The organism is Streptomyces viridiviolaceus (assembly GCF_014650995.1).
Classification (GTDB): Bacteria; Actinomycetota; Actinomycetes; order Streptomycetales; family Streptomycetaceae; genus Streptomyces; species Streptomyces viridiviolaceus.
On sequence record NZ_BMWA01000010.1, the window covers coordinates 42241 to 156182 of the forward strand.

Consider the following 113942-nt stretch of genomic DNA (forward strand, 5'->3'; position numbering starts at 1 on the left):
GCACTGCGGTCGGCCGGGAGGTGGTCGGTGGTCGGGGTCCGCGCTGTGGTGCGTGTCCGGTTGTCGGGGCCGGGCTGTGTGACCGGCACTGCGGTCGGCCGGGAGGTGGTCGGTGGTCGGGGTCCGCGCTGTGGTGCGTGTCCGGTTGTCGGGGCCGGGCTGTGCGACCCGCCTCGCCGCCGGCCGCGAGACCGTCGGTGGCCGGAATTGCCACTGTGCCACCTGCCCTGTCCTGCGGCGCGAACAGTCCCCGGGCGGGCGTCCCTAGCCTCCTCGCAACCGCTCCCTTCCCCGAGCCGCCCCGCCCCTCCACCCACCTGGAGTCCGCATGGCGTCCTCCGCAGGCCACGACGACCACGCTCTCGCCCGCGTCCCCGAGGCGGCCCGCTTCCACTGGTTCTCGGTCGTCACGGGCCGGGCCACCGTCAGCCGCGAGGCCGTGGAACGTGCCGTCGCGCTCGGCTGGCGGCTGGAGGACTGGCACGTCGGCCTGCACGTCCGCTGCGACACCCCGGCCGCCGCCGACCAGCCGGACACCGTCGGCACCCAGGCGGGCGCCGCCCTCGCCCGCCACGGTGTCGCCGTCCAGGTCGTCGCCGAGCGCGACGGCGGCTGGGCCCTGTGGACCAGCAGCGTCCGCCAGCCCGCCCCCGAGGAGGCCCGGCTGCTGCTGCGCGAGGTCCGCAGGGCGCTCGCCGGAACTGCCCGGCCGATGGCGGCCGGTGGCCGGCATCGGCCGGCCGCACCAGGGCCCGGGCGGGCTCGCGGACACCCTCACCGAGGCCCGCAACGCCGCGCGGGTCGCGGCAGCCCGCGAGTTCCGGCCGGCCGTGGAACACACCGACGAACTCGGCGTCAGCCGGCTGCTGGCAACCTGGCAGCAGTCCGACATCACCCGCGCCTTCGCGGAGACGGCGCTCGCCCCGCTGCGCGACGCCGACCACGCCCACCTCCTGACCGCCCTCCGGGCCTTCCTGGAGAACGGCGGGTCGTCCGCGGCCACGGCACGCGCCCTGGGCCTGCACCGCAACACCGTCGCCGCCCGGCTCCGGCAGGTGCGGGACCGGCCCGGCGTGGACCTGGACGACCCGGGCCACCGGCTCGCCCTGCAGATGGCCTGCCGCGCGGTGCAGCCGCCGGGCCGTTAGGACTCGGCGTGCGCCGGACGGCGCTCACGCCCCCCGGGATGCCGGTGCCGCCAGATCCAGAACACCGCGCACGACAGCAGGGCCCACCCGCCCAGCACCAGGAACGGGAACGCGTGCTGGTGCCCCTGGAAGTACACCGCCGTGTGCTGCGCGTTGACCGAGGCGCCGGGCGGCAGCCACTTCCCGATCTCGCCCAACGGGGACGGCAGCAGCGGCCAGGACACCGCGCCGCCGGACGAGGGGTTGCCCAGCAGGACCATCAGCCCCCACGTCGGCAGCATCGCCCAGCGCCCGAACAGGGTGTTGAACATGGTGAACACCATGCCGCTGGTGAACAGGGTGAGCGCCAGGATCATCCACGACTCCACGAACGGCAGGTCGACCGCGCCCAGCAGCCAGTCCACGGTCGCGGCGATGGCGAACCCGCCGAGCAACGCGTAGGCGAGGGTGAAGAGGATGCGCTCGAAGGGCGTCAGGGACCGTGCGTGCACGCTGAGCTGGATCGCCCCGACGAAGCCGATGATGACGGCGGCCAGCGAGATGTAGAAGATCGCCAGTCCGCGCGGGTCGCCCTCCTGCAGCGGATTGATGTCCCGGACGGTGACCTCGACGCCTGTCTTCCTCCCCACGGCCGGCGCCGTGTCGGCCAGCACCTCCGCGACCGAGGCCCCCGAGGCGCCCGACACGTCGAGGACCGCGGTCCGCCCGTTGTCGCGGATCTCGAAGATCGCGAAGACCTCCTGGTCCTCCACCGCCTGACGGGCCTCGGCGGTGCTGTCGTACGCGTGCACCTTCACGGACGCGTTCAGCGCCTCCTCCAGACCGTCCAGGAAGGCCCGCCCGCGGGTCTGCTCGTACGAGCCGACCACGGCCGTGGGGATCGAGTGCGGCGTCGGGTTGGCCATGGAGTAGGTGTACGAGCCGGCGAAGAGACCGGCCGCGGCCGCCAGGATGAGCACCAGCACGACGGCCGGCCAGAACGGTGACTGGCGGAACTCGGACCACCGCTGTCCGGGTGTCGGCGGCTGGGCGTGTGCACCATGGGACGTGTCGGCCATGGTCAGGACGTTTCCACAAACGGGGTGAAAGGGCATCAAGAGCGCCGTCACCCGTGGGAGCGACGAGGGCGACGGCCACCGGGCCCGGACGGAGGGGTTCCCGTCCGGGCCCGGAGCGCCGCCGTCGGCCGCACGACGCGTTCAGACGCGCACCAGCGGCGTGTCCACGAGGTGCTCCGCCAGGAACCAGGCCTGCAGTTCATTGGTGCGTACGACCTCGGACACCAGGAGGTCGTTGGTCCCGTCGTCCCCCATCTCCTGGGTGCGGGCCGCGGCGTCGTGGCACTCGGTCAGGATCAGCTCGTGCGCCTCCAGCAGCCGCGAGAGCATCGCCGGCACCTCCTCCACGCCGTCCGGAGGGCGCGGCACGGAGGTGATCTCCGCGACGTGCCGGGGGTCGCCGACCGCGACGCCGCCGAGCGTCTGCACGCGCTCGGCGATGGTGTCGACGAGTTCGAGCTGCTCTCCCGCGTGCTTGTCGAGCAGCAGGTGCAGTTGGTAGAACGTCGCCCCGCGCATGAGCCAGTGGTACTTCTTGTACAGGTCGTGCAGGATGCGGGTGTCCGCCAGGACCTTGTTCAGTCGCTGGCTGGAGTAGAGGCGGGTCTCCATGGTCAGCGCCACGGGGAACTGCTTGACCGTGCCGAACTCCTGGATGACCCGGCCTCGCTGATGCAGCCAGGGCTGGCTGCCGTCAGAGCTGTGGTCCGCGGCCGACGGCTTCGGGGTGTTCACGCCTGAACTCCTTCCGGAGGGAGCTGAAGGGTGTGCGCCGGCGCGGTGCGACCGGCTCCGGTCCCCCTGCGACAGTCGACCAGCCGGGTGCCCGCCCCGCAAACGCTGGGACCCGTGCCGGGTCCCCTCCCCGGGCCCGTGCGGGGGGTTGTCCGGATCGCCGCTCCCCACCTAGGCTCTCCCGGAGAGCAAGCGCTTTCTACGGCTGTGTCCGAGGAGAACCGCATGTCCCCACGTACCGCCCGCCGCCGCGTCGCCGTGGTCGGCACCGGAGCCGTGGTCACCGGCAGCCACCTGCCCGCCCTCGGCGCCCACGCCGACCGGGTCGAGCTGGTCGCCGCCGTGGACGTGGACCGGACCCGGCTCGACGCCTTCCGGGAGAGCGCGGGCGGCCGGGTCGCCGGATACCCGTCGCTCGGCGCGATGCTGGACGCCGAACGCCCCGACCTGGTCCTCATCGGCACGCCGCCGTCCCTGCACCGGGAGCAGGTGGTGGCCGCGCTCAAGGCGGGCGCCTGGGTGCTGTGCGAGAAGCCGCTGTGTCTCTCCCTCGCCGAGTACGACGACATCGCGGCGGCCGAGGAGGCCTCGGGGGCGTACGCCTCCGTGGTCCTCCAGCACCGGTACGGCTCCGGCGCGGCGCACGCCCGTGAGCTGATCGCGAGCGGTGAGCTGGGCGCCCCGCTCGTCGCCCACTGCCAGACCACCTGGCACCGCGACGCCGCCTACTACGCCGTCCCGTGGCGCGGACGCTGGGCCTCCGAGGGCGGCGGGCCGACCATGGGCCACGGCATCCACCAGTACGACCTGCTGCTGCACCTGCTCGGCCCCTGGGCGGAGATCCGGGCCATGGCGTCGCGCCTGGTCCGCGACACCGAGAGCGAGGACGTCTCCACGGCTCTGGTGCGGTTCGCGAACGGCGCCCTGGCCACCGTCGTCAACAGCGTCCTCTCCCCGGACGAGGTGAGCCGCGTCCGCGTCGACTGCGCCGACGCCACGGTCGAACTCACCCACCTGTACGGGCACCGCAACGACGACTGGACCTACACCCCTGCCCCGCACGTAGCCCCCGGGCGTGCGGCCGCCTGGCGCAACCCGGCGGCGGACGTGCCCAGCTCACACGAGGCGCAGCTCGGCGCCCTCCTCGACGCCTGGGACGCCGGCGTCGGGCCGCCCGGCAGCGGCGGCCAGGCCCGCGCCACCCTGGAGTTCGCCGCCGCCCTCTACAAGGCGGCGTTCACCGGGCGGCCGGTGCTCGCCGGCGAGATCGGCCCCGGCGACCCCTTCTACCGGGCCATGCACGGAGACCACCCCGGCTGGGCACCCGGGGAGCGCGCATGAGCACCCTCGGCGTCAGCCACGCCCACGGCGACCACATCGCCGTCACCGCCGCGAACGGCGTCGAGATCCTCCGCTACGTCTACCGTCCCGACCCCGTGGCGTTCGAGTCCCGCAAGCCGTACGCCCATCCCGTGCGCACGCTCGCCGGGAACGCTGTGACCGGCTACCGCCCGAACGACCACCGCTGGCACAAGGGCCTGCAGATGACGGCGAGTCATCTGTCCGGCCAGAACTTCTGGGGCGGCAACAGCTACGTCCACGGCGAGGGCTACCTGCCCCTGCCCGAGCGGATCGGCTCGATGCGGCACGACGGTTTTGCCGGGTTCGCGGTCGAGGACGACCGGCTCGCCGTCACCGAACGCCTCACCTGGGTCGAGAACGGCGGTGCCGAGTGGGCCCGCGAGGAGCGCGGGCTGACCGTCCACTCGGTCGACGAAAGCGCCGGCGCCTGGTCCCTGGACTGGTCGATCCGCCTCACCAACACCCGTGCCGAGCCACTGGTGTTCGGCTCGCCGACCGCCGCCGGCCGCGAGCTGGCCGGTTACACCGGCCTGCAGTGGCGCGGCGCCCGGGACTTCACCGGCGGTACCGTCTTCGCCCCGGGCACCGACGCCGAAGCCGCGGAACTGATGGGCACCCGGAGCCCGTGGCTCGCCTTCACCACCGAGCACGACGAGACCGACGACCACTCCACGCTCGTCTTCGCGCACGCGCCCGAGAACCTGGACGAGAAGACCGCGATCCACCCCTCGCACTGGTTCGTGCGATCCGAACCCATCCCGTCGTTGGCGTTCTCCTGGGCGTTCTTCGAGGAGTTCGAGCTGCCGCCCGGGGAATCCTTCGCGTACCGCTACCGGATGGTGGTCGCCGACGGCGCCTGGGACCGCGACCGGGTCGGCGCGTACCTGGAGGGGCTGCCGTGCTGAACGACCCCCTGCCCGGCGCCGTCGGCCTGTCCCGTGTCGGTGCCTACGACTGGGAGGCCGCCGACGGCGTGCGCGGTGGCAGCCCGCACCTGCACCTGGTGTGCACCGAGGCTTACGTCGTCACCGGCGGACGCGGCGCGGTGCAGACGCCGAGCCCGGACGGCTACCGGGACATCCCTCTGGAACCCGGCTCCGTGGCGTGGTTCACGCCCGGCACCGTGCACCGCATGGTGCAGGGCGGCGACCTGCGCGTCACGTGCTGATGCAGAACGGCGGACCGCCCGAGGCCGGGGACTCCGTCTTCACCTTCCCGCCCGAGGTGCTCGCCGGCCCCGAGGCGTACGCCGCCGCGGCGACGCTGCCACCGGGCACCGGCCCGGAGACGGGGACGGCGGCCCGGCGCCGCAGGGATCTCGCCGTCGAGGGCTACCTGACGCTGCGCGATGCCCTGGTCGCCGGCGACGGCGGCCCGTACCGGCGGTTCCAGCGGGCCGCCGCCCGCCTGGTGCGCGACCGGGTGCCCGACTGGCGTGCGCTGTGGCGGGCGGGTGCGACCGCCGCGGCCGAGCGCACCGGCGCCCAGCTCGACGCGCCGGCGGACGGCGACCCGGCCCACCTCGGCGAGGCGACCGCCCATCGGGCGGCGCCCGTGCGGCTCGGCGGCTACGGCATGTGCGGGCGTCGCGACGAGTACGCGTTGCCGGGAACGGCGCTGCCGGATAACGGGGATTGACGTACGTTCACGTCGCGGCTCTGTTCAAATCCGGGGATTTCACGGGGCGTTGGGGTGACAGAGGTGTGAAGGACCTGTCGAGGTGCGCATCATCTTGACATGAACCTGCGGCCCGAGGGGCGGGTCGCAGCCTCATGGAGGTGTGGGATGCACCGAAGACTCGCCACAGGTCTTGCCGCCTCGGCGCTCGCCGTGACCACCGTCGTCGCCACCGCGGCGACGGCCGACGCCGCTCCTGCCGACAAGCCGCAGGTGCTCGCGAGCTGGACCCAGACCAGCGTCTCCAGCTACAACGCCTGGGCTGCCGCCCGGGCGAACCAGTCCGCCTGGTCGGCCTACGGTTTCGACTGGTCCACCGACTACTGCTCCACGTCGCCGGACAACCCCTTCGGTTTCCCCTTCAGCACCTCCTGTGCGCGGCACGACTTCGGCTACCGCAACTACAAGGCCGCGGGCACCTTCAGCGCCAACAAGTCCCGCCTCGACAGCGCCTTCTACGAGGACCTCAAGCGCGTCTGCGCCGGCTACAGCGGCGGCACGAAGACCGCGTGCAACAGCACGGCGTGGACGTACTACCAGGCCGTCAGGGCCTTCGGCTGACCTGCCCGCTCCCGGAGTACGGGTGTCGGCTGTTGCTCGCGCGAGCGGCAGCCGATACGGCAGCCGGCGTTCCGGCGCCCTGGAGCTGCTGCCCGGGAGGCCGTGGCCCGGTCGGGCTCCGAGGAGGGCCGGCCGTGCGTCACGACGGCAGCGAGGGCGCCGCCGAGTACGCCGTCCGGAAATCCGGCGAGGAGGCGGCCGCAGCCGCCGTCAGCGCCACGGCGGCGCCGGCGATGCCGACGACGGCGCCCGCGGCCACGTCGCCGGGGTAGTGCACGCCGGTGTGGACACGGGAGTAGCCGACGGCGCCCGCCAGCACGCCGAGCGGTACGGCCGCCGCCGGCAGGACGACACCGACGGCGGTGGCGAAGGCGACCGCCGAGGCCGTGTGGCCGGAGGGGAACGACGCCGACGTGGGCATGGGCACATGCCGGTCCACGGTCACGCGGGCCGCCTCCCGGTCGGGCCGGGACCTGCGCACCAGCCGTTTGCCGAGCAGGTTCGCGCAGGCCGACGCCACGGCCACCGCACCGACCCCGACGACTGCGGCCCTGCGCGGTCGCGCCCCGCCCAGGGCGAGGGCGGTGGCGATCCCGAGCCAGATCTTCGAGTGGTCGGCCGCGTGGGACAGCCGGCGCAGGGCCCGGTCCAGCGTGGGCGTGGGCGTGGCGGCCACCGCCGCGTACAGGGCGCCGTCCACCGCACGCAGATCACCGAGCACGGCCGCGGGCGCCCGCCGACGGGGGCGTACGGGCCCGGCGGCCGGGGTGAGCGGGCCGGTGGTGTCCCCGTCGGCGTTGGTCGGTTCGGTCATGGGCTCCCTCTCCGCGGGCGGTGCCGGCCGGGCGAGGCCGACGTGCGTGGGCGACGCGGCGTCGCTCCCGTCGCCCGGCCGGTCCGTGCGGTCCCGTGCCGGGCCGCTCCCGTCCGTCTTGTGTCCCGTCGCCGAACCAGCGTCGTCCGTGTCGGGCCGTGCGGCGCCCTGGCAGGGCCCGTCCGGGGGACCGCGCGAATCCCGTGCGGGGCGCCACCGAGCGCCTCCCGCGTGCGTTGCTCGGCTCGGCACGCCGAGCGCGGATGCTCGCACGGGCCGCCGGGGACGGCACCTGGCCGCCGGGCTCGCGGGTGCACGCGTGTCGCCGGGTCGGCCGCCGCGTGCTGGGGTCGGTGTGCCGGTGGTTCGGCCGGTCGTGCGTCGGTGAACCGCGCGGGTCTGCGGGGCGGGTCGGCCGTGCGCCGGTCTGCCTGGGCCGGACGGATCGGTCGGCCGTGTGCCGGGGTCTGCGCGGGCCCGGTCGGACGGCGTGATTCACCGCTCGATGCCGGTGCGCCGCACGGCGTCCGTCCGAGACGGACGCCGTGCGGCGGTGACGGGGACGCCGGAGGCGTCAGGCGGCGGCCTTGAAGCCCCGCAGGCGCAGGGAGTTGCCGACGACGAAGACCGAGGAGAAGGCCATGGCCGCTCCGGCGATCATCGGGTTGAGCAGTCCGGCCGCGGCGAGCGGGAGTGCGGCGACGTTGTAGGCGAAGGCCCAGAACAGGTTGGACTTGATGGTGCCCAGTGTCTTGCGGGCCAGCCGGATGGCGTCGGCGGCGGCGCGCAGGTCGCCGCGGACGAGGGTGAGGTCGCCGGCCTCGATGGCGGCGTCGGTGCCGGTGCCCATGGCCAGTCCCAGGTCGGCCTGGGCGAGCGCCGCGGCGTCGTTGACGCCGTCGCCGACCATGGCCACCGAGCGGCCCTCGCCCTGCAGCCGCTTGACGACGTCGACCTTGTCCTGCGGCAGCACCTCGGCGATGACGTGCTCGGGGTCGATGCCGACCTCACGGGCGACGGACTCGGCCACGGCCCGGTTGTCCCCGGTGAGCAGGACCGGCGTCAGGCCGAGGGCGCGCAGTCGGGCGATCGCCTCCGGGCTGGTGTCCTTCACCGCGTCGGCCACCTCCAGCACCGCCCGCGCCGCACCGTCCCAGGCGACCGCGATCGCGGTGCGGCCCGCCGTCTCCGCCTCGGACTTGGCCCGGGCCAGGTCCGCCGGAAGCGCCATGGCCCACTCGGCGAGCAGCTGCTCCCGGCCGACGAGGACGGCGTGTCCGTCGACGACGCCCTGTACGCCGAGCCCGGGGACGTTCGCGAAGTCCTCGGGGGCGGGCAGCGAACCCAGCTTCGCCGTCGCTCCGTCGGCGACGGCGCGTGCGATCGGGTGCTCGGAGGAGTGCTCCAGCGCGCCCGCGAGGCGCAGCACCTCGGACTCGTCGACCCCGTCGGCGGTGTGCACGGCGAGCAGGGTCATGCGTCCGGTGGTGACCGTGCCGGTCTTGTCGAGGACGACGGTGTCGGCCTTGCGGGTGGACTCCAGGACCTCGGGTCCCTTGATGAGGATGCCGATCTGGGCGCCGCGCCCGGTGCCGACCATCAGCGCGGTCGGCGTGGCCAGGCCCAGGGCGCAGGGGCAGGCGATGATCAGGACCGCGACGGCGGCGGTGAACGCGGCGGTCGGTCCGGCTCCGTTGCCGATCCAGAAGCCGAGGGTGGCCAGGGCCAGGGCGATGACGACGGGGACGAAGACGCCGGAGATGCGGTCGGCGAGCCGCTGGGCGGCGGCCTTGCCGTTCTGCGCGTCCTCGACCAGCTTCGCCATCCGCGCGAGCTGGGTGTCGGCGCCGACCCGGGTGGCCTCGACCACCAGCCGGCCGCCCGCGTTCAGGGTCGCCCCGGTGACGCCGTCGCCCACGCCGACCTCGACGGGCACGGACTCGCCGGTGAGCATGGAGGCGTCCACCGCGGAGGAGCCCTCCACGATCGTGCCGTCCGTGGCGATCTTCTCGCCGGGCCGCACGAGGAAGCGGTCTCCGACGGCCAGGTCGGCGACGGGTACGGTCTGTTCGCTCCCGTCGGGGCGCAGCACGGTGACGTCCTTGGCGCCCAGTTCGAGCAGGGCCTTCAGCGCGGCGCCGGCCTTGCGCTTGGAGCGCGCCTCGAAGTAGCGGCCGGCCAGGATGAAGGCGGTCACGCCGGCGGCGGCCTCCAGGTAGATGTTCCCGGCACCGTCACTGCGGGCGATGGTCAGCTCGAAGGGGTGCGTCATGCCCGGCGTGCCCGCGGTGCCGAGGAACAGCGCCCACAGCGACCACAGGAACGCCGCCGAGGTACCGACCGAGATCAGCGTGTCCATGGTGGCCGCGCCGTGCCGGGCGTTGGTGAAGGCGGCCCTGTGGAAGGGCCACGCGGCGTAGGTGACGACGGGCGCGGCCAGGGTCAGCGACAGCCACTGCCAGTACTCGAACTGCAGCGCCGGCACCATCGCCATCGCGATGACGGGGACGGCCAGCGCGACGGCGGTGACCAGCCGCTGTCTGAGCGGCCGCAGTTCGTCGGCCTCTTCGGCGGCTTCCGTGCCGGCGGCGGGCTCGGACCGTACCGGCTCGGGCTCGCGCGCCGTGTATCCGGTCGCCTCGACCGTGGCGATCAGCTCCGGTACGGACACGTCACCGCTGTAGTGGACCTTGGCCTTCTCCGTCGCGTAGTTGACGGTGGCGGTGACCCCGTCCATCCGGTTGAGCTTCTTCTCGATGCGGGCGGCGCACGAGGCGCAGGTCATTCCGCCGATGGCGAGCTCTATCTCGGCCGGGGCACCGGTCGTACTGGTGGTCATGGCTGCTCCTGATACGGGGTCGTCGGCCGGGGCCCGGCGGGCGGGCCCCGGCGTGTGCGGGGGAGAGCGGGGGGTCAGACGCGGCCGGTCAGCTCGTAGCCGGCCTCGTCGACGACCTCGGCGATCGCCGCGTCGTCCGGTTCGCCGGTGCCGGTGACGGTGACCCGTCCGGTTTCGAGCTCGACGTCCACACCGGTGACCCCGTCCAGCTCGCCGATGACCCGGGTGAGCGTCGCCCTGCAGTGACCGCAGCTCATCCCGGCGACGGCGTAGGTCGTGCTGACGGCGTTGGCGGTCGAAGCCATGAGTTCCTCCAGAGGACTGCGTCACTGATACGGGGCGGGGGTATGCTTGCCGAGTCATGTATACCCCCATGGGGTACCGAACGCAAGCCTCTCCCGCCCTTGACTGGGTACCCCCCAGGGGTATTGTGAAGTGCGTGAAGAGTCCTCGCTCGAGCCTGCGAGGCCCAGAAGTGCACCAACCGAGGAGACGACCGCCATGAACACCGGACTGAGGATCACCGCGTTCGCCGTCGCGCTGGCCGCGACCTTCGGCACGGCCTACGGCGTGGGCAAGGGCGTCGACCCGGTCGTCGCGGACCGCGCTCCCGCGCCCCACGACACGCACGGCGCCGGAACGTCACCCGCCCCCGGGAAGGAGGACGGCCACGAAAGCCCCGAGAGCGCTCCGGCCGGCGGACTGCAGATCTCCCAGAACGGCTACACGCTGGACCTCGCCACCCCGCGCGTCACCGCCGGGCAGCGCACGGAACTGCGCTTCACGGTCCGGGACGCCGGGGGCAAGGCGGTCACCGCCTACCAGCGGGAGCACGGCAAGGAACTGCACCTCATCCTGGCCTCACGCGACCTGGCCACCTACCGCCACCTGCACCCCGTCCGCGCCGCCGACGGCACCTGGAGCACCCACGTCGACCTGCCCCGCGCGGGCGGCTACCGCGTCTTCGCCGACTTCACCCCGGCCGAGCGGGCCGCCGGGAACCTCACCCTCGGCGCGGACCTCGCGGCCTCCGGCCCCTACGAGCCCGCGGACCTGCCGGCACCCGACAGCACCGCCCGTACCGACGGCTACCAGGTCGAACTCGCCGGTTCCCTGCGCCCCGGCAGGGCGAGCGAGCTGAAGCTGAAGGTCTCCCGCGACGGCGAGCCCGTCACCGACCTCCAGCCCTACCTGGGCGCCTACGGACACCTCGTCGCCCTGCGCTCCGGCGACCTCGCCTACCTGCACGTCCACCCGAACGGCGAACCCGGCGACGGCACCACGAAGCCCGGCCCCGAGATCTCCTTCACGACGACGGCTCCCAGCGCCGGCACCTACCGCCTCTTCCTGGACTTCCAGCACGAGGGCGAGGTGCGCACCGCCGCGTTCACGGTCCGCGCCGGAACGGCACCCACCGCACAGGACCCCGCCCCGGCCGACACCGAGGAGCACGGTGACGGTCACGGGCACTGACCGGCCGCAGGGCTAGACCGTCACGACCCGGACCCCCGCGTCCTCGAACCGGCGCACGGTGTCCGGGTCGGCCGCCTCGTCCGTGACCAGCGTGTCCACCGCATCGGCCGCGCAGATCCGGGCGAAGGCCCGCCGGCCCAGCTTGCTGGAGTCCGCCGCCACGACCACCCGCCCGGCGCGCTCGCACAGCAGCCGGTTGATCGCGGCCTCCGCCTCGTCGTGGGCCGCCGCCCCGTGCGCGACGTCGAAGGCGACGACGCCCAGCACCGCCATGTCCACCGTGATCTGGCCCAGCACCCCGTCCGCGAGCGGGCCGATCAGCTCGTACGACTGCGCCCGCGCCACCCCGCCGGTCACCACGATCTTGAACTGCGGCCGGACCGCCAGCTCGTTCGCGATGTTGAGGGCATTGGTCACGACGGTCAGCGCGGGCGTACCGGAGGCCAGGTCGGCGCGCACGGCCAGGGCGCGCGCCACCTCGGTGGTGGTCGTGCCGCCGGTCAGGCCCACCGCCTCGCCGGGTGCCACGAGTGAGGCGACGGCGGTCGCGATGCGCTGCTTCTCGGAGGCGCGCCGGGCCGTCTTGTAGCGCAGCGGCAACTCGTAGGAGACGCCGTGCACGACCGCGCCGCCGCGCGTGCGCACGAGCATCTGCTGTTCCGCGAGCCGGTCGAAGTCGCGGCGGATCGTCGCGGCCGACACCGCCAGCTCGGCGGCGGCCTCCTCGACGTCCAGCCGGCCGCGCTCGACGAGCAGCTCCAGCAGCGCCTTCCAGCGGGCGTCGCGCGACATCCGCACCTCCGTTCCTCGATCCCCCGGCGACCCTAGCGCACCCCGACCTTCCGCTAATTGCTTGATTGTGCTCGAAAGCTCGCTATATCTTGCAGGAACAATCACGCCAGGGAGGGTGCGGCATGACGCATGTCGAGGACGAACTCACCAGCCAGCCCGAGTGCTGGACGCGCGCCGCGGCGGAGGCGGGCCGGCACGGCGGGGCGCTGCCGGCGTCCGGGGAGCGGGTGGCGATCGTCGGCTGCGGCACCTCGTACTTCATGGCCCAGGCGGTGGCCGCCCTGCGCGAGGGCGCGGGCCAGGGCGAGACGGACGCCTTCGCCGCGTCGGAGTTCCCGTACGGCCGCGCGTACGACCGGGTGGTCGCGCTCACCCGCTCCGGCACCACCACCGAAGTGCTGGAACTGCTCGGCAGGGTGAAGGGCCGCGCGCGCACCGTCGCGATCACCGCCGACCCGGACACCCCCGTCATGGCAGCCGCCGACGACGTGGTCGTGCTCGACTTCGCGGACGAGCGGTCCGTCGTGCAGACCCGGTTCGCGACCACCGCGCTGACCCTGCTCCGCGCCCACCTCGGCCTGCACACCGAGGCGGTCGTCGCCGACGCGCGCACCGCACTTGCGGCCGAGCTGCCCGCCGGGCTCGTCGAGTGCACTCAGTTCACCTTCCTCGGCCGGGGCTGGACCGTGGGACTGGCCAACGAGGCCGGGCTGAAGATGCGCGAGGCGTCCCTGTCCTGGACCGAGGCATACCCGGCGATGGAGTACCGACACGGCCCGATCAGCATCACCACCGCCGGCACGGCGACCTGGATGTTCGGCGAGGCGCCCGAGGGGCTGGCCGAACAGGTCCGCCGGACCGGCGGACTGTGGGTGCCCGGGGAACTCGACCCGCTCGCCGAACTGGTCCGCGCCCAGCGGCTCGCCGTCGCCGTCGCGGCCGCCCGGGGCCTCGACGCGGACCGGCCCCGCCACCTCACCCGCTCGGTGATCCTCGCCCCCTGACACCCGGGAAGGGAAGACCGTGCCCCTCGTCACCACCGGCGAACTCGCCACCCGCGCCGCAGCCGGGCGCGCGGCCGTCGCCGCCTTCAACGTCATCACGCTCGAACACATCGAGGCCGTCGTGGCCGGAGCCGAGTCGGTGCGCTCGCCCGTCGTCCTCCAGGTCAGCGAGAACGCGGTGAAGTTCCGCTACGGCCGGCTGCTGCCGCTCGCCCGCGCCGCGGTCGCCGCCGCCGAACGCTCCACCGTGCCCGTCGCCCTGCACCTCGACCATGTCCAGAGCGACAGCCTGCTGCGCCAGGCCCCGGACGCCGGGTTCAGCTCGGTGATGTACGACGCGTCCCGGCTGCCGTACGCGGAGAACCTGGCCGCGACCCGGGCCGCCGCCGACTGGGCGCACGCCCAGGGGCTGTGGATCGAGGCCGAGTTGGGAGAGGTGGGCGGCAAGAACGGTGAGCCGCCGCTCGACGCCCACGCCCCCGGCGCCCGCACCGACCCCGCCGAGGCCCGCGCCTTCGTCGCCGACTCCGGCGTCGACGCCCTGGCCGTCGCCGTCGGCAGCAGCCACGCCATGACCACCCGGACCGCCGCCCTCGACCACGACCTCCTGAAGGAACTGTCCGGCGCCCTGAACGTGCCGCTCGTCCTGCACGGCTCCTCCGGGGTCCCCGACGACGAACTCGCCGCGGCGGTCGCGGGCGGCATCGCCAAGGTCAACGTCGGCACCGCGCTCAACATCGCCATGACCGGCGCGATCAGGGAGTACCTCGCGCTCCACCCGGAGGCGGTCGACTCGCGCGGCTACCTCACCGTCGGCAGGGAGGCCATGGTGCGGGCGGTGGCGGGCATCATCGGGGTGGTCGGCCAGACTACTTCCTGACGGCCCTCAGCACCACGAACTTCCGGTCGCCGGCGACCAGATGGCTGTTGCCGAAAACCCGGCGCAGCTTCACGTGGTAGCCGAGGTGCCGGTTGCCGACCACCCACAGCTCACCGCCCGGCCGCAGCACGCGCCGGGCACCGGTGAACATCCGCCACGCCGTGGCGTCGGTGGTCGCCTGGTGGGAGTGGAAGGGCGGGTTGTTGAGGACCAGCTCGACGCTGCCGTCCGGCACCCCGGACAGCCCGTCGCCGACCCGGAACTCCGCGTGCCCCGGCACCCCGTTCGCCTTGTACGTCGCCTCCGCCGAGGCCACGGCCTGGAACGACTCGTCGGTGAACAGCACCTCGGCCCCGGGGTCGGCCAGCGCCACCGCCGTACCGACGATGCCGTTGCCGCAGCCCAGGTCCACCACCCGCCGGGCGCCGGCGGCCGGCAGGTGCCCGAGGAAGAACCGGGTGCCGATGTCGAGCCGGTCGGCGCAGAAGACACCGGCGTGGTTGACGACGGTGCGGCCCGAGACGGGACCGATGTCGTCGGGCAGCCGGTAGCTGAGCGGCCAGGGGTTGGCGGGCCGCTCCAGCGCGGGGTCCGGCGTGCAGAGGATGAGCCGGGCCTTCTTCTCGGCGAGCGAGGTGCGCGTCGGGCCCAGGATCCGCTCGAACAGGGCCAGCGTCGAGGTGTGGATCTCCTTGACCATGCCGGTACCGACGACGACCGTGCCCTCGTGCACCGACGGCGCCAGCCGCAGGAGCTGGTCCTCCAGCAGGGCCAGGCTCTTCGGCACCCGCACCAGCAGCACGTCGATCCGGTCCGGGGGCGTGTCCTGGGTGGTGAGCAGCCGGACCGTCCCGGACTCCACACCGTGGCGCCGCAGATTGGCGCGTGTCGCCTCCTGCGCGAGGTGGGAGTCGGTGATCTGCACCGGCCGGTGCGCCGCCAGCGCCGTGACCAGCGCTCCCCAGCGGTCCCCGACGACCACGACCGTGCCGGACAGGGACACGTCCTGGTCCGCGAGGTGCCGGAGCAGGTACTCGTCGGAGGCGTCCCAGGCACGCAGCCTCTCGCGCGGATCCTCGGGGAAGCGGGCCGGCGCGAGCTCGCCCCACGGAGTCGTCATACGGTCGTTCATCGTGCGTCCAGGCTAGCCGAGCCCCAGCTCAGGCCGTGTCGTGCAGGATGGAGGCATGGACGCCGAGCTGTTCCCCAGGGCCCGCAGCGAGGTCGCGCCCGGCGCGGTGCACGTACCGGACTGGCTGGACGCCGGGCACCAGCGCGAGCTGCTCGACGCCTGCCGGGACTGGGCCCGCCCCCCGGCCGGCCTGCGCACGGTCCGCACCCCCGGCGGCGGCACGATGACCGCCCGCCAGGTCTGCCTCGGCCGGCACTGGTACCCGTACGGCTACGCCCGCACGGTCGTCGACGGCGACGGCGCCCCGGTGAAGCCCTTCCCGGACTGGCTCGGCGAACTGGGCCGCCGCGCGGTGACCGACGCGCTGGGCGCAGAGGCGGCGGCGGAGGCGGCGTACGACATCGCACTGATCAACTTCTACGACGCCGACGCACGCATGGGCATGCACCGCGACGCCGACGAGAAGGCGGACGCGCCGGTGGTGTCCCTGAGCCTCGGCGACACCTGCGTCTTCCGCTTCGGCAACACCGAGACCCGGGCCCGCCCCTACACCGACGTCGAGCTGCGCAGCGGCGACCTGTTCGTCTTCGGCGGCCCGTCCCGGCTCGCCCACCACGGGGTGCCCCGCGTGCACGCGGGCACGGCACCGCCCGAGTTGGGGATGACCGGCAGGCTGAACATCACGCTCCGGGTCAGCGGACTCTAGGCTCCCGCCGGATCGGGATCATGGGAGACTCGCCCTCATGAGCGGCAAGGCGGACCCCCGGACGGCGGGGGATGGGACCACCTCGAGGACGCGGCTGGACCGGGGGCGCGGCGCGCTCGGGCCCGCGTTGGAGCTCGTGCACACCGGACGCGCGCCCACCCGGGCCGTCCTCACCGCCGAGCTGGGCGTGACCCGGGCCACGGCGGGCGCCGTCGCCGCCGAACTGGAGGCGCTCGGTCTGATCCGGGTGGACGCCCGGCCCGGTGCGGCCGCCGGTTCGCAGGGCCGGCCCTCGCACCGCCTGGCGGTCGCCGAGAACGGTCCCGTCGCCCTCGCCGCCCAGGTCCACGCCGACGGGTTCCGGGCCGCACTGGTCGGCCTCGGCGGCCGGATCGTCGCCACCGCGCCCGGCTGCGAGGTCGTCGACGCCGATCCGGCGAAGGTGCTCGGCTCCGTCGTCGAGGCCGGCGCCGAGCTGCTGAGGCAGACCGGACGGCGCTGCGTCGGCGCGGGCCTCGCCGTGCCGTCCGCAGTCGCCGAGCCGGACGGCCTGGCCCTGAACCCCCTGCACCTGGCCTGGCCCGCGGGCGCGCCCGTGCGGCGGATCTTCGCCGAGCAGGTGCGCGCCGCCGGACTCGACGGACCCGCGTTCGCGGCGAACGACGTGAACCTCGCCGCCCTCGCCGAGCACCGGCACGGAGCCGGACGCGGCGCCCGCGACCTCCTCTGCGTCGCCACCGGCCACCGGGGCGTCGGCGGCGCGCTCGTGCTGGACGGCCGCCTGCACACGGGCAGTTCCGGTCTCGCCCTGGAGGTCGGCCACCTCACCGTCAACCCCGAGGGGCGCCCCTGCCACTGCGGCAGCCGCGGCTGCCTGGACGTGGAGGCCGACCCGCTGGCCTTCCTCACGGCGGCCGGACGGGAGCCCGGCCCCGAGGTGTCCCTGCTCCAGCAGTCCATCGACCTGATCCGCGGCCACTACGACGATCCCGCCGTGCGCACCGCGACCGAGGCCCTCATCGACCGCCTCGGCCTCGGTCTCGCCGGCCTGGTGAACATCCTCAACCCCGACCGCATCATCCTCGGCGGACTGCACCGCGCCCTCCTCGACGCCGACCCCGGGCGCCTGCGCGCGGTCGTCGCCGACCGCAGTCTGTGGGGCCAGAGCGGCGGCGTCCCCATCCTCCCGTGCACCCTGGACCACAACAGTCTGGTCGGCGCGGCCGAACTGGCCTGGCAGCCGGTCCTGGACGACCCGCTGGGGGCGCTCGTCTAGGACACGTACTGGGCGAGGCCGTGGCCGAGCGACCAGTCGGCGTCGGTGTTCTCCGTCAGGGTGACGAAGACGTTCCGCGGCTCCGTGCCGGCGTACGCCTGGGCGAGTTCGGCGATGCGCCGGTACAGCGCCCGCTTCCGCGAAGACGCCCGTCCCGACCGCAGCGTGATCGCCACGAACACGATGCCCTCGTCCCGGTGCACGCCGAGATGGTCGTCGTAGCGCAACGCGCTGCCGTCGCCGTCGTGACCGGTCAGGACCTGGAACCGGTCGTCGGGCGGGATGCCGAGCGTTTCCACCAGGGCCTCGTGGACGGCACGGCCGAGCGCGTCGAGGCGTGCGGCGTCGGTTCCCTGTACGTCGATGCGGACGAACGGCATGGTGGGAGTCTCCCGTCTGGCAGGGGGTTCGGGGCGGCGGTGCTCAGCGCCAGTCGACGGCGAACGCCCGGGCCGGGTTCACCGTGAGGATGCGCCGTACCAGGTCGTCGCCGACGGCGAGCGCGAGCCGCGGGCCCACCCGGCGCAGCAGGTACGGCATTCCGGGCCCCGAGTCCACGGAGCGCGCGGCGGCCGTCGTGGTGTCGCCGCCCAGCAGTATCCGGTCGCCGTGACCGGCCTCGGCCAGGGCCCGCACGGCGTCGGGCATCCGCCAGTCGGTGGCGTGGTTCGCCCGGGACGGCCCGTCGAAGGCCAGGTAGCAGCCCGACGCGGCGGCCTGCCGGTGCACCACGAGGTCGGGGGAGCGGTTGAGGTGGCCGAGGATCACCCGGTGCGGCGGCACGCCCGACTCGCCGCACAGCACATCCAGTACGTCCAGGGCGCCGGTCCCCAGCTCCAGATGGACGGCGACGGGCGCCCCGGTCGCGTGGTGGGCCTCGGCCGCGGCCGCCATGGTCCAGCGGGCGTGCGCGTCCAGCGCGTGGAAGCCTCCCGCCACCTTGACGAGTCCGGCGCGGACGCCCGAGGCGCCGATGCCGTCGGTCAGTTCCGCGACGAAGACGTCGGCGAGCCTGCCCCGCAGGGCCGCGAGGGCGCCTTCCGCGTAGTGGACGTCCTGGTGCAGTCCCGTCGCGGCCACCACGTGCACCCCGGTCTCCCGCGACAACGGCGGCAGGTCGGCGGCGCGCCGGCCCAGTCCGTACGGCGTCCACTGCACCACCGCCCCGCCGCCCTGTTCCCGGAACGCGGTCAGTTCGGCCCGTGCCGCCGGCACGCTCACCAGTTCCTGCCCGGGCAGCCGGGGACTGCCGAAGAACAGGTGGTCGTGCGCGTCGCACATGCCCAACCGCCCGGGCGGCACGTCCCCGAGCACCGTGCGGACCGCGCTCACCACTGGCGCCCCCGGGGCAGACGTGCGCGGCCGGGCGCGGACAGGTGCAGCACCTGGAAGACCTCGCCCCCGGCCTTCGGCGCGTCGTGCGCGTGGAGCGAGAAGTGGACCAGCTCCCAGCGGCTCGTGTCCACGGCCGCCGCCGCCAGCACCGCACCGTCCTCGGCCGCCAGCCGCTCGGTCTCCCGCACCGCCTCCGCCGCCGCCTCGGCGGGCGGCACCCCGTCCGGCACCGTCCGGCGCCGCCGCACCGCCACCCGCGCGCGGGAACCGGCGGCGCCGCCCTCCTCGTACGCCAGACCCGTCCACTGCCGGACCGGCGGGCGGCCGAAGTCGTCGGTGGGCCGCTGGAAGGCGCCCGCGAAGAGGAAGGAGTTCATGCCCTCCACGGTGTTCCAGAGATAGAACGGCGCGTACTGGCTGACCGGCGAGCCGTGCACGCCGCGCTCGCGCATCAGGTACGCCTTGAGGCCGAGTCCCGCCCAGTCGTCCAGCAGATGCCCGGTCCGTGCCACCCGGTCGCGGATGACGTCCATCCGGTAGTCGGCGGGCAGGGTGAACTCGTACTGCATCGCATGCATCCGATACCTCCTCAGGCGGCATGGTCCAGGGGACCGGCATGCGTTCCCCCGTCGGTGGTCGTGCCGTCCGCGGCGGCCCCGACGACCGCCGGACGGCTCATGAAGGTGCGTGACCCGGCGCCGTGCCGGTGCCCTGCCCTTGAGCGGTACGGATGTTCCGCGGGGCGAGCAGGGAGAGCAGTCCCCGCACACCCGCGTCGAAGGCGGCGGGCGAGCCGGACGCCCGGGCCAGGACGTAGCCGCCCTGGACGGTCGCGACGACGGCCGCGGCGATCTCCTCGCCGTCCAGTGACGCCGCGAAGGCGCCCTGTTCCTTGCCCTCCTCGACGATTCCGGCGATCCGCTCCCGGAGCCAGTCCAGCGTCTCGTCGACGGGGGCGCGCAGCGCGGCGTCGGCCATGACGTCCGGATCCATCGTCAGCCGTCCGACCGGACAGCCGCGCAGCACGTCGCGCTCGCGCCGCAGATACGCCTCGATGCGCTCGTACGGCGTGCCCGGCCCGCCGAGCACCCCCTCGGCGGTGGCCCGCAGCTCCTCGGCGGTGCGTCGGATCGCGGTCAGCGCGAGGTCGGGCTTGCCCCTGAAGTGGTGGTACATGCTGCCCTGCCCGGCGCCCGCGCGCTCCAGGATCGCCTTCGGGCTGGTGCCGACGTAGCCGCGTTCCCACAACAGCTCGCGGGTGGACTCGATCAGGCGCTCCGAGGTGCTCATGCACGCACTGTACATACTAGTAGTTACAGAAATCCAGGGTGCGAGGAGCAGGGGCAGGCGGCCCTCGTACTCCCCGCGGGGTAGGCACACTGCCGCTGGCCGTACGACGACCCGGACCCCCCTCCGGGGCGACTCTCGGAAGCGGCAGACGGACATCGCGACCGAGGAGTGGAACGACATGCAGACCCTGGCACAGTTCGGCGACGGCGGGCCCGGCCCCTGGATCCTGCTCTTCCCGGTGATCTGGGCGCTGGTGATCGGCGGCGGCGTCACGCTGCTGCGCCGCACTGTGTGGCGCGGGCGTCACGACGCCCGGCGGCCCGTGGTCGAAAACGGCTCACCCATCGCCGTACTCGGCCACCGCTTCGCCTCCGGCGAGATCGACGAGGACGAGTACTGGCGCCGGCTGTCCGTCCTGGACGAGCAGTTCGGCCGCACCGGCAAGGGGGGCGCGGCCTGACCACGACGACCGCCCCCGGGCCGTCGACGCCGTGAAGCGACGGAGGGGCACGCCCCGGACGGGGTGGGCGCGGACCTCCCGGCCGGACGCTGCACCGCCACACGCGTCACGCGAGGCTGCGGGCTGCCCGTCCGGACGGGCTGCGGGCCCTCGCCACCGCGTGACCGGCGTGCCCCCCGGGCGCACGCCCGGCCCGCGCTCTCCCACGGTCCGGCGGCCGTTGCCCCGCTCGCCGCCGGGACCCGGCGGCCCCCGGCCGTGGCTCAGTGGCCGTGGGCCCCGGACGCGGCACGAAAGCGGGACCCACGGCGGAGGAGGGTCACCGCCCGGTCAGCCGGCAACGGCCGACCGGGCGGGAGCGGGTTGTGGCGCCGCGAGGCCGACGGTGTGGTCGACCTCGGCGAACGCCGCGGCGGGCACCTCCTCGACCAGGCGCCGCGGCGGGCGAGCGGAGACGGGCGCGGGCGGGGCGGTCGTCGGCAGCGTGAACCAGACGACCTTCCCGGACTCGCCGTCCGGCCGGGCGCCCCAGCTCTCGCTCATGGCGGCCACCATGGCCAGGCCGCGCCCGCAGGTGGCCAGCGGCTCGGCATCGTCCACCACGGGCAGCCGGGGATCGCGGTCGCGCACCGAGACGGTGAGCCGGTCGAGCGTCAGCTCTATCTCCACGGTGCATGTCTTGTCGGGACGGGCATGCAGGTGGACGTTGGTCAACAGCTCCGTCACACCGAGCGCCGCCCGGTCGATCAGGGAATCCAAATGCCAGTAGCGCAACTGCGCAGATACGATTCTGCGGACCTGGCCGATCCGCGACGGCAGGGCTTGGAGCTCCACCGTGCAGTGCCTGCTTGGGTGACTGATCACGGCTGCGACTCCCCGACGTAAGAGGTCCGGAAGAACACGGAGTAGGGATCCAGCGGGCCGGCGCGTCAAGCCGCCGCCTGCTGTCGTGGCCGGCGGGCTGGTTCGCAGCGTTATCGCCGGTAAACCCAGAGTGACGTGAGACCAGAGTGACGCAAGGGGTAGGGCACCGCAAGTCACGGACATCTCAGTGACTGCGCCCCGCCGCCCTGCGCACCGCCTCGATGAAGCGGCGTGCCGCGGGCGGTCCGGACTCGCCCGGCGCGGGGTCCCGCTCGCCGAGCGTCAGCAGGTACCGCTTGCCGTTCAGGTCGGCCAGCGCCCGGTCCCCGGCCGCGAACCAGGGCCGGGAGGCGCGCACCGCCTGCACCGGTGCGCTGTCGATCTCACTGCCGTAACTGGTGAGCAACTCCAGCCTGCCGCCGCTGATCCGGACCTGCCCGGCCCGGGTGAGCGAGCGCAGGCGCTTGCCGATCCGCACCCCCGTGGCCGTGAACTCCGGCTCCGCCATGCCTGCGCCCCCTCGTGCGCGTCGGTGTGCCGAACCGTGCACCGGGCTGGGCCGGTACGGGCTCGACTCGTCCTCCAGCGTGCGCCCGTGGCGGGACCTCGTCCCGCCCGGTGAAGTCTGCCCGCACCCGCCGCGGAGCACCAGTGCGCGGGCCGGTCTTCCCGGCCTGCCCGGAGCACTCGCACCAATGCGCCCCCCACTGCGCCGCGCACGCCGCCCCAGGGCCGCCTTTGAGGCCCTCAAAGGTGTGTTTATGCAGGTGAGAAGCGTGTCGAAGGTGCTTATGATCGGGGTGTCGGCCGCGTGACGCGCCGTCGGCGCGCAGCGTAAGGAGCCCCGTCGTGAGCACCCCCCAGCAGACCCGGACCGGCGCGACCCTCGATGTCGACCACAGCGACGCCGCCTACCGTGCGTGGCTGAAAGAGGCCGTGCGCAAGGTCCAGGCCGACGCCAACCGCTCGGCCGACACCCATCTGCTCCGCTTCCCGCTGCCGGAGAAGTGGGGCATCGACCTGTACCTCAAGGACGAGTCCACCCACCCGACCGGCAGCCTCAAGCACCGCCTCGCCCGCTCGCTCTTCCTCTACGGCCTGTGCAACGGCTGGATCCGGCCGGACCGCCCGGTGATCGAGGCGTCCAGCGGCTCGACGGCGGTCTCCGAGGCGTACTTCGCCAAGCTGATCGGCGTGCCCTTCATCGCCGTGATGCCGCGCACGACGAGCGCCGAGAAGATCCGCCTGATCGAATTCCACGGCGGCCGGTGCCACTTCGTGGACGACTCCCGCCGGATGTACGAGGAGTCCGCCCGCCTCGCGGCCGAGACCGGCGGCCATTACATGGACCAGTTCACCTACGCCGAGCGGGCCACGGACTGGCGCGGCAACAACAACATCGCCGAATCGATCTTCCGTCAGCTGCGGTTGGAACGGTTCCCGGAGCCCGCGTGGATCGTCGCCACGGCCGGCACCGGCGGCACCTCGGCGACCCTCGCGCGCTACGTGCACTACATGCAGTACGACACCCGCGTCTGCGTCGCCGACCCGGAGAACTCCTGTTTCTTCGAGGGCTGGACCACCGGCGATCCGGACGTCACCTGCGACTGCGGCTCCCGGATCGAGGGCATCGGCCGGCCGCGGATGGAACCGAGCTTCCTGCCCGGCGCGATCGACCGCATGATGAAGGTGCCCGACGCGGCCAGCGTCGCCGCCGTACGGGCCCTGGAACGGGTCATCGGCCGCAAGGCGGGCGGCTCGACGGGCACCGGCCTGTGGAGCGCACTGAAGATCGTCGCCGAGATGGTGGCCGAGGGCCGCGAGGGCAGCGTGGTGACCCTGCTGTGCGACCCGGGGGACCGCTACCTCGACAAGTACTACTCGGACGCGTGGCTCGCCGGACAGGGCATGGACATCGAGCCGTACACGGCGGCGATCGAGTCCTTGCTGCACACGGGCGTCTGGCCCGACTGAAACCGGCGCGCGGGGCCTACGGGCGGGTCAGGCGCCGGTCCAGCGAGGTGACCGCGGCCCGGAAGGCCCGCCCCAGGCCCGGACGGGCCCGGTTCAGCACGAAACGGAACGGCGCCGTGCCGTCGGCCGCCCACGTCCACTGCACGCGCGTGCCGGCCCCGGCCGGCGTCAGCCGCCACTCCTCGACCAGCGCCCGCGCGCCCGGCACGTTGGTGACGTCCACGCGATAGGCGTACACCTCGGGCCGACGCGCCGTCAGGATCGTCTCCACGAAGCGCGTGCCGCCCCGCAGCCGGACCTCGCGTCCCGCCCCCTCGCCGATGGGCCGGGCGGACGTCACCGCCGAGAACCACGCGGTCCAGCCCGGCACGTCCTCGGCGAGTGCCCGGAAGACCGGATCCGGGGCCGCGGAGATCTCCCGCGCGAAGACCAGGCGTACGGGCGCGGTCCCGACGAAGCCGAGCCCCACCGGGCGCAGACGGCGAACCATCGGACTCCCCCTTGTGCTGCGGCGGACGCGATCGGCCGACGACCGGCGGCCGGGTGACGCCACCATAGCGGGGGCCGCGTCAGGTGTCAGCGGGGCCCGGTCCGCCACCGTGGTCCGGGCCGGTCACTCGTCGTCGGGCTCGCCCGCCACGACCACCCGCAGATGCTCCGCGATCTCCGCGCGCGCCTCGGCCGGCAGACCGGCGTCCGTCACCAGCGTGTCGACCTGGTCCAGCGCGGCGAACGAACTCAGGCCCACCACCCCCCACTTGGTGTGGTCGGCGACCACCACCACCCGCCGCGCCGAATGCACCAGGCGCCGGTTGGTCTCGGCCTCCGCGAGGTTCGGCGTGGACAGCCCGGCCTCGGTCGATATCCCGTGCACGCCGAGGAAGAGCACGTCGAAGTGGAGCGCCGCGATCGCCTGGTCGGCGACCGGACCCACCAGCGAGTCGGAAGGAGTGCGCACCCCGCCGGTCAGCACCACCGTGGCCGCGCCCTGCCGCACACCCGAGGTGCGCTGCGCCGCGTGGAAGACATCGGCGACCCGCACCGAGTTGGTCACCACCGTCAGGTCCGGCACGTCCACCAGCCGGTGCGCCAGTGCGTACGTCGTCGTACCGCCCGACAGCGCGATCGCGGCACCCGGCGCGACCAGTTCCGCGGCGGCCCGCGCGATCTCCTCCTTCGCGGTGGGCTCCAGGCCCGACTTGGCCTCGAACCCCGGCTCGTGCGTGCTCGCCTCGGCCACCGGAACCGCGCCGCCGTGCACCTTCTCCAGCACACCCTGCCGGGCGAGGGCATCGAGATCGCGGCGGACCGTCATGTCCGACACGCCGAGCTTGCGGGTCAGCTCGTTGACCCGGACACCGCCCCGGCGGCGGACCTCGTCGAGGATCAGGGCCCGCCGCTGCTCCGCGAGGAGGTTCTGATTCTCGCTCACGTACGCTCCGGTCCTTTCGCCGCAAAACCGTCCGACACGCCCGGCGCACCCTCCCCGAGCTCTCGACCCGCTCGACCAGGGGACCCCGCCGACGAGGAGTTCTCCCCGCTCCGGTGCGCGGACGTCCCATCCTCGCACGCCCCACCACGGGCCGCGCCACCGGCTGCCCGACGCGCGCAGGCCACCCGGACCTCACTCGCGCGCCACTCCTCACACGGTTCGGGGAGATTCCGTGCCGTCGGGTGTGCGCGGCCCCGCTCACAGGAGATCCTTGTGCCCGCACGGACACAGCCGACGGCACGTCACGGGGGAGCGCGGACAGTGGAAGAGGCGCAGCGACCGGCAGGGACGCACGGAACCGGCAGCCCCGGGCAGCGGCCCGGCGGCACCGGGACCGCCCTGGAACTCCTGGTCCACGGCGTGGGCGGTACGACTCCCCAGGAGATGCTGGAGGACCCCCGCACGGTACGGGTCACCGGCGACGACGTCGCGGCCGTGTTCCGGCGCACCGAGGACGCCGACGCCGAGTCCCGGCCCGAGGACTACCGCGGCCGGCCCGTGCCCGAGGCGTACGTGTGGTGCAACCTCACCTCCGGCAACGGCACCCGCGCCCTGTGGCTGCTGCTCCTGCCGTTCATGGTGGTCAACCTGGCCCACTGGATGCGGCCCACCGCGCACGGCCGGGCCCGCACGGTCCGCCTCTACGGGCTGCTGGTGCGGCTCGCGGGACTGACCCTGACGGTGCTGCTGGTCGCCGCGGCCTGCGAGGTCGCGATCGACCTCGCGGCCTGGCAGTGCGCGGGCACGCGCGCGTGCGCGGAGCGGCACTCCTGGCTCGGCTTCCTGTCGCCGGAGGTGTCGGACGGCGGCTGGTGGAGCCTGCCCGGCCGCAGGCTCGCCCTCGCCGCCGCGGTGCCCGCCGCGCTCACCGGCCTGCTGTGGTACCTGTCCCTGCGCACCTGGCGGGCGTACGAGTCCCAGCAGCCGATGGACCGCGACCCCGAGGAGGACGCCGGCCGCACCGGGCTCGGCCGCCCGGGCTTCTGGTACGGCCGTCGCCTGGTGGCCCGGCTGCGTGCCGCCCACACCGCGGCGGGCCTGCTGACGGTCGCCGCCGCGGTCGGCGCACCGGCGGCCCGCTTCGACCGCCGGCCCGGCGGGCCGGCGCTGCTCGACACGCTCGGCTGGCTCCTGGAGGCGGCGCTGGTCGTCGGCGCGGTCGCCGTGGTGGGCGTGGTCTGCCGGAGGGGCCGCAGCGAGAGGCGTCTCGACCGCGAACTCGACGAGCACCTCGTACGCCGCCTGCCGCTCGCCGCCCTGGCCCTGCTCGCCCTCGCCCTGCTCTACGGCGGCTGGGAGCGGCCCGGGTGGACGTCGGCCGGCCGGCTGCCGGGGGACATGACCTTCGGCGGCATCCCCCTGGTGCAGGGGCTGCTGGTGATCGCCCTGGCAGTCGTCGCCCACCTGCTGCACCGCACCCGCCCCGCCGCCCGCACCGCCATGCGCGGCCTCGGCGGACCCGCCGTCGCCATGCTGGCCTGCGCCCTGGGCGGCGTGATGTCCGGCGGCATCGCCCAGCGCGTGTCGGACTGGCTGGACGGCACCGGAACGTCCATCGACGGCCCGCCCGTCCTGCTGACCTGGCAGGCGTCCGTGATCCCGCCGCTCCTCGTCGTCGTGCTGCTGCTCTGCGGTGCCCTCGCCCGAAGCACCTGGCGCATCGCCCGTGACGAACGCGCAGCCGTGGAGGGCGACCACCCGGGGGAGGCCGGCGACACCGCACGCACCCGCCGCATCGCGACCACCCGCGCGCTGGCCGGTCTCACCGACCGAGGGCCCCTCGTCGTCGCCGTCACCTCCGCCGTGACCCTGCTGCTGGGCGCCGGAGCCCTGGTCGGCGCCCTGGTCACCGACCAGGCGCCGGCCGACGCCACCCGCGGGACGCACCCCTTCCTCCACGGCGCCGCCCAGACCGCACAAGCCCTGGGCTCCTGGCTCATCGGCCTCGGTTTCATACTGTTCGTCACCTGGGGCCGGCGCGCCTACAAGGACGCCTCCGCCCGGCGCACCATCGGCATCCTGTGGGACGTCGGCACCTTCTGGCCGCGCGCCGCCCACCCCTTCGCACCGCCCTGCTACGCCGAGCGCGCGGTGCCCGACCTGACCTGGCGCATGGCCACGTGGACCCGGGCCACCGGCGGGCGGCTGGTCATCTCCGGCCACTCGCAGGGCAGCGTGCTCGCCGCCGCGGCGGCCTGGCAGCTCGCGCCGTCCGCCCGCAGACGGGTCGCCCTGCTGACGTACGGCTCCCCGCTGGAGCGGCTCTACGGCCGCTGGTTCCCGGCCCACTTCGGTCCGGCCGCGCTCGGATCCCTGCACGAGGAGGTCGACTGCTGGCGCAACCTGTACCGGAGCACCGACCCCATCGGCGGCCCGATGCGGCTGCCGGGGGACTCGGGGCCGGCGGTGGACCGCGAACCCCTCAAGGACCCGCTGAACTACGGCCGCACCGAACTCCACCCGCTGCCCGCGCCCATCCTGGGCCACTCCGACTACCAGGCCGACCCGGCCTTCGCCGAGGAACGGCAGCGGCTGCTGGCCAGGCTCCGCACCGACGTCCCGGCACCGCGCCGGACCGGACCGTCCGGCGGGGAGCCCGCAGACCCCCAGGTCCCCTCGGACACCCCCTAGGGCTGCTCCGGCAGGTCCTCGGCGTAGAGCAGGGTCAGGTCGTCCGTGCTGGGGTCCGGCAGCTGGGCGACCCGGCTCGCGTGCCGCTCCACCATGGCCTCGAAGGTCTGGCGCGCGGTGCGGCCGTTGCCGAAGGCGGGGCCCTTGGGGATCGCCGTGAAGTACTTCAGCAGCGCCTGAGCCGCCCCCGGCGCGAGCCGGTACTCGTGCTCGTCGGCCTGCTGCTCCACGATCCGCAGCAGCTCCTCGGGCCCGTAGTCGCCGAAGGTGATCGTCCGTGAGAACCGGGACGCCACACCCGGGTTGACGGACAGGAACCGCTCCATCTCCGCCGTGTAGCCGGCGACGATCACCACGACCGCGTCCCGGTGGTCCTCCATCAGCTTCACCAGCGTGTCGATGGCCTCCTTGCCGAAGTCCCGGCCGGCGTCCTCGGGCGACAGCGCGTACGCCTCGTCGATGAACAGCACGCCGCCGTGCGCACGCTGGAACGCCTCCTGGGTGCGGATCGCCGTGGAGCCGATGTGCTCGCCGACCAGGTCGACCCGGGACACCTCGACGAGGTGGCCCTTCTCCAGCACGCCGAGGGAGGCGAGTATCTCGCCGTAGAGGCGGGCGACCGTCGTCTTGCCCGTGCCGGGGGAGCCGGTGAAGACCAGGTGCCGCTTGACCGACGCGGCCTTCAGGCCCGCCTGCCGGCGGCGCCGGCCCACCTCGATCATGTCGGTCAGGGCCCGCACCTCGCGCTTGACGCTGTCCAGGCCGACCAGCGCGTCCAGTTCGCCGAGCACCGCCTTCGAGGTCCGGGCCGGCACCTCGGGCCCGGCCGCCGCGATCAGCGGCTCCTGCTCGGTGCTGCGCTGGCCGGGGATCGAGCCCAGCAGACCGGGGGAGTTGCCCACGGTCTGCACCGCCGTCTCCCGCGCGGCAGGCGGCCTCGGACCGCCGCTCTCGTCGCTGGTGCAGTCCTCGACGAGCGGGCCGGAGTCCGAGGACGCGTCCGGGCCGCCGTCCGCGAACTCGTACCCGCCGCGCGCGCACCGCTCCGTACGGCACCTGCGCAGCGTCGTGCGGCAGCCGTCGATCACGTGGAAGCCGTAGCCGGCGCTGCCCGTCACCCGGCAGTTGAGGAAGCTGCCGCGGCCCCCCGCCGACACGTAGACGCCGGCCTCCGAGGGGGAGTCGACCGTGCAGCGCTCGATGGTGGGGTCGGCGCCCTTCGTGACGATCACCCCGGTGCGGGTGCCGTCCACGGAGCAGTTGTTCAGGGTGCCGCCGCTGCCGTGGTCGCGGAACCACGCTCCCGTCGCCGCGTCCCGGATCCGGCAGTCGTCGAGCTGGGCCGTGGCGCCGTCGCTCACCGACACCGCCGTGTTGCGCACCTGCGACAGGTCGCTGTCGACGACGTCCGCACGCGAACCACGGTCCAGGACGAACAGCGCATCCGGCACGTCGTGCACCCGGCAGGAGTCCAGCACCGCGGTGGCGCCGTCGCTGACCCAGACCGCCGGATAGTCGCCCGTGCTGTCGAAGATCTCGCACTGGTTGGCGTCCACCCGTGTGCCCGGGTCCCACACCGACAGGCCGTTGCGCCCGAACTGCCGCACGCTGGTGCGGGTCAGCGTGAGGACCGAACGGGAGCGCAGGTCGACCGCGTTCTCCGGGATGTCGTGGATGCGGCAGTCGGCGAGCGTGAGCACGGCGTCGGTGTCCAGCGTGACCCCGTCGGCGGTGGTGCGGTGCACGTCGCAGTCGGTGAGGTGCGCGGTGGCCCGGCCGGTGACGTGGACGCCGCTGCCCCGTACCTCGTAGACCTCGCACCCCACCGCCTCCAGCGCCGAGTGCTCACCCGTCGCCGTCAGCCCCGAGCCCGCGGCGTGGTGGACCCGGCAGCGCTCCAGGCGGGGATGCGCGCCGGAGCGCACCGCGACACCGGCCTGGCCGGCGGAGACCACCTCGCACTCCTCGAACACGCCGCCCGCGCCGTCGAGGACGGCGATGCCGACGCCGGCCGGATTGTCGACGGTGCACCGCCGCACGGTCGGCCGGGCGCTGCCGCGCACCTCGATGCCGGACGCGGACCGGGTGACCACCCTGACGTCGAGCAGCTCCGGTGTGCCCTCCTCGACGAGCAGGGCGGGCGCCGCCGCGTCCTGGCCCTCGACGTGCAAGTCCTGGACCACCGCCGAGGCGCGCACGGTGAGCGGCACGCCGTCGACGGGCGCGATCCGTACGGAACCCTGGGCTCCCTCCGGGCCCCGCAGGGTCACCGCCCGCTGGACGACGAGGTTCTCCCGGTAGGTGCCGGGGGCGATGGTGAGGATGTCCCCGTCGGCCGCGGCCTCCAGGGCGGCGGCGAGCGATGCGTACTCGCCCGTGCGGCGCCGCCACCGCGACGTGCCGGTGTGCGTCACCTGGACCGTGCCCTGTGCCATGGCGTTGCTGTGCCCCCACCTCGTCGTACTGATGGCTCGTTCGCCTGCGGGGCGCCAGGCCCTGTCGCCGGACTCCCGTCTGCCCCGCCACGCCGTGCGCGCACTCGGCCGCACCGGGCCCGGCCCACGTACCTCCGGTACGAGGGTCGGACCCGGCACGCCGACAGCACGCACCTGACGCCGCGAGGCCCGCCCTCGGGCGGACGACGGGAGTCCGGCGACAGGGCCCGGGGCCCCTGCGGTTCTCCCACGCGCGGGTCGATGCCGAACCGGGTTCGGCCGGTCCACCGTAGCGTGCGCGCAGGCGGTGGGTTGACCGGAGGCGGAAGCCCGTCAGCTGCCCGCGCCGGTCCTGCCCCAGTCCGGGCCCGCCCGGTTCCACTCCTGGTCCCAGCGCGCGTACCGGCGGCGGACCATGCGCCAGACGATCAGCCGCCGCCCGGTCTCGATCAGGCCGGCGGACACCAGGGCCGCGCCGAAACCGGCGATGACGGCGTGTGTCGTCGCCGTGGTCGAGTCCAGCGGGCGGGCCACCGTCCGGCCGTGCGCGTCCGTCCATATCGCGAAGCGGTCGCCCGGGCGCGGGTCGTCGAGGCTCGCCGGCACAGGACCGTGGTGGTCGGAGCCGTCCGGCGCGGTCCAGTCGGCGAGGACCCGGCTGCGCAGGTTCCCCGCGGCGGCGGTCTCCGGATCGACGTCCAGCGGGGAGCTGTTCAGCTCGCGGACCACGGTGGCCGTCACCTGGTGGCGGGACTCGTGCTGGGCGTGGACGGACCGCTGCAGGGCGTCCTGGGCGGCGCCGCCCAGGAGCGCTCCGACCAGCGGCGCGACGGACAGGATCAGAACGAGAGCGGCGAGGGCCACCCATGCCTCGGCCAGGTCGGTCGCGCGGCACAGCGGATTGTGCCGCCAGCGCCAGAGTCCTCTGATCGCGCGCACCGTCCGCACCCCCTTCCCGCTCCCGGCCGGGCCGTTCACGCGAGGGCCGCCGAGGAACGGCGTCACGGCACCTCGCAAGGCGGCTCCCGGCCGGGTCTCTCATGAACTTCTCACGAAACCCAACGCCCGGGACGCCGCCCGGGTTCCCGTCCCCAGGAGCGGACCCGGAAGACCGGCAGCCTCAGCCGAGGACCCGGACCGGGTCGCCGACCCGGACGGTGCCGGGGCCGAGGGGCACCAGGTTCTGTCCGAAGACGAGCTTGCCGCCGATGCGGCGGTGCCGTCCGAGACTGTGCAGGGGCTCCCTGCCGCGCTCCGTGGTGTCCTGGTCGGTGGTGGTCACCACGCACCGCCCGCACGGCTTGGCGACGCGGAAGGAGACCTCGCCGATCGCGATGCGCGTCCAGTCGTCCTCGGCCCACGCCTCGGTGCCGGCCACCACCACGTTGGGCCGGAAGCGGTTCATCGGCAGCGGCCCCTCGCCGGCGTGCTCGCCCTCGGCGATCAGGGAGTTGAGGGCGTCCAGGGAGGCCGTGGTCGTGAGCAGGAGCGGATAGCCGTCGGCGAAGGAGACGGTCTCGCCCGGCAGCGCGTACTCCGGGTCGACGGGCCGGCGCGTGGCGGGATCGTCCAGGTGCACCAGTCGCACCGGTGCGCCGAGGAGGGCGCTGCACCAGGCGTGCGCGGCCTCGTCCTCCGCCGGGACCGCCTCGACCTTGTCACGGAAGATCTGCACCGGGACCGTGCCCGACTGCTGCGGGACGGCTACCGACAGCGGCTGTCTGCCGGGTGCGGACAGACGGACGCCGCCGCCGGGCAGGAGCTCGGCGGCGGCCGTCGCGAGGCGCGGCTGCTGTCGTTGTGTGACGACCTTTCCCCCGTCGTCGATCAGCATCCAGCGGCGGTCTCCGGCCAGCCCCCAGGGCTCCACTTCGGCCTCCCGGGGCGCGAGGCCCCGGAACGCCTTGACCGGATGGACGTGAATCGACTGCAGCAGCGCGTTCCCCATGGGGTCATGGTGCCAGGCGGCACCGACGGCCCCGGGAAACGGCTCAGTAGCCGCGGTACTGCTGGTTGTTGTACGGGTCCTGGTACGGCGCCGGAGCGGGCCGGGGGGCCGCGGGGCGCATCGCCTCGTAGCCCGCCGGGCCGGGCGCCGCCGGCCGTTGCTGCTGCGGCTGCTGCATCGGGCCGGGGTAGCCCCGCGGCGCGGTCGCCTGCTGCGGGATGTACGGGGCGGGCGCCTGCTGCAGCGGTGCGGGCTGCGGCACCTGCTGCGGGTAGCCGTAGGAGGGCTGGGACGGGGCCGCCGGGAGGGCGGGCAGGGCCGACGGAAGCGCGGGCAGGTGGCTGCCCGGCGCGTCGTACGCGGCGGGGACCCGGATCGGGGCGATCTGCGGGGTGCCGCGCTCGGCCACGAGCGAGTCGTAGATCGGGGTGTCCGGGAAGGAGGCGGAGTAGTAGCCGCCGCCATAAGTGGAGCGGGGGGAGGTCATGGCACATAAGTTAAGCCCACGATGTGCTGGTTGGGGAGACCGATAAGAGGGTTGTTTTCCGTGTCCGGAGTGACCCGGGATCCCCAATCCGAGCGAACTTGGCAAAAAGGGGCAGCGCGCTCAGCGATTTTCCTGTAAAGGCCGAGTTCCGGGCGGGTTACCGGCGGTTGGCCGGAGGACTTCGCGCACTCCTCGTGGTGACGGGCGGCGGGGGGAATAGGTTGGGCGCGGGAAACTTGGCGGACGGCCGGGGCGCTGCCCGGCGCGGTGACACGTGATGGGGGCGGACATGTCAATGTCGAAAGGGTCGAACACCCCGGTGCCGGCGACGGCACTGCGAGTCGAACTGGGCTGGCGATCCGGCCCCGGCGTGCCCGACGCGGACGCTTCGGCACTGCTCCTGGTGAGTGGGAAGGTCCGCTCCGACGCGGACTTCGTCTTCTACAACCAGCCCGCGCACTCCTCCGGCGCGGTCCGGCACGAGGGCAAGCGGGACGCCGGCGGGCGGGTGACCGACAGCATGCTCGTCGACCTCGCGCGCGTCGAGCCCGCGATCGAGACCGTCATCGTCGCCGCCTCCGCGGACGGCGGGTCGTTCGGTCAGGTCCCGGACCTGTACATCGAGGTGCGGGACGCGGCGCAGAACACCGTGGTGGCCCGCTTCGACAACCCGGGCGCGACGGTCGAGACGGCGTTCGTGCTGGGCGAGTTCTACCGCCGGCAGGGCACCTGGAAGTTCCGGGCCGTCGGCCAGGGCTACAGCAGCGGACTCGAAGGTCTGGCCACGGACTACGGCATCACGGTCGACGAGCCGCAGCAGGCGCCCCCGGCCGCCGCCCCGGCGCCCGCGGCCACCACGCCCCCGCCGGTACCCCCCGCCACCCTGCCGCCCCCCGCCCCTGCGGCGACCCTGCCGCTCGCCCCGCCACCCCCGTCCCCGGCGCCCTCCCCCGAACCGGTCCGCCTCACCAAGGTGACGCTCACCAAGGCGGCACCGTCGGTCTCGCTGACCAAGCAGGGCGGTACCTCGGGTGCCATGCGCGTGAACCTCAACTGGCAGGTGCGCAAACAGTTCTCGGGCTGGGCCCGCAAACTGGGCCGCCCCGTCGCCATGCACGACGACCTCGACCTCGACCTGTGCTGCCTGTACGAACTCAGCGACGGCAGCAAGGGCGTCGTGCAGGCCCTCGGCAACGCCTTCGGCTCGCTGCACCAGCCGCCCTTCATCCACCTCGACGGCGACGACCGCACCGGAGCGGTGGCGACCGGCGAGAACCTCACCGTCAACCTGGACCACAAGCAGTACTTCAGGCGCATCCTCGTCTTCGTCACCATCTACGAGGGAGCGCGCTCCTTCGCCGACCTGCACGCCACGGTCACCCTCCAGCCGCAGTACGGCGCACCGATCGACTTCTCCCTCGACGAGTGCACGGTCCCCTCGACGGTGTGCGCCCTCGCTCTGATCACCAACACCGGCAGCGACCTGGTGGTCCAGCGCGAGGCCCGCTACCTGGTGCCGGAGCGCGGCGTCAGCCCCCAGCGCACGATCGACCACGCATACGGATGGGGCATGAACTGGACCCCCGGCCGGAAATGACCCTCGACCGACGGGTGTTCAGCCCTCGTCGGGCACGGTGCCCGGACGGGCGTAGGTGCGGCCCTTCCAGGCCGCGCCGCGCCCCCGGTAGTGCTGCACCGCGGAGTCGACCGTCATCAGGAGGTACAGCGACGCGGTGAACGGCAGCAGGGGAGCGAGCCACAGCGGCTGCCGGTAGTACCGCAGCATCGGCACGTACGTCCCCGCCATCACCAGCCACGCCAGGGCGCCGAGAACCGCCGCCCCCGCGCTCCCGGTGACCGCGCCGACGGCCACCGCGGCCGGCGGCACCAGGTACACCAGCGTCAGACCGGTCACCGTGCCGAACAGCACCAGTGGGTTGTGCCGCAACTGGGCGTACGCGCTGCGCGAGACCATCCGCCACAGGTCGTGCAGCCGCGGGTAGGGGCGCACGCTGTCCACCAGGTCGGCCAGCCCCAGCCAGATTCGGCCGCCGCTGTCCTTGACGGCCCGGGCGAGGGCCACGTCGTCGATCACCGCGTGCCGGATCGCGTCCGGGATCCGGGCCCGCTCGGCGGCCTCGGAGCGCAGCAGCACGCAGCCGCCCGCCGCAGCGGCCGTCCGCGTCCTCCTCTCCCCCTTCTTCCCGGCCCGCTCCTTGCCGATCCGCCGGAAGGGGTACAGCTGTGCGAAGAAGTAGACGAAGGCCGGCACCACGAGCCGCTCCCAGGGGCTCTCGACGCGCAGGCGGGCCATCTGTGAGACGACGTCGAAGCCGCCCGTGCCGGCCGCGGACACCAGTTCCCGCAGACTGTCCGGCGCGTGGGCGATGTCGGCGTCCGTCAGCAGCAGGTACTCGGGCTCACACGCGCGTGCCAGGGCGATGCCGTGCCGCACCGCCCAGAGCTTGCCCGTCCAGCCCGTGGGCGGCTCGCCGGGCGAGGCCACGGTGAGCGGCAGACCGTGCTGCCGCCCGGCCAGCTCGCGCGCCAGCTCACCGGTGCCGTCCGTGCTGCCGTCGTCGATCAGGAAGACCTCCGCCCGCCCCGGATAGTCCTGGGCCAGCAGCGACGGCAGGCTCGCGGGCAGGACCGCCGCCTCGTCCCGCGCCGGGACGACCACGCACACGGAAGGCCACACGTCGGGTTCCCGGCGGGTCGGCAGCCTGACGTCCGTACGCCAGAAGAAGCCCTGGGCGAGCAGCAGCCACAGCCACGCGGCGAGTGATACGGCGGCGGTCCACACAACGGCGCTCACGTGCGCAGTCTGCCCCACCGGACCGGCCCGCCGCGCGGCATCGATTAAGGTGGCCGGGTGAAGATCGCGCTCATGGACTCCGGAATCGGTCTGCTGGCGGCCACCGCCGCGGTACGGCGTCTGCGGCCGGACGCCGATCTCGTGCTCTCCCTCGACCCCGACGGCATGCCCTGGGGGCCGCGGACGCCCGAGGACCTGACCGAGCGTGCCCTTGCCGTCGCCGAGGCCGCCGCAGCGCACCGGCCGGACGCCCTGATCGTCGGCTGCAACACCGCGACCGTGCACGCCCTGCCGACGCTGCGTGCCCGGCTGGAACCGGCCCTGCCGGTCATCGGCACCGTCCCGGCGATCAAGCCGGCCGCGGCCGGCGGCGGCCCCCTCGCGATCTGGGCGACGCCCGCCACCACCGGCAGCCCCTACCAGCGCGGACTCATCGAGGAGTTCGCCGACGGCGCGAAGGTCACCGAGGTGCCGTGCCCCGGGCTCGCCGAGGCCGTCGAGCACGCGGACGAGGCGGCGATCGACGCCGCCGTCGCCGCCGCGGCGGCACTGACCCCCGACGACGTGACGACCGTCGTCCTGGGCTGCACCCACTACGAGCTTGTCCACGAGCGCATCCGCGAGGCCGTGCAGCGCCCCGGCTTCCCGCCCCTCGTGCTGCACGGCTCCGCCGGCGCCGTCGCCGCACAGGCACTGCGGCGGATCGGTGCCCGGCCCGACCCGGGAGCCCCGGCCGAAGGCACCCTGACCGTCCTGCTGAGCGGACGCGAGGGCCTCCTGCCCGCGCCCGCCCTCGCCTACGAGGAGGGCAGGCTCCTCGGGGCGGCCAGCCCCGCGCGCTGACCGCCGGCCCCGGCACCGGCGTCCCCTCGTCGCTCCGCGCACCCCGGTCGGCCCAGTCACCCTCCGCGACGAGGTACCCGCGCAGCGAAACATGAGTAGTCTCGTAGCCATGAGGCATCGCCACGGCGAGAACGCCCCCATCCCGGACGTCTGGACCGGACGTGCCACCAACCGGGTCCAGTGGTTGCTGGCGCTCATCGGTGCCGCCTGCATGGCACTCGGCATCACCCTGGCCGTCGACTCGGCCTGGGAATCGGGTATCGCCCCGCTCGTCATGGCGGTCGTCGGCTGCATCGCGGCCGGTCTGCTGGTCCTCTTCGGCACCCTGGCGTTCGTGCACGTGGCGCTGAGAGTCGACCAGGAGTGCCTCGAAGTGCGCTGCGGCCACATCGGCGTACCCCGCCGGCGCATCCCGCTCTCCCACGTGGCCGGAGCGGAGTTCGCCCCGCTCGTCACCCCGCGTCACTGGGGCGGCTGGGGGTACCGCTGGCGTCCCGAGAAGGGCACCGCCGTGGTCGTACGGCGCGGCGAGGGCGTGATCCTGCGGCTCTGGGACGGCCACACCTTCACGATCACCGTGGACGACGCCGAGGTGGCCGTACGGGTCATCAAGGAGCGCCTGCGCCCGAAGTCGCCGGGGCCGGCGGCGCACTGAACCACCGGGATCGGCATCGCGGACATGTCATGGGGTGAACCGGTCGCCGTGCGACCGTACTCCGGCCGCCCGCTCCGACGGTTCCTCCGCCGGCGGGCGGGCCGTGGCCAGCCCGGCGAGGAGCCCCGCCCCCACCGTCACCGCGGTGAAACTCAGCGCGTTGCCGACCGCGGCGATGGCCGCGAGACCGGTGAGAGCGACGCCCGCGGTGAGCGCGACCGGCGTGGGACGCGGTGAGCGCCACAGGGCGTACAGCACCCAGCCGAAGGCGGCACCGAGCAGGGCGAGGCCCACGATCCCCTGTTCGGCCGCCTGCTGCCACGCCGCCGAGTGTGGCCTGCCGTCGGGCGGCGACGCCTGGACCGCCGTCGCGCTCAGGTCCCCGAAACGCCCCGGTCCCACGCCGAGGAGCGCGTCCTGCCGCAGCAGCTCCAGGGCGTCGCCCCACAGCCGGACGCGATGGGAGGTGAGCCGGCCCTCCAGGGACGCCGCGAGTCCGTCCGGGACGAAGCGCTCCACGACGGCCCAGGTCAGACCGGTCACCAGCGCCGCCGCCAGACCCAGACCGGCGAGCGCCGCACCGCGGCCGCGCACCCGGCCGGCGGCGAGCGAGCACAGCAGCACCGCGGCACAGGCGACGCAGCCGGCGACCGAGCCCAGCACGGCCGCCGTCACCGCGACGCCGGCGGCGATCAGGCGCAGCGCGAGCCGCGCGGCCGGCACCCGACTGGCCCAGGCCCCGCAGCACGCGGCGCCCGCCGACAGAGCCAGCAGCGCGGCGGTGGCACCGGCGTGCCCGAGCGGCGCGGTGATGCGCGGCCCCGGGGCCAGATGCGGAACCGCCACCGTCAGGGCGGTCCCGGCCAGCGCAGCGGCGCACGGGGCGGCGACCGGCAGGAGCGCGCCGAAGATCCGCCCCACGGCATGACCGGCGGCCACGGCCAGCACCGCGAGCAGTACGCCCTCGGGGCGCCCGTCGCGGGCGGTGGCCGTGATCAGCGACCAGGCGGCGCAGGCCCCGAGGATTGCCACGCCCGCCACGTCGCGTCTGACGTCGTCCGCTTCCCGGCCGTCCGCAGACGTCGTCCCTCTGGAACCCACCGTGTCCCCCGCCCCCGTCGCCCCCGACCCTGACGGGCCCCGCCGCCCGGCCGGATCGGGCCGTGCGACCGGGGCTCCGGCACACCGTAACGGCCGGTCGGCGGATTGGGGACGCCCCGGCGCCCGGTTGTGCGGAAACGTTGCGGCACCGGTCCGCCGCGCAGGCCGCGGCCCCCGCCACCGTGCTGTCGGCGGCAAAGTCACGCGCCGTACACTCCGGGGGTGACCGTCACCGCAACCTCCGTCGGCGAGTCGGACCGGCTCGAGCCCCAAGCCGCGCCCGCGTCGCGTGCCGCCGCGCGGCTCATGCGCTTCCTCCCGGCCGTCGCGGCCGCGCTCTCCGGAGTGCTGCTCTACGTCAGCTTCCCGCCGCGCACCCTGTGGTGGCTGGCCGTGCCCGCCTTCGCCGTCTTCGGCGGGGTGCTGCGCGGACGCGGCTGGAAGGCGGCCCTCGGCCTCGGCTACCTCTTCGGCCTCGGCTTCCTGCTGCCGCTGCTGGTGTGGACCGGTGTGGAGGTGGGCCCCGGCCCCTGGCTCGCCCTCGTCGCGATCGAGGCGGTCTTCGTCGCGCTGGTCGGCGCCGGCGTCGCCGCGGTGTCCAGGCTGCCCGCCTGGCCGGTGTGGGCGGCGGCCGTGTGGATCACCGGAGAGGCCGTACGCGCGCGCGTTCCCTTCGAGGGCTTTCCCTGGGGCAAGATCGCGTTCGGTCAGGCGGACGGCGTGTTCCTCCCGCTCGCCGCCGTCGGCGGCACACCGGTGCTCGGGTTCGCGGTCGTCCTGTGCGGCTTCGGCCTGTGCGAGGCGGTGCGCCTGGCGGTCCGGGCCCGCCGCACCCGTGCCGTACAGCGGGGTGCGGCGGCAGCGGCCCTGCTCGGCGTGGCCGTACCCGTGGTGGCTGCCGTGGCCGCCCGGCCGCTGGTCAGCGACGCGGCGGAGGACGGCACCGCGACGGTCGCCGTGATCCAGGGCAACGTGCCCCGCGCGGGCCTCGACTTCAACGCCCAGCGACGGGCCGTGCTCGACTACCACGCGCGCGAGACGGAACGCCTGGCCGCCGAGGTGAAGGCCGGCAAGGCCGAGCAGCCCGACTTCGTGCTGTGGCCGGAGAACTCCTCCGACATCGACCCGTTCGCCAACGACGACGCCCGCTTCGTCATCGACCGGGCCGCCAAGGCGATCGGCGCGCCCATCTCGGTCGGCGGCGTCGTGGAGCGCGGCGGCAAGCTGTTCAACGAGCAGATCCTGTGGGACCCGGAGAAGGGGCCCGTCGACACCTATGACAAGCGCCAGATCCAGCCGTTCGGCGAGTACCTCCCGCTGCGCCCGCTCATCGGGGCGATCAACGAGAACTGGACGTCGATGGTCCGCCAGGACTTCAGCCGGGGCACCGAGCCGGGCGTGTTCGCCATGCCCGGCGCCACGGTCGGCCTGGTCACCTGTTACGAGGCCGCCTTCGACTGGGCCGTGCGCTCCGAGGTCACCGACGGCGCTCAGATGATCTCCGTACCGAGCAACAACGCGACGTTCGACCGCAGCGAGATGACCTACCAGCAGCTCGCCATGTCCCGCATCCGCGCGGTCGAGCACAGCCGGACCGTCACCGTACCGGTGACCAGCGGAGTCAGCGCGATCATCATGCCGGACGGCAGGATCACCCAGAAAACCGGCATGTACGTGGCGGACTCACTGGTCCAGGAGGTGCCGCTGCGCTCCTCCAGGACGCCCGCGACGGAGCTGGGCGTGGTGCCGGAGATCGCCCTGGTGCTGGTCGCGGCGGGCGGGCTCGGCTGGGCCGTCGGTGCGGGTGTGCGCGGGCGACGCGCCCGTGACGTGTAGCCGTACGCCCGCCGCACGCCTCTCGGCATCGCCGGGAGCGGCCCGACCGGCCCGTTAGGGTCGGACGCATGGCTACTCCCGACTTCATCACCACCCTCCGCTCCACTGCCGGAAACCAGTTGCTCTGGCTCCCCGGAGTCACTGCCGTCGTCTTCGACGACGACGGCAGAGTGCTGCTGGGCCGGCGGTCCGACACAGGGCGTTGGGCGCTGATCGGGGGCATCCCGGAACCGGGAGAGCAGCCCGCCGCCTGCGCGGTGCGCGAGGTGGAGGAGGAGACCGCCGTACGGTGTGTCGTCGAGCGGGTGGTCCTCGTCCAGGCGCTGAACCCGGTCACGTACGACAACGGCGACGTCTGCCAGTTCATGGACATCACGTTCCGCTGCCGGGCCGTCGGCGGCGAGGCCCGGGTAAACGACGACGAGTCGCTCGACGTGGGCTGGTTCGCGGTCGACGCCCTGCCGGACCTCAACGAGTTCGGGCGGTTCCGGATCAAGCAGGCGCTGGCCGACGCCCCCACATGGTTCGACCCCACCGATTCCGCCTGAACTATGGGGCGTGCCCACATGGGGTGTGGGGCGGGGGCTGCCTAGGGTCGGACCATGACCTCGCCCAGCGTCCTCCCGGCCCCTCACGCCTCCTCGCTCGACCTCGGCGGCCGCACCGCCCTTGTCACCGGCGCCGCCGGCGGCATCGGCCGTGCCTGCGCGCTGCGGCTGGCCGCCGCCGGAGCCAAGGTCAGAGCGGTGGACCGGGACGCCGCCGGCCTGGACGCGCTCGCCGAACGAGCCGGTGACCTGGCGGGCACCGTCGAACCGCACGTCCTGGACCTGACCGACCTGGACGCCGCCGAACTCGCGGCCGCCGGCACCGACGTCCTGGTCAACAACGCCGGACTGCAGCTCGTGCGGCCCCTGGAGGACTTCCCCCCGGACGTCTTCCACACCGTGCTCACCGTGATGCTGGAGGCGCCCTTCCGCCTCATCCGCGGCGCCCTGCCCCACATGTACGGGCAGGGCTGGGGCCGCATCGTCAACGTCTCCTCCGTCCACGGCCTGCGTGCCTCCGCCTACAAGGCGGCCTACGTGTCCGCCAAGCACGGACTGGAGGGACTGTCCAAGACCGCCGCCCTCGAAGGCGCCGCCCACGGCGTCACCTCCAACTGCGTGAACCCCGCCTACGTACGCACACCCCTGGTGGAGCGGCAGATCGCCGACCAGGCCCGGGCCCACGGCATTCCCGAGGAGCAGGTGCTCACGGAGGTGATGCTGCGGGACAGCGCCGTACGGCGGCTGATCGAACCGGAGGAGGTCGCCGAGGCCGTGGCGTACCTGTGCAGCCCGCAGGCGTCCTTCGTCACCGGCACCTCGCTCGTCCTGGACGGCGGCTGGACCGCGCACTGAGCGGCGGCCGGCCCCGGCCGCCCGGGTTTTCCACAGGGCTGCCGGGGCGGCCGTGCGATGAGGAATCCTGTGAGCATGTCTCGCGATCACGTGCAGTCCGCCGAGCGTTCCGCCCGCACCGCCGAAGCGGCGGCCGGCGATGCCTCCGGCCCGGCTCCCGCCGGCGCCGAGGCGCCGTTTCTGGAGCTGCTGGCCCGGGGCGCCTCGGCGGACGCCTACGAGCAGCCGGTGCTGCTCGCCCGCGCCGAGGGAGGACCGGCCGAGCGGATCGCCGCGCTGGAGCGGGCCAAGCTGCTCGCGCTGCGCGTGCGCTCGGAGCTGGAGGGCCGGCGCCGGCGCGAGGCCGAGCTGTCCGCCCTGTTCGAGACGGCCCACGACCTGGCCGGACTGCGCGACCTGGACGCCGTACTGCGGGCGATCGTGCAGCGGGCCCGCTCACTGCTCGGCACCGACGTGGCCTACCTCAGCCTCAACGACCCGGACCGGGGCGACACGTACATGCGCGTCACCGAGGGCTCGGTCGCGGCCCGTTTCCAGCAGCTGCGCCTCGGCATGGGGGAGGGCCTCGGTGGCCTGGTCGCCCAGACGGCCCGCCCCTACGTCACCGACGACTACTTCAAGGACGCCCGATTCCAGCACACCCGCACCATCGACGCGGGCGTGCGGGACGAGGGGCTCGTCGCGATCCTCGGCGTGCCTTTGATGCTCGGCCACCACGTCATCGGCGTGCTGTTCGCCGCCGACCGGCGGGCCCGCGTCTTCGAGCGGGAGCAGATCGCCCTGCTCGGATCCTTCGCAGCCCTCGCCGCGGCCGCCATCGACACCGCCAACCTGCTCGCCGAGACCCGCTCCGCCCTCGCCGGCCTGGAGCGGGCCAACGAGATCATCCGCGACCGCAGCGGTGTCATCGAGCGCGCCTCCGACGTCCACGACCGGCTCGCCGAACTCGTCCTGCGCGGCGGCGGGGTCCACGACGTGGCCGCCGCCGTCTCCCAGGTCCTCGACGGCACCGTCGAGTTCGCCGAGGCCGCCGCCGCACCGGCCGGCGCCCTGGAGGCGTCCCGCGCCGAGGGACACGCGGTGCGGCACCAGGACGACTGGATCGCCGCCGTCGCCGCCGGCGGCGAACTGCTCGGCGCGCTCGTGCTGCGCGGCCACCCCGGGCTCGACCCCGTCGACCAGCGCACCCTGGAACGCGCCGCGATGGTCACCTCCCTGCTGCTGCTCGCCCGGCGGTCCGCCGCCGAGGCCGAACAACGCGTCCGCGGTGAGCTGCTGGACGACCTCCTCGACGCCCGCGACCGCGACCCGCGCCTGCTGCGCGAGCGCGCCGCCAGGCTGCACGCCGACCTCGACGCCACCCACGTCGTCCTCGCCGCCCGCCTCGACGCCCCCGCGGCCGACGCCGACCACGAGGCGGACGCCCGCAGACGCCTGTGGGCCGCGGCCTCCCACCTCGCGGCGACCCGGCACGGCCTGGCCGCCGCCCGCGACGGCGGCACGGTGCTGCTGCTGCCGCTCGGCACCCGGGACGGTGCCGCCGACCTCGCCCGCCGCACCGCCCGGCAGCTCGGCACGGCCGTCCACGAGGCCGTCACGGTCGGTGCCTCCGCGCCCGTCGAGGAACTCGCGACCCGTCCCGACACCGTGGCCGCCGCGTACACCGAGGCCCGACGGTGTCTGGACGCGCTGCGGGTGCTGGGGCGCTCGGGAGACGGTGCCGCCGCCGAGGACTTCGGGTTCCTCGGACTGCTCCTGGCCGGGGACCGGGACATCGCGGGCTTCGTCGACCGCACCATCGGCCAGGTCGTGGCGTACGACGAGCGGCGCGGCACGGAGCTGGTGCGCACCCTCGACGCGTACTTCGCCTGCGGGATGAGCCCGGCCCGCACCAAGGAGGAGCTGCACGTCCACGTGAACACGGTCGCCCAGCGCCTGGAACGGGTCGGCCGCCTGCTCGGCGAGGACTGGCAGAGCCCCGCGCGGGTGCTGGAGATACAACTCGCCCTGCGGCTGCACCGGTTGTCGGCACCCGCACAGCACTGACCCCCGTACGCGCGGGCGTACGGGGGCCGGTGGCGGCGGACACTCAGACGGTGCGCGCGTCCGCGGCACGGTGAGCGGCCACCTCGTCGTCCTCGGGCGAGGCGACCTCGGCGAGGTCCCGGTGGCGGGTCTCCTTGGCCACGCCCACGGCGATCAGCGTCAGCACGGACGCGGCGATGACGTACAGGGAGATCGGGGTGGAGCTGTCGTAGTCGGACAACAGCGCGGTCGCGATCAGCGGCGCGGGGGCGCCGGCGGCGACCGAGGCGAACTGGGCACCGATGGAGGCACCGGAGTAGCGCATCCGGGTCGCGAACATCTCGGAGAAGAAGGCCGCCTGCGGCGCGTACATCGCGCCGTGCAGCACCAGGCCCACGGTCACCGCGACGATCAGGTTGCCGAACCCGCCGGTGTCGATCAGCTTGAAGAACGGGAACATCCACAGACCGACGCCCGCCGCGCCCAGCAGGTACACCGGCCGGCGGCCGATCCGGTCGGACAGCGCGCCCCAGGCCGGGATGACCGCGAAGTGCACGGCCGAGGCGATCAGCACGGCGTTGAGCGCGGTCTGCTTGGAGACACCGGCCGAGGTGGTGGCGTAGACGAGGATGAAGGCGGTGATGACGTAGTAGCTGATGTTCTCCGCCATACGGGCGCCCATCGCGACCAGCACGTCGCGCCAGTGGTGCCGCAGCACGGCGACCAGCGGAAGCTGCTTGGCCTCCGTCTTGCGGGACTCGGCCTGCGCCAACGCCTGCTTGAAGACAGGCGATTCATCGACAGAGAGACGAATCCACAGACCGACGATCACCAGCACTCCGGAGAGCAGGAACGGGATCCGCCAGCCCCAGCTGTTGAACGCGGACTCCGACAGCACGGCCGTCAGCAGCGACAGCACCCCGGTCGCCAGCAGCTGCCCGGCCGGCGCGCCGGTCTGCGGCCACGAGGCCCAGAACCCGCGCCGCCGCGCGTCCCCGTGCTCGGACACCAGCAGCACGGCGCCGCCCCACTCACCGCCGAGCGCGAAGCCCTGCACGAGCCGCAGCACGGTCAGCAGCACGGGAGCGGCCGTGCCGATGGTCGCGTGCGTGGGCACCAGGCCGATCGCGAACGTGGCCCCGCCCATCATCAGCAGGCTCAGCACCAGCAGCTTCTTGCGCCCGAGCCGGTCGCCGTAGTGCCCGAAGACCAGGGCGCCCAGGGGACGGGCGGCGAACCCGACGGCGTACGTCAGGAACGACAGCAGCGTGCCGACGAGCGGATCGGAGTCCGGGAAGAACAACTCGTTGAAGACAAGGGCGGCGGCGGAGCCGTAGAGGAAGAAGTCGTACCACTCGATGGTGGTGCCGATGAGGCTGGCGGCGACGATGCGCTTGAGGTTGTTCGGCGTCGGTGGAGCGGTTGCTGCGGAGGCCATGTGCGCCACTTCCTCGTGTGCGGTGGGGACGGGTACGTGTCGGGACACCGTAGGAACCCGCAGGTCAGGGGCACATGTGGCGGGGCACCATAGTTCGGGGTTCGGCTATGCGTGCCGCCACCATGCCCGCTCACCGAAGCGTGATTCGGTCGATGGAAACGGTCGAAACGACTGGCGTCCGAGAGGCGTATTTCGGGGTGATTTGACGGTGCCGTGCTGACTCCCGTGCTGGTTTGGTGCTGACCAAAACCCGTGGCGCGTCACCGCGAGCGGCTCCACGGTGAGGCCCGGCCGTCAACTGCACGGAAGACCCGCCGAACGTGACCGTCCGGGACGCCGCCATTTCACTTCCCACGGCAAACGGCGCCGCTGGCCCCACCTACCGACGACACGCCCATCCCTAGAGCGGTGGTGTCTGTCGCGCTGCTTCCAGGTAAACGTCGGGGGCTGGCTTGCCGCGCTCCACGGACTCAACGGTGACCACGACCGGCAGCCCGGCACGCGCCGTGTACCAGTCCTCTTCGGCCTTGTGCCCGTACGGAAGGAACGCCTGGCGCAGTGCGTCAAAACGCCGTCGCCCGTTGTCAACGACCGTGCCGTCCCAGTCCACGATGAGACCGGCGGCGTTGTTCGAGGAGATCAGTCATGGGGGCCTCAACGGTGGAGGACCCGGCCATTCGGATCGACGGCCACGAGGGCCTTCGGCACATCCCCGCCGTCCACTGGCCACGGCAGGCTTCCGAGGGACTGCAGACGGAACCAGCTGGAACCCCGGCAGTTCTGGGGTGGCGACACCCTCGTCCGTGCTTATAGACACATGAGCAGACGTACTCATGCGTCGGTCCGGCTTTCCGCCGGAGGCTGGGCGCATGAGACACATCTATGGCCCCGCCCGCCTGTTTATCCGGTCCGGACACGCTCTCGCAGTGGGCGCCGTCGCCTCCCTGGCCCTTGTCGGCTGTGGCACCGACCGGCCTGGTAGCGGCAGTTCACAGGACGGGCCTGGCACGAGCGCTGGCTCCAAGGTGAGTGCCACGTCGCTGTCGGCCGACCAAGCGGCGTTCGCGAAGATGCTCGAGAGGGTTGCCGCACCGTGTCCTGCCCCCGGCGGGCCTCCCATCGCTTCGCAGCTGCCCGGTTCGCAGGAGGAGCAGAGCCTCGCCCCTGGCGAGACTCCTCCCGCCGAGCCGATCGAACCAGGTGTCCTCCCAGGGCCCGAGCCGGTGTTGAACGCCCGCGACTGGTGCGCGAGCGTCCAGCACGAACAACGCATCATCGAGGCACTGCAGGCGGTTTCGAAGCCCACCCCCGCAAGCGTCCGTAAGACCCTGAACAGGCTCGGATACATCGACGAACGCATGCACGGCCTCAAGCAGGACGGCAAAGTCACGCGCTTCCACCTTGACCTGCGTGAGAACGGCGGTCGACTCTGCGAGGCGGGCACGGCGTCGGGTGAGACAACGGACATGACCCCCTGCGTCGCCCCCGCCACCGGAACAGTCATGGTTGGCAAGGTAGAACTCCAACCTTCATGACCGCATCACCGGCCTAGTCCAAGCCGTCCTCTGCCTGCATCTGGCCAGCACGATGACTCCACCAGACCCGGGGCACATCACCTCCACCGAACGCGGAGCGGTTCAGTGCGTGACGTCCCGGCATCGGTGCCCTCGGGGATGCAGTGCATCCGCTCACCGCACCGCGTGCTGTATGCGCTGGGCGCCGAGGATGTGGAGGACCTAGCCATGCCTCTCGGTAGCGCCCTCGGAAATGGGGGGCCGCACAGCCGGGGTCCGACGACCAGCGTCCGCACGTCAGCGGCGGTGACGCCAAAGAGCCCTGGTGAAGGCCTTCGACGGTGCGAAGCCACGGGCCCTCGGGAATGGATCACGACCTCCCGTGGCTTTCGGGTGTGGACCGCGTCGGGTGGCGATCGCGGCACTCGGCTTCGTTGACAACTTTCAGGGAGTGACAGCAGCATGTCCGTTACACAGCCCGCCGTCGAACGTGTGCGTGTTTCCGCGGAACCCGACTGGTACGAGTCGGCCGGCATCTCGCTTGGCGTCCGGGTCGGGAACCTGGTCTTCACATCGGGACAGGCCCCGATCGACGCCCAGGGGACCACGGTCGGCGTGGGGGACTTCGAGGCCCAGGCCCGTCAGGCGCTCGCGAATCTGTCCACGGTGCTGACGAACGCAGGCTCCAGCCTCGCCGACACGGTCAAAGCGACCGTGTTCGTCACTGACGTCACGCAACAGGACGTCTTCGCCAGACTGCGCGCGGAACACTTCCCGGACAAGCCGCACCTCGCGGAGTCGTTCGTCGAGGTCTCCTCACTCGCCGACCCCGAGTGGATGATCGAGATCGAGGCGATCGGTCTCATTCGCTGAGAAGTGGACATCCCCTAGGGCCAGAGCAAGCCCTGGAGCGCATCGACTACAGGCACAGGGCCAGGCCGACGGCACCTAGCTCTCCCGCTGCCGCAGGTGAGAGACCGGGCCCGGCTGTCAGCGGCAGTCGCCATGTGAGGTGCCCGTCGCACGGGTTGACCCGGCCGACATCGGGCCGGACCTGGTCTTCGGCGCCCGCATCGGCGCCGGGGCGCCGGCCTGCACCGGGCGGCTGCGGACGGTCAGCCGGGAGGTGGAGCTGGGGAGGCGGCGGCGGTGTACTACCGCCGCCCCACCCCCTACGCCGTCCGGTTCGAGCATCTGCCTGCCCAGCAGCGTGACTTCGCCGCCGCGGAGGCCCGGCACGGGCTCGGCGGCATCCTCAACCATCTGCACGGCGCGACGTACGTCAACCACCCGGCGCGATCACGGCTGCGGACTTCAAGCCCGGCCAGCTCCAGCCCTCCGTCCAGCTCGGCCTCACGATCCCGCCGACGCTGGTCACCAACGACGTTGGAACCGCCCGCAAGTTCGCCGCCGACCACGGCCCCGTGATCTACAAGACGTTCCGCGGCCTGCCCCGAGACGGCGGGCCCACCGGAGCGATCTGGGCCCAGCGCGTCGACCACGACACCTTCGCCGACACGCTCGCCGTGACCGCCCACCTGTTCCAGGCGGAGATCCCCAACGGCCGGGTCCAGCGCGGCCGGGTCCAGCTTGGTGGTCAGGCCGCCGCGCGACGACTCGGCGGTCGCAGGAAGGTCATCGAACGCACCATGTCCTGACTGACCGGCTACCGCCTCCTTAACACTGCGACGCCACCGCCTCCTCGTCCGCGTCCGCGTCAACTACCCAATTCGTGGCTAACGGGTCCAGCACCATCCAGGTGGTCCGCTGAGTCTGTTCGAGCACGGGAACCGCGCAGCAGTCATCACCCCGGACTGCCGCAACATCACGCCGACGAGGACGGCCATCTCGCGGACATGGGCGTCGCGTCGCGATCGGGCGGGTCGCGCAAGGGCAGGGTGAGGCGCAAGCACCTCGGCTGGGAGATGGGCGTCGAGTACTTGGTCCACGAGGGCGGGTGGCACCGGTGCGTGGACAGCGATGCAGACCTGAACTGAGACAAGGCCGGTGGGACAGGCCCCGACCGCCTGAGCCCTCCCCGGGAAGGCATGGCGGAGTACTCGACCACCCGGCACAGCAGGGCGGCGCGCCCTCAGGAGCGGCCGGTGTGCAGCACCTCGCGGTCCCACAGGTGGCGTGGCTGCGTGTGCAGCCGCCAGTAGTGCTCCGCGATGTCGTCGGGGTCGAAGTCAGTGCCGGGGGCGACCGGGCCGTCCACGGTGACGCTCGCCGCGTGCACTCCGGAGGGCCCGTACTGCTGATCGAGCAGCGCGATCAGAGTCCGCACGCCTGCCTTGCCCAGGGAGAGGCTCACGTACTGCGGCTTGGGCTCGGGCATGCCGCCCGTGACGAGGAACGTTCCGCTCCCGCGCATCGCCATGGCCGGCGCGAGGCGTGCCGCGGCGTTGAGCGCTCCGACCACGTTGACCGCCCACGCCTCCATATGGTCCCGTACCGACAACTGGCCCAACTCGTCCGCCCGGACCAACGCGGCGTTGTACACGGTGACATCGGGAACGCCGTGCTCCCCGACGGCCTGGTCCAGGGCCGCGTCCAACTCGGCCCGGTCGGTGCTGTCGGCCTGCGCCGTGAGGACCGGCACGCCTTGGGGAGCGATCGCGGCCGCGGTGGCGCGCAGTGTCTGCGCTCCCCTGGCGATCAGCGTGATCGGCAGACCCTCCTTGGCGAACCGACGGGCGACTGCCCGCCCGATCCCCGGTCCCGCACCAATGATCACCGCACCCGGCATTGTCCGGCTCCCCTCTTGACGATCAACGATACTGGGGACGGTAAGGCATCACATCCATGTGAAGGTCAAGGAGTAGGCCGTATGCGAATCGGCGACCTGGCTCACCGAACCGGCGTGAGCAGGAGGCTGTTGCGCTACTACGAGGAGCAGGGCCTGCTCCGGCCGGTCCGGTTGGACAACGGCTACCGCGATTACGCCGAGGCAGACGTCGTCACGGTGAACCACATCCGGTTGATGCTCGACGCCGGGCTCTCCACCTCGGTCATCGCCAAGGTCGTGCACTGCGTGCGCGACAAGGACGAACTGCGAGTGCCGTCCGGCTGTCCCACCTTCATCGGTGAGTTGCGGCGCGAGCGGGCCCGCATCACCGAGACGATCGCCCGACTCGAGGGTTCCCGGCGGATACTGGACCGCGTTCTCGACACCGCGCCCCGCGACGGAGCAGATCCGTCACCCGGGACCGCCTAGCCGGGCGCGCGCCACGGCTTGAGCGTGCCTCTTGAGCCCCCCGTCAGCGGATCGGCCCTTCCTTGTCGGTGCCACAGGCCTGGGGGAAGGTGGGGAAAACGAGGAAGTACGTGGCGTGCTGCTGCGCACCGGCGAGTCACTGGGCCGGACGGTCACCGCCAACCCGTACCTGGACCGCGAGGACGACCCGACCAGGCTGCACGTCACCTTCCTCGCCGAGACGCCGACCCCCGAGCAGGCGGCCGCACCGCGGACATCGGCCGGGAAGACCGCCGAGTTCGCCCTGCTCGGCGACGAGATCCACCTGCACGTGCCGGGCGGCTACGGGCGGACCAAGCTGAACAACGCGTTCATCGAGCGCCGGCTCGGCATCACCGCGACCACCCGGAACTGGAAGACCGGCAAAGCCCTCCAGGGCATGGTTCCCCGGCAGGCAGAACGTGTCGCCGGCCACGTAGGAAGGCAGCACCTGCGGCGATGGCTGGCCTTCCGCGGCATCCGGCACCGTCTCGCCCGCAAGTGCACCGAGTACTCACAACGCCTGGGCCGGCACCACTGGGTCGTAGAGCGGACCATGTCCTGGCTATCCGGCTGCCGGCGCCTCCACCGCCGCTACGAGCAAGCCGGAACGATTCCTCGTCTTCACCGCCATCGCCGCGACCCTCATATGTCACCGCCGACTGGCCAAGTGAAATGGCGTCCAATTGGCGGCTCGTCTGAGCCTGCCGTGCCCCGAGATGTCTACCGGGCGTCGGGGGAAGGGCGGATCCCACCGCACTGACGGTGAAAAGCACCGCTGCGATGCGCATGCCCCACAGCCGGTCGAGGCGGTCGGAGGCGCGGCCCGCTGTCGCCGCGCCGACGGCGCAGCCGAGCAGGGCGGCGGCGATCACATGGGCCAGGAGGCCGTTGAGTCGTCGGAACAGCGGACTCACACCGCCACGGCGTGTCACCGCTATGGCGGTGACACGCCGGCACGATGAGCGCCGCATCGGTTCCGTCGTACCAGCGGTGCCCGCGTCATGCCTGGGCGCGGCTTTCTGGACGAAGCTCTCCAGTGAGCTGGGCGTGATCTGCGGGTACTTGGCGTTGTCCAGGGTGTCGAACTTGGCTTTGCCCGTCACCATGCACCACTGGTACTGCAGACCTACGTAGTCGAAGGGGTTGTGGGTGAGGCCGGCCTGGCGGGTGATCTCCGCGCGCAGTTCGTCGGCGGTGCCGAGGTTCTTCAGGGTGAGGGTGCGGCCGGTGGCCCGCTCGAGGGTCCGGTGGAACTGGCGCATCGACACGACCTCACCGGCGAATCGCTGGGTGCCCTTGGCCTGCGGGTCGAGGGCGACCGCGGCGGTGAAGGCGGCGGTGTCGGCGATCGAGGTGATGTCCAGGGGCTGGTCGGCATCGCCCCAGTGGGAGACGGTGCCCGCCTCCCAGTCGACGATTCCCATGAAGCCGATCATGACCTCGTAGAAGGCGCCATTGAGCACGGAGACCACATCGAGGCCCGTGTCGCCGTACGCGGCCGCGGCCTGGCGACGCCAGTCGATCATGAAGTTGTCGCCGTCGTCCAGCTTGGTGATGTCGACGGCGAAGTCAGACGGGATGAAGCGGCGGGCACCGGCCTTCTCCGCGGCGCGCACCAGGTTCAGCTGCCCGTCCACGATCAGCGCCGGGCCGCCTTGCACCGCCGAGATCACGGTGGTGGCGTCGCCGATCGCGGCGGCCAGCTTCTCCACCGGGTGGGTGATGTCACCCTCGACGAGCTCCAGGCCGCGGGCTTCCAGGGCTGCGAGTGTGGCCTTCTTGTCACCCTCGTTGCCCGGCCGGACAAGAGCTCGCACAGGGGCGCCCCTGTCGAGCAGGGCGCTGACGATCTGGCTGCCCAGCAGGCCGGTGGCGCCGACCACGAAGGTCTTCGATGCGGTGGTCATGGTGTTGCTCTTCTCGGTAGCTTCCGGGCCTCGACCGGCCCGGACAGATGTGAGCCATGCGCGTCCCGTGAGAGGTGGTTCACGGGATGAGCAGGGTCTTGCCGACGGTGCTGCGCGACTCGACGGCGGCATGCGCGTCGGCCGTCCGCTCCAGCGGAAAGCTCTGGCCGACGACCGGCTTGATCTGGCCGGTGACCGCCAGGTCCAGGACGTCGGTGACCAGCTCGCGGGCGAACGCGGGCCGGTTCCAAATGAGGCTCGCGCTGAAGCCGGTCAGGGTCAGGCCGCGGCCGAACAGCTCCATGGGCTTCACGTCGAGCGGCTGCCCGCTGGAGAAGCCGAACACGATCTGGCGGCCGGAGCCCGTGGCGAGCAGCGAGAACGACTCGCGCCCGAGCTGATCGCCGACGTGGTCGTAAACGATCTCGACGGCGCCCTGAGCGGCCTCGCGCACCTGCTCGGTCCATCCGGGCAGCGAGTGGTCGACGACATGGTCGGCGCCCAGCTCCTTGACCACAGCGAGCTTGGCGGCGCCGCGAGCCGTGCCGATCACCGTCGCGCCGGCCTGCTTGAGCAGCTGCACCAGGATTGTGCCGACGGCGCCGGCGGCGGCCTGCACCAGGACCCGGTCGCCCGCGGTGACGCGCGCGGCGTCGATCAGGCCGCGGGCGGTGGCTCCGTAGCGGTAGAGCGCGACAGCGTCCCGGAAGTCCAGCTCGTCGGGCACCGGGACGAGCCCTTCGGCGGGCGCGAGGGCATGTTCGGCGTATCCGCCGGTGCCCCCGGTGGTGGCCAGCACCCGGCTGCCGAGGAGCGCCGCATCGACGCCTGCCCCGACCTCGATGACCTCGCCCGCGATCTCCTTGCCGAGGACCACGGGCAAGGGCGCGCCGCCCAGGGCTGCGCGCATCATGCCTGAGCGGACCTGGGTCTCCAGGAACTGGATGCCGACCGCGGCCACGCGGATCGCCACCTCGCCCCGGGCGGGGTGCGGGTCCGGTAGCTCGGCGACGGTCAGCTGGTCCGGGGGACCGAAATCTTTCAGCAGGACGGCACGCACCTGTCCTCACCCCTTCAATGATGATTGTGAACGGATTGCTGGTGCGCGACGACGGGCACGAGCAGATGGCTGTCGAACCGGCCGCCGGTACGGATGATGTGGTCGTCGGCATGGCGGGTGACGCGACGTGGCCGCGTCGAGGTACAGCGGCGCGTACTCGGTACGGGGATGGGCTGCTTCCGCAACGCGCTTGCGGGGCCGAGCAGGTCACCGGCCGGGCCGCCGAGCGAGGAAGCCGACTGGACATGTCGAGCAGGACCATGAACTGGCCCACGCAGACGAGGGTGGTGATCACCCAGGACGATGCGGTGCGGTCCTGGCGCCGCCGGGCGTCAGGGGGCGGTGTGGTCGTGTCGCCGCCACTCGCGGCATCTCGGGGCCCCGGAGCGGGCCACGGGTCCTACCCTTTCTTCTCGATCGCTTCGGCAAAGGCGGCCAGATTCGCGGCCAGACTCTTGATCTCGGCGGTGCTCCAGTCATCCATCAGCTCGGCCACGATGGCGGCTCGCGCCTGCCAGAGCTTGCGGATGGCGAGCTTGCCGGCCCGACTGACGCTGACCAGCTGGGCGCGGGCGTCCGCCGGATCGGGCTCGCGGACGATGAATCCGCGGGCCTCCAGACGCTTGGCGGGCGGAGTGAGCGTGGACTTGTCGACCTCCATGAGGTTAGCGAGGACCGAGAGCCGTATGGGTGCGTGCTGGGAGATCTGGGCGAGCAATGTGTAGTCGCCCAGAGACAGGTCGAGTCCCGAGGCCGACATGATGCGGCGTCGCGCTGTGGTGGAGAACATCCAGTTCCCCACCACGGCAAGGGCCGACGCCACCTCGAGGGAAGCCGTGAGCTGTTCGTCCGGTCCGCCAGGGGGGGTGGCTGATGCGCGTCCCATGTCCGACACCATCATCTCGTTAGTTGGTTGCGTTCAACCAACTATTACCCCGTGGCCCGGTCTCTGGCAAGTGGGTTCGTCGGATCACAGCCGTGGTGACGGTCCCCTGCCCCAGCGAGCAGGAGCGCCAACTCAACATCTCCAGCGCGCGGGCAGGAGCGCTTCGCCCTGCTGTTCATGGGCATCGCGGGCGGGCTGGGGACCCACACCTTCAACATCAAGGTGGTCACCGCCGCGTCCGGCTGACCCCCTCCCGGGCACCGTCCGGTTCCGCCGCCACCGCCCTCGCGAAGGCCCGTACCGTCTCCGTCTCCCGGTCCCGGTGCCACACCAGGCCGAGAGCCGACTCGGGCAGGCCGTCGACGGGGACGAAGACGACGTCCTCCCGGCGGTGGTGGTCGGCCGTGGGCCGGCACAGCAGCAGCCCGCCGCGCCCGGCCGCGACCAGGCTCAGCCCTTCCTGGAGGGTCGTCACCTCCGGTCCCGGCAGGTCGCCGGGCGCCTGCACCGCCCGCCAGTACGCGGGCGCCGGGGGAGCGGGCCGGACCAGCGGCACGGCGGCCAGCTCGGCGACGGTGAGCGCGGGACGGCCCGCGAACGGGTGGCCGGCGCGGACGGCGACCGTCTGCTGCCGCAGCGAGAAGACCGGGCCCAGCACCAGGTCCCGTTCCTCGACCGGCAGCAGTACGACGGACGCGTCCACCAACCCGTCCCGCACCGCGCCGAACGGGTCCGCGAACGGGATCTCCACCAGCTCCGTCTCACACCCCGGATGCGCGGCATGGAACGCGGTCACCGCCCGCACCAGCCGGGCGTCCGCCGTCCCCTGGAAACCGACCCGCAGCGTGCCCCCGACGCCCCGGGCCGCCGCCCGCGCGCCCTCCACCGCCGCGGCCAGCGCGTCGTAGGCCGGGCGCAGGTCGGCGAGGAACCGCTCGCCGAGCGGGGTGAGCGTCACCCGGCGGCTGGTGCGGTGCACCAGCGTCGCCCCGATCCGCCGCTCCAGGGACCGCAGCAGCTGGCTCACCCGGCTCTGCGAGACGAACAGCCGCTCGCCCGTCCGGCCGAAGTGCCGCTCCTCGGCGAGCACCAGGAAGCATTCCAGTTCACGCGTCTCCAGCCCGGCCACGGCCGACGACCTCCCGCCCGACGATCGATGAGTCCCGCTCATGCAAGGGTGAGGACTTTGCCGTTGTTCCCTGCGCCCCGCCGCCGAAGGGTGGAGGGCATGTCCTCCACGACCACCGACCCCGTCCCGCACGGCACCCCACCCGCCGGCGCACCCCGTCACCCGTGGGCCGCCGTGCTCGCCGTGGCCGCCGCCACCTTCGCGGTCGTCACCACCGAGATGCTCCCCGTCGGCCTGCTCACCTCGCTCGGCACCGGCCTCGGCGTCTCGCCCGGCACCGCGGGCCTGGCCGTCACCCTGCCCGGCCTGGTCGCCGCGGCCGGCGCGCTGCTGCTGCCGGTGGCCGTGCGCCGCGCCGGCCGGCGCACGGTGCTGTGCGCGCTGCTGCTCCTGCTCGCCGCCGCCGACCTGCTGTGCGCGCTCGCCGGCGACTTCACCGTCCTGCTCGCCGCCCGCGCCGTCGTCGGCGTGTGCATCGGCGGGGTGTGGGCGGTGGCCGCGGGGCTCGCCGTACGGCTGGTGCCCGGGGCGTCGGTCGGACGGGCCACCTCGGTGATCTTCAGCGGGATCGCGGTGGCGTCGGTGCTCGGCGTGCCCGCGGGCACCTTCCTCGGGGAACTGGCGGGCTGGCGGTGGGCGTTCGCCGCGCTGGCCGTCCTCGCGCTGGCCGTGGCGGGCGCGCTGGCGCTCGCGCTGCCGCCGCTGCCCGCGGAACGGCCGGCCGGGCCCGGCGCGTTCACGCGGCTGCTGCGCACGCCCCGCTTCTCCCGCGGGCTGCTCGCGGTGGCGCTCCTGGTCACCGGCCACTTCGCCGCGTACACCTACGTCCGGCCCGTCCTCGAACGCGTCCCCGGCACCGGCGCCGGCCAGATCAGCGCCCTGCTCCTCGGCTACGGCCTGGCGGGTGTCGCCGGCACCTTCACGCTGGGCGCGCTCGCCGCCCGCGACCCGCGTCGGGCGCTGCTCACCGTCAGCGCCGGGATCGGCACGGCCGTCGCCCTGCTGGTGCCGTCCGGCGGCTCGGCCACCGCGTCGACGGCCCTGCTCTTGGCTTGGGGCCTGCTGTACGGGGGTGTCTCGGTGTCCGCGCAGAACTGGCTGTCGGCCTCCGCGCCGGGTGCCCGGGATGCGGCGTCGGGCCTGTTCGCGTCGGTGTTCAATGCGGCGATCGCGCTCGGCGCGTTCACCGGCGGCCGGATCGCGGACGGTGCGGGCCTGCCGTACGTGCTGGGCACGGGCGCCGCGCTGGCCCTGCTCGCCCTGGCCGCCGTCGCGTCCGCCGGGGGCGCCGCGGGGGCGGCCACCGACGTCCGGTGACCGCCCCCGTGTGGCACTCCGGGTCACGAGGCGGACAGCTCCGCCGCCACCAGCTCCGCGATCTGCACCGCGTTCAGCGCCGCGCCCTTCATCGACTCCCTGCGCCGCGTGGACCGCCTGCGCCGCCTCATCGAGTACCGGCGCTCCCTGCAACGCGACCGCGCGGGCCTGCGCTGCGCCGAGCACGTGCGTCTCGCCGACCTCCTCCTGGCCGGCGAACGGGCTGGAGGGTCCGCCTTCTTGCGCCGGCACCTGTCGTCGGTGGGCCGGGAGAAGACCGGTCGTCAGGACGAGGCCGGCTGACCGTTCGGACCGGTCAGTTCTCGTCTGCCGGCAGCAGCGCGAGCACGCGGCAGGGCGAGCCGGCCATGGTCACCGCGCCCTCGGCCTCGGCGCGGGCCTCCTCCAGCCGTCCGGCTGCCGGCAGTACGCGTCCGAACCCGCGTCAGAGCCATCCCCGGCGTGCCGCCTGCCATGCGAGTTGCATACGGGTGCCCGCCCCCGCGCGCTCCATCATGCGCTGGATGTGCCGCTGCACCGTGCGTCGGCTGAGGCCGAGTTGGGAGGCGATCGCCTTGTCGGCGACCCCCGCCACCAGCAGGGACAGCAGCTTGCGGTCGATGGCCGGCAGGTCGGGTGAGTCCGTCGTGTCGTCGATGTTCAGCGGCACGGCGTCCTCCCAGTAGCGTTCGAAGAGGGCGAGCAGGGCGCCGAGCAGGTTGCTGTCGCGCACGAGGGCGGTGGTGGGTTCGTCGGGGCTGCCCTGTGGGCCACCGGGCACCAAGGGGAAGATCGCGACCGAGCGGTCCGCGATCGCCAGCCGAAGCGGCAGTTCGGGGACCGTGCGGGCGACCTCGCCCGCACGGACGCCGGCCACCACATTGTCCACGGCTCCCTCGTCGTCGAAGAACGCCTTCTCGTAGAGCACGCGGTACCGGACGCCGCGCGCCAGGGCCTCGAACTCCTCGGCGTTGCTGCCGGACGGCATGGCCACGTACTGGGCCTTGCAGAACCACAGCATCTCCTCGCGTGCCGACGTCTGTATCTGCCGCAGATGCTGGCGCAGGGCCTCGGCGCCGGTGATGACCTCCAGGAGCTGGCCGGCGTGGTGACGCCGTGCCGTGTCCTGGTAGGCCTCGATGAGTCTGGCGGCCTCGACGCGGGCCAGCTCCAATGCGTCGGCGCTGCTCTTGATACGGGGGAGCAGGGCGACGTCGGGAGGGACGGCCCGGAAGACGCGGGGTTCGCCGTCGGTGTGGCTGACCAGCCCCATCCTGGTCAATGAGTCGAGGGCGTGCCCGATGGATTCCGGGTCCATGCCGGTGCGGCGGGCGAGTTCTTCGGCGCTCGCCCGGCCGGAGGCGACGAGGAGCCGGTAGACGGATTCCGCCGGTTCCCGGACTCCCACCGCTTCCAACACTCCGGGTCCCTCCCGAACCGCAACCCACGAGACAGTTGAAAAGCGTACTACATGGCAACGGGGTGCCGGTGGGCGAGCGGCCCCACGCCCGCTCGCCCACCGGCCGTCAGGGGGCTACCTGGTCAGGAGGAAGGCCCGCGTCACCGTCTGCCGTACTGATGCGCCGGCCGCGTCCGTCGCCGTGACGCGGACGCTCACCGGGGTGCTGCCGTGGACCGCCGAAGGGCGGGGGGCCGTGGCCTGGAAGGCGTTGTGGCCGCGATCGCGGACCTGGGCGCGCTGCCAGGTCCTGCCGTCGTCGTAGGACGTCTCCACGCGTGTCCGGACACCGCGGGGAGCGGGCAGTCCCTCCTGCGCGCGGACTGTGACGAGGAAACCGTACTTCCCGCTCGCGGCCAGTGAGTTGTCCGCCGCGACCTGCACCTCGTAGTCGAGTTGGAGCAGGTTGAGAGTGACCGGGGCGTCCGTCGTACCACCGGAGCGGAAGGACCACGACGTGTCCGTCGCCGTCCCGTACCGCCAGTCGTCCGCGACGCGTCGCGTCTTCAGGTCCAGCCGGTAGTCCGCCGGTCCGGTCGGCACCTCCACGTCCTGCCAGGCATCGGCGAGTTCCGCGACCCGCGCGCCGTCACGGTAGAGCGTGGCCCCGGCCGAGTCACCGGACTCCGCGGAGGTCCCGATGCCGCCGCCGTCAGGGGGCAGCAGACGAGACCAGTGGCCTGCCTGGGAGTCGGTGAACTCGGGTACGCGCAGCCGCAGTACGTCGCCGGAACGCACGGTCGGCGTCGTGGTGCCGGCCGGGATCGACGGCCGGACCACGGCCCCCTGCCACGTCTCATCGGCGCGTGTGCCGGCCTTGTAGGAGCGGGGCGTGTCACGCATGCCGAGCGCGAGGGGCAGGTCGACGTCGTAGGTCGTCCGGTGGTGGACCAGGTGCTGCCACGTCGTGTCGCCGGCGCTGACGTACTCGGTCCGTTCGAAACCGGTCGGCACGTACCTGGTGTACTGCAGCCACGCGGAGGTCTGGAACGGCCGCCAGCCGAAGCGCTGCTCGGCGGCCCAGCCCGTACCGCCGTTGTCGGCGTACGTCGTCCGTACGACCGCGCTGTTCGAGGCGGTGACGTCATGGCGGACGTGCCGGGGGATGCGCTGCTTGGCGACCTGCATGACGTCGTAGAGGTAGGGGCTGCGTGCCGTGCCACCGAAGCGCAGCTTCGTGGTGCGGCGGGCGATGCGGTCCAGCAGGTCGTCGCCGGACCGGGCGCCGACGCGGATCGTCGGCAGCGCCATGCGCTCGCCGTCCGGCGTCCAGCGGGTCCAGGCGTTGTCCTCCCAGTGGACCAGGACGACGGCGCGGGCACCGGCCGCCGCGGCCCGCTCGATCGCCGGGCGTTCGTCGATCCCGTCGCGGTTGGTGAGGACGGCCACCTTGCCGCGGGCGTGTGCGAGCGAGGGTTCGGTGGCGTCCCCCGCGGCCATGGCGGTCAGCGTCGAGCCGCCCTCGTCCAGCAGGGGGGAGTTGGGCATGTAGTACGCGTTGAGCCGGTTGCCCGTCCCCGCCACGGTCGCTTCGAGGAGGGGAGCGACCAGTTGCCAGCGCGAGGAGAACTCGAAGGTGCCGTGCGTGACCGTCGCCGTCGGACTGACGTACAGGCGCTTGGCGTTGTCGAAGTACATCGTCCCCTGGAGCGCACTGTGGCCGTCCAGCTCACGGTACGTCTGGTAGCTGAGCGTCCCGCGCTGCTCGGCCGGCTGGGGAGTGCGGATGTCGACCGCGCGCGTCGCGCGGGCGTCCAAGGTGACGACCGTGTCCTTGGTGACGTTCACCTCGGGTTGGATCACCTCACGCAGCTCCTGACCGTCACTCGCCGTGTCGATCGAGGCGTGGGAGACCGAGTAGACACCTTCCTCCACCTCGGCGACCGCCGTGTCGGGGTCGGTGTAGTCGACGAAGCCCTCGGCCCCCCAGATCGTCGGCAGGGCCTGGACGCGGTCGCCGTCCTTGTCGAGCGTCCGGACCGTGAGCCGGTGGACGGGGCCGTGCACGACCAGGCTGAGCGTGGTGTGCACGGTGACCGCGTCGTCCGAGGCGGTGCCGCTGACGTATCCGTAGTACTTGCCCTGGGGCACATGCGCCGGGTCGAGCGTGAGCGGCACCTCGGCAGTCCCGCCCGCCGGGACGCGGACCGTGCCCGAGCCCAGCCGGAGGGCCTCGGCGGGGACGGCCCGGCCGTCCGCCTCCGACCAGCGGGGGGTGAGGGTCAGGGTGACGTCCTCGGCGGAGCTGTTGGTGTACGTGAGCGGCACCGTGCGCGGAGCGGTGGTGCCGGCCTCGAAGGAGCCGAGGGTGACGGTGCCGGTAGCGGACACCGGGCCGAGGGCGGCGGCGACATCGATGCGCCCGCCGCCCTGTTCCGTGACCTTCTGACCCGTCATCGTGTCGGCCGAGCTGATCAGGGCGTCCTTCAGCGCAGTGCCGTCCCAGTCCGGATGGCGCTGGGCGAGCAGGGCCGCGGCGCCCGCCACATGGGGCGTCGCCATGGAGGTGCCGGACGCCGCCACGTGGTGTTCGTCGACCGGGTCGCCCATCGTCGTGCCCGCCGCCCGGGCCGCGACGATGCCCACGCCGGGCGCGGTGACGTCGGGCTTGACCGAGTCGTCGCCGAGCCGGGGACCGCGGCTGGAGAACGCCGCGAGGGAGTCGTCCCGGTCGACGGCGCCGACGGTGAGCGCCGCGTCGGCCGCGCCGGGAGAGCCGACGGTGCGGGCTCCCTGCTCGCCGCTGTTGCCCGCGGCCACGACGAACAGCGTGCCCGTGCGCCGGCCCAGCTCGTTCAGCGCCAGGCTCATCGGATCCCTGCCGTCGGTGGCCTGTTCCGAACCCAGGCTCATGTTGACGACCTGGGCCCCCTCCGAGGCGGCCCACTCCATGCCGGCGATCACCTGGGACTCGGAGCCGTAGCCGTCGTCACCGAGCACCTTGCCGATGAGCAGGTCGGCGTCCGGCGCGACCCCCTTGCGGCTGCCGTCGGACGCTGCTCCGCTGCCCCCGACGATGGACGCGACGTGCGTACCGTGGCCGAAGACGTCACCCGTGCCCGAGCTTCCGGAGAAGTCCTTGGCCTCCGTGATGCGCCCGGCGAGATCGGGGTGCGAGGCGTCCGCCCCCGTGTCCAGGACCGCGACCTTGACGCCGTCACCCCGGAAACCACCGTCCCAGGCGGCCGGCGCGCCGATCTGCCGTGTGCTGCGGTCCAGTACCGGCGCCACGCGTCCGTCCAGCCAGATCCTGGGCATGGTGGAGACCCGATCGGCAGCCACCTCCGTGCCGTCCGGTACGAGGCTTTCCCAGAACCGGCCGAGCTGCTGCTGGTCGACTCGTACGGAGCGGGCCTTGATGCTCGTCAACTCGCGTACGGGGGAGCCGTCGTCGGAGAAGGCGGTCAGCTCCCGGGCCGCCGGAGCCTTCCCGGCGGGCGAGTCGCCCAGGATCAGCGGGAGCGCGTCTGTGTGGGCCTCGTCGTAGCGCTGCGCGATCAGGGCGGTCACGTCGAACAACGCGCCGTCCAGCCGGCCGGCCGACACGAGGCCGGCGGCGTCCGAGGGCAGGACGGTCAGGCGACCGTCCTCCTCCACCGTGCGGAAGACGATGCCCTGCCGTCCAGGACCCGGTTCCACGCCGGCGGTCTGCCGGCCGATACCGGGCACCTTGCGGACGGTCACCTTGTCGCCCGTGATCAGGCGCACGGTCGCCGTTTCGTCGGACGTGACCGCGGTGACGGCCCCGCCCTTCGGCTCCGTGGCGTCGGCGATCACCGGGGACACGGCACCGGCGACCAGCGCCAGGCCCACCGATGTCGCCGCCGCCAGGCGGATCCGTCTTCTCAGTCCCATGCCTTCCCTCACAAGCGATGCGATGTTCATGCGCTCGTCAGAATCCGGCGGTGATGACATCGCTGTCACCCGATTCCGCTGGCACAGGTGCGACATGTCGCAACCGCGACACGCGTCGCCCGTGGGGCACGGCACGAGGGGAACGGGCGGGCTTCCGTCATCTGCGGCTGCGGTCGGCCTCGGACAGGCCGCCCCACACGCCGTAGTGCTCCCGCGTCTCCAGCGCCATCCGTGCGCACTGCTCCCGGACCGGGCAGCCCTCGCACACACGGCGTGCACGCTCCTCGCGTTCGCGCCGGAGGCGACCGCGCTCACCCGTGGGTGAGTAGAAGACGGAGCTGTCCATGCCGCGGCAGGCGGCGAAACGCTGCCAGTCCCACAGGTCGCCCACTGGCTGGAGACGGACTGCGTAACTGGGTGGTCTGGGCATGGCTCAGCTCCCCTCCCGATAGGTTCCACGGTGCTGTCCGGTAGAGAGTGCGCCGGTCGGAGCGCGCGCACATCCGTCGCCTGACTGACCGTCGGAGCGCAGGTGTGACGTTGAGTCGAATGACAGATGTGGTGTCCCCCACTGCCCCGCGACCATCTAGCACGACAGCGTCGGCATCGATCACGGCCGGCGCGCCGACGTATCGGAAAGGGAGTCCGCTCGTGAGCCCCACGGTCAAGCTCGCCGTCATCTACTACTCGTCCACCGGCTTCAGCGCGGAGATCGCCAAGGAGATCTCCGACGCGGCGACCAAGGCGGGAGCGGAGGTACGTCTGCTGAAGGCCGCCGAGCTGGCGCCGGAAGCCGCCATCGCCTCCAACGAGGCATGGGCCGCGCACGCGGCCGCCAGCGCCGGCATCCCCGTCGCCACACCTGACGACGTGGAGTGGGCGGACGCCGTCATCTTCGGCACGCCCACGCGCTTCGGCAACGTCTCCTCCCAGCTCAAGCAGTTCCTTGACACGCTCGGCGGCCTCTGGGCGCAGGGCAAGCTGGCCAACAAGGTCTACAGCGGCTTCGTCACCACGGCGACCACCCACGGTGGCCAGGAGTCGACGCTGCTGGCGCTCTACAACTCGATCCACCACTTCGGCGGCCTGATCGTGTCGCCCGGTTACACCGACCCCGTCAAGTTCGTGGACGGCAACCCCTACGGCACGTCGCACGTGGACGGACAGGGCAACAACCCGATCGGTGACGAGACCCGCAACGCCGCGCGGCACCAGGCCGAGCGCGTGGTCCAGATCGCCGGCGCGCTGAAGGCGGGACTGGCAGCCGCCTGAGCTTCCCACAGGGAGGGACGTCGCGTGTCCGGGAGGGAGATCGATCTCCCTCCCGGACACGCGACGGCGCGTTCACGCCCGTGCGGCGGTTCCCCGCGCAGTCGTGTGACGGATGCGGCCGACGGACGGACGGCCGAGGCTGGAGAGGTACGGAATTCGTGGTGAAGGAGCGGGACATGTCCCAGGCAGACACCGGCGTGGAAGACGTCGACCTCCTCGTCGTCGGAGGCGGCAAGGGCGGCAAGACACTCGCCATGGACATCGCCCGCGGCGGTGGACGTGTGGCCATGGTGGAGCGCGGCATGATCGGCGGCACGTGCATCAACGTGGCGTGCATCCCGACCAAGACCCTGGTGACCAGCGCCAGGCTCCTCGACAGCCTGAGCCGGGCGGAGCAGGTCGGTGTCCGTGCCGAAAAGCCCGTGGCCGACCTCACTCTCCTGCGTGAGCACAAGGAGGGCGTGGTGGCCGGCATGGTCGACCTCAACCACCGTCAGTTCCTCGACAGGGGTATGGACTTCATCCTGGGGACCGCCCGCTTCACCGGTGAACGCACCGTGCGGGTCGAACTGAACGACGGCGGTACCCGAGTCCTGCGCGGCAAGGACGTGGTGATCAACACCGGCACCGTGCCCGGGATCCCCGACATCCCCGGCATCACCGAGGTCGAGCCCCTCACGAGCGAGACGCTGCTGCACCTGGACCGCATCGCCGAGCACCTGGTGGTGATCGGCGGCGGCTACGTCGGACTGGAGTTCGCCCAGATGTTCGCCACATTCGGGAGCCGGGTCACGGTGCTGCACCGCGGTGAGCGGGTGCTGCCCCGGGAGGACCCGGACGTCTCGGAGGCACTGACCGGGTTCCTCGCGGACGCCGGTGTGCGTCTCCACACGGGCGTCACCATCACCGAGGTCTCGCGCGGCCCGTCCGGAGTGACCGTGCGCCTGGGCGACGGAACGGAGGTGACCGGCACGGACGTGCTGGTGGCCGTCGGCCGGGAACCCGTCACGAAGAACCTGGACCTCGACGCGGCGGGCGTGCGGACGGACGACCGGGGCTTCGTGCGGGTCGACGACCGGCTGGCGACATCGGCCCCGCGTACCTGGGCGGTGGGCGACGTCGCAGGAAGTCCCCAGTTCACGCACGTCTCGCTCGACGACTACCGCATCGTCAAGGCGAACATCGCCGGCGGCGACCGTCGGACGACGGGACGGTTGGTGCCCTGGAACCTGTTCACCACGCCCGAGCTGGCCAGGGTCGGCATGACCGAGACCGAGGCCCGGGCCGCGGGCCACGACGTGCGGATCGCTCGCATGCCGGTCGCGGCCATTCCGCGGGCCCGCACGCTGCGGGACACCCGGGGCGTCTGGAAGGCCGTCGTCGACCGGGAAAGCGACCGGATCCTCGGCGTGGCCCTGCTCGGCCCGGACGCCTCGGAGGTGCTGACCGTCGTGCAGACCGCCATGCTGACGGGCGCCCCGTACACGCTGCTCAGGGACTCGATCATCGCCCACCCGACCATGGCGGAGGGCCTGAACATGCTCTTCAACGCCTGGACCGACTGATCCTGCGCGTGCCGGTGCCGTGAAGCAGCGGAGGGCCTGAACATGCTCTTCAACGCCTGGACCGACTGATCCTGCGCGTGCCGGTGCCGTGGAGCAGTCGTCTGACCGATGCGGTTCCGCGGGCCGGTGCGGGAGAGTTTTCGTGGCGGGGCCGGCAGGCGTGCCGGAGCCGCCGAGACATGCCACGTCGTCCAGGGAGCGAACCATGTCGGGAGCCGAAGCCGAGGCCGAGAAGCAGATACTCGGCCGCATCACCGAAATGATCAGCCAGGAGAGGGATTTGCGTGACCGCCTGGCGCAGCACGCCATCGACCGGTCGACCGAGCACGAGCGTCTGAACCGGCTGGAGACCGAACTCGACCAGTGCTGGGACCTGCTGCGGCAGCGGCGGGCCCTGATCACGGCAGGGCAGGATCCGGAAGAGGCACATGTGCGTCCGGCCTCGCAGGTGGAGCACTACCTCTCCTGAACCGACGGCCGCACTCCGGTGTCGACAGCGACCGGACGAATCGGAGAAGAGGGCGACACCCGGTGGTGGGGTGTCGCCCTCTCTCTGTGCTTCCACCGGCTGAACGATCTGGATGCCGGGAGCGGGCGAACACCCCCTGGCCCGCCCGTTCACGTCGTCTGCACCACCCGTCAGGGCAGGTCGAGCAGGGGAGCGTGATTGGCCTTGAACATGCGCTCCCCGGTCTTGCGGAGAGTGAAGTTGCGCAGCGGCGTGGGAAGATTGCGGGCCCTGTCGCGGCGGTGATTCTGGGACACGACCCAGGCGACCCGACCGGCGCGTCGAGACTGGAAGGCGGCGAGGGCGGCGGTGACGTCAGGCGCTGTTCCGAGGGCGTCGGCGAGGACCACGGCGTCCTCGAGGGCCATGGCGCCGCCCTGGGCCATGCTCGGAGAGAAGGCATGGGCGGCGTCACCGACGAGGGCCACGCCCGGGCGCGTCCATACCGTGTTCACGCTCTCGTGCAGTGCGGCGAAGTGCGCATCCGCGCCCTGTTCCAGCAGGCGCGGGACAGGGCCGCCGAAGTCCGCGAAGAGCGTGCGCCAGTCGCCGGCCGGAGCGGTGGGAACGCGGCTGTTGATGTCGGCATAGCAGTAGACGCGGCCGACGCCGAGCCGAACGGTCAGGAATGTCCGGCCCTTGGTGCCCAGGCGCGCGGTCCAGTCGGTGATGCCGGGCGCGGTGTCGTCGGCGATGAACCGCCAGCACAGCTGGCCCAGGAAGCGCGGCTCCGGGCCGCCGAACAGGCAGCGTCGCACGGCGGAGTTGATACCGTCCGCACCCACCACCAGGTCGTACGTTTCTGTGGCGCCGTCCGCGAAGGTCACGGTCGTGTCCTGGGCCACCTCGGTCACCGCGGTGTCGTAACGGACGACTGTGGCATCGACGGCTGTACGCAGCACCTCGTGCAGTTCGCCCCGGGTGATCGCCAGGCAGGGGCCGACATCACCCCAGATCCGCTCCACATCGAATTCGGCGAGCGGGCGCGCGCGGTGGTCGTGGAGCCGCTGCCGTGTCACGGGCTCCGCGAGCTTGGCCACAGCATCCCCCACACCGATGCTCCGGAGCGCGCGGACGGCATTCGCCGGAAGGTAGAGGCCGGCTCCCAGGGTGGCCTGCTCATCCTCGGCACGGCGCTCGACGACGTCCACCGGGAGCTCTCGGTCCATCAGAGCCTTGGCCAGTGCCAGACCGGATATGCCGGCTCCGACGATCAAAGTACGAGGCCTGTTCACAGCGGGATTCCTTTCCACAGGGAGGTGCAGGCGGCCGGAGCGCGTCGGCCGAGGGCCCGCCCCGTTCCGGCCGTGACAGGTGCGATGGCTCCGCGCGGTTTCACAACGTCGAAACCTGGAAGGGAAGCCGAGATGCCGATGGATTGATGAGCACACGGCCTACAAGGTGTCGACCACCCGCAGCGTCGCCATGTCACTGCCGTCGAACACCCAGTCCGGACGGCGCGGAGGCGCCTTGAGCCGTCCCATCACGTCCGCGGGGAAGCCGTCGAGAACGGACCGGGGCGGGAACACACAGCCCCACGTCACCCGGGCACCCGCACTGACGAAACTGTCGGCACCGATGCGACTGCGGGTGTCGACGAGGGCGCCCGCCTCCACCACGGTGCCGCGCTCGATGTGACAGCCGTTGAGGACCGCACCCGGTCCGATCACCACATCGTCCTCGATGACCAGTTCGCTGCCCGCCGCGGCATGCAGCACCGCGTTCACCGAGACGACGACTCCTCCACCGATGCGGACCCCGTTCTGCCGGTTTCCGACGGCCCGGGCTCCGGCACCGATGACCGTCCCCTCACCGACGACCACGTCACCGATCAGTTCCGCGCTCGGGAAGAGAAGAGCCGAGGGCGCCACCCGCGGGGAGGCGCCTCGGTGTGCGTAGAGCTGACCCATCGTGAGGTGCTCCCGGGAAGCGACGGCCGGATGCCAGGCATCGTAGGCGGTTCGTGCGTCGGACGAGCCCGACGGAGGCGAGAACCTGTGCGGACAGGCGGGATACGTGTCCTAACGGGCACTCCGGCAGGCGGTGGACGGTGCGGTGCACGACGGCGGATGCCCCGCAGCGCACGCTGCGGGGCATCCTGTGTGACACGTCCCTGCCGCTGATCTCACGGTGAGGTCAGCGGGTGGCCTTGTCGGCCTTCTCGATGAGGTTCGTCACCGCACCGGGTGCGTTCAGCATCACGTTGTGCGACCCGTCGACCTCCACGGTCTTCGCACCGGCGCGCTGGGCCATGAAGCGCTCCAGGTCGGCACCGATGGCGTGGTCCTGGCGGGCCACCAGGTACCAGGACGGCAGCTTCTTCCACGCCGGGTCCTTGGTCTCGCCGTTCAGGGCGGCGGCCGAGACCGGGCGCTGGGCCACCGCCAGCGACGCGGCGGTGGCGCGGGAGACCGTGTTGCTGAGGAAGGTGTCGCGGTACTTCGCCGGGTCGATCGTCAGCTCCACCCCGGTGGACCCGTCGGGGGCGGGGTAGGTGCTCGGCACCACGGGCAGCGGGGCGGTGGGGTGCTCCATCGGGTGCTCGGACAGCTTCGCGACGGTCTCCCCGGCGTCCGGGGCGTACGCGGCGATGTACACCAGGGCCTTGACGTCCGGGTCACTGGCCGCGGCGTTCGTGATGACGGCGCCACCGTAGGAGTGGCCGACCAGAATGATGGGCCCTTCGGTCTGGGCCAGGACGCTGGAGATGTAGGCGGCGTCACCGGGCAGGTCCCGCAGCGGGTTGGCCGGAGCCTTCACCGGGTACCCGTCGGCCTGGAGGCGCTTGACGACACCGTTCCAGCTGGAGGCGTCGGCGAAGGCGCCGTGGACCAGGACGACGGTGGGCTTCGGAGCCGACGTCCCGTGGGACTGGCTGGGCTCGGCACTCGCCAGCGGGGTGAACAGGGCGCCGCCGGCGAGACCGGCGGCCGCGAGGGTGGCCAGCGAGGCGGTGATGACTCGGCGAGAAGGCACGACAATCTCCAAGTGAGGTAAGGCGCAGGGACGGTGCCGTGGTGCGGCAGGCGTTCGTCACTGGCCGGTGATGGACCACCGCGGCCGGCTTTCGTACCGCCCGCGGCTTCCTTCTCAGAGTGCTCCGGGCGGACACCCTTCGGCTTCTGTTGTTTGACTGCTTCCACCCTCACCCGACGCTCTACGTCGTTCCCGGGCAGTGGGGCCGATGTGTCTACGGCCGCAGCACCGAGGGAAGCTGCCGGCGCGACTGCACCCCCACCTTGAGGAAGACCCGCGACAGATGACTGGCGACCGTGCGGTGCGTCAGACCGAGTTGCCAGCCGATCCGCTGGTTCGTCAGTCCTGCGGCGGCCAGCCGGGCCACCTCCGCCTCGCGAGGAGTGAGGCTGAACCGTTCCGCCCACGCCGGGTGACCGGACGCCGTGGTCTCGCCGGCGGCCAGCAGCTCCGACGCGGCACGCTGCGCCCAGGCGTCGGCTCCCAGGGCGCAGAACGAGTCGTGCGCCTGCTGGAGATGGGTACGGGCCTCCAGCACACGCCGTTGCCGGCGCAGCCACTCACCGAAGGCCAGATGAGTGCGCGCCCGCTCGTAGCGCATCGGTGCGCCGGCCGGTGCCAGCGCCGTGGTGAAGTGCCGCTCGGCCGCCTCACCGTCGCTCAGCATCGCGTACGAGCGCGCCACCAGATGCTGCAGCAGCGCCGATCCGGTGTGCCGGCCCACGCGCTCGACCCGTTCCACACCGGCCCTGACCTCGTCCCCTCGGCCGGAGGCCACGGCCGCGGCCACAAGGTCCCCCACTGCCCAGCCGGCGACGATGGGGTCCCAGGCGTCCCCGTCCGTCCTCGACAGCAGGGACAGCTCCTCGAAAGCCTCTTCCGGACGACCGTGGGTGAGGGACATGAGACCACGGGACCAGCGGGTCCGGGCCCAGGCAGCCAGGACGCCCAGCCGCTGGGTGGTCTCGCCCGCTCGCAGGGCGGCGCGGGTGTGCAGGTTGAGGCAGTAGGCGCAGGCGTTGAGCTGGGACACGCGCAGGTTGACCAGTTCCACGAGCGTCCGGTCGAGCCCGGCAGCGGCCGCCGCGTCCTTCGCGGCCTGCGCTGTCGAGGCGAGCGCGCGGTAGGCGTCGGGGTGCTGCTTGTCGATGAAGACCCGGTTGCCGGGTCTCACCGCCGCCGTCTCCGGCATGTCGTCTCCTTCATCGAGCGATCATTCGCCGCCCGCCCTATCATCGACGCATAATTGTTGAAACTCAAACATTCTTTGGTGAGAGGGCTGGAAGCGTGAGCAACACCGAAACACAGCCTGCCGAGCTGAGATGCGGCGGACCGGCCGGCGACGGGGCGTCCCCGGCCGTCGAGGTCCTCACCGCCCGGCAGGTCCCGCTCGGCGGCCCTCGGGCCATGCCGGTGCGGCGGACCCTGCCCCAGCGCGCCCGCACACTGATCGGAGCCTGGTGCTTCGCCGACCACTACGGCCCCGACGGCGTCTCCGCGACGGGCGGAATGGACGTCGCACCGCACCCGCACACAGGTCTGCAGACGGTCAGCTGGCTGTTCAGCGGGGAGATCGAACACCGCGACAGCCTCGGCAGTCACGCCTTTGTCAGGCCTGGTGAACTCAACCTCATGACGGGCGGGTTCGGGATCAGCCACACGGAGGTGTCCACCTCGCGAACGACGATTCTGCACGGCGTCCAGTTGTGGGTGGCACTGCCCGACGAACACCGCGACGCCGCCAGGGACTTCCAGCACTACGTACCCGACCCGGTGCGGCTCGATGGCGGCACCGCCCGTGTCTTCCTCGGCACGCTCGCCGGCGACACCTCCCCGGTGCACACCTTCACGCCCCTCCTCGGTGCGGAACTGTCCGTGGAGCCGGGCGCCACGGTGACGCTCGGCGTCGACCCGGAGTTCGAGCACGGCCTCCTGGTGGACGCCGGTGACGTCCTCCTGAACGGCACGGCCCTGAAGCCGGCCGAACTCGGCTACGCCGCCCCCGGATGCGCCGAGCTCACCGTCGCCAACGAGGGACCCGGCACCGCACGGCTGGTACTGCTGGGCGGGCCCCCCTTCGGCGAGGAGATCGTCATGTGGTGGAACTTCATCGGCCGCACCCACGACGACATCGTCCGGGCCCGCGAGGCCTGGGAGAACGCCTCCGACCGCTTCGGCCGGGTCCAGGGATATCCCGGAGACCGCCTTCCCGCCCCAGCACTCCCCAACGCCACCCTCACCCCGCGCAGGAACCCTGCCCCCGCCACGAAGGACGCACGATGACAGAGCAGGCACCCTCCACCGTCCCCACTGTCCGCCACGTGCCGGACCGGTTCCGCTACGAGATAGAGGTCGACGGCCGGACCGCCGGTTTCACGGCCTACCGGGACCGCGGGGAACAGCAGCGGGTCTTCTACCACACCAAGGTCTACGAGGCGTTCGCCGGCCGGGGACTGGCGTCCCGACTCGTCCGCGAGGCCCTCGGCGACGTGCGGGCGACGGGCAGGCGAGTCGTTCCCGTCTGCCCGTACGTCAAGGCGTTCCTCGAGAAGCACGAGGAGTTCGCGGACATCGCCGACCCCGTGACACCGGATGTGGTGCGGTGGATCGAGGCGGAGCTGAGGTGACGCACCGCCCGAGGAGGGTCGGGTGACCGAGCGCAGTCGCCGCTCGGCGGTGTGCCAGGAGGCGTACCGCCGGACAGCGTCGCGTCCACCGGGAGAGGAGCCGAACCGGGCCCGTCCCTGACGATCCGGATCAGCGGCCCGCGCTCTGGCCACCGTCGACGTGCAGGATCTCGCCCGTCACGAAGCCGGCCGACTCCAGGTAGAGCACGGCGTCCACGATGTCGCTCGTCTCTCCCATGCGACCGACCGGGTGCAGTCCCGCGAGCGTCTCGTGGGCCTCGGCCGGGTGCAGCGGCGTCTTGATGATGCCGGGCGACACCGCGTTCACCCGCACTCCCTTGGACGCGTACTCGATGGCGAGGGACCGGGTGGCCGCGTTGAGGCCGCCCTTGGTCAGCGACGCCAGGACGGAGGGGACCTCCGCCATGGGGTGGTCGACCAGGGTGGTGGTGATGGTGACGATGTGACCGCTGCCCTGCTTGGCCATCGCCTCGGCGGCGGCCTGGGAGACGTGGAAGAACCCGTGCAGGTTCACTCCCAGCATCGTCGCGAAGTCCTCGGCGGTGTACTCCGTGAACGGCTTGGCGATGAACACACCGGCGTTGTTGACCAGGGTGTCGACGCGGCCGAACCGCTCGAGCGCCTCGGCGACGACCCGGGCCGCGGTCGTCGGATCGGCGATGTCACCCGCCACCGTCACCAGGTCGGGGTCCTCCGACGGCTTGATCGACCGCGAGGTCCCGACCACCCGGAAGCCCTTCTCCCGGTAGCCCTTCACCAGCTCGGCGCCGATGCCCTGCGACGCACCGGTGACGATGGCGACCTTCTGATCGTTGCTCATGACTGCTCCTGTCGGTTCCTGGCGGTGCCGCCCCCGACCGGTCGTCGGGGGCGGCGTCTGCTGACACGGCAAGAGTCGTCGATCGCGGGTGCCGGGGAATCCGTCAAATGACCCACGGGGCGACTGCGGCGTTCACCGCCGCACGATGAAGCCTCCCGTCAGCGGTCCGTTCCCGACGGGGTAGGTCCCCGCCGTCTCGCGGCGGACGGTGATCCTCACCCGCGCCTCCTCGCCGGGACGGACCGCTGCTGCCCGGCCTCGCCCGCCACAAGCCGGACGGCGGAGTACGTGCCCTTCGCCTCGCCCACGTTCTTCACCCCCGTCTCCTGCGCTCACACCGATGTCCGGATGCGCGCCCTCCGCATCAGTCGGCGCGACAGTCTTCTGACTGATGCGCACGACGGGCGGGCGACCGAGGCTGAAACGGTCGGACCCATCGTGAGGGAGAGGGACATGGCACAGGCGGACACTTCTGTCGAAGAGGTGGACCTTGCGGACCGGTGCGTTGCCGGTGCCATCCTCCTGCGAGAACGCACGGAGGGCGTCGTCGCAGGAGGGGCCAAGCCCGGTACTCGGCACTTACTCGGCGATGAAAGCATCGGCACGACCGGTCACCAGCTCGTGCGCCCGCGCCTCGCCGCCGTTCCCTCGGCTCGCGAGGGTGCGGCTCAGCAGCAGCTTCCGCTCACCGTCATGGTCAAGGCGGACGACGCCATCACCGCCGAGGGGGCCGAGGCGTACCTCAGGGCGTCGGAAGCGGTGCGGGTGGCGCGCTGGGGAGATTGGCGGAGCGCCGACATGGCACTGGTGCTGGACCGGGTGGCGACGGAGCGGACCGTCGACTGGCTCGAACCACTTCACCGGGAGACCGACGGGGAAGGCCCGCCGGCCCTCCTGATCATCGACGAGATCAGCGAACGGCTGCTGCTGAAGGCCGTGCGTTTCGGGGTGGTCGGCGTGCTCCCGCGTGCCGAGGTCCGGTACGAGACCGTACTGCGGGCGGCCCGGGAGGGCCTGTCGGGGGAGTCGCCCATGCCTCCTCGCCTGGTCCGCTCCCTCGTCCGGGAGCTGCGTGCCCGGGGGACCTCAGGACAGAGGCGGGACGGCGACCTGTCACCGAGGGAGGTGGATGTTCTCCGTCTCCTGGCCGAAGGGCTGAGCACACTGGAGGTCGCGGATCGCCTCAGCTATTCCGAGCGCACCATCAAGAGCGTCCTCCACGAGGTCGTCACGCGGCTGAAGCTGCGCAACCGCACCCACGCAGTGGCATACGCAATCCGCAAGGGGCTCCTCTGACAGCCTCACCCGGCAGCGACCTGTCCATTTCCGGGCGGGGTGACGGCCTGCCCCGATCTCCGGGTCGCCGGAGCGGAAGCTGCGCCTCAGACCGCGGCGAGTTCCGCCCAGCGGGTGACCCCGCCGGAATGGACCCGGATGCCGTGACGCGTGGCCAGGGCGTGGACGATCGCCTCGCCCCTGCCGTGCTCGTCCGGGTCGATCCCGTCGAGCGGCTGGCCCGCCGGACGTGCGGGTCCCGCGTCGGTGACCTCGACCCTCAGGACCCCGTCGCCGTCGTCGGGCACCCACGACAGCCGCAGCTCGGCCGGGGGCAGACCGTGAATGATCGCGTTGGTGACCAGCTCCGACACCATGAGCATCGCATCCTCGACGATTCCCGGACACACCCTCCAGTCCGCGAGGACCTCTGCCGCGCATCGGCGTACGGCCGAAACCGCGCCGGCGACGGGCGGCACCGGACACACGTATTCGCATGCCGCCCGTATCAGCGTGTTGAGCTGTGCCGCCATGTTCTCTCCCGATGGTCCGTGCTGCCGGCCGGGCGCTCTCGGCGCCTGCCGGACTCCAAAGCAAGCTATGGAGACAAATCGGGCGGGTCAATGAACCGCGGTCGGCATTACCGAACGACCCCGTCCGCGAAGGTCATCCGCCCGCGGGGCGAAGCGTCCGCGGCGGTAATAGGCTCGCCTCATGGCCGGCCCAGTCCAGTCGATCGAACGGGCGGCGGCGATTCTGCGCCTGCTGGCCGGTGGGCCACGCCGACTCGGGCTCGGCGAGGTGGCGGCGTCGCTCGGCCTGGCCAAGGGCACCGCCCACGGCATCCTGCGCACGCTGCAGCACGTGGACTTCGTGGAACAGGACGCGGAGACCGGAAAGTACCAGCTCGGAGCCGCCCTGTTGCACCTGGGCACCAGCTATCTGGACGTCAACGAGCTGCGCTCGCGCTCCCTGAACTGGGCCGACGCGCTGGCCGCGCGCAGCGGTGAGGCGGTGCGCCTGGGGACTCCGCTGGAGGGCCAGGTACTCATCGTCCACCACGTGTTCCGACCGGACGACACCTTCCAGACGCTGGACGTGGGATCGCTGCTGCCGCTGCACGCCTCCTCGCTCGGCAAGGTGCTGCTGGCCTTCGGGACCGCGGACCCTGACCCGGAGCCGGGACTGGCGGCGTACACCCGGCACACCCTGATCGATCCCGAGCGGCTCGCCCGGGCGCTCACCGAGGTCAGGGAAGTCGGCTGGGCCGCCGAGATCCAGGAGATGAGCATGGGTGAGGCCGGGCTCGCCGCGCCGATCCGGGGGCACGGCGGCCTCGTCGTCGGCGCCATCGGGCTCTCCGGACCGGTCGAGCGGATCTGCGACAGCCAGGGCCGGCCCCGCCCGCAGCTGATCAGCCTGATCCGGGAGGCCGCCCGGGCGATCTCCAGAGACCTGGGAGCCGCCCGCTGGTAGGCCAGGACAGCCGCCCCTCGACCCGTCGGAAGGCAGAGCCGATCATGGCTGAACGGTACGTAATGTCCATCGATCAGGGCACCAACTCGACCCGCTGCATCCTGTTCGACCTCCGTGGGCGGCTGGTCTCGGTCGCGCAGAAGGAGCACAAGCAGCACTTCCCCCGGCCGGGGTGGGTCGAACACGACGCCGTCGAGATCTGGCAGAACCTGCGGCGCGTCGTGCCCGAGGCCCTGTCCGACGCCGGTGTGGACCACGGGCAGGTGGCCGCCGTCGGCCTCGCCAACCAGCGCGAGACGACGGTGCTGTGGGACCGGCGGACCGGCGCCCCGCTGGGCCGGGCGATCGTCTGGCAGGACACCCGCACGGCACCGCTCGTGGAGGAGCTGCGAGAGCGCCCCGGAGAGGAGTTCTTCCTGGAGCGGTGCGCCCTGCCGCCGTCGACCTACTTCTCGGCGCTGCGCATCCGGTGGCTGTTCGACCACGTCAAGGGCATCGAGCAGCGCGCCAAGGACGGCGAGGTGTTGTTCGGGACGATGGAGAGCTGGCTGATCTGGAACCTCACCGGGGGCGCCGACGGCGGCCTGCACATCACCGACGCCACCAACGCCAGCCGCACGATGCTGATGAACATCCGCACCCTCACCTGGGACGAAGAGCTGCTGGCCTTCTTCGGGGTGCCCCGCTCGATGCTGCCCGAGATCAGATCGTCCGCGGAGACGTACGGCGACGCCCGCGCGCTGCTGCCGGGCGTCTCCATCACGGCCGCGCTCGGCGACCAGCAGGCCGCCCTCTTCGGTCAGACCTGTTTCTCCCCGGGCGAGGCCAAGTGCACCTACGGAACGGGCAGCTTCCTGCTGCTCAACACCGGTCTCGACCTCGTACGGTCCCGGCACGGACTCCTGACGACGGTCGCGTACCAGATCGGGGACCAGGCGCCGGTGTACGCGCTGGAGGGGTCGATCGCCGTCACCGGCGCCCTCGTCCAGTGGTTCCGGGACCGCCTGGGCCTGATCAGCAGCGCCCCGGAGATCGAGACCCTCGCGCGGACGGTCGAGGACAACGGCGGCTGCTACATCGTGCCCGCCTTCTCGGGCCTGTTCGCGCCCCGCTGGCGCAGCGACGCGCGCGGGGTCATCGTCGGCCTCACCTCCTACATCACCAAGGGCCACCTGGCGCGTGCCGTCCTGGAGGCCACCGGCTGGCAGACCCGGGAGGTGGTCGACGCCATGAACGCCGACTCCTCCGTCCCCCTCCAGCAGCTCAAGGTGGACGGGGGCATGACCGCGGACAACCTGCTCATGCAGTTCGTGGCCGACGTGCTCGACGTGCCCGTGGTGCGGCCCATGGTCGCCGAGACGGTCTCCCTCGGGGCCGCCTACGCCGCGGGGCTGGCCGCCGGCTACTGGCCCGGCCTGGAGGTGCTGCGCCGCAACTGGCACCGGGCCGCCCAGTGGATGCCCGCGATGGATCCCGCACGGCGCGAGGCGGAGTACGAGAACTGGCAGCGGGCCGTCGAACGGTCCCTGGGCTGGGTCGGACCACCACGAGCCCCCTGACACGGCCCCGCCGTACCGTCTCCCCGCGGAGCGCTACCTCCGATCCATGACTCGGCCTTCAGCCGCACCGCGGCCCGGCGGGCTCGTGGCCATCTCGTCCCAGGTGGCGCGCGGGGCGTGGTGCCCTCGGCCCGGCCCGCTCCCGCTCGGCGCAGGTGTGCAGGACCAGCATCCGGACCGTCCGACCGCGGTCAATCGGGTCACCGCGACCGCTTGACCGGCTCAGGGCGTGAGGCCCTCGCCGTCGAGCGGTGCCGCCGTCGCCCGGAGCGCGGCCGGGTGCCCGAACAGGCCGGGCAGCCCGCCCGTGTGCAGGAACACCGTTCGCCGCCCGGGCACGACGTCTCCGTCCCGTACGGCGGCGATCAGGCCGGCCATGGCCCGACCGGTGTACACGGGGTCCAGCACAATGCCCTCCGTACGGGCCGCGCGCGCCAGGGCGTCCATGACCGGGGCGGTCAGGGCGCCGTAGCCGGGACCGACCTGGTCGGTGCGTACCCGCAGCGAGCCGGACGGCACGGGGCCGCCTCCCATCCCGGTGAACAGCGCGGAGACCACCGCGACGGGGTCGTCCACGGCGCCGCAGTGCACGCCGAGGACCCGCTCGGGACCGAGTGCGTGGACGAGCCCGGCCATGGTGCCGCCGGAACCCAGGGCCACCACGACCGTGTCGAGATCAGGTGCCTGGGTGAGCAGTTCGCGTCCGCACGCGTCATAGCCGAGCGCCCCCACCGCACTGGAACCGCCGAACGGGAGCAGCGCCGGCCGCGCGCCCCGGTCGCGCAAGGCCGCGGCCACATCCTCGGCCGCCGCTGCGAGCGCGGGCCCGTCCACGTCGCCGGCCCAGACGACCGTCGCGCCGAACAGCGCGTCCAGGACGAGATTGCCCCGAGCCTCGGACCCGGCGGTGCCCGCGAGCACCAGGACCGTCTCCAGGCCGAGGCGGGCACCCGCGGCGGCGGTCAGCCGGGCGTGGTTGCTCTGCGGCGCGCCGGTCGTCACCAGGTGGGTCGCGCCGTCCGCGAGGGCCGCCCCGCACAGCCACTCGAGTTTCCTGGTCTTGTTGCCGCCGCCGCCCATTCCGGTGAGGTCGTCGCGTTTGATCCACAGGTCCTCGGCATCGAGACCGAGCGCGCGGGCCAGCCGGGGGAGCGGCTCCAGCGGGGTGGGCCAGGTGCTGAGCGAGATGGGCTGGGGGACTTCTCTTCCTGAGGACATGAGTTCATGATCTCTCGGCTGGACCACCCGGGTCACCGGCCGTGCCGTCCGGGCGCCCGGTGGGGACCCCGCACTCAGGTTCACGCCCCCGCCCACGGACCCCCGGCCACAGCCGGTCACCCCTCGAACGGCTCACTGGGTCGCGCCGGAGCGGGCGAGAGTGTGTGAGCGGTGTGACCGTGGTGGAAGGGATGGGCGCACACGGACGCAAGGAGGCGCGATGTCGCAGGGACTGGTCGAGGGCGACGCGGCGTGCGCTGCCCCGGGCGTGGGCACGGACCCGTCCCGGTGCGTCTTCGGGCAGCTCAGCGCCGTCGCCGACGCCGTCCTCTACGAGGGCTACCTCCTGTACCCCTACCGGCGGTCCTCGGCCAAGAACCGCGTCCGGTGGCAGTTCGGGGTGCTGTTCCCCCGGGAGTGGGTGGAGTCGGACGGCCCGGTCGTCCCCGGTGTGTCCGGCTCCGCCGACTCCTGGTACCAGCAGACCGAGTGCCTGCTGCGGATCCGGCGGCCCGGCGCCTCCGTCCGGCTGAGGCTGCGCTATCTGCAGATGCAGCGCAAGCAGGTGGAGGAAACCGGCCGAGACGGTGGCCACCGCGCCGTCGAATCGCTGCGGACCGACGGCGGCACGGACCACCTGACCTTCGACGAGGCAGTACCGCGCGAAGCCGATGCCGTGGTCCCGCTGGACGACCTGCTGCACGGTGAGCGCACCGTCACGGTGGAAGCGGCCGCCGATGAGGACATCGACGTACTGCCGGCACACGCCGGGCGGGTGGTGCGGCGCCGCGAGGAGGTACGGGCGAGCGTCACGCTGACGGCCGAGCGGCTCTCGGACGACGTCCGCCGGCTCCGGGTGCGCACCGTGAACACCGGACGTGCCCCGAGGACCCGGGCCGCTCGCGACGAGGCGCTGCGGCGGGCGCTCATCGCCGCCCACACCCTCATCGCCGGCGACGGCGTGGAGTTCGTCTCGCTGATCGACCCACCGGCGGACCTGCGCGACCACGCACGTGCGTGCCGGAACGAGTTCACCTTCCCCGTCCTCGGCGGCGAGCCCCCCACCGGACACGTCCTGCTCTCCTCACCGATCATCCTGCCCGACCACCCCCAGGTGGCCCCGGAGAGCCCGGGCGACCTGCACGACGCGGCGGAGATCGACGAGATCCTCACGCTGCGCACGATGCTGCTGACCGACGAGGAGAAGCGCGAGGCGCGCGCCACCGACCCGCGGGCCGCCGCGATCCTCGACCGGGTCGACACCATGCCCCCGGAGGTCTTCGCACGGCTGCACGGCGCCGTCCGCTCCCTGGCACCGGTCACCGCCCCGGCTGACCCGGTCACCCCCTCGGCAACCCCGTTCACCGAACGCCCCGCCTGGTGGCAGGAGGGCGCCGACGACGGACTGTCCCCGTCCACCGACACGGTGCTCGTCGACGGCGTCCACGTCGGCGGCGGCAGCCGCGTACGGCTCCGCCCGCGGGGACGGGGCGCCGACGCCCAGGACATGTTCCTGGCCGGACGCACCGCCGAGGTGGCCGCCGTCTTCCACGACGTGGACGGCAGCGTGCACCTCGCCGTCACCCTCGACGACGATCCCGCCTCCGAACTGCACACCTGGTACGGCCGCTTCCACTACTTCCGGCCGGACGAGCTCGAACCACTGGAGCCCGCCGCGTCCTCTCACGAGCCGCGGAAACCGGCACCCGCCGCAGCAAGGGCGCGGCACACGAACAACTCCGAGACCCCCTGCAGCGGAGGCCAGTGACATGACGACCCGGAGCAGTACCACCGAAGTCAGCGAAGAACCCAGCCGAGCCGAGGACCGCGAGGGCTTCGACGAGATCCACATCCTCTGGATCTCCGAGGGCATGAGCTGCGACGGCGACACCGTCTCACTGACCGCCGCCGGCCAGCCCTCCATCGAGGACCTGGTGCTCGGGCTCATCCCCGGCCTGCCGAAGGTGAACCTCGTCAACAAGGTGCTGTCCCCGAGCCTGGGCGGCGAGGACTTCCTCGCCCCCTACCGGGCGGCGGTACGCGGCGAGCTGGCCCCGTTCATCCTCGTCATCGAGGGCTCGATCCCCAACCAGAACATCATCGAGGGCGACGGCTACTGGACGTCCTTCGGCAACGACCCGGAGACCGGTGAGCCGCAGACCCTCAACTGGTGGATCGACCAACTGGCCCCCAGGGCCTGGGCGGTGGTGGCCGCCGGTACGTGCGCCACCTTCGGCGGCATCCACGCCATGTCCGGCAACCCGACCGGCTGCATGGGCCTGGCCGACTACCTGGGCTGGGACTTCACCTCGCAGGGCGGGCTGCCCGTGGTGAACGTGCCCGGCTGCCCGATCCAGCCCGAGAACTTCATGGAGACCCTGATCTGGGTCCTCTACCATGCGGCCGGTTCCGCGCCCCCGCCCCCGCTGGACCACATGCTGCGCCCGCAGTGGCTGTTCGGCAAGACGGTGCACGAGGGCTGCGACCGCGGCGCGTACTACGAGCAGGCCGGCTTCGCCAAGGACTACAACTCGCCCAAGTGCCTGGTGAAAACGGGCTGCTGGGGTCCCGTCGTCAACTGCAACGTGCCCAAGCGCGGCTGGATGGCCGGCATTGGCGGTTGCCCGAACGTCGGCGGCATCTGCATCGGCTGCACGATGCCCGGCTTCCCCGACGCGTTCATGCCGTTCATGGACGAGCCCCCGGGCGGAACGCTGTCGTCGCTGGCCATCAAGCCGTACGGGGCCGTCATCCGCCGGCTGCGCGGCATGACGAACGAGCTGGTCAACCACGAGCCCAAGTGGCGTCACAACAAGCGGAAGCTGACCAGCGGCTACAACCCGCGCTGGCGGCCCTGACGCCGAGCGGACCGCGTCCCACCACCACCCACCCACACAGCGCCGACAGCGAGGGGCAGTACCACAGATGACCACCACCGAGGCCCGGCCCACGGAGCGCAAGCCGCCACAGCTCGTGGACATGTCCTGGGATCCGATCACGCGGATCATCGGGAACCTGGGCATCTACACGAAGATCGACTTCGCCAACCGGGAAGTCGTGGAATGCCACAGCACCTCGTCGCTGTTCCGCGGCTACTCGGTGTTCATGAAGGGCAAGGATCCCCGCGACGCGGGCTTCATCACGTCCCGGATCTGCGGCATCTGCGGCGACAACCACACCACCTGCTCCGACTACGCCCAGCAGATGGCCTACGGCGTCAAGCCGCCCCCGCTGGCCGACTACATCGTCAACCTCGGCGAAGCGGCCGAGTACATGTTCGACCACACGATCTTCCAGGACAACCTGGTCTTCGTGGACTTCTGCGAGGCGATGGTCAAGGCCACCAACCCCGGTGTACTGGCCCGCGCCGAACGCACCGAGTCCCCCCGCGGCGAGATCCACGGCTACCGGACGATCGCCGACATCATGCGGGCGTTCAACCCCTTCGAGGGCGCGGTGTACAAGGAAGCCCTCAAGATGAGCCGGGTCACCCGCGAGATGTTCTGTCTCATGGAAGGGCGGCACGTCCACCCGTCCACGCTGTACCCCGGTGGCGTCGGCACGATGCCGCAGCCGACCGCCTTCACCGACTACCTCAGCCGGCTCATGCGGGTCATCGACTTCGTCAAGAAGGCCGTCGCCATGAACGACGACGTCTTCGACTTCTTCTACGAGGCGCTGCCCGGCTACGAGGAGGTCGGCCGCCGCCGCGTCCTGCTGGGCTGCTGGGGGGCCTTCCAGGACCCCCGGACCGTCGACTACCGGTACGAGACGATGAACACCTGGGGCAAGCAGATGTACGTCACCCCGGGCGTCATCGTCGACGGCGAGCTGATCACCAACAACCTCGTCGACATCAACCTGGGCCTGCGGATCCTGCTCGGCAGCTCGTACTACGAGGACTGGACGGGCGAACAGCCCTTCGTCACCCACGACCCGCTCGGCAACCCCGTCGACATGCGCCACCCGTGGAACCAGACCACCGTCCCGGTCCCGCAGAAGCGCGACTTCGACGGCAAGTACAGCTGGGTGATGAGCCCGCGCTGGTACGACAAGGCCAGCGGCCAGCACCTCGCCCTCGACACCGGCGGCGGCCCGCTCGCCCGGCTGTGGTCGACGGCGCTGAGCGGCCTGGTCGACACCCCCTACGTGAAGGCCACGGGCACCAGTGTGCGCATCTCGCTGCCCAAGGGCGAGAAGCTGCCGGAGACGACCCTGGAATGGCGCATCCCGCAGTGGAGCAACACCATCGAACGCGACCGCGCCCGGCCGTACTTCGTCGCCTACGCGGCCGCCATGGCCCTCCAGTTCCTGGAAGAGGCCATGGGGATGGTGCGTGCGGGCGAGACCAAGGTCTTCGAGAACTACGAGGTGCCCGACGAGGCGATCGGCTGCGGCTTCCACGAGGCCGTGCGCGGTGTCCTCTCCCACCACCTGGTGATCAAGGACAAGAAGATCGCCAACTACCACCCGTACCCGCCCACCCCGTGGAACGCCAGCCCCCGCGACATCTACGGCACCCCCGGCCCGTACGAGGACGCCGTCCAGGGGCAGCCCGTCTTCGAGGAGAACGGGCCCGACGACTTCAAGGGCGTCGACATCATGCGTACCGTGCGCAGCTTCGACCCGTGCCTGCCGTGCGGCGTGCACATGTACGTCGGCAAGGGCAGGACGCTGACCACGCTGCACTCGCCGACGTACGGGGCGAACCATGGCTGAGGCCGGTGCCGCACGGCTCGCGGACCCGGACGTCGAGGCCCGGCTCGCCCGGCTCGACGACCTGCTGGAAGGACTCCAGTCGGCACCCGGCCCGGCCACGCGCTCCGCGACCGAGGCGGTACGGCTGCTGACCGAGGTCTACGGCGAGGCGCTGGCCCGCGTCCTGGACCACGCGGACGCACCTCTGGCCGAACGCCTCGCCGACGACGAGCTGCTGGGGCACCTGCTGGTGCTGCACGACATCCATCCCGAGCCCCCCGAACGCCGGGCGGCCCGCGCGGTGGAGCGGCTGCGGCCCGCCGTGCGGGAACGGGGCGGCGACGTCGAGTGGGCAGGGGTGGAGGGGGGCGTGGCCCGAGTGCGGCTCACGTCGGCCGGCGGCTGTGGATCGGGGTGCGGCGGGGGAGGCGGCGAGGTCACCACCGCCGTCCGCGAAGCGGTGCTCGCCGTGGCTCCCGAGCTGACGGCCGTGGAGCCGCTGCCGGACACGCCCGCCCCCGCGTTCGTACCGCTGACCACGCTCACGCACCGGGGCGCCCGGTGACCACGGACGGAGCGCTGGCCCGCCTCATCCGCTCCTCGGCCGACCGCACGGCGGCTGTCGATGCGGAGACGTGCGACCTGTGTGCCGCGCCGGTCGCCGACGAGCACGCCCACCTGTACGACACCGGGCCGGAGCAGGTGCGCTGCGTCTGCGGCCCCTGCTCGGTGCTGTTCGCCGAGGCCGGGGCGGGCGACGGGCACTACCGGCCGGTGCCCCGGCGCCGGGTGCGGCTGCCCCGCGTCGACACGGCGCTGCTGGGCGTGCCGGTCGGCCTGGTCTTCTTCGTGCCGCGGGCCGACGGCACGGTCACCGCGCAGGGCCCGAGCCCGGCAGGGGCCATGCGGTGGGAGGTGGCTGCGGCCGCCTGGCAGCGGCTGACCGGCGTGTGTCCGCAGCTCGCCACCGTGGAACCCGACGTGGAGGCGTTGCTGGTGAACACTGTCCACGGCCTCGACCACCACTGGATCGTGCCGATCGACGACTGCTACCGGATGGTCGCCGTCGTACGCCGGGAGTGGCGCGGTCTGTCGGGCGGAGGCCGGGTCTGGCCGTCCGTCGAGCAGTTCTTCGAGGACCTCACCGAGCGGCCATGAGCACGCACTCCGCAGGGCGGAGGCGAGGAAGGAGCACACCCCATGGGCAGCATCAGAGTGGGCCGGGCCCAGGCGAAACCCGACACGCCCCGGCACGTCGCCGGCATGCACCAGGGCAACAGGGGACGCTACGAGGACCAGACCGGGCACCACGAGGACGGCACCGCCGACGCGCGCCGCTCCACCGGGATCCACTGGAAGCGGCATGACGCCCTCGCGGAGACCATGCCGAACATCTCACCGGGATGAGACACAGCAGGGAGAAGTCGCCGCAATGAAGAAGCACATGCGAGCACGAAGGCCGGCTGCCGTCGGCAGACGGGGCGGGACGAGCGGAAGGCGGGTCCTCAAGGCCGAGGCCGCCGTGATCGGCGGTCTGGCCGTGGCGTTGCTCCTGTGGGAGCTGCCCAGCCTGAGGCGGGAGGCGCGGATCTGGCGGATGGCCGGCGGCTTCCGCGCGGGCCACCGCTATCCGTGAGCCGGCCGTGCACGAACTGTCGATCGCTGCCGCGATCATCGAGCGGGCCGACGAGCTGGCCCGGGCGGACGGGACGGACGCCGTCTCGGCGGTCACCGTCCGGGTCGGCGAGCTGGCGGGCGTCGTCCCCGACGCCCTGAGCTTCGCCTTCGAGGTGGCCCGCGACGGCACCGCCCTCGCCGGGGCCCGGCTCGTGGTCGAGCAGGTCCCCGCGCAGGCCTGGTGCGGCCCGTGTGCCGAGGGGTTCCCCGTGGGCATGCCCCCCTTCTTCTGGTGCCCGCGCTGCGACCGGCCCTCCACCGACCTGCGCAGCGGCCGGGAGCTGGAGATCGCCGGCATCGAGCCGTCACCGGCCTCCGCATAGCCCGAGGGGCCCCGGCCGGCATGCCGGCCGGGGCCCCTCACGTCCCGGTCAGCAGATACGCGGCAGCTGCTCGCCGAGCGGCAGATCCACCACCCGGGTGCCGCCGAGGCCGGTGGCGACCACGACCATGCCCGGATGCTCGGCGACGCACTCGCCGATCACCGCGGCCCCCGTGCCCTGGGGGTGGGCACGCATCGCGGCCAGCACCTCCTCCGCCGCCGCCGGGGGCACGAAGGCGACCAGCCGGCCCTCATTGGCGACGTAAAGGGGGTCGAGCCCGAGGAAACCGCAGGCGTTCGCCACCGCGTCCGGCACCGGAATGGCCCGCTCCTGAAGCCGGACCCCGGTCCCGGAGGCCCGGGCGATCTCGTGGAGGGACGCCCCGAGGCCGCCCCTGGTGGGGTCGCGCAGCACATGGATGTCGGGCGTGACGGCCAGCATCGCCGCCACCAGATCCGCGAGCGGCGCGGTGTCGCTGGCGACCTCCACCCCGAACTCCAGCCCCTCCCGGACGCTCATGATCGCCACCCCGTGCAGGCCGATCGGCCCGCTGACGACCACCACGTCCCCCGGCCGCGCACGCTGGGGCCGGATGTCCACCCCGTCCGGGACGAGCCCCACACCGGCGGTGGTGACGTACACACCGTCGCCGTGCCCGGCCTCCACCACCTTGGTGTCACCCGTGACGACGGTGACCCCGGCAGCCTCGGCCGCCGTTCCCATGGAGCGTGCGATCCGTTCGACGACCGTCAGCTCCACGCCCTCCTCCAGGATGAAGGCGGCGGAGAGATACGCGGGCCGGGCACCGCTCATCGCCAGGTCGTTGACGGTGCCGTTGACCGCGAGGTCACCCAGGCAGCCGCCGGGGAAGAACAGCGGCCTGACCACGTAGGAGTCGGTGGAGAAGGCCAGCCGCGCGCCGCCCAGTCCGAGGACGGCGGAGTCGGCGAGCGAGGCCAGGGTGGCGTTGCCGTAGGCGGGGACGAAGACCTGCTCCATCAGCTCCGCCGACAGCGCACCCCCTCCGCCGTGCCCCATCACCACGACCGGCTGGGCGCGCAGCGGGGCGGGACAGGTCCAGCCGGCCGGGTCGACCACATCGACATGTTCAGGCAACGGGGTTCATCTCCTCCCGCGCGGCCCGGGCGGCCTGCGGCGTCGGGGTGTCGTTCATCCGGCGGTACAGGTAGTAGGCCGCGCAGGCGCCCTCGCTGGAGACCATGGTGGCGCCGAGCGGGGTGCGCGGGGTGCAGGTCGTGCCGAAAGCGGCGCACTCCGTCGGCTTGATCAGCCCCTGGAGCACCTCGCCGCTGCGGCACTCGGCCGGCTCCTCGGTACGGATCCCGGTGACGTCGAAGCGGTGCTCGGCGTCGTACGCGCGGAAGGCGTCGGTCAGGCGCCAGCCACTGGACGGGATGCGCCCGATGCCACGCCAGTTCCGGTCGGTGACCTCGAACACCTCCTCGATCATGCGGACGGCGGCCGGATTGCCGTTCTCGCGCACGGCACGCGCGTAGGCGTTCTCCACCCGGTGCTCGCCGCGTTCCAGCTGGCGGACCGCGCGGCGGATGCCCTCCAGGATGTCCAGCGGTTCGAAGCCGGTCACCACGATCGGAACGCCGTGCCGCTCGGCGAGCTCCGGGTACTCGGCCGTGCCCATCACGCTGCACACGTGCCCGGCGGCCAGGAAGCCCTGCACCCGGCAGGCGGGCGCCGTCATGATGGCCTCGATGGCCGGGGGAACCCGCACGTGGGACACCAGGAGGCTGAAGTTGGTCAGGCCGAGGCGGCGCGCCTGGTGCACGGCCATCGCGTTGGCGGGGGCCGTGGTCTCGAAGCCGATGGCGAAGAAGACCACGTCCCGGTCCGGGTTGCGGCGGGCCAGCTCCAGGGCGTCGAGCGGCGAGTAGACCACCCGTACGTCGCCGCCCTCGCCCTTGACCCGGAACAGATCCCGGTCGGTGCCGGGCACACGGAGCATGTCACCGAAGGAGCAGAAGATCACCCCGGGGCGGGCGGCGATCTCCAGGGCCTTGTCGATGACGTCCAGGGGCGTGACACACACGGGGCAGCCGGGCCCGTGGATCAACTCCACCTCGTCGGGCAGCAGTTGGTCGATGCCGTGCCTGATGATCGAATGGGTCTGCCCGCCGCACACCTCCATCAGGGCCCATGGCCGGGTGGCGGTGGCGCGGATCTCGTCCAGGAGCCGCCGGGCCAGAGAGGGGTCGTTGAACTCGTCGATGTACTTCACGGGGTTCCCGCCTCCTTCGCCGCCTGCGCCCAGGCGTCGCCGAACTCCTCCTCCAGCAGGCCCAGTTCCTCGAAGAGCTTGAGGGAGGCCAGGGCCGACTCCTCGTCCAGGCGCTGGAGCGCGAACCCGACGTGGACGATGACGTACTCACCCACCCGCACGTCGGGCACGTACTCCAGACACGCCTGCTTCTGCACACCGCCGAAGTCGATCAGTCCGGTGAGCGGGTCGGTGCTGTCGTCGATGGCGACGACCTTGCCGGGCACTGCCAAACACATGGGTCACTCCTCTTGTCGTCGGTGGGCCGCGACCATCAGCTGTCCGAGGGCCAACCCACCGTCGTTCGGGGGGACTTCTCCGTGACGGAGCACCGCGAAGCCGTCCCCGGCCAGCAGCCGCGCGCACTCCTCCTCCAGCAGCGCGTTGGCGAAGACGCCGCCGCTCAGGGCGACGGTGGCCAGGCCGGTGTCCCGGCGCGCACGCCGGCAGATCTCCGCGACGGCCCGCGCGACGCCGCGGTGGAAGCGCGCGGCGAGCACGGCGGCCGGGGTTCCCCGCCGCAGGTCGGTGACCAGTGCGCGCAGCACGGGTGCGGGGTCCCACGCGTCGGCGGTGATGCCGAAGGCGTACGCCGAGGTGTCGGCGCTCCAGGCCGCAGCGGCAGCGGCCTCCAGCTCCAGGGCGGCCTGGGCCTCGTATCCCGCGCGGTGGCACACGCCCGCGAGGGACGACACGGCGTCGAAGAGCCGGCCCATGCTGGAGGTCGCCACACAGGCCAGCCCGCGCGTTAACTGACGTTCGAGCAAGGTCAGTTCTTCCGGCGAGCAGGCGGTCACGCTGGGCAGGTCCGCATCCCAGGGCAGGCCCGCGGCCCACAGCCGGGCCAGCGCCAGGCGGCACGGGTTGGCCACCCCCGAGTCCCCGCCGGGCAGTGGGGCGGGTTTCAGGTGGGCGAAGCGCCGGTGGCCCGAGTAGTCGGCGAGCAGGATCTCACCGCCCCAGACGGTGCCGTCGTCGCCGTAGCCGGTGCCGTCGAACGCGACGCCGATCACGGGTGTGGTCCCGTCGAGGCCGTGCTCGGCCATCGCCGAGGCGATGTGCGCGTGGTGATGCTGCACCAGCACCGGTTCGCCCCGCGCCAGTCGGGTGGCCCACCGTGCGGAGTGGTATCCCGGATGCCGGTCCGCGGCGACGATTCCGGGGCCGACGCCGGTCAGGCACCGCATCTGCGACTCCGCCCGCCGGGCCGCCTCCAGGGCGGTCAGGTCTCCCATGTCGCCGATGTGCGGGCCGAACCACGCCTGGTCGCCCTCAGCGACACACAGCGCGTTCTTCAGATCGCCGCCCACCGCGAGCGTGGGCCGCACCGCCACCGGCAGGCGCAGTGGGCGGGGGACATAGCCCCGGGACCGGCGCAGCACCTGCTCGGTGCCGTCGGGGCGCACCCGCAGCAGGGAGTCGTCGCATGGCGAGGCGATGGCCCGGTCGTGGGCGAGCCAGGCGTCGGCCAGTCCCGCGAGCCGGGTCAGTGCCTCGTCGTCGTCCGTGACGATCGGTTCCCCCGAGCGGTTGCCGCTCGTCATCACCAGCACCCGCGGGCCCGGCGCGTCGCCGGACAGCCCGAACAGCAGCGTGTGCAGGGGCGTGTACGGCAGCATCACGCCGAGGTGCGGGCTGCCGGGGCAGACCCCGCGCGCCAGTACGTCCTGCCGCGCGTGCCGGCGCAGCAGGACGATGGGGCGCCGGGGGCCGGTGAGCGTCGCCGCCTCGGCCTCGGACACGACGGCGATCCGCCGCACGGCGTCGAGGTCCGCGCACATCACCGCGAACGGTTTGCCACCGCGCGCCTTGCGGGTCCGCAGCGCGTCGACGGCCCGTGCGTCGGTGGCGTCGCACGCCAGGTGGTAGCCGCCCAGGCCCTTGACGGCGACGATCCGTCCGGCGGCCAGCAGCGCCCGTGCCGTCGCGAGGGCGCCGGCGTCCCGCGCGGGCCGCACACCGCTGCCGGACGCGGGCACCAGACGCAGCCGGGGACCGCAGTCCGGGCAGGCGACGGGCTGGGCGTGGAACCGCCGGTCGCCGGGGTCGCCGTACTCCCGGGCGCAGGCCGGACACATCGGGAAGTCGGTCATCGTCGTGAACGCCCGGTCGTACGGCATCCCCGTGGCGATGGTGAAGCGGGGCCCGCAGTGGGTGCAGGTGACGAACGGGTGCCGGTGGCGGCGGTCGGCCGGATCGGCGAGCTCCCGCAGGCAGTCCGCGCACGTCGCCGTGTCCGGCGGGAGCAGGGTGCGGCCCGGGGACCGGTCGGTGGAACGGATCGTGAAGGCGTCGTCGGCACCGGTGACGGTCAGGTCCTCGACCCCGACGCCGGTGACGGCGGCCAACGGCGGGGGTTCCGTGGCGAGTCGGGAGCAGAAGAGGGCGACACCGTCCGGCGGGCCCTCCACCTCGATGAGCACGCCGTTCGCCGTGTTGCTCACGAACCCGGCCAGCGCGAGGTCGGTGGCCAGGCGGTGGACGAACGGGCGGAACCCCACGCCCTGCACCGTCCCGCGCACGGTGACGCGCCGGCGCACCGCCTGCGCGGCGGGTGCTGTCACGAGACGGGGTCGGGCGCGTGGACATGGCCGTGCGGGTGCGGCGCGAGGGGAGGCCGGTGGACGGATCCCCCGTCCCGCGCGGCGAGCACCCGCTCCAGGACGGTGTCGACGCCGTCGCCGGTGCGGGCGCAGGTCCGTACGACCTCCACTCCCGGGTTGACCCGACGCAGGTTCGCGTGGAAGGCGGACTCGTCGAAACCGGCGGCCTCGGCCAGGTCGGTCTTGGTGAGCACCACCAGATGGGCGGAGCCGAAGGCCGTGGGGTACTTCAGCGGCTTGTCCTCCCCCTCCGTCACCGCCATGAGCACGATCCGCAGGCTCTCCCCGAGGTCGTAGGCCGCCGGGCAGACGAGGTTGCCCACGTTCTCCACGAACAGCAGCGAGGTGTCCTGCGGCAGCCAGCTCTCCACGTGCCCGCGCAGCTGCCGGGCCTCCAGATGGCACAGCCCGTCGGTCAGCAGCTGTTTCACGGGCGCCCCCGAACGGGCGAGCCGGCGCGCGTCGTTCTCGGTCGCCAGGTCCGCGGTGAGCGCGGCGACCGGGACGCGCCGCTCCACCGCCCGGGCCAGCACCCGCCCGAGCAGTTCGGTCTTGCCGCTGCCCGGGCTGGACAGGAGGTTGGCCACACTCACCCCGCGCCGGGCCAGTTCGTCGCGCAGGCTCGCGGCGAGACCGTCGTTCTTGGCCAGGACGGCCTGGGTGACGTCGTCCACGGACTCGCACATGGCGCTGCTCCTCGCGAGGGGATCGGGTGGGTCGGGCTGCTGTCGATCCTCGGCGCCGTCGGCGACCGGGCGGGGGAGACGGGCCGCGGACGGGTCCGGGGATTCCTCCGGGCGGCTCAACGGGGGTGACGCCCTAGGGTCGGCGAGCAGCACCTCGACCATGGCGTGCAGCGCCGTGACGGCCCGCTCGACGGCGTCGCGCACCGTCGCGCTGATGCCGGGGGCGATGTCCTCGTCGCCGCGTGGCCGCACCTCCGGCTCGCAGGCGAGGACGAGGACGCGGGGGAGGGGCTCGTCGCCCAGGTGGGTGGCCAGGGACAGGACCTTCGCCGGGTCCATGCCGTGTGCCTCGGGCGGGGCGCCCGCGGCGCCCTCGGGAAGCTCCGGTTCGATCAGCGACAGGGTGCCCGGCCGGTGACCCCGCACGGCCGCGTCGACCAGGACGGCCGTGTCGTAGCCGCCGAGCAGTTCGTACGCGAGATCCATCCCGCGGATGCCGAAGTCCCGCACCCGCACCCCGGGCGGCAGCGGGCGCCGGTCCAGGGCGCGGATCACCTCGGGGCCGAAGGCGTCGTCCGCGAGGAAGATGTTGCCGACGCCCGCCACCAGCAGGCGCGCACTCATCGCCTGCCTCCCGTGGCCAGCGGCAGGGCGGAGCCGGCCGGCAGCTTCCGGACGAAGGCCGCACGCAAGGCGTGGTACGGGGCCTGCGGATCGAAGAAGACGGCGCGCATGCGGTCGAGTTCGGCCCGGCGGTACTCGGCGAGCGGTCGGCGCTCCTCGTCCGCCTGACGTGCCGCGGCCTTCGCGGCGACCCGCCGGGCGTGGTCGGGCGCGTCGGCGCGCGCGGCCGCCATGCGTTCGACCTCGGCGGTGAACCGCTGCGGCGGTACCGGCACCACGCGGTCCACCAGTCCGATCCGGGCGGCGGCCGCGGCGCTCACCGGCAACGCCTCGCTCGTCAGCCGCCGAGCCGTCTCGGGTCCGACGCGGCGCGGCAGCGTGTACGTCCAGAACTCCGAGCCGTACAGGCCCATGCGCCGGTAGTGCGGGTTGAGGACGACGCCCGAACGGCACCACACCTCGTCGGCGGCCAGGGCGAGCATGACGCCGCCGGCCGCCGCGTTGCCGCCGAGCGCCGCCACGACCAGGCGGTCGGTGGTGCGCAGCACCGCCTCGACCAGGTCGTCCATGGCGTTGAGGTTGGCCCAGGACTCGGCCCCGGGGTCGGCCGACGCCTCGATGACGCTCAGGTGGATGCCGTTGGAGAAGAAGTCGCGGGTTCCGCCGAGCACCAGGACCGACGTCGGGCGGGCGAGCGCGTAGCGGTAGGCGTCGAGCAGCCTGCGGCAGTGGTCGGTGCTCATCGCCCCGCCCGGGAAGGAGAAGCTGAGGAACCCGGTGTCGCCGCGCTGCCGGTACCGGATGTCGGCGAAGGTGCGGCGGTCCGGGGGAAGTTCGAGCGGGACGTCGCTCACCGGCAGCCAGTGCGGGCGGTCGTCGGAGCCGGGCGTCCCTCGGCCGGCCCCGGGCGGCGCGGGGAAGGAGGCGAGTACGGAGGCCGCCGGGCGGCGGAACGGCGCCGGGTCGCCGGAGCTCTTGCGGGGGCGCAGTTCCGGAATCCAGACCGCGCCGTCCCGGGTGGCCCGGCAGACCGCCCCGGCCCGCGTCGCGAGCAGCTCCCCGGGGCGTCCGCCGAGCCGGTCCTCGGGGTGCCCGCCGTGCAGGAACACCTCCCGGCCGAGGAGTTCGTCCAGGACACCCGGCTGCGAGTCGGCACCGCGCAGCTTGCGCAGCACCGTCTCGGTGCTGTCGTTCTCCCAGTCGATCCCGCGCTGCTCCTGGTGGACGAAGTCGCGCCACACCACCCGGATCCCGGGATCGCTCTGCGGCCGCGGCTTGAAGGACCCGTCGGCGTACCGCTGCACGGCCAGCAGGACGGCGGCCGAGGCGGCGTCGGCGACCTCGCCCCGGTACAGGTCGCTCTTGCCGACCGGCGGCACCGCGAAGGACTCGGCGGCCCACACGTCGCCCGCGTCCATCGCGGCCTCGGCCCGGAGAACCGTCACGCCCCAGTGGGACGCCTCCTGGGCGATCGCCCAGTCCAGGGACGACGGGCCACGGTCGCCGGGCGGCCCCGGGTGCACGATGAGGCAGGTGTGCTCCCGCCACACGTCCTCGGGCAGCGCCGTCCTCAGCATCGGAGCGACGATCAGCTCCGGGCCCGTCTCGCGTACGGCGGCCCTGACCGCTTCGGTGCCGTGCGAGGCCAGGACGACGTCCACTCGGTGCCCCTGGTCCGACAGTTCCGCGTACACCCGCTGGGTCAGGCTGTTGAACGCGCTGGCTACGAGCAAGATGTCCATGACGAGGCATGTTCGCCGGTCTCAGGGGGGCCGAGAAGGACCACGGCGGCGTTTCGTCGGCCGTCTTCCTCCATCCGGACCGGGCAGGCCGCCGGCACGGCCTGCCCGGTCCGGTCCCAGGCACGCCAAGTTCACGTCGGGACCGCGACACGGTGCCGGACGCGAGCCGCGGCCGCCCGGGCGCTCACCGTGTGCCGTCGCGGACCACGACGACCGGACAGGCAGCGTGCTGGACGCAGTGCTGGGCCACCGATCCCAACAGCAGTCCTGCGAAGCCCCCGAGACCGCGACTGCCGACCACGAGCAGGGACGCGCCATGTGACGCGTTGAGCAGCACACTGGCGGGGGTGCCGTAGCGCGCCTCGGCACGGACCTCCACCGGCGGCTGCGATCCCACGGTCTCCGCGACGGCCGCTGCGAGCTCCTCCCGTGCCCGGCCCTCCACAGCCGCTTCGTCGCTGCTCGACGGGGGCAGCCAGCCGAGCGCGCCGTGGAACTGCGGAAAGTCCCAGGCGGTCACCGCCTCCACCGCACCGAGGGTGAGCTCCGCCTGACGCACGGCCCAGCGGAGGGCCTGCTTCGACGAGTCCGAACCGTCCACCCCGACCACGATGCGGTCCGTCTCCTCGCGCTGGTCAGCCACGGTTCCTCCTCGGCTCGACGGTGGGGAACGACCGCACGGGGGCCGCGGTCCGCCACCTGCGCTTGGTCTCCAGCATCCGCCGACCGCACCGTGTGCGCAGTCCGGCAGGCCCGGACGGGGCGGGCCCCGCCCGCCCGGACATCGGCTCGTCGTTGACCCGGAAGCACCAATGCCCGCAGTGACCGCTCGCGGGCGCGCTCGGCCTCTGGGAATCTGGGACCCGTTGTGAAGAAGCCGCGCCGCGGGTGGGACGGCGGTTGCGCGATCCGATTGACCCAGGGCTCCGTGACGTCCCCGACCGGGAGGAGCCGACAGGAGGGCGAGACGGTGAAGGCATTCGTCATGAAGGCGATCGGCCAGGTGGGTTTCATGGAGAAGCCGGTCCCCGACGTCGGCTCCCGCGACGCTTTGGTCCGGACGACGAAAGCGCTGATCTGCACCTCCGACTCGCACACCGTGCAGGGAGGCATCGGGCCGCGGGAGAACCTGACGCTGGGCCACGAGGCGGTCGGCGTCGTGGAGACCGTGGGCAGTGACGTCAAGGACTTCCGGCCGGGCGACCGTGTTCTCGTCGGAGCCATCACCCCGGACTGGGGCGACCTCGCCTCCCAGAACGGCTTCCCGTCCCAGTCGGGCGGACCGCTCGGCGGTTTCAAGTTCGCGAACTCCAAGGACGGCGTCTTCGCCGAGTTCTTCCACGTCGGTGACGCCGACGCCAATCTCGCGAGAATCCCCGACGGAATCTCCGACGAAGCGGCCGTCTACTGCGCCGACATGCTCTCGACCGGATTCATGGGCGCCGAGCACGGAAACATTCCGATGGGCGGGACCGTGGCCGTCCTCGCCCAGGGCCCCGTGGGTCTGATGGCGACGGCAGGGGCCAGGCTCAAGGGCGCGGGTCTCGTCATCGGGGTCGAGTCGGTTCCGAGCAGGCAGGAGCTCGCACGCTTCTACGGAGCGGACGAGATCGTCGACTTCACCCGCGAGGACGTGGTCGAACGCGTCATGGAGCTGACGGACGGCCAGGGCGTGGACACCGCGATCGAGGCGCTGGGCGCGGACGTCACCTTCAAGACCGCCGTCGAGATCACCAAGCCCGGCGGGACGGTCTCCAACATCGGCTACTTCGGGTCCGGCGAGTTCGTCAGCATCCCCCGCGTCGCCTGGGGGGTGGGCATGGCCGACAAGACGATCAGCTCCGGCCTCTGCCCCGGCGGGAGGCTCCGGATGGAGCGGCTGCTGCGCGTGCTCGAGAAGGGCCGCCTCGACCCCTCCCGCATGACGACCCACGAATTCTCCTTCGACGACATGGAGCGAGCCTTCGAGGTGTCGGACAAGAAGCTGGAGGACACCGTCAAGGTGCTGGTCGCCTTCTAGACGGACTCGCAGGCACGCACACCAGGCTCGGTAACAGGAGCGAGACGGTATGCAGGATCCCGACCCGCCGTTCCGGCCGGTCCGCCGGCACGACGGCTACCTTCCCCTCGAGGACCTGGGCCTGATCGGGGACGGCACGACCGCGGCACTCGTCGGCCTCGACGGCAGCATCCCCTGGATGTGTCTGCCCCGGTTCGACTCCGAACCGGTGTTCTGCGCGCTGCTGGACCACACCCGCGGCGGCCACTTCACCGTGGCCCCGGAGAACCTGCTCGAGGCACGGCAGCGGTACGAACCCGACACCGGCGTGCTGCACACGGAGCTGCGCAGTGACACGGGCCTGGTGCGCGTCACGGACGCGCTGGTCCTGCGCTCCGGAGCCGATCTCTCGGACGACGCGCCGTCCAGCCGCGGAGAACTCGTGCGCTCCGTGGTCGTCCTGGACGGAGAGGTCCGCCTCGGGGTGCGGCTGGAGCCCCGCGGCGGCGCACAGACCCACCACCTGTACAGCGGGCTGGAGGTGCGGCCCGCCCGCAGGGCCGACCTGCGCCTCCACCTGCGCTCCAGCCGTCCCCTGAGCGGCCTGCGCACCACGCACGACCTGCGCCGCGGCGACCGTCTCGATCTCGTGCTGGCCTGGGGACGCTTCCACCGCCACCACCGCTTCGACCCCGACGCCATGCTGAGCGGCACGGCAGACGCCTGGCGGCGCTGGATGCGCGCCTTCACCTACGCCGGTCCGGAAGAAGCGCTGGTCAGACGTGCCGCGATCACCTTGAAGACGTGCGACGACTGGACCAACGGGTCGCTGGCCGCCGCACCCACCTCCTCCCTGCCCGCGCCGACCGGAGGCATCCGGAACTGGGACTACCGTTACGCCTGGGTCCGGGACGCGGCCTTCGCGGTCTTCGCCCTGCGCCGCATCGGTTTCCACGGCGAGGCCGACGCCTTCCTCGGCTGGGTCCTCGACGCCTTCGAGCGCAGCCGCCGGCCGCGCATCATGTACACCCTGGACGGCGGCCTGGTGCCGGAGGAGATCGAGGACGGTGAGCTGGAGGGCTACCGCGGCTCCTCGCCCGTCCGCTGGGGCAACGGCGCGGCCGATCAGCGCCAGCACGACGTGTACGGCGAGATCCTGGACTGCGCCGACCAGTGGCTGCGCCGGGGCGGTGAGATCCAGCCCGCCATGTGGGCCAGTCTGGCCGGGCTCGCCGACACGGCCGGCAACGCCTGGCACCAGCCGGACCAGGGGATCTGGGAGGTCCGCAGCGAAGGCCGTCCGTTCACCTACTCCGCCGGGCTGTGCCACGTGGCCCTGGACCGTGCGGCGCAGATCGCGGAGCGTTGCGGGCTGCCCGGCGACATCGGCCGCTGGCGTGGCGCGGCGGACCGGCTGCGTGACCTCATCCTGGAGGAGTCCTGGGACGAGGAGGCGCAGACGCTGAGCGTGTACCTGGACGGCGGTGGTGTCGTCGACGCGAGCCTGCTGGGGCTGCCGCTGCGCCATGTCGTACCGGCCGATCATCCCCGGATGGTGGCGACCACCCGGGCCGTCGCCGAGCGTCTTTCGGCCGGGGACGGGCTGCTCCACCGCTATCTGCACGACGAGCATCCCGACGGCCTGGCGGGCGACGAGGGCGCCTTCGTCCTGTGCAGCTTCTGGATGGTGGACAACCTGATCGGCCAGGGGAAGCTCGATGAGGCCGAAGAACTCTACGCGTCGCTGTGTGCGCGAGCGAGCCCGCTGGGGCTGCTGTCCGAGCAGATCGACCCGACCACCGGAGCATTCATGGGCAACTTCCCCCAGGCCTTCAGCCACATCGGGATCATCGCCAGCGGCGTGAACCTCGCACGGGCGAAGGGAGGCTCCCGGTGACGATCCGACGACTCGCCGTGTTCGGCGCGACCGGAGACCTCACCGGCCGGTACCTCCTGCCGGCGCTGGCCGCCCTGCGCGCGGCAGGACGCATCGACGATCGGTTCACATTGACGGGCGCCAGCAGGGAGGAATGGGACGGCGCACGGTACCGGGACTGGGCCGCGGCCCAGCTCGAACGCCACGGCGCCACACTCCCGGCCGAGGCCAGACGGGCCGTCACCGCGTCGGCGGACTACCGCAGGGCCGATGTCACGGACCCCGCGGACGTCGGCGCGGTCGTCGCGGGTGACGACCCCGTCGCCGTCTACCTCGCCCTCCCCCCGGCACTGTTCCCTGCCGCGGTGACCGCGCTGCACGAGGCGGCACTGCCCCGGGGCAGCCGCATCGTCCTGGAGAAACCCTTCGGCGAGGACCTGGCCGGCGCACAGGAACTCAACCGGTTGCTCGCCGACCTCGTACCGGAGAGCGCCGTCTTCCGGGTCGACCACTTCCTGGCCATGACCACCGTCCAGAACGTGCTCGGCAGCAGACTCGCCAACCGGGTGCTCGAACCCATCTGGAACAGTACGCACATCGCCGAGGTCGAGATCGTCTGGGACGAGACTCTCGCCCTCGAGGGGCGGGCCGGCTACTACGACCACGTGGGCGCACTGAAGGACATGGTGCAGAACCACCTGCTGCAACTGCTGTGCCTGGTCGCCATGGAGCCGCCGATCAGCCTGGGCGAACGGGACCTGCGCGACCGGAAGGTCGACGTGCTGAGGTCGGTGCGGCTGCTGACCGACTACGACGTCGCCAACCGCACGCGGCGCGCCCGCTACTCGTCCGGCCGGTGCCAGGACCACGAGGTGCCCGCCTATGCCGACGAAGAAGGTGTGGACGCGCGGCGCCGGACCGAGACCTTCGCCGAGGTCGAACTGGAACTGGACAGCTGGCGCTGGGCGGGCACCAGGTTCCGCCTGCGGAGCGGGAAGGCCCTCGGCAGGGACCGCAAGGAGGTCGCGGTGCGCTTCCGCTCCGTGCCCCACCTGCCCTTCGGGCATGACCAGGACGTCCGGCCCAACGTGCTGCGCTTCGGGCTGGAACCCGAGAGCCTGAGCCTGGACGTGACCGCCACCGGCGCGCGCACCGAGACCCTCACGCAGCTCTCGCTGACCGCCGAGATGGACCCGCCCGACCTGCCCGCCTACGGCCGTTTGCTGCTGGACGTTCTCAATGGCGACCCCGCCCTGTCCATCCGCAGCGACGAGGCGGAGGAGGCCTGGCGCGTCCTCGAGCCGGTCCTGTCCGCCTGGGAGAGGGGCCTGGTGCCCCTGGAGGAGTACCCGGCCGGCTCGGACGGGCCGGAGCCACGGCACGCCACCCCGGGGCGGCGGGACGACCTGCTGCACCAGGACGCGGTCCTGCCGGCCGACTCCTGAGGCCGCACCACCCCACGACAGCCGGGCCGGGCCCGAGGTCGCTCGCCGGTCCTGGAGGAGACAGACCTGATGACCGACAGTCCTGACAGCCGTCCTCCGTGTGTCGTGGTCACCGGGGTGTCCGGCGTGGGCAAGTCCACGATCGCCCGGCGGCTGGCCGAGCGTCTGGGGGTGCCCTTCGCGGAGGCCGACGACTTCCACTCGCCCGCCGGCATCCGGAAGATGTCGTCGGGGTCTGCGCTGGACGACCAGGACCGCCGGCCGTGGCTGGAGTCCGTCGGGCGCTGGCTCGGCGATCGCGACGCGGCCGGGAGCGGGGGAGTGGTGGCCTGCTCCGCTCTGCGCCGACGCTACCGGGACAGCCTGAGGGCGGCCTGCCCGGCCGTCCTGTTCCTCCAGCTCACCGCCGATCGCGAGGTGCTCGCGGACCGGCTCGGCGCGCGTACCGGCCACTTCATGCCGGCGACGCTGCTCGACTCCCAGCTCGCGACGCTCGAACCCCTCGCCCCTGACGAGCGGGGAGCCTGCCTGGACGCCGCACCGGATCCCGAGGAGATCGTCCGGACGGCCGTGGAGCTGCTCACCCGACGATGACCGCCGGGGCCGCGACGGCCAGGTCCTCCGCCCCACCGAGCCGAGGCCACGAGGACCGGCAGCGGCGGTGCCACCGGTCGCCGAGCGGCCCGCGTCGCGACGCCTTCGAGGTACGTGTCTATGATCGCAAGCCTTGCCGGTCCGTCGGTGAGGACCGGGTCGGCGTGGACTCGCTGCGCTTCGGAGTCGTCGGGACGCCGTCCGCGCACGACGGGAGAGGTGCAGCACGATGGTGGACCGCGATGCCCTGGCACTCGACGACCCGGTGGGTGGGTCGCTCAGCGGTCACCACACACGTCTCGCCCGACGGCTCGGCCGGGCCGCCGCCTACCTGCCGGGAGTCGCGACCTTCGCCTCGGTGCCCGCCGCCCCGGATGCCGCGGACTGGGGCGACCTCGCCGGGCTGCTCGGTCCGGGCGAACTCGCCGACATGTTCAGCTGCCCTCACACTCCGCCACCGGACTGGGAGCCGGTCTTCCGCCTGGAAGGGCGCCAGATGGTCTGGCCCGGCAGCGGCCGGCCCGGTCACCCGCGCGCCGACACGGCCACGGGCGTGATCGAGCTGGGCGCCGACGACGTGCCCGAGATGCTCGACCTCGTCGCGCGGACCCAGCCGGGGCCGTTCCGGCCCCGTACCCACGAGCTCGGCACCTATCTCGGCATCCGCGACAACGGCACGTTGGTGGCGATGGCGGGTGAGCGGCTGCGCCCTCCGGGCTGGGCCGAGATCAGCGCCGTCTGCACCGCTCCCGAGGCACGCGGGCGAGGCCACGCAGCCCGTCTGGTCGGTGCGCTCGTCGCGCGGATCGTCGCCCGCGGCGAACGTCCCTTCCTGCACGTGGCCGAGACGAACACCGGCGCGATCGCACTGTACGAGCGGCTCGGTTTCAGGGCCCGCAGGCATGTGACCTTCCGGGGGTTCCGCACTCCCTGACGGCTCCGGCCGTGCACACGGCGCACTGCTCCGTCACGGCGCCCGCCGAGCCCCGCCCGACGCCCGACCGCACAGCCCGCGGCGACCTCGCCTCACGTCCGGGCCGGGCACCGGTCCCCGCCGGGACGCGAAGAGCCCGCCGATGTCACCGGGCAAGGGCGGAACGTACGTGCTCGAGGCTGGTCGTGCGTGCGGCGGTGGGTTCACGCGGACTCGCCGTGCTCGGCGTCGACGCGCGCGGTCACTGCCGGCGTCCCGGCGCCGACCCGCGGGACGGGACAGTGCTTCCCAACGCCCCGGCTGAAGTTTACTCTTCAATCACATCAGGTGCCGCGAGGAGGTCACACCATGGCGGAGCTCGGTCTGGCCGACACGGTCGGCATGCTGCGCCGGAGCGGTGTGCGGACGCGCCACAGCAGCGCCGGGCTCGGGTGGGAGCGGCTGTACCTCTCCGCACAGGAGGAACAGCCCTACCGCGCCGCGTTCGCCCCGGCCCCCACGCACCTGGTGATCCTGCACCTCAACGGCCCCGTGACCGTGCGCCGGGGACGGGGCACGGGTGCCCGGTCCCGGACGATTCCGCCGGGCGGACTGTTCGTGCAGCCGGCCGGCCGGACCCTCTCCGTCGAGCTCGGCGGCCGACTGGACACGATTCACGCCTATCTCAGCGACGACGCCCTGCGCGACGCGAACGGCGGACGGCCGGTGGAACTGTCCGAGGAACTCGGTGCCACCGACCCGCTCACCGAGCAGCTCCTGCTCGCGCTGGCGGGCACGGTCCGCTGCTGGGAGCCCTCGGCCCGTACGTACGCCGACCACCTGACAGGGATGCTCGCCGCGCAGCTCGTGCGCCGGCACCAGGCCCCCACCGCCCCGCCCCCCACCGAGTCAGGGCCGTCCGGGCTGTCCCCTCGGCAGCTCGCCGCCGTGCGCCGGCTCATGGAGGACCGGCTGGCCGACCCCTTGCCCATCGCGGACCTCGCCGCCGCGGCCTCACTGAGCCGCAGCCAGTTCACACGGCAGTTCCGGGCGAGCACGGGCCGGTCGCCGCACCAGTTCCTGCTCGGACTGCGTCTGGAGCGGGCCTGCCGACTGCTGCGGACCTCCTCCGACCCGATCGCGGACGTGGCCACGCGCTGCGGCTTCTCCCACCAGGAGCATCTCACCCGGGTGATGCGCGCCCGGCTCGACACGACCCCGGCCGCTCTTCGCCGGGACGGCTGAGCGCGCGGCGGACGCCGCTCCACTTCACGCCTGTCGCGCGAGCACCCGGCGCAGCGCGCCGAGGAGTTCGTCCCTGGCCGACTCCGCGGTCGTGGGCGAGGCGGCGCTGCGCCAGGCGACATACCCGTCCGGGCGGACCAGCAGGACCCCGTCCTCGGCGATCTCCGAAACGCGGCTCCATTCGCCGTACGCGTCGCGGCACCCCTCGTCGCCGAGGCGGACCACCCGCAGCGGCACGCCGAGGACGTCCTGGCAGGCGCTCGCGGCGCCCTCCCAGAGACCGCCCGACAGGCCGGTCAGCACGGTGAACACGCCGCCGCCCACGACGTCCAGAGTGGACAGGCGTTCCCCCTGCCGGTCGACGAGCCAGGCGTGCGGAAGTTTGGCACCGGGCCGGGTCGTCGGCCGATGGACCAGCTCCCGGTCCTGCTCCCAGGATTCGGCGGGACCTTGGTCAGGGAGCACCGCGGTGGAGACGTAGCGCTGGTTCATCTCGACGCCGTGCGCGTTGAACTCGTAGTTCTTCAGCTGGACCGCTTCTTCCAGCAGCCGTCTCTTCTTGGCGCCCTCGGGCGATCGGGCCCGCAGCGCGGCGAGCCCCTCGGCGATGGCCGCCTCGTCGCTGTCACCGCCGACGCCGAGCACCTCGAAGATCGGCCCGAACTGGTCACGGCTGAGATTGGCCCGTTCGACGATCTCCCGGCCGACGGGAGCGCGTTCGGCACCGTAGGTCTCCAGCAGCTCGGGTCCGGCCTCCCCGCGGATCACCATGGCGAGCTTCCAGGCGAGGTTGTAGGAGTCCTGCACGGAGGTGTTGGAGCCGAGCCCGTTGGACGGCGGGTGGCGGTGCACGGCGTCGCCCGCGCAGAAGACGCGCCCGGACGAGTACTGCGTGGCGTAGGCGTGGTTGACGGTCCACACCGACGTCGACGTGATCTCCACCGGCAGGCCGGGGTCGCCTATGAGGTCGCGCACGATCTGCCGCGCCGCCTCGTCGTCCAGGTCCGGAGGCGGCTGCTCGATGTCGTACCCCCACACCAGCAGCCACTCGTTCCACGGGCGGACCATGCGGACCAGGCCCATGCCGATGCCACCGGTCGCGGCCCCCGGCCGCAGCACCCAGTACAGGACGCTCGGCCGGTGCGCGCAGTACCGGGCGAGGTCGGCCTTGAAGACGATGTTCATGCTCCCGGCCTTGGCCATCCGCCCCTCGAAGGGCAGGCCGAGCTGCTGGGCGACCGTGCTGCGCCCGCCGTCCGCACCGATCAGGTAGCGGGCCCGTACGGTGAACTCGTCGCCGCGGATCCGGTCGCGGAGCAGGGCGGTGACGCCGTCCTCGTCCTGGGTGAAGCGGACGAACTCGGTGTCGAAACGGACCTTGGCGCCGCGGGCCGCCGCGTTGCTCACCAGGATCGGCTCCAGGTAGGTCTGCGGCAGGTCGATCATCTCGCAGGGGCTCTTCGAGCCGTATTCGGTGGCACTGGCGGGTCCCGTGCCCCAGCTGCGGATACGCCCGATCTCGTCCCCGGTGAGCGCCGTGCACAGCACCGTGTCCCCCATCAGCCGGGACGGGCTGCCGGAGGCCAGCGCCTCCGACTCGACACCGAGGTCGCGCAGCACCTCCATGGTGCGCTGGTTGGTGATGTGTGCCCGCGGGGTGTCGGCCAGCCAGCCGTACTTGGTCACCAGCAGGGTGCGGATGCCGTACGTGGCCAGCAGCAGTGCGGCCGAGCCGCCGGCGGGGCCGCTGCCGACGACGAGGACGTCGGTGTCGTACGTGTCGTGCGCGTCGGTGGTGGTCATGGGTGGGCGCTCCTCGGTCATCCGGCCAGGGGGGCGAGACGGAAGGTGTAGTCGAGACGGCGCCACTCGCCGTCGACCCGGCGGCCGTCGGGAGTGGGGCCCGTGTGCGGGGTGAAGTCGGCGACGAGTTCGTCCTTGACGCCGAAGACGGTGTCACTGTCCAGGCGGGCGCCGCCCGAGACGAACAGCTGCGTGACGAGCCGGGTATGGCCGGGCGCATCGCACAGGAAGTGCAGGTGGGCTGCCCGGTAGGGGTGGCGCCCGACCGCGGCGAGCATCTGTCCCACCGGTCCGTCCCCGGGGATCGGGTAGTCCGAGGGCAGGATGGACCAGAAGGTGATGCGCCCGGCGTCGTCGCTGCGCAGCCGGGCGCGCAGCACCGGCCCGTCCAGTTCGGGGAGCTGGACGTCGTAGTAGCCGTCCTCGTCGGACTGCCAGACGTCCACGACCGCGTCCGCGATCGGCTCGCCGGCGGTGTCCGTGACCCGTACGTCGACCCAGAGCGGCGTGCCGGGCAGCCCTCCGGAGATGTCGCTGCCGTGCGTGGCCTCCGGCGGGCCGTCCACGTAGAACGGGCCCAGGACCGCGGACGGAGTGGTGCCGGAGGTGCGGGAGTTGGTGAGCAGGTCAACGGCACTGGATACGCCGAGGGTGTCCGACAGCAGCACGAACTCCTGGCGTGTGGTGTCGCACATCTGCCCGGTGCGGGTGAGGAAGTCGATGGCGTACTGCCATTCCGCGTCGGTGACGTCGTTGGCGGCGACGAAGGTGTGCAGGTGCCGGACGAGGTCGCCGAGCAGGGCGCGGACGCGCGGATCGGGTGCCTGGGCGAAGCTGGCGACCACCTGGTCGGTGAGACGGGCCAGCCGGGTTCCCGTCGAGGGCGGACCCTCGGGGCGACGCCCGTGCCAGGCTCCGGCCAGCAGTTCGGCGATGCCCTCGGTGGTCAGGTCGCGCGGGTTGGGATACGGCGCCGAGGTGGCCAGTTCGGCCGCGCGGGCGAGGCCGGACTCCGGCATTCCCAGGTCGCGCAGCGAGGTGGGGCCGCCGAGGGAGACGACCAGGTCGTGCACGCCGCCGGGGGCGTCGGGCACCCCCAGGGCGTCGGCGATGCGGCGCATCACGTCGGGTACCGCCGGCGCGTTGTGGGCCATGGCATGGGGCAGGACGACGGTGTGCGTCTCGGCGTGCGGCAGGCCGAAGGTGCCGCCGAGGGTGTGACACAGCTTGTGGTGCAGGCCCATGCCGACCGTGGCGAGGCAGGTCCCGGCGAGCCAGGCGGCCTGCAGCAGGTCGGCGCGAGCCGCCGCGTCCGCCGGATCGGAGGCCAGGCGGGGCAGCGCCCGGCCGATCCGGGAGATCGCGTCGAGCGCGTGCTGATCGGTGACCGGGTCGGCGTCGGGGGAGTACAGGGCCTCGACGGCGTGCGCGAGAGCGTTGACGCCGCTCGTGACCGTCATGGACAGCGGCAGGGTGAGCGTGAAGTCGACGTCGTAGACGACGGTCTCCGGCAGGATCTCCGGGGAGGACCGCGTCACCTTGCGCCCGTCGCGGGTCTCGCCGAGCACCGGTGTCACCTCGGATCCGGCGTAGGTGGTCGGCAGGACGACCTGTGGCAGACCCGTGCGCAGGGCCAGGGCCTTCGACAGGCCCGTCGTCGAACCTCCCCCGACGGCCACCACGCAGTCGGCGTCGGTGTCCCGGAGCAGCCCGAGCGCCTGCTCCGTGACCTCGACCGGCGTGTGCATGGCCGCGCCGTCGAACTCCGACACCAGCAGGTCGCCCAGTGCCTCGCGGACCCGCGCGGCGGCCTGCGCCAGGGGCGGGCTGGACAGCAGGAGCACCCGCGAGCAGCCGAGCCGCTCGACCTCCTTGCGAAGCCTGGTCACCGTGCCGGTACCGAAGACCACCCGTGACGGGTGGGACGTATGGACAAACGATTCCATCGAGCTCTGCCTCCGCTGATCGTCCGAATACGTCGGGTACTTGGGCACCGAGTATGGAGATGACGACCAGGTGAACTCCTGCACGATCGGCGCGTCCCGCTGCAAGAAACGCCTGTGTCCGCAGCCGTGCGGGGGACCCACTCGCCGACGCCTCGCCGACGAGGCCGGACGTCACGCCGCCTGCCCGGCTTCGCCTCGGGCCGCACGCATGTGGCGCCATTCCCGAAGGGACGGGCCGTAGGCGGCGCGGAAGGCCGGCTGAAACGAGCGGGGCTGACGAATCCCCGGCGCTGGGCCACCGCCGACGCGGTGGGAGCCGCACGGAGGGCTCCCGGACCGCGACGCCCGCTCGCCGAGCTGCCCGAGCGCGGGCTCGAGCGCCGCCCCGGACGGGGTGAGCCGGTCGGACGGCATGCGTCCGCGTTCCTGGAGGGCCGGCCGGCAGGGTCCGTCTCCGGATCGCCCCGCTGCCGTTCCGGGTGGACGGTCATGTGCCCGAACCCGGCCGTTCCGCGTGGCGGGCCGGAGACCCGGCACGCAGAACGGCCGGCGCGGTCCGTCGGACTCAGCGGCTCACAGTGGTCTCGCGGTCGATGCGTGACAGTTTCTCGGGATTGCGCACCGCGTAGAGCCCGGTGATGAGGCCGTCGTCGATGCGCACCGCGATGACGGTGTCGATCCCGCCGTCCACCCGGAGGACCAGCGCCGGGTGGCCGTTGACCTGCGCCGGCCGCAGCGACGCCGTGGCGTTGATCCTGCGCAGCACGTGGGCCACCCTGCCGGCGCCCACGACGGGCGCGAGCGCCGCCTGCACGACTCCGCCACCGTCACTGAGCAGGACGACGTCCGGCGCGATCATGTCGAGCAGGCGCTGCAGATCGCCCGTCTCGACGGCACGTCGGAACGCCGCGAGCACGTCGCGGGTCTCGGCCTGGGACACGACCCCGCGCGGTCGGCGCGCCGCGACGTGCGTCCGTGCCCGGTGCGCGATCTGGCGCACCGCGGCCGGGCTCTTGTCGACGGCTTCCGCGATCTCGTCGTACCCGAGATCGAACACCTCGCGCAGTACGAACACCGCCCGCTCGACCGGGGCGAGCGTCTCCAGCACCAGCATCATCGCCATCGAGACGCTGTCGGCCAGCTCGACGTCCTCGGCCACGTCGGGGGCGGTCAGCAGCGGTTCGGGCAACCAGGGGCCGACATAGGACTCCTTGCGCCGACGGAGCGCCCGCAGTCGGCTCAGCGCCTGGCGGGTGGTCATCCGGACCAGGTAGGACCGCCGGTCCCGCACCGTGCCGAGGTCGACGCCCGCCCACCGCAGCCACGTCTCCTGCAGGACGTCCTCGGCGTCGGCGGCGGAGCCGAGCATCTCGTAGGCGACGGTGAACAGCAGGTTGCGGTGGGTCACGAACGCGTCCGTGGCGGAGTCCATGCGGGCCTCCCGTACGGTCGGCTCGTCCGTGTCGCCTGTCTGCTCACCGTGCTCGCCCATCGCCGGCTCCCGCTGTCCGCTCTCGTGGTGTCACGCACAAGACGCCGGTCCCGGCCGCTTTGTGACACCCACGATCGGTGGGTCACGTCACATCACCGCGCTGTCACAGGGACCGGGCGGCCGGCATCTCGTGTTCGTCAGGCCGCCGCGGACGATCCGCGCGGCGCGAGCCCACGAGTGAGGACGAAGTCATGGAGCCCCGTTTCAACCTGTTCGACAGCCCCACCGCCGCCAAGATCGCCAAGCGGTTCTACAACGCCTCGTTGCCCCTGGAACAGTCGACGCTGCCGAAGACCCTGAGGGAACTGGTGCAGCTGCGGGTCGGCCAGATCAACGGCTGCGGTCTCTGCGTCGACATCCACACCAAGGAGGCCGCGGCCGCCGGCGAGACCGCGGTCCGGCTCCACCTGGTCGCCGCCTGGCGTCACTCCACCGTGTTCACCGAGGCCGAGCGGGCCGCGCTGGCCCTCGCCGAAGAGGGCACCCGGCTCGGCGACCACGGCGTGTCCGACGAGACCTGGACGGCGGTGCGCAAGCACTACGACGACGATCAGGTCGGGGCGCTGGTCTGCCTGGTCGCCCTGATCAACGCGGCCACCCGGATGAACGTGATCGTGCACAACCCGGGGGGTTCGTACGAGCCCGGCATGTTCGACGGCATGACGGACTGACCGGCGGCCGCCCCGGGCGGCAGGGGACGCCCGGGGCGGCCGGGCCCCTCGTCAGGCAGTGCCCGACTGCCAGATGGTGCTCGCCAGATCCGAGCCGCGGACCAGCTGGATCCTCCAGGGTTCGATGCGGATCACGTGGTACGAGGGGCCCTCCGGGCCGCCCCGCCGGTCGGGGCGCTCCTTCCCGGCGGGGGATCAGTGGGAGGCAGGGATCTCGGCGGGACGGTCGGCAGGCCCGCCCGATGCGGCCACGGTGGCGGCCGGCCTGGTGCGCAGTGCGAAGGCGCTGATCAGCGTGGCGAGCAGGGCTGCGCCGAGCGGGACCCACAGGGCCGCCCGGTAGCCGTCGAGCAGCGCGGCCGGTGACGTCGACGCGGTGGCCGCGACATTGACGGCGGTGGCGGTGGACAGGCCGATCGCGGCGCCGAACTGGAAGGAGGTGTACAGCAGTCCGCCGGCCAGGCCCTGCTCCTCCTCCCGCACGCCCTCGGTGGCGACGATGGTGAGCGGACCGTAGGCGAGGGAGAAGGCGATACCGAGGACGATCAGGCTGGGGAACATCGCCAGGTACGTCCAGTCGGCGCCGACCGGCAGGAACAGGGCGTACGACAGTGAGGCCAGAAGCAGCCCGCCGAAGATCACCCGGGCGTTGCCGAAGCGGTTCACCAGCCGGGGAGTGAGGACCGGGGAGAGGATCGCGTCGACGCCGATCACGATCATCGCGAAGCTGGTCTGCAGGGTCGACCAGTCGCGCAGCTCCTGGAGGTAGAGGACCACCAGGAACTGGAAGCCGAAGAAGCCCGCCGCGAAGAGCAGCCCCACGAGGTTGGCGCGGACCAGGGCGCCGCTGCGGAGGATGCCGAGGCGGACCAGCGGGGATGCCACGCGGCGTTCCGTGACGACGAACGCGGCGAGGAAGGCGAGACCCGCCCCGAGCGTGCCCACGGTCCAGGCGGGGCTCGTGTGGGTGGCGCGTTCCACGCCGAGGACGAGCAGGACGACGGCGGCGGTGATGGTGAGGCCGCCGGCCAGGTCGACGCTCTGGCCGGAGCGGTCGGGACGCGACTGCCGGGGCACGAAGACGAGTGCCGCGACCAGGATCAGCGCGGAGAGCACGACCGGGGCGAAGAACACCCAGCGCCAGCCGACCGAGGTGAGCAGCCCGCCGACGACCAGGCCGATCGAGAAGCCGCCGGCCGCCGTGCCGGAGTAGAAGAGGAGGGCCTTGTTGCGCTGCGGGCCTTCCTCGAAGTTCGTGGTGATGACGGACAGACCGGCCGGTGTCATGAAGGCGGCGGCGATGCCGGTGACGAACCGGGCGACGATCAGCATCCACTCCTCGGTGGCGAACCCGCCCAGACCGGAGAAGACCAGGAAGACGGAGAGCCAGAGGACGAACATCCGGCGGCGCCCGAACAGGTCGGCGGCGCGTCCGCCGACCAGCATGAAGCCGCCGTAACCGAGTACGTAGGCGCTCATGACCCACTGCAGGGAGCCGGTGGACAGGCCGAGGTCGGCACGGATGGACGGCAGGGCCACGTTGAGCATGGCCACATCGATGCCCTCCAGGAAGATCGCGCCGCACAGGACGAGCAGGACGCCCCAGTCGCGTGGGCTCAGGGCGGCCGCCGATTTCTGTGGAGTCATCTCAGTTCCTCGATGGTGTAGGGATGCTGTCGGTGCGATCACCATCGGTCAGGGCGCGGAGGGGGAACAACGGCAAAGATCGCAACGTTCGTTCAACCGGGCTTACCGATCCGATTGACCTGGGGAAGTCGATGGAACGCGATGAACTGGAGTGCTTCCTGCTCCTCGCCGAGGAACTGCACTTCGGTCGCACGGCCGATCGGATGCGGCTGTCCCGGGCCCGGGTGAGCCAGCTCGTACAGCGACTCGAACGCCGCGTCGGCGCACCGCTGTTCACGCGTACCAGCCGCCGTGTCGCCCTGACCTCGCTCGGCCGGCAGTTGCGCGCCGATCTGGAACCGCACCACCGGGCGATCGAAGCCGCCCTGGAGCGGGCTGCCGCCACCGCGCGCGGCATCGACACCGTGCTGCACGTCGGCTTCTCGAACCCGCTGACCGGCGAGATCGTCATGCGGGCGACGGAGGCCCTGCGCGTCAGCCACCCCGGACTCGCCGTCGAGATCTGCGAGGTGCCGCTCGCCGATCCGTACGGGCAGCTGCGCAAGGGCGAGTTCGACGTCCAGATCACGGAACTCCCCGTACGCGAGGAAGACCTGGGCGGGGGACCGACGCTGCTCGCGGAGGAGCGCATGCTCGCGATCGGCTCGGCTCATCCGCTCGCCGACCGGGAGTCGGTGTCCCTGGAGGACCTGGCCGGCGTACCGCTGCTCACGATCGACGGCAAGGTACCCGACTACTGGCTGGAGCATCACGTGCCCGCACACACACCGAGTGGCCGGCCGATCGCCCGCGGCCCCGGTGTGACCAACATGCAGGAGGCGTTGATGCTGGTCGCCGGCGGCAGGGGCGCGCTGCTCGCACCCGCGCACGCGGCGACGTACTACGCCCGCCCCGGTGTCGCCTACGTCCCCTTCGCGGACGCGGAGCCGACCGGCTACGGTCTGGTGTGGCGGGCGGGAGACGCCACCGGCGCGGTGGCGACCTTCGCCGGAATCGCCCGCGAGGTGGCGAGGGACATGGGCGGAGTGACGCGGCTCACCTCGGACCGGGTCGGTTCAGGGAACACCCAGCGGTAGTTCGCCGTTGAACCATCCGTGGGTGCGGATGGGACAGTGTCCCCGGGCCTCACCATCCGCCCACAGGGACGATCGTTCGGCTGAAGCCCTGTGGAGCCTTTCGCCGAGAGGCGACCGCCATCCGCGCCCACCACCGACCGCCCCGACCGTGATTCCCCCGTCCGGTCGGGGCTCTTCTTCGTTCGTGGCCCGTCCGGGCTCGACGCCTCGATCTTGCGCAAAATCATCCATCAATTGCGTTCCTGTGTGTCTCGCTTCGGTCTGCGTGCAGCGTGGAAGCGGCGCAAGCCGCGCAAACCACTTGCGTCGAAATCTCGTTGCTTCGAGGCCCGTTGACAAACAGGAGAACCGCTAGAAATCTGTTGACGCAGTTTCCGCAAAAAATCGACTGTCCTGCTCAATTGGCGTGCATGGATGGTGCTCGCACCCCCTTCCCCCAATGGAACAGAGGACCCCATGAGATGGAGACCCCTCGGCAGACGGCGGCTGACCGGCGCCGTCATAGCCGGGCTCATGACGTTCGGGCCGGCACAGCTGTCCCTCGCCCCCACCGTCCAGGCCGCGCCCGCGCGAACGGCGGCCGCCGACGTCAACCTCGCGCTCGGCCGCCCTGCCACGGCAGGCGGCTCGCACGGCGCCCATCCGGCCGGGAACACCACCGACGGAGCCCAGGCGTCCTACTGGGAGGGCCCCGCCGGCTCGTTCCCGCAGTGGGTGCAGGTCGACCTCGGCGCGGCTCGCACCGTCGACCGGGTGGTGCTCAAGCTGCCGGCGAGCTGGGAGAGCCGCAACCAGACGCTCTCCCTCCAGGGCAGCACCGACGGCTCCACCTTCCGCACGCTCTCCGCCTCCGCCGGACGGGCGTTCGACCCGGCGCGGGCCAACACCGTCGCCGTCGACCTCGCGTCCCCCTCCGAAGCCCGGTACGTCCGCGTCCACGCCACCGGCAACACCGGCTGGAACGCCGCGCAACTGTCCGAGCTGGAGGTGTACGGCGAGGACGGCGGCAGCGAGCCGCCGCCCACCGGCACCAACCTGGCCCGCAACAAGCCGGCCGAGGCCACCTCGTCCGTGCACACCTACGTCGCGGCCAACGCCACCGACGACTCCACCTCCACCTACTGGGAAGCAGCCGGCCACCCCGCGGACCTCACCGTCAAGCTCGGCGCCGACGCGGACGTCAGCGCCGTGGTGGTCAAGCTCAACCCGGACCAGGTGTGGTCGGCCCGGACACAAGGCATCCAGGTCCTCGGCCGGGCGCAGTCCGCGAGCGGCTTCACCACGTTGCGCGACCGCGCCGACTACGCCTTCAGCCCGGCCACCGGCAACTCCGTGACCATCCCGGTCAGCGGCCGCGCCGCCGACGTGCGGCTCAGGTTCTTCTCCAACACCGGTGCGCCCGGCGGCCAGGTGGCCGAGTTCCAGGTCGTCGGCACCGCCGCGCCCGCGCCCGACCTGACGGTCACCGCCCTGGACTGGTCGCCCGCCGCCCCCTCCGAGCGGGACCCGGTCACCGTGAACGCCACGGTCCACAATGCCGGCACCGCGCGATCGGCCGCGACGACCGCCGACGTGAGCGTGGAGGGCACGGTCGCGGGCAGCGCCGCCGTACCCGCGCTCGATCCGGGGGCCTCCGCGAAGGTCGCCGTCTCCACCGGCACCCGCGCGGCCGGCAGCTACGCGGTCTCCGCGGTGGCCGACCCGCGCGACACGATCGCCGAGCTGGACGACACCAACAACAGCCGTACCGCCGCCGACCGGCTGGTCGTCGCCCGGGCCCCCGGTCCGGACCTGGAGGTGCGCTCCATCACCACCAACCCGGCCCACCCGGCCGTGGGTGCGCCCGTGTCCTTCACGGTCGCCGTGCACAACCGCGGTACGACCGCCGCTCCGGCTGGCTCGGTGACCCGGATCCAGGCCGGCACCACCACGCTGAACGGTACGACCGTCCAGGTCGCGCCCGATGCCACGGTCAACGTGGCGATCGAGGGCACCTGGACGGCGACGGGCGGCGGCGCCACCCTCACCGCCACCGCGGACGCCACCGGCGTCGTCACCGAGACCAACGAGGACAACAACGTCCTCGCCAAGCCGATCGTCGTCGGACGCGGCGCCGCCGTGCCCTACACCGAGTACGAGGCGGAGGACGGTCGTTACCAGGGCACCCTGCTCACCACCGACACCAAGCGGACCTTCGGGCACACCAACTTCGGCACCGAGTCCTCCGGCCGAAAGTCGGTCCGACTCGACTCCACCGGCCAGTACGTCGAATTCACCTCCACGACGCCCGCCAACTCCATCGTGGTGCGCAACTCCGTCCCCGACGCCCCCGGCGGCGGGGGAACGGAGGCCACGATCAGCCTCTACGCCGACGGCACCTTCGTACGGAAGCTGACCCTGTCGTCCAAGCACAGCTGGCTGTACGGGAACACCGACGACCCCGAAGGACTCACCAACCGGCCCGGCGGCGACGCCCGGCGGCTCTTCGACGAGTCCCACGCGCTGCTGTCCCAGACCTTCCCCCAGGGCACCAAGTTCCGCCTGCAGCGCGACGCCGGCGACTCGGCCGCCTTCTACGTCATCGATCTGGTCGACCTGGAGCAGGTCGCGCCACCGGCCGCCAAACCGGCGAACTGCACCTCGATCACCGAGTACGGGGCCGTACCGGGCGACGGACTCGACGACACCGACGCCATCCAGCGCGCCGTCACCGCCGACCAGAACGGCCAGATCTCCTGCGTGTGGATCCCGGCCGGGCAGTGGCGCCAGGAGCAGAAGATCCTCACCGACGACCCCCAGAACCGCGGGCAGTTCAACCAGGTCGGCATCCGGGACGTCACCGTCCGCGGGGCCGGCATGTGGCACTCCCAGCTCTACACCCTGACCCCGCCGCACGAGGCCGGCGGCATCAACCATCCGCACGAGGGCAACTTCGGCTTCGACATCGACCACAACACCCAGATCTCCGACATCGCCATCTTCGGCTCGGGCACCATCCGCGGCGGGGACGGCAACCACGAGGGCGGCGTCGGTCTCAACGGACGCTTCGGCAAGAACACGAAGATCACCAACGTGTGGATCGAGCACGCCAACGTCGGCGTCTGGGCCGGCCGCGACTACGCGAACATCCCCGAGCTGTGGGGCCCCGGCGACGGGCTGGAGTTCACCGGCGTGCGGATCCGGAACACCTACGCCGACGGCATCAACTTCGCCAATGGCACCCGCAACTCCACGGTCCACAACTCCTCCTTCCGCAACACCGGCGACGACTCCCTCGCGGTGTGGGCCAGCAAGTACGTGAAGGACACCGCCGTGGACGTCGGCCACGACAACCACTTCCGCAACAACACGATCCAGCTGCCGTGGCGCGCCAACGGAATCGCGGTGTACGGGGGTTACGGCAACACCATCGAGAACAACGTCATATCCGACACGATGAACTACCCCGGCATCATGCTCGCCACCGACCACGACCCGCTGCCCTTCTCCGGCCAGACCCTGATCGCGGGCAACGCCCTGCACCGGACGGGCGGCGCGTTCTGGGCCGAGGCGCAGGAGTTCGGAGCCATCACCCTGTTCGCCCAGGGACAGGACATCCCGGGCGTGACCATCCGGGACACCGAGATCCACGACTCGACGTACGACGGCATCCAGTTCAAGACCGGCGGCGGCGCGATGCCGGGCGTGAAGATCAGCGACGTCCGCATCGACAAGTCCAACAACGGCTCCGGCATCCTCGCGATGAGCGGCGCCCGCGGCAGCGCCACCCTGACGAACGTCACGATCACCGGCTCGGCCCAGGGCGACGTGCTGATCGAACCGGGCTCCCAGTTCACCATCAGCGGCGCACCCGTCGGATCGGCCGCCACCCGCAAGGGCGGCTGAGCGCACATCAGGTCAGCGGTGCTGCCGGCGGTCCGGTCCCGGTCAGCCGGCAGCACCCGTCAACCCGGTGGGGACAGGCGCATCGTCGCGCAGGCGCTCGGCGTTGAGCTCCTCGACCGCGCCGAGCGCGTCGCCGATCGTGGCGTAGTCCACCGCGACGAAGTTGACGGGGCTGCCGCGCCGCCGCTCGCAGTCGTGGGCCCGTTCCAGCACCCTCTGCCGGGAGTTGACCGTACCGGCCTCCAGCCGTCGTCCGCCGCCGGCCGTGACGAAGTGGTTGAGGAGGAACAGGCGCTTGTCCGTGCCGCCCCGGTTCGGCAGGCAGGTCATCTCGTCGGGGCTGCGGACGGCGAAGGGCGTCTCCATGCCGTAACGGTAGAAGTTCCGGTACCACGGGACGGGCCCGTCCGCCTTCTCCGCGAAGACCACCAGACGCCGGCCGCTGTCGATCATGTCCTTGAGCTTCGGCCACGGGCGGTCCGGATCCGTGTCCGGCCGGTGGAGCAGGTCGGCGAGCCCGGCCTGCTCGAAGGCGCTGCGGGTCGCCGCGGCGTCGACGCCGTCCTGCACGATCAGGGTGACGACCTCCGTGGGGTTGGCGCGCAGCCAGTCGCCGATCTGCCGCAGCGTGGGCGCCAGTTCCAGGGCACCTGCGCCGCAGACGGAGTGGCACAGCCACAGGCCCGGGTGCGGCGGGTTCAGCCGCTGCAGGATCCGGGTGAGCCGGCGGCGCAGTTCCGGGGTGAACTCCGAGCTGCCCAGTCGGTCCGCGACCTGCTCGGGCCGCTCCCAGCGGTGCGTGTCGAGGAGCAGCGCGCGCACCCCGGCGTCGAGCTGGCCGACGATGTCCGGGTCCTGGAGGGGGCCGATGAACCGGTCCGCCGTCGTGGCCATCGCGTTGTGCGCCGCGAGCTGGGCGATCTCGTCGTAGCGGGCGTCGCACAGCTCGGGACTGCCCTGGCAGATGCGCGGGGACGGGCCGGTCAGCGCCACCGGGGCCAGCATCGTGCCGACGACCGCGCACGCCGTCACGACGAAGGTCAGGGCCGGGCCGTGACGCGGATCGGTGAGGTCGGGCACCCTGGGCCCGGTCTGCCGGACCCAGGCGACGGTGATCAGCAGGGCGCCGGCCGCGAGGAGGATCACGGCGACGACGGTGGCGGTGCTCAGCAGCCGGTCCACGGCGGTGGCCTGGATGTCGTCGAGGAGCCGCGCGGCCGACGGAGGCCACGACGGGGGCGGCACGAAGAGCGAGGTACCCGGCGTGAGGCGGAGGACGAACACCGCAAGTGCCGTCAGCGACGCGGCGGCGGCCAGGACCCAGCCCAGCGGCATCAGCCGGCGCATGGTGGGTGACGGGGTGGACAACCACAGCAAGGAGAGCGCGGCGGCGCACAGGACGGCGGCCAGGGGCTCCACCACCTCCTGGAAGAGCCGGGTGACGGAGCGCGCGCGATGCACGGGCGCCCACACGTCGCGCGAGGTGTCGAGGTCGACGGTGATGACCCATGTGCCCCGCTCCGCCTCCCGCATCAGCTCCGCGGCGGCCGCCCGGACCCGCTCCGACAGGGCGACCGGCGCGACCGCGGCCAGCGCCGAGCCCACGTCGCCCCGTTCGAGCGCGGCTTCCACCGTGGGTCCGAGGCCGGAGCGCGCGGCGCGGGGCACCAGCCGCAGCAGCGCGTCCGTGGCCGCGACCGCCTGGGCGTGGGAGAGCGGCAGCGACGGCAGACCTTCGAGCGGAGCCTCCCCCGCGACCAATCGGGCGGCGATGTCGGACAGGCGCTGCACGAAGGCCTGGAAGTCGGGCTCGGAGCGCTGCTGCAGGGCGGCCACGGCATCGCCGAAGTAGGCTCGGCTGAGCCGTTCGACGTTCGCGACGACGGGTTCGAGGTCGACCGTGACACGCAGGACGTCGCGATCGCCCTCCAGGTAGTGGATCACCTCGGCGATCTGCCGGTCGCCCAGTGCCCGCAACGTCTCCGGCGGGACCACGACCTTGAGGTTCGACGTGATGGTGGACTGCGGAACGGGCAGCCGGTCCAGCAGCTCCCGGGCCGGCGGCGTACTGCGCGGGTCGACCAGCACCTCGTCGTAGAACCGCTGATAGGCCCGTTCGTCCTCCAGCACCCGTCCGTAGAACTCCGGATCGAGCACGGTGCTGCGCACGACGGCGGCCGTGGCCAGGACGGTCAGGCTGAGCACGGCGACGCTCCAGGCCACCACCTGGACCCACGCCGAGCGAGGAACCGGTCCGTGCATGGCCCCCATTGTCCTGTGCCGCCGGTCGCCCGCCGAGCGGCACGCGCGAGGGGCGGTGGGGAAGCAACCGAACGCCGGCCGGCGTCCGTCGCCCCCACCGCCCCCGGGCCCTGGCGCGTGCGGTGGACGTACTCCGGGTCAGACGGCCGGGGCCGGGTACGTCGGGTACTCCACCCCGGAGACGTGCTGGACGACACGGACGACCTGGCAGGAGTAGCCGAACTCGTTGTCGTACCACAGGTAGAGGATCGCGTTGTCGCCCTCCACCTTG

The 113942-nt window shown here is 72.6% G+C and carries 99 protein-coding genes and 8 pseudogenes (1 of these 107 running past the window's edge); 54 read left to right on the forward strand and 53 right to left on the reverse strand.

Features of this window, described 5'->3' with window-relative positions; all coding sequences use genetic code 11:
* The first annotated feature begins 722 nt into the window (after positions 1-722).
* Positions 723-1148 carry a PucR family transcriptional regulator gene (locus IE260_RS15810; protein ID WP_189872221.1) on the forward strand — a complete coding sequence of 142 codons (426 nt, stop codon included), beginning with the start codon at positions 723-725 and terminating at the stop codon, positions 1146-1148.
* On the opposite strand, the gene IE260_RS15815 is transcribed toward IE260_RS15810, so the two are convergent.
* Complete coding sequence (locus tag IE260_RS15815; RefSeq protein WP_189872223.1) at positions 1145-2206, reverse strand: ABC transporter permease; 1062 nt, start codon at positions 2204-2206, stop codon at positions 1145-1147. The two genes, IE260_RS15810 and IE260_RS15815, sit on opposite strands and share 4 nt — an antisense overlap.
* Positions 2207-2347: 141 nt before the next feature.
* Complete coding sequence (locus tag IE260_RS15820) at positions 2348-2941, reverse strand: Dps family protein (RefSeq protein WP_189872225.1); 594 nt, start codon at positions 2939-2941, stop codon at positions 2348-2350.
* A gap of 225 nt (positions 2942-3166) precedes the next feature.
* On the opposite strand from IE260_RS15820, the gene IE260_RS15825 reads away from it, so the two are divergent.
* The 4 genes and pseudogenes from IE260_RS15825 to IE260_RS15840 all read left to right on the forward strand — a co-directional run bounded on the left by IE260_RS15825 (position 3167) and on the right by IE260_RS15840 (position 6541).
* Positions 3167-4282 (forward strand): Gfo/Idh/MocA family protein, encoded by a 1116-nt coding sequence (locus tag IE260_RS15825; RefSeq protein WP_189872227.1) that lies wholly within the window; start codon positions 3167-3169, stop codon positions 4280-4282.
* Positions 4279-5208 carry a DUF6807 domain-containing protein gene (locus IE260_RS15830; RefSeq protein WP_189872229.1) on the forward strand — a complete coding sequence of 310 codons (930 nt, stop codon included), beginning with the start codon at positions 4279-4281 and terminating at the stop codon, positions 5206-5208. The genes IE260_RS15825 and IE260_RS15830 overlap by 4 nt, the downstream gene beginning before the upstream one ends.
* Positions 5209-5216: 8 nt before the next feature.
* Positions 5217-5941, forward strand: a pseudogene (locus IE260_RS15835) (cupin domain-containing protein).
* A gap of 147 nt (positions 5942-6088) precedes the next feature.
* The gene (locus tag IE260_RS15840; protein ID WP_189872231.1) at positions 6089-6541 is read left to right on the forward strand and encodes a phospholipase; all 453 of its coding nucleotides are present in this window, start codon (positions 6089-6091) and stop codon (positions 6539-6541) included.
* A gap of 139 nt (positions 6542-6680) precedes the next feature.
* Here IE260_RS15840 and IE260_RS15845 read toward each other — a convergent pair whose 3' ends face one another.
* The 3 genes from IE260_RS15845 to IE260_RS15855 all read right to left on the reverse strand — a co-directional run bounded on the left by IE260_RS15845 (position 6681) and on the right by IE260_RS15855 (position 10499).
* A complete protein-coding gene (locus IE260_RS15845) occupies positions 6681-7355 on the reverse strand; it encodes a phosphatase PAP2 family protein (protein ID WP_189872232.1) in 675 nt (224 codons plus the stop codon).
* Positions 7356-7929: 574 nt separating this feature from the next.
* A complete protein-coding gene (locus IE260_RS15850) occupies positions 7930-10194 on the reverse strand; it encodes a heavy metal translocating P-type ATPase (protein ID WP_189872233.1) in 2265 nt (754 codons plus the stop codon).
* Positions 10195-10268: 74 nt separating this feature from the next.
* Positions 10269-10499 carry a heavy-metal-associated domain-containing protein gene (locus IE260_RS15855; protein ID WP_189872234.1) on the reverse strand — a complete coding sequence of 77 codons (231 nt, stop codon included), beginning with the start codon at positions 10497-10499 and terminating at the stop codon, positions 10269-10271.
* 196 nt (positions 10500-10695) lie between these two features.
* Here IE260_RS15855 and IE260_RS15860 point away from each other — a divergent pair, with 196 nt between their 5' ends.
* Positions 10696-11667 (forward strand): DUF8832 domain-containing protein, encoded by a 972-nt coding sequence (locus IE260_RS15860; RefSeq protein WP_189872235.1) that lies wholly within the window; start codon positions 10696-10698, stop codon positions 11665-11667.
* A 12-nt stretch (positions 11668-11679) separates the two neighbouring features.
* Here IE260_RS15860 and IE260_RS15865 read toward each other — a convergent pair whose 3' ends face one another.
* Positions 11680-12459 carry a DeoR/GlpR family DNA-binding transcription regulator gene (locus tag IE260_RS15865; RefSeq protein ID WP_189872236.1) on the reverse strand — a complete coding sequence of 260 codons (780 nt, stop codon included), beginning with the start codon at positions 12457-12459 and terminating at the stop codon, positions 11680-11682.
* Positions 12460-12581: 122 nt separating this feature from the next.
* Here IE260_RS15865 and IE260_RS15870 point away from each other — a divergent pair, with 122 nt between their 5' ends.
* Complete coding sequence (locus IE260_RS15870) at positions 12582-13463, forward strand: SIS domain-containing protein (protein ID WP_189872238.1); 882 nt, start codon at positions 12582-12584, stop codon at positions 13461-13463.
* A 19-nt stretch (positions 13464-13482) separates the two neighbouring features.
* On the forward strand, positions 13483-14343 hold the full coding sequence (locus tag IE260_RS15875; RefSeq protein WP_189872239.1) for a class II fructose-bisphosphate aldolase: 861 nt from the start codon (positions 13483-13485) through the stop codon (positions 14341-14343).
* Here IE260_RS15875 and IE260_RS15880 read toward each other — a convergent pair.
* The gene (locus IE260_RS15880) at positions 14333-15463 is read right to left on the reverse strand and encodes a methyltransferase (protein ID WP_189872242.1); all 1131 of its coding nucleotides are present in this window, start codon (positions 15461-15463) and stop codon (positions 14333-14335) included. The genes IE260_RS15875 and IE260_RS15880 overlap by 11 nt on opposite strands.
* Before the next feature lie 67 nt (positions 15464-15530).
* Here IE260_RS15880 and IE260_RS15885 point away from each other — a divergent pair, with 67 nt between their 5' ends.
* Entirely contained in the window at positions 15531-16181 is a 651-nt protein-coding gene (locus IE260_RS15885; RefSeq protein ID WP_189872245.1) for an alpha-ketoglutarate-dependent dioxygenase AlkB family protein, read from the forward strand.
* 37 nt (positions 16182-16218) lie between these two features.
* The gene (locus IE260_RS15890) at positions 16219-17457 is read left to right on the forward strand and encodes an ROK family protein (RefSeq protein WP_189872246.1); all 1239 of its coding nucleotides are present in this window, start codon (positions 16219-16221) and stop codon (positions 17455-17457) included.
* Here IE260_RS15890 and IE260_RS15895 read toward each other — a convergent pair.
* The 4 genes from IE260_RS15895 to IE260_RS15910 all read right to left on the reverse strand — a co-directional run bounded on the left by IE260_RS15895 (position 17454) and on the right by IE260_RS15910 (position 20097).
* Complete coding sequence (locus IE260_RS15895) at positions 17454-17837, reverse strand: tautomerase family protein (protein WP_189872247.1); 384 nt, start codon at positions 17835-17837, stop codon at positions 17454-17456. The two genes, IE260_RS15890 and IE260_RS15895, sit on opposite strands and share 4 nt — an antisense overlap.
* A 43-nt stretch (positions 17838-17880) precedes the next feature.
* The gene (locus IE260_RS15900; RefSeq protein ID WP_229880786.1) at positions 17881-18789 is read right to left on the reverse strand and encodes a phosphotriesterase family protein; all 909 of its coding nucleotides are present in this window, start codon (positions 18787-18789) and stop codon (positions 17881-17883) included.
* The gene (locus IE260_RS15905; protein WP_189872249.1) at positions 18786-19370 is read right to left on the reverse strand and encodes a DUF4865 family protein; all 585 of its coding nucleotides are present in this window, start codon (positions 19368-19370) and stop codon (positions 18786-18788) included. The genes IE260_RS15900 and IE260_RS15905 overlap by 4 nt, the downstream gene beginning before the upstream one ends.
* A 97-nt stretch (positions 19371-19467) precedes the next feature.
* Entirely contained in the window at positions 19468-20097 is a 630-nt protein-coding gene (locus tag IE260_RS15910; RefSeq protein WP_189872251.1) for a TetR/AcrR family transcriptional regulator, read from the reverse strand.
* Positions 20098-20260: 163 nt separating this feature from the next.
* On the opposite strand from IE260_RS15910, the gene IE260_RS15915 reads away from it, so the two are divergent.
* The gene (locus IE260_RS15915) at positions 20261-20542 is read left to right on the forward strand and encodes an SHOCT domain-containing protein (protein ID WP_189872252.1); all 282 of its coding nucleotides are present in this window, start codon (positions 20261-20263) and stop codon (positions 20540-20542) included.
* Between the two features lie 330 nt (positions 20543-20872).
* Here the strand turns inward: IE260_RS15915 and IE260_RS15920 are convergent, their stop codons facing one another.
* Together IE260_RS15920 and IE260_RS15925 are read right to left on the reverse strand one after the other, a co-directional pair.
* Positions 20873-21406, reverse strand: coding sequence for an ATP-binding protein (locus IE260_RS15920; protein ID WP_189872254.1), 534 nt, complete (start codon positions 21404-21406; stop codon positions 20873-20875).
* Positions 21407-21590: 184 nt separating this feature from the next.
* Positions 21591-21914, reverse strand: coding sequence for a hypothetical protein (locus tag IE260_RS15925; protein WP_189872257.1), 324 nt, complete (start codon positions 21912-21914; stop codon positions 21591-21593).
* Positions 21915-22255: 341 nt separating this feature from the next.
* Between IE260_RS15925 and cds1 the strand changes: the two genes are divergently transcribed.
* A complete protein-coding gene (gene cds1 / locus IE260_RS15930; RefSeq protein ID WP_189872260.1) occupies positions 22256-23380 on the forward strand; it encodes an L-cysteine desulfhydrase Cds1 in 1125 nt (374 codons plus the stop codon).
* A gap of 16 nt (positions 23381-23396) precedes the next feature.
* Here the strand turns inward: cds1 and IE260_RS15935 are convergent, their stop codons facing one another.
* Positions 23397-23870 (reverse strand): SRPBCC family protein, encoded by a 474-nt coding sequence (locus tag IE260_RS15935; RefSeq protein WP_189872263.1) that lies wholly within the window; start codon positions 23868-23870, stop codon positions 23397-23399.
* A gap of 123 nt (positions 23871-23993) precedes the next feature.
* A complete protein-coding gene (locus IE260_RS15940) occupies positions 23994-24812 on the reverse strand; it encodes a DeoR/GlpR family DNA-binding transcription regulator (RefSeq protein WP_189872266.1) in 819 nt (272 codons plus the stop codon).
* A 444-nt stretch (positions 24813-25256) separates the two neighbouring features.
* Here IE260_RS15940 and IE260_RS15945 point away from each other — a divergent pair, with 444 nt between their 5' ends.
* The gene (locus IE260_RS15945) at positions 25257-27503 is read left to right on the forward strand and encodes a hypothetical protein (protein ID WP_229880834.1); all 2247 of its coding nucleotides are present in this window, start codon (positions 25257-25259) and stop codon (positions 27501-27503) included.
* On the opposite strand, the gene IE260_RS15950 is transcribed toward IE260_RS15945, so the two are convergent.
* The 4 genes from IE260_RS15950 to IE260_RS15965 form a co-directional block, all read right to left on the reverse strand.
* A complete protein-coding gene (locus tag IE260_RS15950; protein WP_189872269.1) occupies positions 27500-29938 on the reverse strand; it encodes a right-handed parallel beta-helix repeat-containing protein in 2439 nt (812 codons plus the stop codon). The two genes, IE260_RS15945 and IE260_RS15950, sit on opposite strands and share 4 nt — an antisense overlap.
* A 333-nt stretch (positions 29939-30271) precedes the next feature.
* Entirely contained in the window at positions 30272-30877 is a 606-nt protein-coding gene (locus tag IE260_RS15955) for an Rv1733c family protein (RefSeq protein WP_189872272.1), read from the reverse strand.
* A 181-nt stretch (positions 30878-31058) separates the two neighbouring features.
* The gene (locus IE260_RS15960; RefSeq protein ID WP_189872275.1) at positions 31059-31886 is read right to left on the reverse strand and encodes an MOSC domain-containing protein; all 828 of its coding nucleotides are present in this window, start codon (positions 31884-31886) and stop codon (positions 31059-31061) included.
* 43 nt (positions 31887-31929) lie between these two features.
* Positions 31930-32373 (reverse strand): DUF6643 family protein, encoded by a 444-nt coding sequence (locus tag IE260_RS15965; protein ID WP_189872277.1) that lies wholly within the window; start codon positions 32371-32373, stop codon positions 31930-31932.
* Between the two features lie 295 nt (positions 32374-32668).
* Between IE260_RS15965 and IE260_RS15970 the strand changes: the two genes are divergently transcribed.
* Positions 32669-33970 carry a TerD family protein gene (locus IE260_RS15970; RefSeq protein WP_189872729.1) on the forward strand — a complete coding sequence of 434 codons (1302 nt, stop codon included), beginning with the start codon at positions 32669-32671 and terminating at the stop codon, positions 33968-33970.
* Between the two features lie 18 nt (positions 33971-33988).
* Here the strand turns inward: IE260_RS15970 and IE260_RS15975 are convergent, their stop codons facing one another.
* Complete coding sequence (locus IE260_RS15975) at positions 33989-35206, reverse strand: glycosyltransferase (protein WP_189872280.1); 1218 nt, start codon at positions 35204-35206, stop codon at positions 33989-33991.
* A gap of 39 nt (positions 35207-35245) precedes the next feature.
* On the opposite strand from IE260_RS15975, the gene IE260_RS15980 reads away from it, so the two are divergent.
* Both IE260_RS15980 and IE260_RS15985 read left to right on the forward strand, forming a co-directional pair.
* The gene (locus IE260_RS15980; RefSeq protein ID WP_189872283.1) at positions 35246-36031 is read left to right on the forward strand and encodes a glutamate racemase; all 786 of its coding nucleotides are present in this window, start codon (positions 35246-35248) and stop codon (positions 36029-36031) included.
* Positions 36032-36140: 109 nt separating this feature from the next.
* Positions 36141-36686, forward strand: coding sequence for a hypothetical protein (locus IE260_RS15985; RefSeq protein ID WP_189872286.1), 546 nt, complete (start codon positions 36141-36143; stop codon positions 36684-36686).
* Positions 36687-36824: 138 nt separating this feature from the next.
* On the opposite strand, the pseudogene IE260_RS43370 reads toward IE260_RS15985, so the two are convergent.
* A pseudogene (locus IE260_RS43370) lies at positions 36825-36965 on the reverse strand (O-antigen ligase family protein); the annotation flags it as partial.
* A gap of 1044 nt (positions 36966-38009) precedes the next feature.
* Here IE260_RS43370 and lnt point away from each other — a divergent pair.
* The 4 genes from lnt (at position 38010) to IE260_RS16010 (ending at position 43072) form a co-directional block, all read left to right on the forward strand.
* Positions 38010-39623: an apolipoprotein N-acyltransferase gene (lnt, locus tag IE260_RS15995; RefSeq protein WP_189872292.1), complete on the forward strand. Its 1614-nt coding sequence runs from the start codon at positions 38010-38012 to the stop codon at positions 39621-39623.
* 68 nt (positions 39624-39691) lie between these two features.
* Positions 39692-40171 carry an NUDIX hydrolase gene (locus tag IE260_RS16000; protein WP_189872295.1) on the forward strand — a complete coding sequence of 160 codons (480 nt, stop codon included), beginning with the start codon at positions 39692-39694 and terminating at the stop codon, positions 40169-40171.
* A gap of 54 nt (positions 40172-40225) precedes the next feature.
* The gene (locus tag IE260_RS16005; protein ID WP_189872298.1) at positions 40226-41026 is read left to right on the forward strand and encodes a 3-hydroxybutyrate dehydrogenase; all 801 of its coding nucleotides are present in this window, start codon (positions 40226-40228) and stop codon (positions 41024-41026) included.
* Between the two features lie 75 nt (positions 41027-41101).
* Complete coding sequence (locus IE260_RS16010; RefSeq protein ID WP_189872301.1) at positions 41102-43072, forward strand: helix-turn-helix domain-containing protein; 1971 nt, start codon at positions 41102-41104, stop codon at positions 43070-43072.
* Positions 43073-43115: 43 nt separating this feature from the next.
* Here IE260_RS16010 and IE260_RS16015 read toward each other — a convergent pair whose 3' ends face one another.
* Both IE260_RS16015 and IE260_RS16020 read right to left on the reverse strand, forming a co-directional pair.
* The gene (locus IE260_RS16015) at positions 43116-44489 is read right to left on the reverse strand and encodes an MFS transporter (RefSeq protein ID WP_189872304.1); all 1374 of its coding nucleotides are present in this window, start codon (positions 44487-44489) and stop codon (positions 43116-43118) included.
* A gap of 400 nt (positions 44490-44889) precedes the next feature.
* Complete coding sequence (locus IE260_RS16020) at positions 44890-45099, reverse strand: hypothetical protein (RefSeq protein WP_189872307.1); 210 nt, start codon at positions 45097-45099, stop codon at positions 44890-44892.
* A 316-nt stretch (positions 45100-45415) separates the two neighbouring features.
* On the opposite strand from IE260_RS16020, the gene IE260_RS41655 reads away from it, so the two are divergent.
* From IE260_RS41655 to IE260_RS41660, 3 genes are all read left to right on the forward strand, one after another.
* Entirely contained in the window at positions 45416-46024 is a 609-nt protein-coding gene (locus tag IE260_RS41655) for a hypothetical protein (protein ID WP_229880789.1), read from the forward strand.
* A 441-nt stretch (positions 46025-46465) separates the two neighbouring features.
* Positions 46466-46876 (forward strand): RidA family protein, encoded by a 411-nt coding sequence (locus tag IE260_RS16030; protein WP_189872310.1) that lies wholly within the window; start codon positions 46466-46468, stop codon positions 46874-46876.
* 551 nt (positions 46877-47427) lie between these two features.
* Positions 47428-47661, forward strand: coding sequence for a hypothetical protein (locus IE260_RS41660; protein ID WP_229880793.1), 234 nt, complete (start codon positions 47428-47430; stop codon positions 47659-47661).
* Between the two features lie 434 nt (positions 47662-48095).
* On the opposite strand, the gene IE260_RS16040 is transcribed toward IE260_RS41660, so the two are convergent.
* Positions 48096-48752 carry an SDR family NAD(P)-dependent oxidoreductase gene (locus IE260_RS16040; protein ID WP_189872313.1) on the reverse strand — a complete coding sequence of 219 codons (657 nt, stop codon included), beginning with the start codon at positions 48750-48752 and terminating at the stop codon, positions 48096-48098.
* 81 nt (positions 48753-48833) lie between these two features.
* Between IE260_RS16040 and IE260_RS16045 the strand changes: the two genes are divergently transcribed.
* The 3 genes and pseudogenes from IE260_RS16045 to IE260_RS16055 form a co-directional block, all read left to right on the forward strand.
* The gene (locus IE260_RS16045) at positions 48834-49220 is read left to right on the forward strand and encodes a MerR family transcriptional regulator (protein ID WP_189872316.1); all 387 of its coding nucleotides are present in this window, start codon (positions 48834-48836) and stop codon (positions 49218-49220) included.
* 115 nt (positions 49221-49335) lie between these two features.
* A pseudogene (locus IE260_RS43065) lies at positions 49336-49509 on the forward strand (DUF1697 domain-containing protein); the annotation flags it as partial.
* Between the two features lie 174 nt (positions 49510-49683).
* Positions 49684-49912: pseudogene (locus IE260_RS16055) on the forward strand (IS5/IS1182 family transposase); the annotation flags it as partial.
* 63 nt (positions 49913-49975) lie between these two features.
* On the opposite strand, the pseudogene IE260_RS41665 reads toward IE260_RS16055, so the two are convergent.
* From IE260_RS41665 to IE260_RS16070, 4 genes and pseudogenes are all read right to left on the reverse strand, one after another.
* Positions 49976-50122, reverse strand: a pseudogene (locus IE260_RS41665) (MFS transporter); the annotation flags it as partial.
* A 330-nt stretch (positions 50123-50452) separates the two neighbouring features.
* Positions 50453-51280, reverse strand: a pseudogene (locus tag IE260_RS16060) (NmrA family NAD(P)-binding protein); the annotation flags it as partial.
* Positions 51228-52208: a quinone oxidoreductase family protein gene (locus IE260_RS16065; protein WP_189872319.1), complete on the reverse strand. Its 981-nt coding sequence runs from the start codon at positions 52206-52208 to the stop codon at positions 51228-51230. The gene IE260_RS16065 and the pseudogene IE260_RS16060, both read right to left, overlap by 53 nt.
* A 400-nt stretch (positions 52209-52608) precedes the next feature.
* Positions 52609-53094 (reverse strand): MarR family winged helix-turn-helix transcriptional regulator, encoded by a 486-nt coding sequence (locus tag IE260_RS16070; RefSeq protein ID WP_189872321.1) that lies wholly within the window; start codon positions 53092-53094, stop codon positions 52609-52611.
* A gap of 141 nt (positions 53095-53235) precedes the next feature.
* Between IE260_RS16070 and IE260_RS41670 the strand changes: the two are divergent.
* Positions 53236-53340 (forward strand): annotated as a pseudogene (locus tag IE260_RS41670) (oxidoreductase); the annotation flags it as partial.
* On the opposite strand, the gene IE260_RS16075 reads toward IE260_RS41670, so the two are convergent.
* A complete protein-coding gene (locus IE260_RS16075) occupies positions 53321-54223 on the reverse strand; it encodes a LysR family transcriptional regulator (protein ID WP_189872324.1) in 903 nt (300 codons plus the stop codon). The pseudogene IE260_RS41670 and the gene IE260_RS16075 sit on opposite strands and share 20 nt — an antisense overlap.
* A 99-nt stretch (positions 54224-54322) precedes the next feature.
* Here IE260_RS16075 and IE260_RS16080 point away from each other — a divergent pair, with 99 nt between their 5' ends.
* Both IE260_RS16080 and IE260_RS16085 read left to right on the forward strand, forming a co-directional pair.
* Positions 54323-55540 carry an MFS transporter gene (locus IE260_RS16080; protein WP_189872326.1) on the forward strand — a complete coding sequence of 406 codons (1218 nt, stop codon included), beginning with the start codon at positions 54323-54325 and terminating at the stop codon, positions 55538-55540.
* Between the two features lie 108 nt (positions 55541-55648).
* Entirely contained in the window at positions 55649-55843 is a 195-nt protein-coding gene (locus tag IE260_RS16085) for a hypothetical protein (RefSeq protein WP_229880796.1), read from the forward strand.
* 142 nt (positions 55844-55985) lie between these two features.
* Here the strand turns inward: IE260_RS16085 and IE260_RS16090 are convergent, their stop codons facing one another.
* The 3 genes from IE260_RS16090 to IE260_RS16100 form a co-directional block, all read right to left on the reverse strand.
* Positions 55986-56960, reverse strand: a complete 975-nt coding sequence (locus IE260_RS16090; RefSeq protein ID WP_189872329.1) for a helix-turn-helix transcriptional regulator — start codon at positions 56958-56960, stop codon at positions 55986-55988.
* Between the two features lie 114 nt (positions 56961-57074).
* A complete protein-coding gene (locus IE260_RS16095) occupies positions 57075-60854 on the reverse strand; it encodes a S8 family peptidase (RefSeq protein WP_189872331.1) in 3780 nt (1259 codons plus the stop codon).
* 157 nt (positions 60855-61011) lie between these two features.
* Positions 61012-61284, reverse strand: a complete 273-nt coding sequence (locus IE260_RS16100) for a WhiB family transcriptional regulator (protein ID WP_189872335.1) — start codon at positions 61282-61284, stop codon at positions 61012-61014.
* 221 nt (positions 61285-61505) lie between these two features.
* On the opposite strand from IE260_RS16100, the gene wrbA reads away from it, so the two are divergent.
* From wrbA to IE260_RS16115, 3 genes are all read left to right on the forward strand, one after another.
* Positions 61506-62126: an NAD(P)H:quinone oxidoreductase gene (wrbA, locus tag IE260_RS16105; protein ID WP_189872338.1), complete on the forward strand. Its 621-nt coding sequence runs from the start codon at positions 61506-61508 to the stop codon at positions 62124-62126.
* Between the two features lie 176 nt (positions 62127-62302).
* The gene (locus tag IE260_RS16110; protein WP_189872340.1) at positions 62303-63691 is read left to right on the forward strand and encodes a dihydrolipoyl dehydrogenase family protein; all 1389 of its coding nucleotides are present in this window, start codon (positions 62303-62305) and stop codon (positions 63689-63691) included.
* A 205-nt stretch (positions 63692-63896) separates the two neighbouring features.
* Positions 63897-64160, forward strand: coding sequence for a DUF2630 family protein (locus tag IE260_RS16115; RefSeq protein ID WP_189872342.1), 264 nt, complete (start codon positions 63897-63899; stop codon positions 64158-64160).
* 170 nt (positions 64161-64330) lie between these two features.
* On the opposite strand, the gene IE260_RS16120 is transcribed toward IE260_RS16115, so the two are convergent.
* The 4 genes from IE260_RS16120 to IE260_RS16135 all read right to left on the reverse strand — a co-directional run bounded on the left by IE260_RS16120 (position 64331) and on the right by IE260_RS16135 (position 68367).
* Positions 64331-65434, reverse strand: coding sequence for an FAD-dependent monooxygenase (locus IE260_RS16120; RefSeq protein WP_189872345.1), 1104 nt, complete (start codon positions 65432-65434; stop codon positions 64331-64333).
* A 159-nt stretch (positions 65435-65593) separates the two neighbouring features.
* Complete coding sequence (locus IE260_RS16125) at positions 65594-66109, reverse strand: gamma carbonic anhydrase family protein (protein WP_189872348.1); 516 nt, start codon at positions 66107-66109, stop codon at positions 65594-65596.
* Between the two features lie 226 nt (positions 66110-66335).
* A complete protein-coding gene (locus IE260_RS16130; RefSeq protein ID WP_229880799.1) occupies positions 66336-67175 on the reverse strand; it encodes an alpha/beta fold hydrolase in 840 nt (279 codons plus the stop codon).
* Between the two features lie 214 nt (positions 67176-67389).
* Positions 67390-68367 (reverse strand): carboxymuconolactone decarboxylase family protein, encoded by a 978-nt coding sequence (locus tag IE260_RS16135; RefSeq protein WP_189872351.1) that lies wholly within the window; start codon positions 68365-68367, stop codon positions 67390-67392.
* A gap of 95 nt (positions 68368-68462) precedes the next feature.
* Here IE260_RS16135 and IE260_RS16140 point away from each other — a divergent pair, with 95 nt between their 5' ends.
* Both IE260_RS16140 and IE260_RS16145 read left to right on the forward strand, forming a co-directional pair.
* A complete protein-coding gene (locus tag IE260_RS16140; protein ID WP_189872353.1) occupies positions 68463-69458 on the forward strand; it encodes a pirin family protein in 996 nt (331 codons plus the stop codon).
* Complete coding sequence (locus IE260_RS16145) at positions 69455-69802, forward strand: GNAT family N-acetyltransferase (RefSeq protein WP_189872356.1); 348 nt, start codon at positions 69455-69457, stop codon at positions 69800-69802. The genes IE260_RS16140 and IE260_RS16145 overlap by 4 nt, the downstream gene beginning before the upstream one ends.
* Before the next feature lie 130 nt (positions 69803-69932).
* On the opposite strand, the gene IE260_RS16150 is transcribed toward IE260_RS16145, so the two are convergent.
* Positions 69933-70643 (reverse strand): SDR family NAD(P)-dependent oxidoreductase, encoded by a 711-nt coding sequence (locus tag IE260_RS16150; RefSeq protein ID WP_189872359.1) that lies wholly within the window; start codon positions 70641-70643, stop codon positions 69933-69935.
* A gap of 453 nt (positions 70644-71096) precedes the next feature.
* On the opposite strand from IE260_RS16150, the gene IE260_RS16155 reads away from it, so the two are divergent.
* Entirely contained in the window at positions 71097-71939 is an 843-nt protein-coding gene (locus IE260_RS16155) for a helix-turn-helix transcriptional regulator (RefSeq protein WP_189872362.1), read from the forward strand.
* Positions 71940-72025: 86 nt separating this feature from the next.
* Here the strand turns inward: IE260_RS16155 and IE260_RS16160 are convergent, their stop codons facing one another.
* Entirely contained in the window at positions 72026-72451 is a 426-nt protein-coding gene (locus tag IE260_RS16160; RefSeq protein WP_189872364.1) for an ATP-binding protein, read from the reverse strand.
* 181 nt (positions 72452-72632) lie between these two features.
* Between IE260_RS16160 and IE260_RS16165 the strand changes: the two genes are divergently transcribed.
* Entirely contained in the window at positions 72633-73394 is a 762-nt protein-coding gene (locus IE260_RS16165; protein ID WP_189872367.1) for an IclR family transcriptional regulator, read from the forward strand.
* Between the two features lie 44 nt (positions 73395-73438).
* Positions 73439-74953, forward strand: coding sequence for a glycerol kinase GlpK (gene glpK / locus IE260_RS16170; protein ID WP_189872369.1), 1515 nt, complete (start codon positions 73439-73441; stop codon positions 74951-74953).
* A 222-nt stretch (positions 74954-75175) separates the two neighbouring features.
* Here the strand turns inward: glpK and IE260_RS16175 are convergent, their stop codons facing one another.
* Positions 75176-76171, reverse strand: a complete 996-nt coding sequence (locus IE260_RS16175) for a D-cysteine desulfhydrase family protein (RefSeq protein ID WP_189872372.1) — start codon at positions 76169-76171, stop codon at positions 75176-75178.
* Between the two features lie 220 nt (positions 76172-76391).
* Between IE260_RS16175 and IE260_RS16180 the strand changes: the two genes are divergently transcribed.
* The 8 genes from IE260_RS16180 (at position 76392) to hypA (ending at position 82869) form a co-directional block, all read left to right on the forward strand.
* Positions 76392-77939, forward strand: coding sequence for a hypothetical protein (locus IE260_RS16180; RefSeq protein WP_189872374.1), 1548 nt, complete (start codon positions 76392-76394; stop codon positions 77937-77939).
* A 1-nt stretch (position 77940) separates the two neighbouring features.
* The gene (locus IE260_RS16185; protein ID WP_189872380.1) at positions 77941-79029 is read left to right on the forward strand and encodes an NADH-quinone oxidoreductase subunit B family protein; all 1089 of its coding nucleotides are present in this window, start codon (positions 77941-77943) and stop codon (positions 79027-79029) included.
* A 67-nt stretch (positions 79030-79096) separates the two neighbouring features.
* Positions 79097-80890: a nickel-dependent hydrogenase large subunit gene (locus tag IE260_RS16190; RefSeq protein ID WP_189872383.1), complete on the forward strand. Its 1794-nt coding sequence runs from the start codon at positions 79097-79099 to the stop codon at positions 80888-80890.
* Positions 80883-81434 carry a NifU-related iron-sulfur-binding protein gene (locus IE260_RS16195; protein WP_189872386.1) on the forward strand — a complete coding sequence of 184 codons (552 nt, stop codon included), beginning with the start codon at positions 80883-80885 and terminating at the stop codon, positions 81432-81434. Before IE260_RS16190 ends, IE260_RS16195 begins: the two co-directional genes overlap by 8 nt.
* Complete coding sequence (locus tag IE260_RS16200) at positions 81431-82027, forward strand: DUF5947 family protein (protein WP_189872388.1); 597 nt, start codon at positions 81431-81433, stop codon at positions 82025-82027. The genes IE260_RS16195 and IE260_RS16200 overlap by 4 nt, the downstream gene beginning before the upstream one ends.
* A 42-nt stretch (positions 82028-82069) precedes the next feature.
* Positions 82070-82276 (forward strand): hypothetical protein, encoded by a 207-nt coding sequence (locus IE260_RS16205; RefSeq protein WP_189872391.1) that lies wholly within the window; start codon positions 82070-82072, stop codon positions 82274-82276.
* A gap of 37 nt (positions 82277-82313) precedes the next feature.
* Positions 82314-82505, forward strand: a complete 192-nt coding sequence (locus tag IE260_RS16210; RefSeq protein WP_189872393.1) for a hypothetical protein — start codon at positions 82314-82316, stop codon at positions 82503-82505.
* Between the two features lie 7 nt (positions 82506-82512).
* A complete protein-coding gene (gene hypA, locus IE260_RS16215; protein WP_189872395.1) occupies positions 82513-82869 on the forward strand; it encodes a hydrogenase maturation nickel metallochaperone HypA in 357 nt (118 codons plus the stop codon).
* A 48-nt stretch (positions 82870-82917) separates the two neighbouring features.
* On the opposite strand, the gene hypE is transcribed toward hypA, so the two are convergent.
* From hypE to IE260_RS16255, 8 genes and pseudogenes are all read right to left on the reverse strand, one after another.
* On the reverse strand, positions 82918-83985 hold the full coding sequence (gene hypE, locus IE260_RS16220; RefSeq protein WP_189872397.1) for a hydrogenase expression/formation protein HypE: 1068 nt from the start codon (positions 83983-83985) through the stop codon (positions 82918-82920).
* Entirely contained in the window at positions 83978-85123 is a 1146-nt protein-coding gene (hypD, locus tag IE260_RS16225) for a hydrogenase formation protein HypD (protein WP_189872398.1), read from the reverse strand. Before hypD ends, hypE begins: the two co-directional genes overlap by 8 nt.
* Positions 85120-85401: a HypC/HybG/HupF family hydrogenase formation chaperone gene (locus IE260_RS16230; RefSeq protein ID WP_189872400.1), complete on the reverse strand. Its 282-nt coding sequence runs from the start codon at positions 85399-85401 to the stop codon at positions 85120-85122. The genes hypD and IE260_RS16230 overlap by 4 nt, the downstream gene beginning before the upstream one ends.
* 3 nt (positions 85402-85404) lie before the next feature.
* The gene (gene hypF / locus IE260_RS16235; protein WP_189872402.1) at positions 85405-87726 is read right to left on the reverse strand and encodes a carbamoyltransferase HypF; all 2322 of its coding nucleotides are present in this window, start codon (positions 87724-87726) and stop codon (positions 85405-85407) included.
* A complete protein-coding gene (gene hypB, locus IE260_RS16240; RefSeq protein ID WP_189872734.1) occupies positions 87723-88451 on the reverse strand; it encodes a hydrogenase nickel incorporation protein HypB in 729 nt (242 codons plus the stop codon). Before hypB ends, hypF begins: the two co-directional genes overlap by 4 nt.
* 42 nt (positions 88452-88493) lie before the next feature.
* Positions 88494-89075: pseudogene (locus IE260_RS16245) on the reverse strand (hydrogenase maturation protease); the annotation flags it as partial.
* Positions 89072-90817, reverse strand: coding sequence for an enoyl-CoA hydratase-related protein (locus IE260_RS16250; RefSeq protein ID WP_189872404.1), 1746 nt, complete (start codon positions 90815-90817; stop codon positions 89072-89074). The gene IE260_RS16250 and the pseudogene IE260_RS16245, both read right to left, overlap by 4 nt.
* Positions 90818-91001: 184 nt before the next feature.
* The gene (locus tag IE260_RS16255; RefSeq protein ID WP_189872406.1) at positions 91002-91460 is read right to left on the reverse strand and encodes a universal stress protein; all 459 of its coding nucleotides are present in this window, start codon (positions 91458-91460) and stop codon (positions 91002-91004) included.
* 327 nt (positions 91461-91787) lie between these two features.
* On the opposite strand from IE260_RS16255, the gene IE260_RS16260 reads away from it, so the two are divergent.
* The 6 genes from IE260_RS16260 (at position 91788) to IE260_RS16285 (ending at position 98889) form a co-directional block, all read left to right on the forward strand.
* Positions 91788-92837: an NAD(P)-dependent alcohol dehydrogenase gene (locus IE260_RS16260; RefSeq protein ID WP_189872408.1), complete on the forward strand. Its 1050-nt coding sequence runs from the start codon at positions 91788-91790 to the stop codon at positions 92835-92837.
* A 49-nt stretch (positions 92838-92886) separates the two neighbouring features.
* On the forward strand, positions 92887-94713 hold the full coding sequence (locus IE260_RS16265; RefSeq protein ID WP_189872411.1) for a glycoside hydrolase family 15 protein: 1827 nt from the start codon (positions 92887-92889) through the stop codon (positions 94711-94713).
* Positions 94710-96137, forward strand: coding sequence for a glucose-6-phosphate dehydrogenase (locus IE260_RS16270; RefSeq protein WP_189872413.1), 1428 nt, complete (start codon positions 94710-94712; stop codon positions 96135-96137). Before IE260_RS16265 ends, IE260_RS16270 begins: the two co-directional genes overlap by 4 nt.
* Positions 96138-96206: 69 nt before the next feature.
* On the forward strand, positions 96207-96731 hold the full coding sequence (locus IE260_RS16275; protein WP_189872414.1) for a gluconokinase: 525 nt from the start codon (positions 96207-96209) through the stop codon (positions 96729-96731).
* A 229-nt stretch (positions 96732-96960) separates the two neighbouring features.
* Positions 96961-97665, forward strand: coding sequence for a GNAT family N-acetyltransferase (locus IE260_RS16280; RefSeq protein WP_189872416.1), 705 nt, complete (start codon positions 96961-96963; stop codon positions 97663-97665).
* 348 nt (positions 97666-98013) lie between these two features.
* Positions 98014-98889: a helix-turn-helix domain-containing protein gene (locus IE260_RS16285; protein ID WP_189872418.1), complete on the forward strand. Its 876-nt coding sequence runs from the start codon at positions 98014-98016 to the stop codon at positions 98887-98889.
* Positions 98890-98913: 24 nt separating this feature from the next.
* Here IE260_RS16285 and IE260_RS16290 read toward each other — a convergent pair whose 3' ends face one another.
* The 3 genes from IE260_RS16290 to IE260_RS16300 form a co-directional block, all read right to left on the reverse strand.
* Positions 98914-100692 carry an FAD-dependent oxidoreductase gene (locus IE260_RS16290; protein WP_189872420.1) on the reverse strand — a complete coding sequence of 593 codons (1779 nt, stop codon included), beginning with the start codon at positions 100690-100692 and terminating at the stop codon, positions 98914-98916.
* Positions 100693-100709: 17 nt separating this feature from the next.
* Complete coding sequence (locus IE260_RS16295) at positions 100710-102638, reverse strand: maleylacetate reductase and hydroxyquinol 1,2-dioxygenase domain-containing protein (RefSeq protein ID WP_189872422.1); 1929 nt, start codon at positions 102636-102638, stop codon at positions 100710-100712.
* Between the two features lie 565 nt (positions 102639-103203).
* Positions 103204-104130 (reverse strand): RNA polymerase sigma-70 factor, encoded by a 927-nt coding sequence (locus tag IE260_RS16300; protein WP_373303352.1) that lies wholly within the window; start codon positions 104128-104130, stop codon positions 103204-103206.
* A gap of 191 nt (positions 104131-104321) precedes the next feature.
* On the opposite strand from IE260_RS16300, the gene IE260_RS16305 reads away from it, so the two are divergent.
* Positions 104322-104801, forward strand: coding sequence for a carboxymuconolactone decarboxylase family protein (locus IE260_RS16305; protein ID WP_189872424.1), 480 nt, complete (start codon positions 104322-104324; stop codon positions 104799-104801).
* Positions 104802-104996: 195 nt separating this feature from the next.
* Here the strand turns inward: IE260_RS16305 and IE260_RS16310 are convergent, their stop codons facing one another.
* Entirely contained in the window at positions 104997-106448 is a 1452-nt protein-coding gene (locus IE260_RS16310; RefSeq protein WP_189872426.1) for an MFS transporter, read from the reverse strand.
* Between the two features lie 131 nt (positions 106449-106579).
* Between IE260_RS16310 and IE260_RS16315 the strand changes: the two genes are divergently transcribed.
* Entirely contained in the window at positions 106580-107524 is a 945-nt protein-coding gene (locus IE260_RS16315; RefSeq protein ID WP_189872428.1) for a LysR family transcriptional regulator, read from the forward strand.
* 456 nt (positions 107525-107980) lie between these two features.
* Positions 107981-111409: a CARDB domain-containing protein gene (locus IE260_RS16320; RefSeq protein WP_189872430.1), complete on the forward strand. Its 3429-nt coding sequence runs from the start codon at positions 107981-107983 to the stop codon at positions 111407-111409.
* Between the two features lie 42 nt (positions 111410-111451).
* Here IE260_RS16320 and IE260_RS16325 read toward each other — a convergent pair whose 3' ends face one another.
* Positions 111452-113671 carry a PI-PLC domain-containing protein gene (locus IE260_RS16325; protein WP_189872432.1) on the reverse strand — a complete coding sequence of 740 codons (2220 nt, stop codon included), beginning with the start codon at positions 113669-113671 and terminating at the stop codon, positions 111452-111454.
* A gap of 138 nt (positions 113672-113809) precedes the next feature.
* Positions 113810-113942 carry the final stretch of a glyceraldehyde-3-phosphate dehydrogenase gene (locus IE260_RS16330; protein WP_189872434.1) on the reverse strand. The gene runs 1322 nt beyond the window's last position, so 133 of the gene's 1455 nt are visible here — the last part of the coding sequence; its start codon lies off the right edge, out of view — the gene reads right to left on this strand; its stop codon occupies positions 113810-113812.

Excerpts from the sequence above, each read along its gene's own strand:
- IE260_RS15870 (WP_189872238.1), top strand. The coding sequence starts at position 12,582 with ATGACGCATGTCGAGGACGAACTCACCAGCCAGCCCGAGTGCTGGACG.
- IE260_RS15855 (WP_189872234.1), bottom strand. The coding sequence starts at position 10,499 with ATGGCTTCGACCGCCAACGCCGTCAGCACGACCTACGCCGTCGCCGGG.
- IE260_RS16290 (WP_189872420.1), bottom strand. The coding sequence starts at position 100,692 with ATGACCACCACCGACGCGCACGACACGTACGACACCGACGTCCTCGTC.
- IE260_RS15945 (WP_229880834.1), top strand. The coding sequence starts at position 25,257 with ATGCTGGAGGACCCCCGCACGGTACGGGTCACCGGCGACGACGTCGCG.
- IE260_RS16210 (WP_189872393.1), top strand. The coding sequence starts at position 82,314 with ATGCGAGCACGAAGGCCGGCTGCCGTCGGCAGACGGGGCGGGACGAGC.
- IE260_RS16160 (WP_189872364.1), bottom strand. The coding sequence starts at position 72,451 with ATGGCGGCACAGCTCAACACGCTGATACGGGCGGCATGCGAATACGTG.
- IE260_RS16295 (WP_189872422.1), bottom strand. The coding sequence starts at position 102,638 with ATGGAATCGTTTGTCCATACGTCCCACCCGTCACGGGTGGTCTTCGGT.
- IE260_RS15915 (WP_189872252.1), top strand. The coding sequence starts at position 20,261 with ATGCAGACCCTGGCACAGTTCGGCGACGGCGGGCCCGGCCCCTGGATC.
- IE260_RS16280 (WP_189872416.1), top strand. The coding sequence starts at position 96,961 with ATGGTGGACCGCGATGCCCTGGCACTCGACGACCCGGTGGGTGGGTCG.
- IE260_RS16070 (WP_189872321.1), bottom strand. The coding sequence starts at position 53,094 with ATGGGACGCGCATCAGCCACCCCCCCTGGCGGACCGGACGAACAGCTC.
- hypB (WP_189872734.1), bottom strand. The coding sequence starts at position 88,451 with ATGTGCGAGTCCGTGGACGACGTCACCCAGGCCGTCCTGGCCAAGAAC.
- IE260_RS15865 (WP_189872236.1), bottom strand. The coding sequence starts at position 12,459 with ATGTCGCGCGACGCCCGCTGGAAGGCGCTGCTGGAGCTGCTCGTCGAG.
- IE260_RS15970 (WP_189872729.1), top strand. The coding sequence starts at position 32,669 with ATGTCGAAAGGGTCGAACACCCCGGTGCCGGCGACGGCACTGCGAGTC.
- IE260_RS16110 (WP_189872340.1), top strand. The coding sequence starts at position 62,303 with ATGTCCCAGGCAGACACCGGCGTGGAAGACGTCGACCTCCTCGTCGTC.
- IE260_RS15935 (WP_189872263.1), bottom strand. The coding sequence starts at position 23,870 with ATGGTTCGCCGTCTGCGCCCGGTGGGGCTCGGCTTCGTCGGGACCGCG.
- IE260_RS15965 (WP_189872277.1), bottom strand. The coding sequence starts at position 32,373 with ATGACCTCCCCCCGCTCCACTTATGGCGGCGGCTACTACTCCGCCTCC.
- IE260_RS16115 (WP_189872342.1), top strand. The coding sequence starts at position 63,897 with ATGTCGGGAGCCGAAGCCGAGGCCGAGAAGCAGATACTCGGCCGCATC.
- IE260_RS15950 (WP_189872269.1), bottom strand. The coding sequence starts at position 29,938 with ATGGCACAGGGCACGGTCCAGGTGACGCACACCGGCACGTCGCGGTGG.
- IE260_RS16175 (WP_189872372.1), bottom strand. The coding sequence starts at position 76,171 with ATGTCCTCAGGAAGAGAAGTCCCCCAGCCCATCTCGCTCAGCACCTGG.
- glpK (WP_189872369.1), top strand. The coding sequence starts at position 73,439 with ATGGCTGAACGGTACGTAATGTCCATCGATCAGGGCACCAACTCGACC.
- IE260_RS16185 (WP_189872380.1), top strand. The coding sequence starts at position 77,941 with ATGACGACCCGGAGCAGTACCACCGAAGTCAGCGAAGAACCCAGCCGA.
- IE260_RS16180 (WP_189872374.1), top strand. The coding sequence starts at position 76,392 with ATGTCGCAGGGACTGGTCGAGGGCGACGCGGCGTGCGCTGCCCCGGGC.
- IE260_RS15905 (WP_189872249.1), bottom strand. The coding sequence starts at position 19,370 with ATGCATGCGATGCAGTACGAGTTCACCCTGCCCGCCGACTACCGGATG.
- IE260_RS16285 (WP_189872418.1), top strand. The coding sequence starts at position 98,014 with ATGGCGGAGCTCGGTCTGGCCGACACGGTCGGCATGCTGCGCCGGAGC.
- IE260_RS16135 (WP_189872351.1), bottom strand. The coding sequence starts at position 68,367 with ATGCCGGAGACGGCGGCGGTGAGACCCGGCAACCGGGTCTTCATCGAC.
- IE260_RS16250 (WP_189872404.1), bottom strand. The coding sequence starts at position 90,817 with ATGGACATCTTGCTCGTAGCCAGCGCGTTCAACAGCCTGACCCAGCGG.
- IE260_RS16125 (WP_189872348.1), bottom strand. The coding sequence starts at position 66,109 with ATGGGTCAGCTCTACGCACACCGAGGCGCCTCCCCGCGGGTGGCGCCC.
- IE260_RS16080 (WP_189872326.1), top strand. The coding sequence starts at position 54,323 with ATGTCCTCCACGACCACCGACCCCGTCCCGCACGGCACCCCACCCGCC.
- IE260_RS15815 (WP_189872223.1), bottom strand. The coding sequence starts at position 2,206 with ATGGCCGACACGTCCCATGGTGCACACGCCCAGCCGCCGACACCCGGA.
- IE260_RS15825 (WP_189872227.1), top strand. The coding sequence starts at position 3,167 with ATGTCCCCACGTACCGCCCGCCGCCGCGTCGCCGTGGTCGGCACCGGA.
- IE260_RS16190 (WP_189872383.1), top strand. The coding sequence starts at position 79,097 with ATGACCACCACCGAGGCCCGGCCCACGGAGCGCAAGCCGCCACAGCTC.
- IE260_RS16265 (WP_189872411.1), top strand. The coding sequence starts at position 92,887 with ATGCAGGATCCCGACCCGCCGTTCCGGCCGGTCCGCCGGCACGACGGC.
- IE260_RS16015 (WP_189872304.1), bottom strand. The coding sequence starts at position 44,489 with ATGGCCTCCGCAGCAACCGCTCCACCGACGCCGAACAACCTCAAGCGC.
- IE260_RS15985 (WP_189872286.1), top strand. The coding sequence starts at position 36,141 with ATGAGGCATCGCCACGGCGAGAACGCCCCCATCCCGGACGTCTGGACC.
- IE260_RS15850 (WP_189872233.1), bottom strand. The coding sequence starts at position 10,194 with ATGACCACCAGTACGACCGGTGCCCCGGCCGAGATAGAGCTCGCCATC.
- IE260_RS15885 (WP_189872245.1), top strand. The coding sequence starts at position 15,531 with ATGGACGCCGAGCTGTTCCCCAGGGCCCGCAGCGAGGTCGCGCCCGGC.
- IE260_RS16045 (WP_189872316.1), top strand. The coding sequence starts at position 48,834 with ATGCGAATCGGCGACCTGGCTCACCGAACCGGCGTGAGCAGGAGGCTG.
- IE260_RS15890 (WP_189872246.1), top strand. The coding sequence starts at position 16,219 with ATGAGCGGCAAGGCGGACCCCCGGACGGCGGGGGATGGGACCACCTCG.
- IE260_RS15895 (WP_189872247.1), bottom strand. The coding sequence starts at position 17,837 with ATGCCGTTCGTCCGCATCGACGTACAGGGAACCGACGCCGCACGCCTC.
- IE260_RS16315 (WP_189872428.1), top strand. The coding sequence starts at position 106,580 with ATGGAACGCGATGAACTGGAGTGCTTCCTGCTCCTCGCCGAGGAACTG.
- IE260_RS16145 (WP_189872356.1), top strand. The coding sequence starts at position 69,455 with ATGACAGAGCAGGCACCCTCCACCGTCCCCACTGTCCGCCACGTGCCG.
- IE260_RS15960 (WP_189872275.1), bottom strand. The coding sequence starts at position 31,886 with ATGGGGAACGCGCTGCTGCAGTCGATTCACGTCCATCCGGTCAAGGCG.
- IE260_RS16000 (WP_189872295.1), top strand. The coding sequence starts at position 39,692 with ATGGCTACTCCCGACTTCATCACCACCCTCCGCTCCACTGCCGGAAAC.
- IE260_RS15845 (WP_189872232.1), bottom strand. The coding sequence starts at position 7,355 with ATGACCGAACCGACCAACGCCGACGGGGACACCACCGGCCCGCTCACC.
- IE260_RS16030 (WP_189872310.1), top strand. The coding sequence starts at position 46,466 with ATGTCCGTTACACAGCCCGCCGTCGAACGTGTGCGTGTTTCCGCGGAA.
- IE260_RS16300 (WP_373303352.1), bottom strand. The coding sequence starts at position 104,130 with ATGGGCGAGCACGGTGAGCAGACAGGCGACACGGACGAGCCGACCGTA.
- IE260_RS15860 (WP_189872235.1), top strand. The coding sequence starts at position 10,696 with ATGAACACCGGACTGAGGATCACCGCGTTCGCCGTCGCGCTGGCCGCG.
- IE260_RS16230 (WP_189872400.1), bottom strand. The coding sequence starts at position 85,401 with ATGTGTTTGGCAGTGCCCGGCAAGGTCGTCGCCATCGACGACAGCACC.
- IE260_RS15910 (WP_189872251.1), bottom strand. The coding sequence starts at position 20,097 with ATGTACAGTGCGTGCATGAGCACCTCGGAGCGCCTGATCGAGTCCACC.
- IE260_RS15830 (WP_189872229.1), top strand. The coding sequence starts at position 4,279 with ATGAGCACCCTCGGCGTCAGCCACGCCCACGGCGACCACATCGCCGTC.
- IE260_RS16010 (WP_189872301.1), top strand. The coding sequence starts at position 41,102 with ATGTCTCGCGATCACGTGCAGTCCGCCGAGCGTTCCGCCCGCACCGCC.
- IE260_RS15925 (WP_189872257.1), bottom strand. The coding sequence starts at position 21,914 with ATGGCGGAGCCGGAGTTCACGGCCACGGGGGTGCGGATCGGCAAGCGC.
- IE260_RS16195 (WP_189872386.1), top strand. The coding sequence starts at position 80,883 with ATGGCTGAGGCCGGTGCCGCACGGCTCGCGGACCCGGACGTCGAGGCC.
- IE260_RS15840 (WP_189872231.1), top strand. The coding sequence starts at position 6,089 with ATGCACCGAAGACTCGCCACAGGTCTTGCCGCCTCGGCGCTCGCCGTG.
- IE260_RS16100 (WP_189872335.1), bottom strand. The coding sequence starts at position 61,284 with ATGCCCAGACCACCCAGTTACGCAGTCCGTCTCCAGCCAGTGGGCGAC.
- IE260_RS16325 (WP_189872432.1), bottom strand. The coding sequence starts at position 113,671 with ATGCACGGACCGGTTCCTCGCTCGGCGTGGGTCCAGGTGGTGGCCTGG.
- IE260_RS16165 (WP_189872367.1), top strand. The coding sequence starts at position 72,633 with ATGGCCGGCCCAGTCCAGTCGATCGAACGGGCGGCGGCGATTCTGCGC.
- IE260_RS16040 (WP_189872313.1), bottom strand. The coding sequence starts at position 48,752 with ATGCCGGGTGCGGTGATCATTGGTGCGGGACCGGGGATCGGGCGGGCA.
- IE260_RS16310 (WP_189872426.1), bottom strand. The coding sequence starts at position 106,448 with ATGACTCCACAGAAATCGGCGGCCGCCCTGAGCCCACGCGACTGGGGC.
- IE260_RS16305 (WP_189872424.1), top strand. The coding sequence starts at position 104,322 with ATGGAGCCCCGTTTCAACCTGTTCGACAGCCCCACCGCCGCCAAGATC.
- IE260_RS15880 (WP_189872242.1), bottom strand. The coding sequence starts at position 15,463 with ATGACGACTCCGTGGGGCGAGCTCGCGCCGGCCCGCTTCCCCGAGGAT.
- IE260_RS16320 (WP_189872430.1), top strand. The coding sequence starts at position 107,981 with ATGAGATGGAGACCCCTCGGCAGACGGCGGCTGACCGGCGCCGTCATA.
- IE260_RS16155 (WP_189872362.1), top strand. The coding sequence starts at position 71,097 with ATGGCACAGGCGGACACTTCTGTCGAAGAGGTGGACCTTGCGGACCGG.
- IE260_RS16150 (WP_189872359.1), bottom strand. The coding sequence starts at position 70,643 with ATGAGCAACGATCAGAAGGTCGCCATCGTCACCGGTGCGTCGCAGGGC.
- IE260_RS16205 (WP_189872391.1), top strand. The coding sequence starts at position 82,070 with ATGGGCAGCATCAGAGTGGGCCGGGCCCAGGCGAAACCCGACACGCCC.
- IE260_RS16005 (WP_189872298.1), top strand. The coding sequence starts at position 40,226 with ATGACCTCGCCCAGCGTCCTCCCGGCCCCTCACGCCTCCTCGCTCGAC.
- IE260_RS16275 (WP_189872414.1), top strand. The coding sequence starts at position 96,207 with ATGACCGACAGTCCTGACAGCCGTCCTCCGTGTGTCGTGGTCACCGGG.
- IE260_RS16095 (WP_189872331.1), bottom strand. The coding sequence starts at position 60,854 with ATGGGACTGAGAAGACGGATCCGCCTGGCGGCGGCGACATCGGTGGGC.